The sequence below is a fragment of the Paenibacillus sp. J53TS2 genome (assembly GCF_018403305.1).
GTDB lineage: Bacteria > Bacillota > Bacilli > Paenibacillales > Paenibacillaceae > Fontibacillus > Fontibacillus rhizolycopersici.
Window position 1 is genome coordinate 1 of sequence record NZ_BOSK01000008.1, and the last position, 115,343, is coordinate 115,343.

The 115,343-nt window shown below is 54.3% G+C and carries 101 protein-coding genes, 1 rRNA gene, 2 pseudogenes and 1 riboswitch (1 of these 105 running past the window's edge); of the genes and pseudogenes, 26 read left to right on the forward strand and 78 right to left on the reverse strand.

The window, feature by feature from the left end; translation table 11 throughout:
• A 16S ribosomal RNA gene (locus KJS42_RS16890) occupies positions 1-220 on the reverse strand; the annotation flags it as partial.
• 349 nt (positions 221-569) lie between these two features.
• The gene (locus KJS42_RS16895; RefSeq protein WP_155607198.1) at positions 570-1,970 is read right to left on the reverse strand and encodes an NCS2 family permease; all 1,401 of its coding nucleotides are present in this window, start codon (positions 1,968-1,970) and stop codon (positions 570-572) included.
• A gap of 233 nt (positions 1,971-2,203) precedes the next feature.
• Positions 2,204-2,304: riboswitch (purine riboswitch) on the reverse strand.
• 199 nt (positions 2,305-2,503) lie between these two features.
• On the opposite strand from KJS42_RS16895, the gene KJS42_RS16900 reads away from it, so the two are divergent.
• The gene (locus KJS42_RS16900; RefSeq protein WP_213623546.1) at positions 2,504-3,754 is read left to right on the forward strand and encodes a stalk domain-containing protein; all 1,251 of its coding nucleotides are present in this window, start codon (positions 2,504-2,506) and stop codon (positions 3,752-3,754) included.
• A gap of 71 nt (positions 3,755-3,825) precedes the next feature.
• Here the strand turns inward: KJS42_RS16900 and guaA are convergent, their stop codons facing one another.
• The 6 genes from guaA to bcp all read right to left on the reverse strand — a co-directional run bounded on the left by guaA (position 3,826) and on the right by bcp (position 12,180).
• On the reverse strand, positions 3,826-5,364 hold the full coding sequence (guaA, locus tag KJS42_RS16905; RefSeq protein WP_213623547.1) for a glutamine-hydrolyzing GMP synthase: 1,539 nt from the start codon (positions 5,362-5,364) through the stop codon (positions 3,826-3,828).
• A 77-nt stretch (positions 5,365-5,441) separates the two neighbouring features.
• A complete protein-coding gene (locus KJS42_RS16910) occupies positions 5,442-7,844 on the reverse strand; it encodes a DUF4129 domain-containing transglutaminase family protein (protein ID WP_213623548.1) in 2,403 nt (800 codons plus the stop codon).
• Positions 7,831-9,063, reverse strand: coding sequence for a DUF58 domain-containing protein (locus KJS42_RS16915; RefSeq protein ID WP_213623549.1), 1,233 nt, complete (start codon positions 9,061-9,063; stop codon positions 7,831-7,833). The genes KJS42_RS16910 and KJS42_RS16915 overlap by 14 nt, the downstream gene beginning before the upstream one ends.
• Positions 9,060-10,028 (reverse strand): AAA family ATPase, encoded by a 969-nt coding sequence (locus tag KJS42_RS16920; RefSeq protein WP_213623550.1) that lies wholly within the window; start codon positions 10,026-10,028, stop codon positions 9,060-9,062. Before KJS42_RS16920 ends, KJS42_RS16915 begins: the two co-directional genes overlap by 4 nt.
• Positions 10,029-10,147: 119 nt before the next feature.
• Complete coding sequence (locus KJS42_RS16925) at positions 10,148-11,512, reverse strand: polysaccharide deacetylase family protein (protein WP_213623551.1); 1,365 nt, start codon at positions 11,510-11,512, stop codon at positions 10,148-10,150.
• A 179-nt stretch (positions 11,513-11,691) separates the two neighbouring features.
• Positions 11,692-12,180: a thioredoxin-dependent thiol peroxidase gene (gene bcp / locus KJS42_RS16930; RefSeq protein ID WP_213623552.1), complete on the reverse strand. Its 489-nt coding sequence runs from the start codon at positions 12,178-12,180 to the stop codon at positions 11,692-11,694.
• Between the two features lie 130 nt (positions 12,181-12,310).
• On the opposite strand from bcp, the gene KJS42_RS16935 reads away from it, so the two are divergent.
• From KJS42_RS16935 to KJS42_RS16945, 3 genes are all read left to right on the forward strand, one after another.
• Complete coding sequence (locus KJS42_RS16935) at positions 12,311-13,423, forward strand: LCP family protein (protein WP_213623553.1); 1,113 nt, start codon at positions 12,311-12,313, stop codon at positions 13,421-13,423.
• Between the two features lie 295 nt (positions 13,424-13,718).
• Positions 13,719-15,029 (forward strand): glutamate-1-semialdehyde 2,1-aminomutase, encoded by a 1,311-nt coding sequence (locus KJS42_RS16940; protein WP_213623554.1) that lies wholly within the window; start codon positions 13,719-13,721, stop codon positions 15,027-15,029.
• Positions 15,030-15,176: 147 nt separating this feature from the next.
• Entirely contained in the window at positions 15,177-16,148 is a 972-nt protein-coding gene (locus KJS42_RS16945) for a bile acid:sodium symporter family protein (RefSeq protein WP_213623660.1), read from the forward strand.
• 191 nt (positions 16,149-16,339) lie between these two features.
• Here KJS42_RS16945 and KJS42_RS16950 read toward each other — a convergent pair whose 3' ends face one another.
• The 9 genes from KJS42_RS16950 to KJS42_RS16990 form a co-directional block, all read right to left on the reverse strand.
• The gene (locus tag KJS42_RS16950) at positions 16,340-16,522 is read right to left on the reverse strand and encodes a hypothetical protein (RefSeq protein ID WP_213623555.1); all 183 of its coding nucleotides are present in this window, start codon (positions 16,520-16,522) and stop codon (positions 16,340-16,342) included.
• 60 nt (positions 16,523-16,582) lie between these two features.
• On the reverse strand, positions 16,583-18,049 hold the full coding sequence (locus KJS42_RS16955; RefSeq protein ID WP_155607208.1) for an ABC transporter substrate-binding protein: 1,467 nt from the start codon (positions 18,047-18,049) through the stop codon (positions 16,583-16,585).
• A 291-nt stretch (positions 18,050-18,340) separates the two neighbouring features.
• A complete protein-coding gene (locus KJS42_RS16960; protein WP_155607209.1) occupies positions 18,341-19,207 on the reverse strand; it encodes a carbohydrate ABC transporter permease in 867 nt (288 codons plus the stop codon).
• 2 nt (positions 19,208-19,209) lie between these two features.
• Entirely contained in the window at positions 19,210-20,148 is a 939-nt protein-coding gene (locus KJS42_RS16965; RefSeq protein WP_483311283.1) for a carbohydrate ABC transporter permease, read from the reverse strand.
• A gap of 104 nt (positions 20,149-20,252) precedes the next feature.
• Positions 20,253-21,578: a response regulator transcription factor gene (locus KJS42_RS16970; RefSeq protein ID WP_213623556.1), complete on the reverse strand. Its 1,326-nt coding sequence runs from the start codon at positions 21,576-21,578 to the stop codon at positions 20,253-20,255.
• 20 nt (positions 21,579-21,598) lie between these two features.
• Positions 21,599-23,389 carry a sensor histidine kinase gene (locus KJS42_RS16975; RefSeq protein ID WP_213623662.1) on the reverse strand — a complete coding sequence of 597 codons (1,791 nt, stop codon included), beginning with the start codon at positions 23,387-23,389 and terminating at the stop codon, positions 21,599-21,601.
• 258 nt (positions 23,390-23,647) lie between these two features.
• Positions 23,648-24,292: a beta-phosphoglucomutase gene (gene pgmB / locus KJS42_RS16980; RefSeq protein ID WP_213623557.1), complete on the reverse strand. Its 645-nt coding sequence runs from the start codon at positions 24,290-24,292 to the stop codon at positions 23,648-23,650.
• A 211-nt stretch (positions 24,293-24,503) separates the two neighbouring features.
• A complete protein-coding gene (locus KJS42_RS16985; RefSeq protein ID WP_213623558.1) occupies positions 24,504-26,834 on the reverse strand; it encodes a glycoside hydrolase family 65 protein in 2,331 nt (776 codons plus the stop codon).
• Positions 26,831-29,149, reverse strand: a complete 2,319-nt coding sequence (locus KJS42_RS16990) for a glycoside hydrolase family 65 protein (RefSeq protein WP_213623559.1) — start codon at positions 29,147-29,149, stop codon at positions 26,831-26,833. Before KJS42_RS16990 ends, KJS42_RS16985 begins: the two co-directional genes overlap by 4 nt.
• Before the next feature lie 301 nt (positions 29,150-29,450).
• Here KJS42_RS16990 and KJS42_RS16995 point away from each other — a divergent pair, with 301 nt between their 5' ends.
• Complete coding sequence (locus KJS42_RS16995; RefSeq protein WP_244868531.1) at positions 29,451-30,365, forward strand: transposase; 915 nt, start codon at positions 29,451-29,453, stop codon at positions 30,363-30,365.
• 277 nt (positions 30,366-30,642) lie between these two features.
• Here KJS42_RS16995 and KJS42_RS17000 read toward each other — a convergent pair whose 3' ends face one another.
• The 8 genes from KJS42_RS17000 to KJS42_RS17035 form a co-directional block, all read right to left on the reverse strand.
• A complete protein-coding gene (locus tag KJS42_RS17000; RefSeq protein WP_244868532.1) occupies positions 30,643-31,911 on the reverse strand; it encodes a stalk domain-containing protein in 1,269 nt (422 codons plus the stop codon).
• Between the two features lie 35 nt (positions 31,912-31,946).
• Positions 31,947-32,195 carry a hypothetical protein gene (locus KJS42_RS17005; RefSeq protein WP_155607215.1) on the reverse strand — a complete coding sequence of 83 codons (249 nt, stop codon included), beginning with the start codon at positions 32,193-32,195 and terminating at the stop codon, positions 31,947-31,949.
• A 57-nt stretch (positions 32,196-32,252) separates the two neighbouring features.
• Positions 32,253-33,065 (reverse strand): inositol monophosphatase family protein, encoded by an 813-nt coding sequence (locus tag KJS42_RS17010; RefSeq protein WP_244868533.1) that lies wholly within the window; start codon positions 33,063-33,065, stop codon positions 32,253-32,255.
• Between the two features lie 256 nt (positions 33,066-33,321).
• Positions 33,322-34,092: an enoyl-ACP reductase FabI gene (gene fabI / locus KJS42_RS17015; protein WP_155607217.1), complete on the reverse strand. Its 771-nt coding sequence runs from the start codon at positions 34,090-34,092 to the stop codon at positions 33,322-33,324.
• Between the two features lie 99 nt (positions 34,093-34,191).
• Positions 34,192-35,193 carry a UV DNA damage repair endonuclease UvsE gene (gene uvsE / locus KJS42_RS17020; protein WP_213623562.1) on the reverse strand — a complete coding sequence of 334 codons (1,002 nt, stop codon included), beginning with the start codon at positions 35,191-35,193 and terminating at the stop codon, positions 34,192-34,194.
• On the reverse strand, positions 35,190-35,513 hold the full coding sequence (locus tag KJS42_RS17025; RefSeq protein ID WP_155607219.1) for a hypothetical protein: 324 nt from the start codon (positions 35,511-35,513) through the stop codon (positions 35,190-35,192). The genes uvsE and KJS42_RS17025 overlap by 4 nt, the downstream gene beginning before the upstream one ends.
• Before the next feature lie 54 nt (positions 35,514-35,567).
• Positions 35,568-36,662, reverse strand: a complete 1,095-nt coding sequence (locus KJS42_RS17030; protein ID WP_213623563.1) for a D-alanine--D-alanine ligase — start codon at positions 36,660-36,662, stop codon at positions 35,568-35,570.
• Between the two features lie 40 nt (positions 36,663-36,702).
• Complete coding sequence (locus tag KJS42_RS17035; RefSeq protein ID WP_213623564.1) at positions 36,703-37,707, reverse strand: amidase domain-containing protein; 1,005 nt, start codon at positions 37,705-37,707, stop codon at positions 36,703-36,705.
• A 236-nt stretch (positions 37,708-37,943) separates the two neighbouring features.
• Here KJS42_RS17035 and acnA point away from each other — a divergent pair, with 236 nt between their 5' ends.
• The gene (gene acnA / locus KJS42_RS17040) at positions 37,944-40,658 is read left to right on the forward strand and encodes an aconitate hydratase AcnA (RefSeq protein WP_155607222.1); all 2,715 of its coding nucleotides are present in this window, start codon (positions 37,944-37,946) and stop codon (positions 40,656-40,658) included.
• Positions 40,659-40,697: 39 nt separating this feature from the next.
• On the opposite strand, the gene KJS42_RS17045 is transcribed toward acnA, so the two are convergent.
• Entirely contained in the window at positions 40,698-41,573 is an 876-nt protein-coding gene (locus tag KJS42_RS17045; RefSeq protein WP_213623565.1) for a GNAT family N-acetyltransferase, read from the reverse strand.
• A gap of 125 nt (positions 41,574-41,698) precedes the next feature.
• Between KJS42_RS17045 and KJS42_RS17050 the strand changes: the two genes are divergently transcribed.
• Genes KJS42_RS17050 through KJS42_RS17060 form a run of 3 tightly spaced genes read left to right on the forward strand, consistent with a single transcriptional unit; the run spans position 41,699 to position 44,847 of the window.
• The gene (locus KJS42_RS17050; RefSeq protein WP_193418810.1) at positions 41,699-42,085 is read left to right on the forward strand and encodes a GntR family transcriptional regulator; all 387 of its coding nucleotides are present in this window, start codon (positions 41,699-41,701) and stop codon (positions 42,083-42,085) included.
• Positions 42,086-42,091: 6 nt separating this feature from the next.
• Positions 42,092-43,198, forward strand: a complete 1,107-nt coding sequence (locus tag KJS42_RS17055; protein WP_213623566.1) for a DUF1648 domain-containing protein — start codon at positions 42,092-42,094, stop codon at positions 43,196-43,198.
• 23 nt (positions 43,199-43,221) lie between these two features.
• Positions 43,222-44,847, forward strand: coding sequence for an alpha/beta hydrolase family protein (locus KJS42_RS17060; protein WP_213623567.1), 1,626 nt, complete (start codon positions 43,222-43,224; stop codon positions 44,845-44,847).
• Positions 44,848-44,971: 124 nt separating this feature from the next.
• Here KJS42_RS17060 and KJS42_RS17065 read toward each other — a convergent pair whose 3' ends face one another.
• Positions 44,972-45,724, reverse strand: coding sequence for an IclR family transcriptional regulator (locus KJS42_RS17065; protein ID WP_193418828.1), 753 nt, complete (start codon positions 45,722-45,724; stop codon positions 44,972-44,974).
• A gap of 242 nt (positions 45,725-45,966) precedes the next feature.
• On the opposite strand from KJS42_RS17065, the gene KJS42_RS17070 reads away from it, so the two are divergent.
• Both KJS42_RS17070 and KJS42_RS17075 read left to right on the forward strand, forming a co-directional pair.
• Positions 45,967-46,998, forward strand: a complete 1,032-nt coding sequence (locus tag KJS42_RS17070; protein WP_155607226.1) for an alpha/beta hydrolase — start codon at positions 45,967-45,969, stop codon at positions 46,996-46,998.
• Positions 46,999-47,066: 68 nt separating this feature from the next.
• Positions 47,067-48,314 carry a Fe-Mn family superoxide dismutase gene (locus tag KJS42_RS17075; protein ID WP_213623568.1) on the forward strand — a complete coding sequence of 416 codons (1,248 nt, stop codon included), beginning with the start codon at positions 47,067-47,069 and terminating at the stop codon, positions 48,312-48,314.
• A gap of 243 nt (positions 48,315-48,557) precedes the next feature.
• Here KJS42_RS17075 and KJS42_RS17080 read toward each other — a convergent pair whose 3' ends face one another.
• From KJS42_RS17080 to KJS42_RS17115, 8 genes and pseudogenes are all read right to left on the reverse strand, one after another.
• Positions 48,558-49,640 carry a hypothetical protein gene (locus tag KJS42_RS17080; protein ID WP_213623569.1) on the reverse strand — a complete coding sequence of 361 codons (1,083 nt, stop codon included), beginning with the start codon at positions 49,638-49,640 and terminating at the stop codon, positions 48,558-48,560.
• A 215-nt stretch (positions 49,641-49,855) separates the two neighbouring features.
• Entirely contained in the window at positions 49,856-50,449 is a 594-nt protein-coding gene (gene folE / locus KJS42_RS17085) for a GTP cyclohydrolase I FolE (protein ID WP_213623570.1), read from the reverse strand.
• Between the two features lie 44 nt (positions 50,450-50,493).
• Positions 50,494-50,736 carry a YneF family protein gene (locus tag KJS42_RS17090; RefSeq protein WP_155607230.1) on the reverse strand — a complete coding sequence of 81 codons (243 nt, stop codon included), beginning with the start codon at positions 50,734-50,736 and terminating at the stop codon, positions 50,494-50,496.
• A gap of 96 nt (positions 50,737-50,832) precedes the next feature.
• On the reverse strand, positions 50,833-51,867 hold the full coding sequence (locus tag KJS42_RS17095; RefSeq protein ID WP_155607231.1) for an HD-GYP domain-containing protein: 1,035 nt from the start codon (positions 51,865-51,867) through the stop codon (positions 50,833-50,835).
• A 45-nt stretch (positions 51,868-51,912) separates the two neighbouring features.
• Positions 51,913-53,076: pseudogene (gene queG, locus KJS42_RS17100) on the reverse strand (tRNA epoxyqueuosine(34) reductase QueG); the annotation flags it as partial.
• Positions 53,077-53,136: 60 nt separating this feature from the next.
• The gene (rnhA, locus tag KJS42_RS17105) at positions 53,137-53,577 is read right to left on the reverse strand and encodes a ribonuclease HI (RefSeq protein ID WP_193416594.1); all 441 of its coding nucleotides are present in this window, start codon (positions 53,575-53,577) and stop codon (positions 53,137-53,139) included.
• Positions 53,578-53,601: 24 nt separating this feature from the next.
• Positions 53,602-54,198, reverse strand: coding sequence for a signal peptidase I (gene lepB / locus KJS42_RS17110; protein WP_155607233.1), 597 nt, complete (start codon positions 54,196-54,198; stop codon positions 53,602-53,604).
• 117 nt (positions 54,199-54,315) lie between these two features.
• Positions 54,316-54,759 (reverse strand): GNAT family N-acetyltransferase, encoded by a 444-nt coding sequence (locus KJS42_RS17115; RefSeq protein ID WP_155607234.1) that lies wholly within the window; start codon positions 54,757-54,759, stop codon positions 54,316-54,318.
• A gap of 360 nt (positions 54,760-55,119) precedes the next feature.
• On the opposite strand from KJS42_RS17115, the gene KJS42_RS17120 reads away from it, so the two are divergent.
• On the forward strand, positions 55,120-55,734 hold the full coding sequence (locus KJS42_RS17120; RefSeq protein ID WP_213623572.1) for a superoxide dismutase: 615 nt from the start codon (positions 55,120-55,122) through the stop codon (positions 55,732-55,734).
• A gap of 35 nt (positions 55,735-55,769) precedes the next feature.
• Positions 55,770-55,982: a hypothetical protein gene (locus KJS42_RS17125; RefSeq protein ID WP_155607236.1), complete on the forward strand. Its 213-nt coding sequence runs from the start codon at positions 55,770-55,772 to the stop codon at positions 55,980-55,982.
• A 956-nt stretch (positions 55,983-56,938) separates the two neighbouring features.
• Here KJS42_RS17125 and mutY read toward each other — a convergent pair.
• Positions 56,939-58,123, reverse strand: a complete 1,185-nt coding sequence (gene mutY, locus KJS42_RS17130; protein WP_213623573.1) for an A/G-specific adenine glycosylase — start codon at positions 58,121-58,123, stop codon at positions 56,939-56,941.
• 12 nt (positions 58,124-58,135) lie between these two features.
• A complete protein-coding gene (gene acpS, locus KJS42_RS17135; RefSeq protein ID WP_155607238.1) occupies positions 58,136-58,543 on the reverse strand; it encodes a holo-ACP synthase in 408 nt (135 codons plus the stop codon).
• Between the two features lie 219 nt (positions 58,544-58,762).
• Here acpS and KJS42_RS17140 point away from each other — a divergent pair, with 219 nt between their 5' ends.
• Positions 58,763-59,668, forward strand: a complete 906-nt coding sequence (locus tag KJS42_RS17140) for an AraC family transcriptional regulator (RefSeq protein WP_213623574.1) — start codon at positions 58,763-58,765, stop codon at positions 59,666-59,668.
• 93 nt (positions 59,669-59,761) lie between these two features.
• Here the strand turns inward: KJS42_RS17140 and KJS42_RS17145 are convergent, their stop codons facing one another.
• From KJS42_RS17145 to KJS42_RS17175, 7 genes are all read right to left on the reverse strand, one after another.
• Positions 59,762-60,961 carry an ABC transporter permease gene (locus KJS42_RS17145; protein WP_213623575.1) on the reverse strand — a complete coding sequence of 400 codons (1,200 nt, stop codon included), beginning with the start codon at positions 60,959-60,961 and terminating at the stop codon, positions 59,762-59,764.
• Entirely contained in the window at positions 60,958-61,647 is a 690-nt protein-coding gene (locus tag KJS42_RS17150; protein WP_155607242.1) for an ABC transporter ATP-binding protein, read from the reverse strand. Before KJS42_RS17150 ends, KJS42_RS17145 begins: the two co-directional genes overlap by 4 nt.
• Positions 61,644-62,711, reverse strand: coding sequence for an efflux RND transporter periplasmic adaptor subunit (locus KJS42_RS17155; protein ID WP_244868534.1), 1,068 nt, complete (start codon positions 62,709-62,711; stop codon positions 61,644-61,646). The genes KJS42_RS17150 and KJS42_RS17155 overlap by 4 nt, the downstream gene beginning before the upstream one ends.
• 30 nt (positions 62,712-62,741) lie before the next feature.
• Positions 62,742-63,377: a Yip1 family protein gene (locus KJS42_RS17160; protein WP_213623577.1), complete on the reverse strand. Its 636-nt coding sequence runs from the start codon at positions 63,375-63,377 to the stop codon at positions 62,742-62,744.
• 334 nt (positions 63,378-63,711) lie between these two features.
• Positions 63,712-64,521: an ammonia-dependent NAD(+) synthetase gene (gene nadE / locus KJS42_RS17165; RefSeq protein WP_193416600.1), complete on the reverse strand. Its 810-nt coding sequence runs from the start codon at positions 64,519-64,521 to the stop codon at positions 63,712-63,714.
• 138 nt (positions 64,522-64,659) lie between these two features.
• The gene (locus tag KJS42_RS17170) at positions 64,660-65,094 is read right to left on the reverse strand and encodes a BrxA/BrxB family bacilliredoxin (protein ID WP_213623578.1); all 435 of its coding nucleotides are present in this window, start codon (positions 65,092-65,094) and stop codon (positions 64,660-64,662) included.
• Positions 65,095-65,238: 144 nt separating this feature from the next.
• The gene (locus KJS42_RS17175) at positions 65,239-66,936 is read right to left on the reverse strand and encodes a two-component system sensor histidine kinase NtrB (protein WP_213623579.1); all 1,698 of its coding nucleotides are present in this window, start codon (positions 66,934-66,936) and stop codon (positions 65,239-65,241) included.
• Positions 66,937-67,065: 129 nt separating this feature from the next.
• Between KJS42_RS17175 and KJS42_RS17180 the strand changes: the two genes are divergently transcribed.
• Positions 67,066-68,331 carry a BaiN/RdsA family NAD(P)/FAD-dependent oxidoreductase gene (locus tag KJS42_RS17180; protein ID WP_193416602.1) on the forward strand — a complete coding sequence of 422 codons (1,266 nt, stop codon included), beginning with the start codon at positions 67,066-67,068 and terminating at the stop codon, positions 68,329-68,331.
• Between the two features lie 110 nt (positions 68,332-68,441).
• On the opposite strand, the gene KJS42_RS17185 is transcribed toward KJS42_RS17180, so the two are convergent.
• The 14 genes from KJS42_RS17185 to iolD form a co-directional block, all read right to left on the reverse strand.
• A complete protein-coding gene (locus KJS42_RS17185; protein WP_339819900.1) occupies positions 68,442-68,963 on the reverse strand; it encodes an MgtC/SapB family protein in 522 nt (173 codons plus the stop codon).
• 81 nt (positions 68,964-69,044) lie between these two features.
• Positions 69,045-69,629 carry an HAD family hydrolase gene (locus KJS42_RS17190; protein ID WP_213623580.1) on the reverse strand — a complete coding sequence of 195 codons (585 nt, stop codon included), beginning with the start codon at positions 69,627-69,629 and terminating at the stop codon, positions 69,045-69,047.
• Positions 69,622-70,641 (reverse strand): ABC transporter ATP-binding protein, encoded by a 1,020-nt coding sequence (locus tag KJS42_RS17195; RefSeq protein WP_193416604.1) that lies wholly within the window; start codon positions 70,639-70,641, stop codon positions 69,622-69,624. Before KJS42_RS17195 ends, KJS42_RS17190 begins: the two co-directional genes overlap by 8 nt.
• Positions 70,638-71,687, reverse strand: a complete 1,050-nt coding sequence (locus KJS42_RS17200) for an ABC transporter ATP-binding protein (protein ID WP_213623581.1) — start codon at positions 71,685-71,687, stop codon at positions 70,638-70,640. Before KJS42_RS17200 ends, KJS42_RS17195 begins: the two co-directional genes overlap by 4 nt.
• Positions 71,688-71,721: 34 nt before the next feature.
• Positions 71,722-72,885 (reverse strand): ABC transporter permease, encoded by a 1,164-nt coding sequence (locus tag KJS42_RS17205; RefSeq protein ID WP_193416606.1) that lies wholly within the window; start codon positions 72,883-72,885, stop codon positions 71,722-71,724.
• 2 nt (positions 72,886-72,887) lie between these two features.
• Positions 72,888-73,886, reverse strand: a complete 999-nt coding sequence (locus KJS42_RS17210; RefSeq protein ID WP_193416607.1) for an ABC transporter permease — start codon at positions 73,884-73,886, stop codon at positions 72,888-72,890.
• Positions 73,887-73,987: 101 nt separating this feature from the next.
• Complete coding sequence (locus KJS42_RS17215) at positions 73,988-75,958, reverse strand: ABC transporter substrate-binding protein (RefSeq protein ID WP_213623582.1); 1,971 nt, start codon at positions 75,956-75,958, stop codon at positions 73,988-73,990.
• A gap of 389 nt (positions 75,959-76,347) precedes the next feature.
• A complete protein-coding gene (locus KJS42_RS17220; protein ID WP_193416609.1) occupies positions 76,348-77,376 on the reverse strand; it encodes a LacI family DNA-binding transcriptional regulator in 1,029 nt (342 codons plus the stop codon).
• A 90-nt stretch (positions 77,377-77,466) separates the two neighbouring features.
• Positions 77,467-78,303 carry a 5-deoxy-glucuronate isomerase gene (iolB, locus tag KJS42_RS17225; RefSeq protein ID WP_213623583.1) on the reverse strand — a complete coding sequence of 279 codons (837 nt, stop codon included), beginning with the start codon at positions 78,301-78,303 and terminating at the stop codon, positions 77,467-77,469.
• Positions 78,304-78,307: 4 nt separating this feature from the next.
• Positions 78,308-79,357 carry an inositol 2-dehydrogenase gene (iolG, locus tag KJS42_RS17230; protein WP_213623584.1) on the reverse strand — a complete coding sequence of 350 codons (1,050 nt, stop codon included), beginning with the start codon at positions 79,355-79,357 and terminating at the stop codon, positions 78,308-78,310.
• Between the two features lie 27 nt (positions 79,358-79,384).
• Positions 79,385-80,833: a CoA-acylating methylmalonate-semialdehyde dehydrogenase gene (locus KJS42_RS17235; RefSeq protein WP_213623585.1), complete on the reverse strand. Its 1,449-nt coding sequence runs from the start codon at positions 80,831-80,833 to the stop codon at positions 79,385-79,387.
• A 42-nt stretch (positions 80,834-80,875) separates the two neighbouring features.
• Complete coding sequence (gene iolC, locus KJS42_RS17240) at positions 80,876-81,892, reverse strand: 5-dehydro-2-deoxygluconokinase (RefSeq protein WP_213623586.1); 1,017 nt, start codon at positions 81,890-81,892, stop codon at positions 80,876-80,878.
• Positions 81,889-82,806 (reverse strand): myo-inosose-2 dehydratase, encoded by a 918-nt coding sequence (gene iolE, locus KJS42_RS17245; RefSeq protein ID WP_213623587.1) that lies wholly within the window; start codon positions 82,804-82,806, stop codon positions 81,889-81,891. Before iolE ends, iolC begins: the two co-directional genes overlap by 4 nt.
• 25 nt (positions 82,807-82,831) lie before the next feature.
• The gene (iolD, locus tag KJS42_RS17250; RefSeq protein ID WP_213623588.1) at positions 82,832-84,694 is read right to left on the reverse strand and encodes a 3D-(3,5/4)-trihydroxycyclohexane-1,2-dione acylhydrolase (decyclizing); all 1,863 of its coding nucleotides are present in this window, start codon (positions 84,692-84,694) and stop codon (positions 82,832-82,834) included.
• Positions 84,695-84,847: 153 nt separating this feature from the next.
• On the opposite strand from iolD, the gene KJS42_RS17255 reads away from it, so the two are divergent.
• Positions 84,848-85,525: a hypothetical protein gene (locus KJS42_RS17255; protein WP_244868535.1), complete on the forward strand. Its 678-nt coding sequence runs from the start codon at positions 84,848-84,850 to the stop codon at positions 85,523-85,525.
• Positions 85,526-85,685: 160 nt separating this feature from the next.
• Here KJS42_RS17255 and KJS42_RS17260 read toward each other — a convergent pair whose 3' ends face one another.
• The 3 genes from KJS42_RS17260 to KJS42_RS17270 all read right to left on the reverse strand — a co-directional run bounded on the left by KJS42_RS17260 (position 85,686) and on the right by KJS42_RS17270 (position 89,156).
• Complete coding sequence (locus KJS42_RS17260) at positions 85,686-86,975, reverse strand: ABC transporter permease (protein WP_213623590.1); 1,290 nt, start codon at positions 86,973-86,975, stop codon at positions 85,686-85,688.
• Positions 86,976-87,030: 55 nt separating this feature from the next.
• Positions 87,031-87,741, reverse strand: coding sequence for an ABC transporter ATP-binding protein (locus KJS42_RS17265; protein WP_280516415.1), 711 nt, complete (start codon positions 87,739-87,741; stop codon positions 87,031-87,033).
• 95 nt (positions 87,742-87,836) lie between these two features.
• Positions 87,837-89,156: an MFS transporter gene (locus KJS42_RS17270; protein ID WP_193416618.1), complete on the reverse strand. Its 1,320-nt coding sequence runs from the start codon at positions 89,154-89,156 to the stop codon at positions 87,837-87,839.
• Between the two features lie 266 nt (positions 89,157-89,422).
• On the opposite strand from KJS42_RS17270, the gene KJS42_RS17275 reads away from it, so the two are divergent.
• Positions 89,423-89,890 (forward strand): MarR family winged helix-turn-helix transcriptional regulator, encoded by a 468-nt coding sequence (locus tag KJS42_RS17275; RefSeq protein ID WP_155607251.1) that lies wholly within the window; start codon positions 89,423-89,425, stop codon positions 89,888-89,890.
• 296 nt (positions 89,891-90,186) lie between these two features.
• Here KJS42_RS17275 and KJS42_RS17280 read toward each other — a convergent pair whose 3' ends face one another.
• From KJS42_RS17280 to KJS42_RS17310, 8 genes and pseudogenes are all read right to left on the reverse strand, one after another.
• Positions 90,187-90,360, reverse strand: coding sequence for a hypothetical protein (locus KJS42_RS17280; protein WP_167521246.1), 174 nt, complete (start codon positions 90,358-90,360; stop codon positions 90,187-90,189).
• A 24-nt stretch (positions 90,361-90,384) separates the two neighbouring features.
• Positions 90,385-90,726: a hypothetical protein gene (locus KJS42_RS17285; protein WP_213623591.1), complete on the reverse strand. Its 342-nt coding sequence runs from the start codon at positions 90,724-90,726 to the stop codon at positions 90,385-90,387.
• Between the two features lie 156 nt (positions 90,727-90,882).
• On the reverse strand, positions 90,883-92,409 hold the full coding sequence (locus KJS42_RS17290) for an MDR family MFS transporter (protein WP_213623592.1): 1,527 nt from the start codon (positions 92,407-92,409) through the stop codon (positions 90,883-90,885).
• 145 nt (positions 92,410-92,554) lie between these two features.
• Positions 92,555-93,502, reverse strand: coding sequence for an ABC transporter ATP-binding protein (locus tag KJS42_RS23220; RefSeq protein WP_244868541.1), 948 nt, complete (start codon positions 93,500-93,502; stop codon positions 92,555-92,557).
• A gap of 93 nt (positions 93,503-93,595) precedes the next feature.
• Positions 93,596-94,102 (reverse strand): annotated as a pseudogene (locus tag KJS42_RS23375) (energy-coupling factor ABC transporter ATP-binding protein); the annotation flags it as partial.
• Between the two features lies 1 nt (position 94,103).
• The gene (locus KJS42_RS17300; RefSeq protein WP_155607254.1) at positions 94,104-94,709 is read right to left on the reverse strand and encodes an ECF transporter S component; all 606 of its coding nucleotides are present in this window, start codon (positions 94,707-94,709) and stop codon (positions 94,104-94,106) included.
• A 162-nt stretch (positions 94,710-94,871) separates the two neighbouring features.
• On the reverse strand, positions 94,872-95,624 hold the full coding sequence (locus KJS42_RS17305) for an energy-coupling factor transporter transmembrane component T family protein (protein ID WP_193416621.1): 753 nt from the start codon (positions 95,622-95,624) through the stop codon (positions 94,872-94,874).
• Positions 95,625-95,626: 2 nt separating this feature from the next.
• On the reverse strand, positions 95,627-96,199 hold the full coding sequence (locus KJS42_RS17310; RefSeq protein WP_193416622.1) for a GNAT family N-acetyltransferase: 573 nt from the start codon (positions 96,197-96,199) through the stop codon (positions 95,627-95,629).
• Between the two features lie 228 nt (positions 96,200-96,427).
• On the opposite strand from KJS42_RS17310, the gene KJS42_RS17315 reads away from it, so the two are divergent.
• Positions 96,428-97,381 carry an alpha/beta hydrolase gene (locus KJS42_RS17315; RefSeq protein ID WP_213623594.1) on the forward strand — a complete coding sequence of 318 codons (954 nt, stop codon included), beginning with the start codon at positions 96,428-96,430 and terminating at the stop codon, positions 97,379-97,381.
• On the opposite strand, the gene KJS42_RS17320 is transcribed toward KJS42_RS17315, so the two are convergent.
• Positions 97,363-97,563 (reverse strand): aspartyl-phosphate phosphatase Spo0E family protein, encoded by a 201-nt coding sequence (locus KJS42_RS17320; RefSeq protein WP_155607258.1) that lies wholly within the window; start codon positions 97,561-97,563, stop codon positions 97,363-97,365. The two genes, KJS42_RS17315 and KJS42_RS17320, sit on opposite strands and share 19 nt — an antisense overlap.
• Before the next feature lie 220 nt (positions 97,564-97,783).
• Here KJS42_RS17320 and KJS42_RS17325 point away from each other — a divergent pair, with 220 nt between their 5' ends.
• A complete protein-coding gene (locus KJS42_RS17325; RefSeq protein ID WP_155607259.1) occupies positions 97,784-98,263 on the forward strand; it encodes a GAF domain-containing protein in 480 nt (159 codons plus the stop codon).
• Positions 98,264-98,721: 458 nt separating this feature from the next.
• Here KJS42_RS17325 and KJS42_RS17330 read toward each other — a convergent pair whose 3' ends face one another.
• On the reverse strand, positions 98,722-100,707 hold the full coding sequence (locus tag KJS42_RS17330; RefSeq protein WP_213623595.1) for an endonuclease MutS2: 1,986 nt from the start codon (positions 100,705-100,707) through the stop codon (positions 98,722-98,724).
• A 981-nt stretch (positions 100,708-101,688) separates the two neighbouring features.
• Between KJS42_RS17330 and KJS42_RS17335 the strand changes: the two genes are divergently transcribed.
• Positions 101,689-103,569: an LTA synthase family protein gene (locus KJS42_RS17335; RefSeq protein WP_213623596.1), complete on the forward strand. Its 1,881-nt coding sequence runs from the start codon at positions 101,689-101,691 to the stop codon at positions 103,567-103,569.
• A gap of 75 nt (positions 103,570-103,644) precedes the next feature.
• On the opposite strand, the gene KJS42_RS17340 is transcribed toward KJS42_RS17335, so the two are convergent.
• A complete protein-coding gene (locus KJS42_RS17340; protein ID WP_213623597.1) occupies positions 103,645-105,081 on the reverse strand; it encodes an MATE family efflux transporter in 1,437 nt (478 codons plus the stop codon).
• A gap of 148 nt (positions 105,082-105,229) precedes the next feature.
• Between KJS42_RS17340 and KJS42_RS17345 the strand changes: the two genes are divergently transcribed.
• Together KJS42_RS17345 and KJS42_RS17350 are read left to right on the forward strand one after the other, a co-directional pair.
• Positions 105,230-106,135: a helix-turn-helix domain-containing protein gene (locus tag KJS42_RS17345; RefSeq protein WP_213623598.1), complete on the forward strand. Its 906-nt coding sequence runs from the start codon at positions 105,230-105,232 to the stop codon at positions 106,133-106,135.
• A 107-nt stretch (positions 106,136-106,242) separates the two neighbouring features.
• Positions 106,243-107,106, forward strand: a complete 864-nt coding sequence (locus KJS42_RS17350) for a DegV family protein (RefSeq protein WP_193416628.1) — start codon at positions 106,243-106,245, stop codon at positions 107,104-107,106.
• 166 nt (positions 107,107-107,272) lie between these two features.
• Here the strand turns inward: KJS42_RS17350 and KJS42_RS17355 are convergent, their stop codons facing one another.
• Complete coding sequence (locus tag KJS42_RS17355; protein ID WP_193416629.1) at positions 107,273-108,415, reverse strand: phosphodiester glycosidase family protein; 1,143 nt, start codon at positions 108,413-108,415, stop codon at positions 107,273-107,275.
• Positions 108,416-108,539: 124 nt separating this feature from the next.
• On the reverse strand, positions 108,540-109,328 hold the full coding sequence (locus KJS42_RS17360) for a sulfite exporter TauE/SafE family protein (protein ID WP_155607265.1): 789 nt from the start codon (positions 109,326-109,328) through the stop codon (positions 108,540-108,542).
• 121 nt (positions 109,329-109,449) lie between these two features.
• Between KJS42_RS17360 and KJS42_RS17365 the strand changes: the two genes are divergently transcribed.
• Positions 109,450-109,632 (forward strand): hypothetical protein, encoded by a 183-nt coding sequence (locus tag KJS42_RS17365; protein WP_167521247.1) that lies wholly within the window; start codon positions 109,450-109,452, stop codon positions 109,630-109,632.
• 41 nt (positions 109,633-109,673) lie between these two features.
• Here the strand turns inward: KJS42_RS17365 and KJS42_RS17370 are convergent, their stop codons facing one another.
• The 4 genes from KJS42_RS17370 to KJS42_RS17385 all read right to left on the reverse strand — a co-directional run bounded on the left by KJS42_RS17370 (position 109,674) and on the right by KJS42_RS17385 (position 112,131).
• The gene (locus KJS42_RS17370) at positions 109,674-110,081 is read right to left on the reverse strand and encodes a rhodanese-like domain-containing protein (protein WP_213623665.1); all 408 of its coding nucleotides are present in this window, start codon (positions 110,079-110,081) and stop codon (positions 109,674-109,676) included.
• A 5-nt stretch (positions 110,082-110,086) separates the two neighbouring features.
• Positions 110,087-110,398, reverse strand: a complete 312-nt coding sequence (locus tag KJS42_RS17375; RefSeq protein WP_213623599.1) for a rhodanese-like domain-containing protein — start codon at positions 110,396-110,398, stop codon at positions 110,087-110,089.
• 20 nt (positions 110,399-110,418) lie between these two features.
• The gene (locus KJS42_RS17380; protein ID WP_155607269.1) at positions 110,419-110,691 is read right to left on the reverse strand and encodes a metal-sensitive transcriptional regulator; all 273 of its coding nucleotides are present in this window, start codon (positions 110,689-110,691) and stop codon (positions 110,419-110,421) included.
• 165 nt (positions 110,692-110,856) lie between these two features.
• Positions 110,857-112,131 carry an ABC transporter substrate-binding protein gene (locus tag KJS42_RS17385; RefSeq protein WP_213623600.1) on the reverse strand — a complete coding sequence of 425 codons (1,275 nt, stop codon included), beginning with the start codon at positions 112,129-112,131 and terminating at the stop codon, positions 110,857-110,859.
• Between the two features lie 385 nt (positions 112,132-112,516).
• Between KJS42_RS17385 and KJS42_RS17390 the strand changes: the two genes are divergently transcribed.
• The 3 genes from KJS42_RS17390 to KJS42_RS17400 form a co-directional block, all read left to right on the forward strand.
• Positions 112,517-113,524 carry a LacI family DNA-binding transcriptional regulator gene (locus KJS42_RS17390; protein ID WP_213623601.1) on the forward strand — a complete coding sequence of 336 codons (1,008 nt, stop codon included), beginning with the start codon at positions 112,517-112,519 and terminating at the stop codon, positions 113,522-113,524.
• 151 nt (positions 113,525-113,675) lie between these two features.
• Positions 113,676-114,545, forward strand: coding sequence for a carbohydrate ABC transporter permease (locus tag KJS42_RS17395; RefSeq protein ID WP_213623602.1), 870 nt, complete (start codon positions 113,676-113,678; stop codon positions 114,543-114,545).
• Positions 114,542-115,343: the 5' portion of a carbohydrate ABC transporter permease gene (locus KJS42_RS17400; protein WP_155607273.1), read on the forward strand. It continues 20 nt past the right edge of the window; the window shows 802 of its 822 coding nt (coding positions 1-802); the start codon lies at positions 114,542-114,544; its stop codon lies beyond the right edge, outside the window. The genes KJS42_RS17395 and KJS42_RS17400 overlap by 4 nt, the downstream gene beginning before the upstream one ends.

A 115,343-nucleotide genomic window follows, 5' to 3' on the forward strand; every position in this document is an offset into this window, starting at 1 on the left:
CTCCGCCTTTCCCAAGCTCCCCATGCGAGGAACTTGCGTATCCGGTATTAGCTACCGTTTCCGGTAGTTATCCCAGTCTTACGGGCAGGTTGCCTACGTGTTACTCACCCGTCCGCCGCTAAGTTAATCAGGAGCAAGCTCCTGATTAACTCCGCTCGACTTGCATGTATTAGGCACGCCGCCAGCGTTCGTCCTGAGCCAGGATCAAACTCTCCAATAAAGTGTTTGACTTGCTCATTGAAACAAACTGACGAGATTTAAAATCTCATTGTATTACTCACTCGTTGTTCAGTTTTCAAAGATCAACTTTCGTTATCGTCTTATCAGCGACAACTCTTATATTATATCAAGACATCCACTCAAAAGCAAGAACTTTTTTTTTGAATCAAGTTCGTTTAATTTTCGTAAATGCCTATCGCTGCGAGCGACTTTTATAATATACCAAACCTCGAGAACAAACACAAATACAATACTTGGAAATCGTCATCCGGATTCGAGTATCTACTATATAAAAAAGAAGCCTGCATTCCCTAAAGGGACTGCAGGCTTGAGAGGCCTTTGTTTCGTACTTATCCTTGGCTGCCAAGGAAAATGTAACGAAGAATAATGAGGACGAACAATACCCACATCAACCAGTGAATGCTGTATTTTTTCTTGCCGAGCAGATTGGCTGCGCAAGCCAGCACCACATAAAACACGATCCCGAACGAAATCCCGTTCGCAATATTATAGGTGAAAGGCATCATCGTTACAGTCAAGAATGCCGGAATTGCCACGACCATATCGGTAAAATCAATCTCCTTGATCGATTGAACCATCAGTACGCCGACGATGATCAAGGCCGCCGCCGTAGCGGAACCTGGAATCAAAGCCGCGATTGGAGCCAAGAACAGTGCCGCCAAGAAGCAAACACCCGTCGTAACGGCGGTAAGGCCGGTACGTCCGCCTTCAGCTACGCCCGCCGCGCTTTCGACGTATGCGGTCGTTGTCGAAGTCCCCAGCAAAGCACCGCCGGTAACAGCCGCTGCGTCAACTAGCATGGCTTTGCCGACACGTTTTTTGCCTTCTTCCGGATTTTTCATGATACCTGCACGGGAAGCCGTGCCTACCAAAGTGCCGAAAGTATCAAACAATTCCACGAAAGTAAATGTCGCAATGGCGGAAATAATCCCCGTGTGCAGAATACCCTCCCAGTCAAACCGCGCGAAATTAATTTGCGTGAAGTCCGGAACCCAAGGCGTTTGCGGATCTGACAGAGTACCGAAATCCACAACGCCCATCAGCAAAGCGACGATCGTGGTTCCCAGAATCCCGAGCAGAATCGCACCTCGAACCTGGAGGACCATCAGAATACCGATGAGCAATAAACCGATCAAAGCGAGCTGTACGTCGGTATTTTCCAGGCTACCCAAGTGGATGACTGTTTCAAAGGAAAGAACATCCGTAAACGTGTGCGCCGCAATATCACTGCCGGCTTCGACGCCGATTGTCATCAGTCCGCTGTTTTTCAAACCAATGATCGTAATGAACAACCCGATCCCGACCGTAATCGCATGCTTCAGCGAATCCGGAACGGCGTCAAGCAACATTTGACGAACTTTAGTTAAGGTTAACAGGATAAAGATCAAACCCGAAATGAATACGGCGGTCAAGCCCATTTCCCAAGTAAACGGGTGATCCGTCGTTGCCGACGAAAGAATAACGGAAGCAAAATATGCATTAAGACCCATGCCCGGCGCAAGCGCTACAGGAAAGTTAATGAACAGGCCCATGGCGATCGTGAAAATCCCGGCGGAAAGCGCCGTCGCCAAGAAAACAGAATACCACCCCATGTCGATCTGACCAAAAGCCGTCAGCGTGTTAGGGTTGACCGTAAGGATGTAGGCCATCGCCATAAACGTAGTCAGGCCCGCCATAATCTCCGTACGCACTGTCGAACCGTTCTGTTTCAGTTTAAAAAACCGATCCATGATAAAATTACTCCCCCTTAGTATATGACAATCAAGGTTCAAAAAGCCGGCGTTTCCGCACTACTTTATTGAATTCCCTTCGGAAAACGACAAAAAGCCCGAGGTGACATCCCTCGGGTTACCGTACGTCCAGAAGAAACGCAATCATTCTGAAAGCCAACGGGCTTCAGAGAAGGAAGCAAGCTGGCAATCTAGTTCGGGTGATCCCGAAAGCCTCGCCTAACCTGCACCAAGAATACGCTTCTTCTTTTCGTAGCCAGATCATTTACGGTGACCTCGTAGAGACTTCCGGGCCCATCCCCGGAATTATACGAAAAGGACTATGTTGTTTTGTCGATCTCCTGACAAGCCTCATGACGAAGGCTTATCACATCACTTATTCTAGGCCGAGGCCTCCAAATTGTCAACAGAAAAAACGAATATTCGATAAAGATCGAGCTTGTATTGTTCGCCATTTGAAGAAATCGTGAAAATTTACATCGTTATCAAAAATAACCGATATACCTGTTATATTCTGGTATGGGGGTTGTTTTATGAATCTATTAAGAAAGACGACGCGAACTCTGCTGGCTTACGTCCTGCTTTTGTCGCTTGTCGGCATAACCGGCATAGCTTCTGCAGCCGGCTCGAATCAGGTGTCCATTGAGGTTGCAACGAGAGAGACCTCCCTGATTCCCGGCAGCAGCGTGATGGTCAACGTCAAGCTTTCCAATCTCACGCATGAAAACCAAAAGCTCCGGTCAGCGGTGCTTGCCTTAAGCTATGACGAAAAAGCGTTTAATACCGAGGGTAAAATACGCTTTGATGAGACTCTCGGAAAATACATATGGAGAGCCGATACTTATGTTATCCCATCCAAAACGTACGAGACTAAAGATTATCTCATTGAAGCTCCCTATCCAGTCGATCTAGATCCTGCGGATGGCAGACAAGAAGTGATTTTGTCGATCTCCGCCCTAAATAACAAGTACATCGACTCCGAGAAGGATGAAGCCTTTATTTCATTTTACCTTACGGTGAACAAGGAAGCTCCGACTCAGAATACTTCGATCCATGTTCTTGCTCAAGAAACGGTGTTAAAGGATGCCGCAGGAAATTCCATTAAAGCGTTTGGGTCAACGTCCGCGAACGTTTATGTCGGCATTCCTAAACAAATTGAGATTGTTCGTGGCACTCTCCCGCCCACTTCTGATCCTTTCAACGTAAGCTTGAACAGCGGCACGGAGCTAAACGCGCTGGCTATTTTCAATAATGGAGACACGTCCTATATCACGGAATTTACTTCATGGGACACGACCGATCAGCAGGTTATTACGTCACCCATATACGGAAATATCCAAGCGGTCGCGTTAGGAAAAGCGGAGGTTACCGCTACTTTCGGAAATGTGACAGGCAAGCACGAGGTCCAGGTATACCCGAAGGGGGCACCTGAGTTAATTGTAAAGGAAGTCGTCTACGTCACCCGTATCCCAGATGAGCGATTGTTTGCGAAGGCGGCAGTCGTCCAAATCAAAGTAAACGGAAAAACCGCCGAACCGGGACGGATTTTTGACGGTGCCACTTACGTTCCGCTGCGATCGGTCAGCAACTTGCTGGGGATTGAAGTCAAGTACGACAATGATAAAAAAGCACCAACCCTAAAAGGGAAGGCTGTGCAGCATTTCTATACCTTTTCGGGGACGACCTACATCTGGGCACGTGATCTTCCCGTGCTGCTGGGGGCCAAAATGAGCTGGGACAGCAAAAAAACGACCCTGAATATCGAGACCTCTGTTCAAAAATAACCCGACAAAAAAATGCTCTCTTTTAGATGCCGGTTCAGGCAAATAAAAGAGAGCATTCGTTATTTTTCAACCTATTCCCATTCGATCGTCGCCGGCGGTTTCGACGTAATGTCGTAAACAACGCGGTTCACGTTCTCAACCTCGTTAACGATACGCACGGAGATCTTCTCCAGCACGTCCCAAGGGATACGAGCCCAGTCGGCGGTCATGCCGTCGATGGACGTTACGGCGCGAATGCCTACCGTGTAAGAGTAGGTACGGGCATCGCCCATAACTCCTACGCTGCGCATGTTCGGCAGCGCCGTAAAGTACTGCCAGATCTCACGATCCAGTCCGGCTTTGGCGATCTCATCGCGCAGGATGTAATCAGAATCCCGAACGATCTTCAATTTCTCTTCGGTCACTTCGCCCAAAACGCGAATGGCGAGTCCCGGTCCCGGGAACGGTTGTCTCCATACGATTTCCCGAGGCAATCCCAACTCTTCGCCGACCTTGCGCACTTCGTCTTTGAACAGCGTATTCAACGGCTCGATCAGCTTGAATTTCATGTCCTCCGGCAGCCCGCCCACATTGTGGTGCGATTTGATCGTTTGGGCCGTCGCGGTTCCGCTCTCGACAATGTCCGTATACAACGTCCCTTGAGCCAGAAATTTGAAGTCATCGAATTTAGCCGACTCTTCGTCAAAGACGTAAATGAATTCGTTGCCGATGATTTTCCGCTTCCGTTCCGGATCGTCAACGCCGGCCAGCTTCGTAAGGAAACGTTCGCGCGCATCGATCTTGACGACCTTCATGTCGAACTTGCCAACGAAGGTCTCCATCACGCTCTCCGCTTCCCCCTTACGCAGCAGACCATGGTCGATGAACATGCAGGTCAGTTGGTCGCCGATGGCTTTATGAATCAGCATCGCTACAACCGAGGAGTCAACGCCGCCGCTCAACGCGCACAGTACCTTGCCGTCTCCAACCTTGTCGCGGATATCGCGCATGGCATCCTCGATAAACGTCTCCATGCTCCAGTTGCCTTCACAGCCGCAGATCTCGTAAAGGAAGTTACGGATCATCTCGTTACCGTGCACGGAATGACGAACCTCCGGATGGAATTGCACGCCGTACATGTTGCGGTTCGGGTTGGCGAACCCGGCGATCGGTGCATGCTCCGTTGAAGCATCAACCACGAAGCCGTCCGGAAGCTGGGTCACGTGATCCCCATGGCTCATCCAAACCGTCTGTTTCGCATCGAGCCCGCGGGTTAATGCCGAATGTTCCGCAAAATCGACATCTGCCTTGCCGTACTCGCGTTTCGCTGCGCGTTCCACCTTGCCTCCAAGCTGGTGCGCCATTAACTGCATGCCATAACAGATGCCAAAAATCGGCACGCCGATATCGTACACGGCCGGGTCGATGTGCGGGGCATCCTCCGCGTAAACACTGGATGGTCCGCCCGAAAACACGATTCCTTTCGGCGCGATTTCCCGCAGGCGTTCCACCGGCGTATTAAACGGCATTAGTTCGCTATACACGCCTAAGTCGCGGATCCTTCTTGCAATTAACTGATTGTATTGTCCTCCGAAATCAAGGACCACAATCATTTCATTTGGCTTATTCATGACCGAGCCTCCCTCAAATTATGACACCTATTATACGAAACGACAAAAGAGGTCGTCAAGGAAGCCCGGTGCCAACTTCAGCGGCGACGAAAGGCCAAATTCCGGCATTGTTCCAGGAACTTCATGCTTTCCTTTCGCTCTGGCCGCAATCCCCCGTAGTAGATCATCTCCCAGGTCCGCACGAACTGCTCAGTCGACTCGGCTTGAGATTTATCCGCGAGAAGCGCGGATTGGAGGTATTCCCGGGCTGTCATAGACGCAGGTTTAGGTCCGTAGACGATTGCCAGCTCGCGCCACACCCGATCCGCCGAAGCCAACAGTTCACGGCGTCCAGGAAAGGCATTTCGCAGACGCAGGCGTCCAAAGGCAAGCGGAAGCAAGTGTCTGCGTTGCTTCACTTCCCTCGCCACCAGCAATACGAAACCGGCACCCAGCGCCAGGACGGTCCAATCGAACAAGCGCAGCTTCAGATTCATTGCGGCGAACTGTTTTGCGGCTAGATCGGTAAGTTTCGGCTGCAGGAGCTTGGCCACCTCGGTTGCTTTGGCTAACAGCGGAAAAGTCGCTTCGGTATCTGCGCCACTTAGCCCATGATCCGATAAAGTGTTGACGCTTAAAGCCATGGACGCGCCGAACCCTGGCGTCGGATCGAAGGCAACCCAACCGGTCTCGGGAAAATACACCTCCACCCATGAATGCGCATCAGCATACGTCACGGTATACCGATGCAGTTCAACGGAATCGGTGCCGCCAACGGTGGATGCAGGTGCCACTCTGTTATCCGCTTCGGCAGCTGTCGTAGCGGCAGATGACCCAGGCTCGCCCGGAGCGAAACCCTTGACCCAACGGGCCGGGACCCCGCCGCTGCGAAGCAAGATGACCATCGCCGTCGAGAAGTGATCGCAATAGCCGATGCGGTCGACGAACAAAAAGCGGTCAACGAAATCGGCCCCTTCCGGCGGCTGATGGGAATCCAAGCTATAAGCGTAACGATGCTTTAAGTAACTCTCGACGGCGGCTGCCGCATCATAGCGGCTGCTTTCTCCGGCGACAAGCTGTTCGCCAAGCTTCCGCACCCGCTCCGGCAGAGCCTCCGGCAATTGCAGAAAGCGGTCCCGGACCTCCAGCGGGTCCGGCCCCTCCTCTTGGCGAAGCTCGTCTGTGGACGCTGTCGGCACCGAAGAGGTCAGCTCATAGCCGTAAATCTGCTCCGACGAGGCGGCATAATCGACGATGAAGGCATCCGCCCAGGCGTCAAACCGAGGCTCCAACTGCACCGACTGACTCTGGTCTCCGGCGATGATCCGTTCCGCCTGGACCGGAAGCCCGCCCGACAGCAGGGCCACCCGCCCTGTCAACGGCGCTTCAAACGTCACCGTTTGGCGGATCAGCTCCCGGCCGGTGTCGACGCTGGCGACGGCAGCAGCGGCAGCGCCCAAGGCCATATCGCCCGCGAGGTCACCGGAGCGCTCCGTCCCGGCGATCGTGGGCGAGCCTTCTCCGGCCGGTTGAATCCATCCCCGGCCGGTGTACACGCTTTTGCTTTCGCCGCGCCAGTACGTATTGTACGGCGACAACGCCGTAAAATACGGGTCATGGCGCAGGCGCAGCGGCGCGCCCAGCTTGGAGTCGTCTCGGCCGTAGCCGGATACGCTGACCGCCGCGGCACCGCCCGGCTGTCCGGTCAGCTCGGCACCGCTCCAGTCCGACAAGCTGCGGGCGACCTGCTCCCAAGAGATCGCCCGCACCGGCTGCAGCGGCAGCAACGAGCTGAGCAGCGCCGCGCCGGCAACGCAAACGAGCACGACGCCCCCGCCGGCAACGCTCCCGGTTCCCCGGCTCGCCCCGGACTCGCCGCGATGGAACGCCGCCGCTTGCAGCGCCAGACCCAGCGCCGCCGTGCGGATGACACCTAAATACAATTCCAGGCCCACGGTTGCCTCGAGTACCAACAAATAAATCACAGTAGCTGACAAGAATAACAAAATGCTTTGGCGCGAGAGCGCCAGCATTTGTACGGATACGACCAGCAGTGTCCAGCCGATCAATAACAGCAGCGCCCGCGTCTCCATACTGATGGCGTAAAGTCTTCCCGTGCTCAAAAACTCGTCCAGATCGGCAGCGATCGTTTGCGCGTAACCGCTAAACCAGGATACCCCTTCTTCCCGTCCGAAGAGATACAGCATGGCTCCGGCGATCAGCATCGGCGGTAACGGTGCAAATAGTCCGGACGGAAGACGCAGGCAACCGAACAGCAGCAATGCCCCGGTGAGAATAAAGAACAGCGGAATGAGCTCCGTTTGCCTATCCGGCATCATCGCGTGCAAGGGATACAACCATTCCCCGAACAATCCGAAGAGCAGCAGCGTGATCAGGATCCGCAGGAAGGCCGAAGGCGCAGGATGGCTGCCTCGCCGAGAAGGAATCGACGCCGCTAAGGTCCCTCCGGCCGTGAGCACTACATGTTTAGGCGCTGACATGCTCACTCGCCTCCTTCTGCCGGGACTTCGTTCGATACAGCGTGAGATCTACTACCATGACGCCCCGCTCCCGTAGCCGACCCGCCAGTTGGATCGGTTGACCCGATCCGCCGAGACCGCCGGCACACCAAACCTCCGCGGTCACCCCAAGCTCAGCCAAATGCAGCAAGTCTCCGGCCAATTCAGTCGTAAGCCTACCCGTGATGACCGTGAGGCTTTGCCCTTGGGATAGCACCTCGGACCAATCCCGGCGGAGCAGTCCTCCTGCAGATAGGCCGTCCCCCCGTCGAAGACCGGCGAGCTGTTCCAGGCCGCTCATCATGCCCTCGCGACCGGTGACCCGGCAGGGGCCGGCCATCGCTCCGTGGCTGAACCTGAGCTCACCAGCGCCCGAATCGCCGGCCTCACGACGCAGCCAAGTTGCGGCAGCTGAGATCGCCAGCTCAAAGCCCGCGGGGTTCGCGTATTCCCCTTGCTGCGCGCTCAACAGCAAATACCTCGGCATCACGCCTTGTTCCTCAGGGATGCGGGAGAGCAACTCTCCCTTTTTTGCGGAGTATTTCCAATGAATTCGGCGCAGCGGATCTCCCGGTGCATAAGGCCTCAAACGGCCAGGCGCCGGGGAAGACATGACCAGTTGGGGCTGCCAAGCCCCGCCGCCCTCTTGCTCGCCCCGCTCCTCTGCTTCCGGCGGATCCGCCGCCAGGGGCGCGGGATGAATAACCATCACCTCGGCTGCAGCGGTGCCACGGCTGCGTTTAAACCAACCGAAGGAATCGCCCCAACTCAACCGTATGGGCATATCCTTGTAGACCCCCCGAGGCAAGCCTTGAATCGTATACATAGCCCGATAATCCCGACGGAATCCGGCGAAAAACAAACTACCGCCCCGGACCCCCGGGCGGTTCGTTCCTTGTCCAGCAGCGGCCCCAGCCAGCTCATCCTCAACCTGCAACCAGATGGGCGGTAGCCCTCCTTCGCAGCGAACCTTCAACGTGATAGTGACCGGTTCACCGGCAACCGGGAACTCCGGCTGCCAGGCACGCTCGACCTTAAAGCGCTTTGGGCCTAGCGCTTGCACCAGCGCGCCTTGCAACATGACAAAGCCAGCCAACACCAATAAGAACAAGGCTGATGCCCCGCCTCGCCATGCATACCAGCCCCCCAAAGTTCCCAAGAACACGATCGCTACCGGCCATCCCCATCCCGCATTCTTCATGACGAACTCCCCGATGCCCGTGCGAAAATCGGCACATGGACCTTAGACAGCACACTCGCCAGCGCCTGCACTCCATCGATGCCGGCGAGCTTGGCTTCGGTCCGGAGCACGATCCGGTGCGTTAGCACGGCGGGTGCAACGGCCTTCACATCGTCCGGCGTGACGAACGTCCGCCCCTTGAAGTACGCCATCGCCTGTGCAGCGCCCATCCAGGCGAGCGTCGCGCGCGGACTTAAGCCCAGCGCAATTTGCGGATGACGCCGTGAAACGTCCGCGGCTCCAACCATATAGCGCTTGATGACATCGTCTACCAGGACGCCCCGCACCAGACGCTGCATCACGGCCATTTCCTCTGGAAGCAATACCGGCTTCAACTCAGCGGGATTTGGCGGATCCTGCATCCGGCTGAGCATCTCTACCTCCTGTTCCGGCTGGGGATACCCCAGCGTAAGCCGCATGAGGAAACGGTCCAACTGTGCCTCCGGCAGGCGATAGGTCCCCTCGTATTCGAGCGGATTTTGCGTAGCCAGCAACAGAAACGGCTTCGGCAATGCCCGCGTAACTCCGTCAATCGTCACTTTCCGTTCTTCCATCGCTTCCAATAACGCGGATTGCGTTCGCGGAGCCGCCCGGTTGATCTCATCGGCCAGCACGACGTTCGCAAACACCGGTCCGGGTCGAAACTCGAACTGACCGCTTTGCGCATGGTATACCGTTACGCCGGTCACATCGGAAGGCAACAGGTCCGACGTAAATTGGATGCGGCCAAACGAACCGCCGATGCAGGCCGCCAACGTGCGAACCAACATCGTTTTGCCCACTCCGGGTACATCCTCTAGCAGAATATGACCACCGCTCAGCATCGCCACCACCGCGAGCTCGATCTCCTTCTTTTTCCCTACAATCACCCGATCCACTTTGTGAACAAGCTGCTCCAACAGCGCCTGCGCTTGATCGTGATTCATCGTGACTTCCCCCTCCATTTCTAAACCATGGCCGTAATCTATCAACCAGTTTCCCCAGAAACTAGCGAAAATAGACATGGAAGAGAGAAAGGATACGTCCAGCTCGCGACCAGCTCTTGCTAGAGTGCCGAAACCCGCCGTTCGGTTGCGGTCGAAACCGCCTCGACGATCGGATGGTTCAATGCTTCCAGCAGCGGACGCAACGGAATCCATAACGCCTGCGCTTTGCGGTCAAACCTCACTTCCCATTCGACGACCGATCCATCCTTGCGTTCGGCGGTCAGCACCCCGCGTCGCGTATCGGCGATGACGGAGGCCTCCCCCCATTCGATAAAGGCACTTTGCGTCGCCTCGCTCCAATAGACTTCGGCGCCAAGGCGCTCCATCACCGTGCGAACAGGTGCCAGATACTGGCCGTCTAGCATTTCATATTCCCCGGCATTCAGGCGCATTTGCACACTGCCCGCTTCCACCGTCAACGGCAGCTCCGGTTCAAACAAAGCCGCATTGGGAGCCACATTGGACGCTACCCATTCGGCTGAAGGTGCAGGGCGGTTTTTCTTGCCAATCCCCCGATCCAGCGTGAATTGAACGGGCTTCTGCTCCGCGGACAATGTTGAAAACTCATAACCTAGTTTTTTATAGTAATGGATAATTTCCGGCAACGCCTTGACGGTTTCTTCATGTCCCCCTCCATCATGCATCAATACGATCACCTGGTCCTGGGGCTTCTCATTCTTAACGTTGCTTACGATTTCGTCCGCCGGAACGCCTTTGCGTTTAGAATCACCGCTGTCCACATTCCAGTCGAAAACCTTATACCCGCCTTGTTCCAACAAGCTAAAGTACGTTTTGTCAAAATGCCCGTACGTCCCGCCCGGCGCACGTACCAGCGGCGTACGGGTTCCCGTGATCTCCCGCAGCACCTCCTCCGTTGCCTTGACCTGCTTCCAGAAATGGCCAAAGCTGTCGTACAGCGCATCATAGTCGTGATTATACGTGTGATTTCCCAACGCGTGACCGGCGTCGACGATACGCCGGATCACCTCAGGGTAGCGTTTGGCCTGCTGACCAAGCACGAAGAAGGTGCCGGTGACCTTCTTCTGCCGCAAAATCTCAAGCACCTGATCCGTATGCGGGCTTGGCCCATCATCAAAGGTTAGGTACACCGTCTTGCCTTGCGTTTTCTTCTTTGCTTCCTGAGACGTCTCGACTTTCTTCTTCGGTTTAGCCGACGCCAAAGCCGCCGGTATCGCGGCCGTGCCAACGGCTGAATGATTTACAGTTTGCACCTTCTGGGGTGTAGCGAGATTCACTTTATGGGTCGCGGATCCCACCGCGGCTTGTTCCTTCATGGCATGGGCTTTCACCTCGGGCAAGCCTTGCGGCTGAAAGCCCAGCGGGGCGCCAATCGCAGCGATCAGCACCAGTGTAAGCAGCATCATACGAACCAGCATAAGTCCGGAAATTCTTCTTTGTTTCATCGACCTTCTACCTCCGCAGCTAGGATCAAATTCTTTTCTATGAATCCATGGCCTATCTGGTAGATTGTATGAAGGTAGAAACGCAAATAGACTTCCGGATTCGCTGCCAAAGGCATAAAAAAATCACCCCTTGTCGCTTGACAAAAGGGGTGACCTGGCGCATAACCCTAGCCCCCGACTTACATCTTATTCGTCTCCCGAAGCGCCTCTAATACTTGCTCGGCGTGCCCTTTCACTCTGACACCGCGCCATTCGCGGAGAAGCTTGCCCTCCTCGTCGATGAGGAACGTGGAACGAACGATGCCCTCGAATTCGCGACCGTACATTTTTTTTAGCTGCCACACGCCAAATAACCCACACACTTCATGGGACTCGTCCGATAGAAGCGGAAAATTTAGCCCCTGCTTCTGGACGAACCTTCCGTGGGATTTTACCGTATCCCCGCTGATTCCAAGCACCACGGCTCCATACTCCCCGTACGCCTGGGCGAGGTCGCGAAAATCGCAAGCCTCCTGGGTGCAAGCCGGGGTTGAATCTTTGGGATAAAAATAAAGAACGACCTTGCGGCCGCGAAATTGCGATAGCGAAATTTCCTCCCCGCTGTCTGCGGGTAACCGAAAGTCCGGAACGGGCTTGCCGATTTGCACTTCCTGCGGTTGTTCCGACATGTGAACTCCTCCTCGGGCCTCTCCAACCCTGAAATTGATTGTATTTACAAAAAAAATTATAATGTAAAGATATGTAGTATATCTATAATAGAAACCGAATTTATCGTACGATCTGAAAGGAACGAACCCAATGACGAAACGCACAAAACGGGCGATTCTCTGGTCGGTGATCGGAGTGGTCGTCGTCCTGGCCGCCTTTGCGGCTTACTATTTTACCGCCATCTACAACCAAGTGGACAATTTTCAAAAAGAAGGAGAGCAGTCTCCTTTCTATAACGTGCAGCCAACCGAGACGAAAGTGCCGGAACCGCCGAAATGGGAAGGCACAGAACGCGTGAACATCCTGTTGATGGGCGTGGATGCGCGCGGTTTGAAGAAGGGGGAAATCCCCCGCTCCGATACGATGCTGGTCGCATCCCTAGACCCGGTGAGCAAGAAGGGTTACCTCTTCTCGATTCTGCGCGACACGTATACGGAAATTCCGGAGCACGGCTCGGATCGGATCAATACGGCGATCACCCATGGTCCGAATACGGCCATGCAGGCGGTCTCCGACCTGCTGGGCATCCCGATTCAATATTATGTGTATACCGACTTCCAAGGATTCATCGAGCTGGTGGATGCGGTCGGCGGGGTGGATTTTTACGTGGAAAAAGATATGCACTACACCAGCAAAGCGGATAACCATGAATACGACATCGATTTGAAAAAAGGACAGCAGCACCTCGACGGCAAAACCGCGCTGCAATACGTCCGCTTCCGACACGACGCCCTCTCCGATTACACCCGGACCGAGCGGCAGCGCAATTTCCTGAAGGCCGTAGCGGATAAGCTGAAATCGACGACCTCGATCATGAAATTACCTTCGATTTTAGAGAAAATCAATCCTTACATCGACACGAATCTGTCGGTTCAAGATATGTGGAAGCTGGCCACCGTCGGGTATGACGCGCAGATGTCCGCCAGCGAGCAAATTCCGCCGATGGACCTGCTGGTCGAGAAAAGCGTTGGCGGTTCGTCCGTGCTGGGCGTCCGAAGCGAAGATGAATTGAAGCAATACGTGCAGGACGTATTTAATAAGAGCGAAGAAACGGGCACCGGCGACGGGGCCGAAAGCGGCAGCGAGCCCGGCGGAACGGGGAGCAACGACAGCAGCGGCGATGCCGGTGATGGTGGAAGCGGCTCTAGCCGGACGGGAGCGAACGCCGGGAGCGACGCGAATCTGGAGGCGGCCAGCCCTTGAGGCTGGCGCCTCTAAAGGCGCGCTAATCGCACCACCAATTGCAACGAGATGTAAAAGTGCAGTTCATTTTGGTGAAAACCGCTCTTATGGGCTCGCCGGATGTAAAAGTGCAGTTCATTTCCTCTTAAAAGTCACTTTTGGGGACCTATCCCGCTAATTGAGATGCACTATTGCAGCTGATCGCACGAAAACGCCGGTTTTCAGGTAAATCAAATGTACTTTTGCAGTTGGATCACCGATGCATCTGTCAAACTAGTTCTCTCCAGTTCTTCAACCAGAAAGGAAGTATAGAAATATGAACCGATCGCAATCCGAACGATTGTACGAAGAAGCATTGCAGCATATTGTAGGTGGCGTCAACAGCCCCTCCCGCTCTTTCAAGGCGGTTGGCGGCGGGGCGCCTGTTTTTATGAAAAAAGCCGAGGGCGCGTATTTCTGGGACGTGGACGGGAACAAATACGTCGATTATTTGGCCGCCTACGGCCCGATCATCACCGGACATGCCCATCCGCACATCACGAAGGCCATCCAAGAGGCGGCGGCGAACGGTACGTTATACGGCACGCCAACGGAGCTGGAGATCCGCTTGGCCGTCATGCTGAAGGAAGCGATCCCTTCGATGGACAAGGTGCGCTTCGTCAACTCCGGCACGGAAGCGGTCATGACCACGATCCGCGTTGCGCGCGCGTATACGAAACGCAACAAGATCATCAAATTTGCCGGGTGTTACCACGGCCATTCCGATCTCGTGCTCGTGGCCGCCGGCTCCGGCCCGTCCACGTTGGGCATCCCCGACAGCGCCGGCATTCCGACCAGCATCGCACACGAGGTGATCACCGTGCCGTTTAACGATGCTACGGCGCTGAAAGAGGCGCTCGACAGGTGGGGCGACGACGTCGCCGCGGTCATGGTCGAGCCCATCGTTGGGAACTTCGGCATGGTGATGCCGAAGCCCGGGTTCTTGGAAGAGCTCTGCCGGCTCGCACGGCAGTATGGCGCCCTCGTCATCTACGACGAGGTCATTACGGCCTTCCGCTTCCACTACGGCTCGGCGCAAACGTACGCCGGCCTCTCAAATCACGAAGCGATCCGGCCGGACCTGACCGCCCTCGGCAAAATCATCGGCGGCGGGTTGCCGATCGGCGCGTACGGCGGCAGCAAAGAGATCATGGAACAGGTGGCGCCGCTGGGCCCGGCCTATCAGGCTGGGACGATGGCGGGCAACCCGGCTTCCATCTCCGCCGGTATCGCCTGCCTCGAAGTGCTGCAGGGTGCCGGGGTTTACGACGAGATGGACCGTCTCGCCGTAAAATTGACCGACGGCCTGTCCGAGTCGGCCCGCCGTCTTGGAGTGCCGCTGACGATCAACCGGATTCGCGGCTCGTTCTCCACGCACTTCTGCGACCACCCGGTCACGAATTACGACGAGGCGCAAGACACGGACGGCGAAGCGTTCGCCGCCTTCTTCCGCGCCATGCTCCGTCGCGGCGTCAACCTCGCTCCGTCGAAATACGAAGCCTGGTTCCTGACGACGGCGCACACGGATGCCGACATCAACTTCACCTTGGAGGCTGCCGAGGCTTCGTTTAAGGAAATTGCCCGCTAAACCTACTAAGTCTGCCTGGTTCGGTTACGATCAGGCAGACTTTTTTTTTCGTTCAAGTGCTATCCCGGCTCCGTCCCATTTACGATTCTCCGCGAACGTTCTATACTACAAGAAGCTTATAATCCAAAGGATGACCTGACGATGAATTTGCTGCAAACGCTCAACCGACAACTAAACAAACTGATGCCACTAATCACGCCTGCCAGCATATTGATCGGCGTTCTTAGTGGGAGCCAACTTGCCGCATACACCTCCTGGTCTCCGTGGCTGTTTGCTTTCATGACCTTTGCCGGGAGCATCAGCCTGAGCTTCAAGGATTTCTTGAACGTGCTCAAAAAACCGCTTCCCCTGGTGCTCTGCCTGTTCATTCTCCATCTCGCCATGCCGCTGATCGCCATGGGGATGGGGCATGTGGCGTTCCCCGGGGATTTCTATACGATTACCGGTTTCATTCTCGCTGCAGCAATTCCAACTGGCGTCAGCAGCTTTGTGTGGGTCGGCATCTACAAAGGCAACATCGCCTTGACCTTGTCGATCATCCTGATCGATACACTGCTGGCGCCGTTTGTCGTGCCCGGAATCCTGTCGCTGCTAGTCGGCGCAAGTGTGCAGCTCGACGCCGCTGCGATGATGACCAGCCTGTTCTGGATGATCGTCGTCCCGTCGCTGGTTGGCATGCTGTTAAACCAATGGAGCAAAAGCAAGGTCATCGCTTCCTGGGGGCCTTGGTTGAACCCGTTCTCGAAGCTCGCCATGGCTGCCGTCGTGGCGATCAACGGTGCGGTTGTCGCTCCTTATCTAACCGACTTTAGCCCGCGGCTGCTGGGCCTCGCCGCCATCATCGTTACGCTCGCGGCGATCGGTTACGTGCTTGGCTTCGGCTTGTCCCGGTTGATTGGCCTAAACGAGTCCGACAAGGTGGCACTCGTCTTCAACGGCGGCATGCGCAACATCAGCGCCGGCGCAGTGCTGGCTGTCACCTACTTCCCTGCTCCGGTGGCCGTCCCGGTCGTGCTGGGCATGGTGTTCCAGCAGATGATGGCCTCGCTCGTTGGCCTGGTGCTGGGCCGACAAGCCCGCGCGCGCCAGCAAAAGGACAAAACGGCCGCGGCGGCGTGATCGTGTAATCCATCGAAACTCGGCAGCATGCGTTCATTCGCCTCAGCGGCCACACTCATTCCGCCTCTGCTGACTCCGCCCCTCTCCCCCTCTAACGGAACCAAATGACCTTATTCGTCCATTTCCCGACCATTTCCCAGCCTAACGGAACCAGATGACGCTATTTGGCCCAAACAGGCATTGAACCACGCCTAAAATGAGAAATAACGTCTCTCCGTTCCGTTAGCGTTGATTTCGCCGTCCACAGCTCTAGCTCCCACTCCCCACCCGCCGCCGCATCTTTTGATGTTATTCCAGCGCCAAATGAGCAACTCAACTCTCCATTCTCCCGCACCCCAACCTTTACCGCTCTCCTTCAGACACATTCGACGCAAAAAAGAGCCTCCCCACAGTCCAAACGGACCGCCCGGGGAGGCTCCTTAGCAACCTGCCGCTTATTGCGGTTGAATTTTATCGAAGAAATTCTCCTGCACGTATTTCGCTGCGACATCCAGCTGTTTCTTGGAATCGGTGCCCTTCTTCGAGAACGATTCCTGCACGACGTTCGACATCGTCGCGTAGTAGTCCTGCGTGCCGAACTGCGCTTCCGGCTTACCTTCCAGCAGGCTGAACAACTGTGGATCGTATTTGTACACGTTGTCGTACTTGTCGTAAATGGCTTTCACTTTGCCGGCGTAGTCGGAATCTTCGCTGAAATATTCCAGCGGCGTCGGCACGTAGTATTTGCCTTCAGCCTTACGGGCATTGATCGTGTCTTCGACCGATTTCAAAGCGTCATCGGTGAAGTAGTCAAACGTGATATAGCGGAACGCCATTTCCTGTTCGTCCTTCGTGGCATTTGGATTGATGACGAGGTAATTGCCGCCCAGAACGCCATAATGTTTGCCGCCCTTCTCTGCAGCAGGCATGGGGTAAGCAATGACGTCCTCCGGCTTCATGCCGCCTTCGTTCAGCGCCGCTTGAATGACGTCAAACGCCCCGGCGATCACCATCGCGGTCCGGCCTTGTTGGAAGGAGCTGACGGCATCGCCCCAGCCCAGCGCCCAGTCTTGCGGGATCGCGTTGGCTTCCCATCTCAGCTTCTTGTAGAAATCCAGCGCCTTCACCCCGGCCTCGGAGTTAAAGACGGCGGTCACTTTGCCGTTCTCATTCGTTTCGATGTCGCCGCCGGCTTCAAACAGGAAGTTGGTCCAGTTCCAGCCCGCTTCATTGCCTTTGCCCATCGGAGCGATCCCCGAAATGCCCTTCTTCGGATCGGCGACGCCTTTGGCTACGTTGTACATGTCATCCCAAGTCCAGTCGAACGCTGGAGCAGCGATCCCTTTATCGTCCAGCAGCTTCTTGTTGACTACGGTCGAAGTGACGTAACCGTTTTGGGTGATCCCGTACACCTTGCCGTCAACGATAAATTGGTTTTGCAGCACCGGGTTAATTTCGTCCTTGTACTCCCAGTTGTTCCACAGCTCCGTGATGTCGGCAACCCAGCCGCGTTCGACCAGGAACTGGGCTTCCGTTGCCCAAGTATTGTAGAAGGTTGGCGCTTCGTTGGACGCCATCTTCACGCCGATTTCGTTGACGCTATACTGCCAGTCGTCCTTCACGATCGTCACGTTCGGGTACTTGGCCTGAAAGCGAGCGATTTTATCGTCCTCCTGCTGGCGGAGCGTCGTTTCGTCCGGCAGCGGATAGTGGATTTTGATCGTAACTTTGCGCTGCGTGATGTCATCGGCTTCTCCCGCAGCCGGTTCGGCATTGCCTCCCCCGTTGTTGCCCGTGGCCGCCACATTCCCGCCGCCATTCCCGCCGTTATTTTGGGCTTCCTTGTTGTTTCCTCCACCGCAGGCCGCTAGCAACGAGCCGAACAGCATCAGGCACATCAACACCGCTGAAAACTTGCGCATTGAAACTCCCCTTTTCTAAAAGTTAGGTTATCTTGCATGTTCATCATAAAAGAGAACGATTTCGCAATCGATGTGTGATCTTATGACTTTCATGTGCAGGCCTACGATCGTTACAATGAAGGTTCAAAAAGTCAGGTTTTCAGGACCGAGAAGGTTGGATGAAGCTAGGGCCTGAGTAGCGGAGCGTAGGCAGACCTACGTGAGCAACAGAAGGCCCGGCTGAATTCAAGATTCGACGTCGAATCTGCCTCATGATCTGCCTCGTCATGGAAAGATTACTTTTTGAACTACCTATCCTTTGACCGCGGACAAGTTGACGCTGCGCATGATAAACTTCTGGAACCCGAGGAACACGAAGATCGGCGGAATCATGACCATGAACAAAATGCTGAACTTGAGGCTGCTGTCCATATTCCGCGCGTTAATCACATACTTGTAAATCGCCGTCGCCAGCGTGTACTTGTCTTCCGTATGCATGACCAGGGATGGCCAGAACCAGTCATTCCAGGCCGTGGAGAAAATAAAGATCGCCAGCGTCGCAAAGATCGGCACCGACAGCGGCACCGCGATCCGCAAGTAACTGGTCCACTCCGAAGCCCCGTCAATCCGGGCTGCCTCGAAGATTTCTGGATGGATGCCGTCGAAGAAGTTTTTCATCAGCAGGAAATAATACGCATTTGCCCCGGCAGGCAACCAGAAGGCCCAGTAAGAGTTCAACAGCCCCAACTCCTTCAGGTTCACGAAGTTCGGGATCATGTAGCTCGAGGCCGGAATAAACAACGTGAGCAGAATGAAGAAGTATATCGCCCGGCTGTACGGCACGCGGATCCGCGAAATGCTGAACGAGGCGAGGCCAAGTACCAGGATGGTCATCAGCAGGTTACCGCCGAAGATCAGCAGGGTATTTTTCAAAAACATCGGCAGATCGATATAACCCCAAGCTTTCGGAAAATTGTCCCAATGCCACTCCTGCGGCAAAAACCGCGGCGGGAACGAGTTGACCTCCTGATTGCTTTTGAGCCCGTTGAACATCGTCATCGCGATTGGATATAACATCGTAAAAGCCATGACCGCGATGCACAACACCATAAATCCGTAAACGATTTTATTAAGCGGCTTCTGCAAATCGGAGGGCGACAGGATGCCTCTTTCTTTCATAATCAGTACTCCTCCTTGTTCAGCTTGTATTGCAGCACGCCAAGCACGCTTAGCACGAGGAACATCAGGACGCCCAGCGCAGTCCCTGCCCCATAGTCGAGCTGGGTAAAGGCATATTTGACCGTCAAGAGCGCGTAGGTCAACGTTGCTTTGTTTGGACCGCCGTCCAGCAAAGCCAGCTGCGATTGGTAAGCCTGAGAAGTGCCGATCAGCTGTAGAATCAACATCAGCACGATCAAGTTCCGCATCGAGGGCAGCGTAATATATTTAATCCGGGCCCAGACGCCGGCTCCATCGATTTCCGCCGCTTCATACCAGTCCCGCGGAATGCTCAGCACCCCGGCCAAATAAATCAGCATCGCCGAACCGAACTGCTGCCACGTCTCCATAAAGACGATCGAGACCATCGACCACCTGCCGTCGGAGACGAAGGATACCGGATCGGCCCCAAACCATCCAAGCAATGCGTTGATCGGCCCAACCGGGTCGTACATCCAGCGCCACATCCCGTATAGGACGACGCCCGGCACGACAAACGGGAGGTACGCCGCAATGCGCGCGAAGCCCTGGAACCAGCGAAGTTCGGAAATCGCGATCGATGCGGCGATCGGTACCCAAAAGCCGATCACCAAGCAAAGAAGCATATAATACAAGGTGTTGCGAACCGACAGAAGTACGTCGGGGTTGTTGAACACCTTCACGTAATTGTCCATTCCGACAAACGTGTTGCCTTTGACGAAATCGATATTATAAAAGCTGTAAACCATCCCTTTGATGATCGGGACCCATAAGAACACGATAAATGTGGCAATCGCCGGAACCAGAAATAGATAACCCCACATGTACTTCTTCCAGTTTGATCCCCGCCGCGGCGACCGCATAACGTCCGCCCTAACCGTGTCCTGCTGCATGTTCCCCGGTGAAATCACGGGTTCCCCCATCTTTCTCCCTCTTTTCTACGTAGTGTCTCTATCCATTGTAAAAAGGGAGTCCCCCGGCGAACATGTCTAAAACTATGTGAACTATGGTCGTTCTTACTTCATCGTTATTTCTTCAGCTCCGTGGGGCTGACGCCGAAATACTTCTTGAATATCTTGCTGAAATGCTCGGGTGACTCGTAGCCCACGCGTTCGGCAATCTCGTATCGACGGAGGTCCGTGTTCAGAATCAGCGCTTTGCTCTCCTCCATCCGCAGCTTGATGACATATTCCCAAAGGTTATAGCCGGTATTTTTCTTGAACAGGTAACTCAAATAATTGGGGCTGACGTGGTTGCTACGGGCCACCTCATGGATCGTTAACCCTTTCTGCCGGTAATTCTCCTCGATATACTTCTTGGCACTCTCCACGATCCGGTTGCTCTGTGTCGTCAACTCCTCAGTGGAAGGGTCCTGGGTATAGTTATGCCAGTTGAAGTCGCCGTAATAAAACACATGGTAATCCCCGTGTCCCCCACCCCACAACATCGCTTTGTCCGCCTGCCGGCTCAGTGCATCCAAGAACCCCGCGCCCTTGAGAATTTGACTGATCCCAACCGTGCATAGCAAGCCAAGATACTTGTGAATATGATGGTGCAGGCTGCGGCCTAGCATTTCGAGCTGGTTGATTTTGTTGAGGTTCGGCTCGGCATACTCCGCTTCGTTCCACTGCAGGATGAGGGCCATCTCCAGGCTCCGAGTGTAAAAAGACGCCGCCCGCCACTCCTGATGCAGCAGCTCGTTGACAATATTCAGCGCCGCGTAGCGGAATAGGCGGGTATCCTCGTCCTGGTCAGCCGACGGCTCCTTCTCGGCGGGGATGACCAGTTTGATTTTGATCACGGAAAAATACGGACCGGTAAGCCCCAACCGCTCGGCTTCGGCGGTCTGCTGCTCTTGATCTCCTTCGGAGGGTTCGCGCAAAAGGCGGCTCAGCCGATCGCCAGATTCCGGGAGCGGCTCCACCATGCGGAAGTGCTCTGCTCCCCCGGACAACCACTCCTCGGCCTGCGGCATCGGCTTATCCATCTTCAGCAGCGCGTTGCGCACGGAATCGAGGAACTGCTCGCTGTTCAGCGGCTTGATCAAATAATCCTTGGCCCCTAGCCGGATTGCCATTTGCGCGTATTGAAACGTTTCGTGCGCCGAGATAATGATCGTCTGCACCCATGGCTTGATCAGCTTCGCCTGCTGCATCAGCTCGATCCCGTTCATTTCCCCCATCTGGATGTCGGTGACCAGCAAATCGATATCCTCCATCCTTACGTAATCCAGCGCTTCATGCCCGTTATATGCAGTGTAGATCTGGCCGATATCAAGACCCGAGGCGGTCAATAGCCCGGATAATCCTTTACAAATCAACGGTTCGTCGTCGACGACCAAAATGTTATACATGTGCTTGTTCCCCCTGTTCGTCATTCGTTTCGGTCGGCCGCGAGGGGCAAGGTAATCGTAACTGCGGTGCCGCCTTCAACTCTCCCCGCGTACTTCAAGCCGTACTCCGCCCCAAAGTGCAGCCGGAGCCGTTGATGGATGTTGCGGATCCCATAACCGAAGGACGGGCTTGGCGTCTCGTCATTAAGCAGCCTGTCGATCGCCTCGAAATCAACCGGTTTATATCCATTGTCGGTTATTGTTATGCGAACTAGGCCCTGCGCATCGTCCGCTTCGGCGCGGATGGCGATTTCGCCGTCTTCCCCCATATGCTTAACACCATGAATGATGGCATTCTCAATGAGCGGCTGGAGCGTGATTTTGGGAATGACAGTGGCATTCAACTCGGCCGGCACGTCCCAGGTCACGCGGAATCCGTACTCGTACCGATGCTCCTGCAGCTTGATATAAGCGGAGGCGTGCTCCAGCTCCTCCTCCAGCGTGATCAACTCCCGGCCGCGGCTGAGGCTGATCTTCATCAGCTTAGACAGCTCCTTGATCATTTCTGCGGAGGCGTTGTTTCCCTCCATGGCGCTTTTCCAATAGATGCTTTCCAACGTGTTGTACAGCAGATGCGGGTTGATTTGTTGGTACAGGATTTGCAGTTGGGCTTCCTTCTGCTTAATGTCCATTTGGTATTTATAATGAATCAGCCCGTTGAGCCGGCGTGCCATCTCGTAAATCGTAGAGATCAACACGCTGACCTCGTCATTGCGATCGCGGTGCGGCGTCTCCGGCACTACGTTGCCCGGCTCGTAGCGGCGGACGAAATAAACCAGCTTCTGGATCGGGGTCATGAGCGACCGCCAGAAATACAAAATCAGCACTAGACCCACCGCAAAATAAGCGATAGAGATGAGTTGGATGATTCGTTTGATTTCGTTTTGTTGCTGTAACAGCGCCTTGACAGGCACTTTATAAACAAGCTTCTGCTGTAGGACGTAATTATAATTAATGACATAAATAAAATCATCGGTGATGACGTCCTTCACTCCAATCAGGGAATCCCCCAGATCGGCCTCCGGCGGCAGATTCAGGATTGCCCCGGCCGGCGTCTCCGCTGGCGTTGAAGTCAGGATGCGGTTGCCCCAATCGGTAAAATACAGCTCCCCTTCTGGGATCGAGACCGTTTGCAACGATTCGCCGATGCGGCCGTCGACGTTGGAGACGACGAGCACACCGATCGTGCCGTTTTTGTAAATGCTGTTGATCGCCCGGACATACGCAAGCGTTTTTTGGTTTTGCTGCCCTTGCGTAGGTGGGGACAAATGATCGATCAGGCGTAGGTAACCGTTTCCTTTTTTTGCGACGGCTTCCTCAAACCACTCCGGCTTCTCCTGTTCGAGAAAGAAATAGACGCCCGCCTTCCGCGCCTCCGGATAATAGGGGGCAAAAAAATACGCGTTGGACGGATCATACACGTAAAGGGAATAATACAGCGGCTCGCGTTGGTCGGTTTCCTGGGAATAATTGAACAGCAACGTCTCCAGCTTCTCGTAATTTTTGACCCGCTCCAGGACGGTTTCCGTCCCTTCGCCACTGGGATTCAGCTGCTGAAGCAACGGATGCTGGAACACGGTAGACGTTACTTTGTTGATCGCTTCAATGTCCCGGGTGATCAGCCGAAAGTTCTGTTTGTTGAGCTCGATATAAGCATTGGTGACGTTCCGCTTCAAGATCTGATCGGCTTTGTAGTTGCCGTAGGCATTCAGGATAAATAAGGGAATCACCATCACGACGAACAGAAGAATCATTTGCTGTTTGACGTTCATGTTGGCGAACGGGTTTCTAGTTCGGTTGCCTGGTTTCAACGAAATGCACCTCCGGCAATTCAAATATAGCAATAATCAAAATCGGCAAGGATGCGCGATCCTACGAAGATCGTGGCGATTTCTCCGATTCTCGCTCGCGTAGGTCTGGGCCCATGCGCCTTACCTCTTAGTGTAGGGGATTTTGGGAATCTTGCCAGCAAAAAATAAAAGGTCCCCCGGTCAACGTCCGGGGGACCTTATTCCATTTGGCGCGAGTCGTCATCTTGCCGATTGCACCAGCTCATGCAGCCCGCTGACAACAAGGTCAGCCGCTGCCAAAATGTGCGGACTGCCGATGCCCACGACGCGGCAGCCGGCGGCTTTGCCCGCCTGGACGCCCGCCTCCGCGTCCTCGAACACAACGCAGTCGGACGGCGGCAACGCCAACGCCGCACTGGCGGCGAGGAACACCTCGGGGTCCGGCTTCGCCTTGGACACCTTGGTGCCGTCGATCACCGCGTCGAACAGCTCCGCGATGCCAAGCCGGGCCAAGATGAACGCGGCGTTCTTGCTCGCCGATCCGAGGGCAATCTTCACGCCGCGCTCACGCAGCTGCAGCAAGTATTCCTTCGCCCCCGGCAAAATTTCCGAAGGCTCCAGCTTGGAAATCGAATCGACGTATTCATCATTTTTGTCCGCGGCCATTTGCTCGCGCTCTGCCTCCGTCGCTTCCACACCGCCCACCTCAAGTAAGATGCGAAGCGACTCCATGCGGCTAACGCCTTTCAGCCGCTCATTGTCGGCTTCGGTAAATTCGAAACCGAGACGGCGTGCGAGCGCCCGCCAGGCGAGATAGTGGTATTTGGCCGTATCGACGATCACGCCGTCAAGATCGAAGATCGCGCCTTTCATCGTTTCCAGCATGTTTGAATTCTCCTTCGATGAATGTATTCGATTTTTCGAATACTATTCGCTACTAACGACAATATTGGCGAATTCTATTCGATATTTCATACAGATTCTCGGCTTCCATCACCCTATGAACCAATTAAGCATGAAATTTCATATACATTAAGCCAAAGTCGCCGGAATCAGCAAATTCTATTCGATTTTTCGTATATATCTATCCAAACTTTCAGTCGGCTTCATATGGGACGCAAACGTCCTGCCCCGGCGCCACCGCCAGATCCCTATCCCCCACGATAAACTGCATAGCGGTCGGATTATCGCTATGAGCCGCAATAATCACCTCTTCCCGGCTGATGCGAATCCGGTAGGAACCGCCGCGAAGGCGGACCGGGAATTCCATCGCTTGCCAAGCGGAAGGCAAAGCGGGCCGAAGCGCTGCTTTAAGGCCATCGTATCGCAAGCCGGCAAATCCCAGTATCGCCGCCATCCAAGCCCCGCCATTCGCCGCAGGATGCGTACCGCCGATATAGAGGTCACCGACATATTGTTTCGATTCCCCGGTGAGGTCGATCGTTGCCGTTCGCATAAAGTAAGGGTAACCCCAATCCGGAGATCCCGTATCTGCCGCCACCATGGCATAGATACAAGCGCTGAGGCTAGACCCATGCTCGGTGCGCGGCTCGTAGTAAGCCCAGTTCATCTGTTTGACAGACCGGTCGTAATCGCCTTTAAACAGGTGCAGCATCAGCACCATGTCCGCTTGCTTCAAAATTCGCGTCGTTGTCGCAGGGCCGTTTCCTCCACCGAGATATTCGTGCGGATGAAGCATCCGAGCCTTCAAATCAGGCAGCGAGACGTCCTCAAGCGCGTAATAGCGATCGAACTGCTCAATCAAGCCGGTCTCGACGTCCGGCTGCGGAACGTACAGCCGGTCATGCATATCGCGGATCTCTTCCGGGCTGATTGAGCTCCCTACCGTAAGCGCCTCGTACCGACGAGGGTTGTGAGATCGCAGAATCTCCATGACATCCAAAGCGATGCGCAGGCATTCCTTGACCATCCGGTTGGTAAACGCGTTGTTGTTCACTCGCTCGTGATATTCGTCAGGTCCGGTAACGTCTAGGATTTCGTACCGCTGCTTCCGCGGATTGAAGTACCCGTACGAGTAAAAGAACTTGGCGCACTCCCAAGCCACCTCGGCCCCGCCGTCCAGAAGCAGACTTACATCACCGGTAAACGCGTAATACTGCCAGATCCCGTAGGCCACATCCGCGCTGATATGCACTTGCTTGTCGCGAAAATAAGTACGCATCGGGCGCCCCGTGAACACGTCGTTGACGTTAAACAGCGTACAGGCATCGTCCCCTGTCTCCTGGCTTTCCCAAGCATAGAATGCCCCATCATAGCCATATTCCGCGGCTTTGCGTTTCGCGCCGTCCAATGTATGCACCCGGTACATCATCAAATTGCGGGCTACCTCCGGCTCCGTATGCAGAAAAAAAGGCAGCATAAACATCTCCGTATCCCAGAACACCGCACCTTTGTACACCTGCCCGGACAATCCGCGGGCCGGGATGGACACGCGCTCCGAACGATCCGGTGCGATGATGTGCAGTTGGTACATGCTGTAGCGCAACGCCAGCTGAGCCTCGTCATCGCCTTCGACCTTCATGTCGGAGGCTTCCCACTTACGCTCCCAGCGCTCGGCGTGCTCGAGCAGCAGCCGGTCGTAACCGAGTTGCCGTGCTTCCGAGACGGACTGCACCGCTGACGCCCGAACATCTTCTTCAGGAGCCCCGTCTTGCCCCGTGAATATGGCGACGTATTTAACAAGCTCGACCGGTTCGCCGGCCCGGGAATTGATGTGGATTCTGCGACGGATTGAGGTTTCCTCGCGCAGAAGCTCCCCTCTCCCCTCACCAACGATGTCCGCCGTTTCCGCCACCGTTACCGGCACGCCAAGCTCCTGCGTCCACGCGGTCAGCAACACGACTTCTCCGGTCGCATCCGACTCGCTCTCCATCCGTTCCAGATGCGGGCCGTTGATATCCCAGACGTCACCGTCAATCCCGGTGACGATCGTCAGCGCGCCGTCCCGGCTGCTCTCCACCGCGATACGGCATACGATCAGCTCCGAACGCACCGCGCTGCAAAACCGCTCCGACGTGATCGTTACTTCCGTGCCGTCCGCCATGAGGAACACCGATCGCCGTTGGTGTAAGGCGCGGCGCAGGTCCAGCGACTGCTCGTGAGCCACCAATTCCGGACCACCGCCGTTTCCATCCGCCTCTACGCGGGGTCCGGCTTTCAGCACGCTCAGCGGCTTCCCTTCCCAATCGACTGTCGTCGCTAGCCCGTTCGGGGCATTCACTGGCTCACGCCATTTATCCCCAACCTTGTCGTACAGACCGGCGACGATGGTGGCGGTCAGCTCGCTTTTGCCGAACTCCTCCAACGTTCCCCGATAACCCAAGACCCCATTACCGATCATGAACTTGTTGCCGTGATGTGCGATTCGTTCCGGGTCGAACCCGCTTTCTCTAACGATCCAGCTCATTGAACTACCGCCTTTCGCAGCGGCACCCGAATGCCTGCTTCACCAACGTTAACCAGGTTCCCATACACCGAGATTTCCACCTCGCGGCCGGACATCCCGCGGATGGAGGCCTGGTTCTGATCCACTTCCACCAGCAGCTTCACACCTTGGTAGGTGATCATGAACCGATAGCTCTTCCAACGTTCCGGGATACTCGGGTTTAATGCGAGCCGATCTCCATCCGAACGCATCCCGCCGAACCCGTACACGATGTTCATCCAGGCTGCAGCGATCGACGTTGTATGCAAGCCTTCCCGCGTATTCCGGTTATAGTTGTCGAGATCCAGACGGGTCGCAAACTCGAAGAACTTATATGCCTCCTCCGAACGCCCGATTTCCGCCGCCAGAATGGAGTGGATCGACGGCGACAACGAGGATTCGTGAATGCAGCGCGATTCATAGTAATCGTAGTTCGCGCGTTTCTCCTCCAGCGAATATTCACTGTTGTACAGGAACATGAACATCAACACATCCGGCTGCTTAATCATGTCATACCGGTATAGCCGGTCATACGACCAATGCGAATAGAGCGGGAATTCCGTCACGGGAATCGCATGAATGTCCAAATGAGGCAAGTCGAAAAAACCGTCATGCTCTTCGAAAATCCCCGTCCGCTCATCCTTAGGAATTTTCATGTGCTGCGCCTTGTTCCGCCAATCCTCCTGCTCTTCCCCCGTCAAGCCGAGTCGCGCTGCCAGCTCGTCATATGCGGCAGACGCTTCGTCCCGCATCGTTCCCAGCACCTCAAGTGTGTACTCGAACAGCTTTTTGGCCATCAGGTTGAGGTAACAGTTGTTGTTAACCATCAGTTGAAATTCGTCGGGCCCCATGACACCGAAATAACCGTATTTCCCTGACTGCTGCCCCCATTGCCCCCGAGTCGCGTAGAAACGGCTGATCTGGACTAGCATTTCCGCGCCTTTTTCAAACAGGAACGCTCTGTCGCCCGTAATGTTCACATAATGACGCAACCCGTAGGCTACTGCCGTACCGACATGCAGTTGGAGATTGGAGTGTTGCCACAGGTCGCAGCTTTCCGTCCCGTCGATCGTTGCAATGGGATAAAATGCCCCTTTGCAATCCAATTCCTTGGCTCGCTTTAATGCTTCAGGTAGCGATTGGTAACGGAACTCGAGCAGACTGCGCGCCGCTTTCGGATTGTTGAAAATATAAAACGGCAAGCAATACGATTCCGTGTCCCAGAAAGCCAGCCCCCGGTAAGCCTCACCAGTCAGCCCCTTCGCCCCGATATTGAAACCGGGATTATCCCCGTGGTAAGTCTGGTACAGCTGAAAAATACAAAAGCGGATTCCCTGTTGATTCTCTGGATCGCCTTCGATAGCGATGTCCGATTCGGCCCACACTTGGGACCAGTAAGCACGCTGTTCGGCCGCTACCGCATCGTATCCCGACTGCGCATGCCGAGTCGCGAGTTCGATCCCTCTTTGCCAGAGGTCGTCGCTACGGGTCGCAGGGTCTTTCTCCGCCACGTTGATGACCAGTTTGTCCAGCACGCTGCGCTTCCCCTGTTGCAGGCTCAGGATCAGTTCACGACCGATGTAGTTTTCCTCCTGTACCAGTTGGTTGCTCACGGCGTCCGATGTATCTACGCGAAAACCGGAAAACAATCGGTTCCCCGTGTTCACCGTCTCCCCCAGGATCCCTGAGATCCCGGCTCCACTGGATACGGATGCTTCTCCCTGCTTCAGCTGTTTCCAATAATAGCGTTGCTGATCCTCATGGATCACCGCGAGGTTCAATCCGGTACGCACCTGGACCATACCGGAGAAGTTCAGCGGCGTTAAGGTGATCCGCTGTGCCCCGAGATGCGACACTTTCATGCTGACTAAGCGTTCGAACGTAAGCAACACGTCCTTCCCGCCGGCCGTATGCCACACCAACTCCCGGGTGTAAATTCCAGTTCGGAAGTCCAGTTCCCGACGAAATCCGCTGAACTTGCTCTCGGCCAAATCCAGCGTCTCGCCGTCAAGCGTGATCCGCGTATGCAGCCAATCGACCGCGTTTACCATGAACCGCAGCGATTTAATGATGCCTTTATAATGAGCCGTGACCGGACTCTCTTCGTAGAGCCCATTGAAATAACTGCCCAGCAGCGTATCCCCGCTATACCCCTCTTCAGCGTAACCCCTGACCCCCATATATTCATTCCCCAGCGAAAAAATCGACTCGCTGACCCGGTTGCGTCCCGGATCAAAGCCTTCCTCCACGACCTTCCAGGGGTCGACCTGCAAATATTTATCCGCGATTTTCGGCATGCTCCGCCCTCTCCTTTTATGTTTACTCATGCGATAAGTCCGCTCATCATTCAGCTTAGCGAAACGTCCGCCGCCTCCAAATGTCCAGGACTAAGGAGCTTATGTGCGATATTACGGAGTTGGATCAACCGTGTTGAAGTCCGGGATCCCTTCTTGGCCCCTCTTTGCATGATTATCCCTTTAGTTCAGGAGGCGAAGTTAAGGGGAGTTGGAATATTTTTCTTGATAGGGGATCATATGTTTGGTATAATAAAAAAAGAGAACATACGTACGCATTGCGATGACTTGGAGGTTGGCGGACATGGGGATACATACGGGAATTGATTCTCAAGACTTTAGCATCCTTTACAAGAATGAGGAAGAGTGTGCGGCGGCGATTATTGCGATGAAATGGCCGGGCGGCTTTATCTGCCCGCGTTGTGCTCATACCCACTGCAGCCGTCTCACCACCCGACGCATCCCTTTGTTCGAGTGCGGAAATTGCAGGCACCAAACGTCACCTTTAGTCGGTACGATTTTTGAGGGAACCCATTTGCCCTTGTTGAAGTGGTTTCAAGCCTTGGAGTTGTTCCTGCTCCCCGACGGCATTTCGGCGATGCGTCTGAGCCAGGTGATCCGGGTTACCTACAAGACCGCTTGGTTAATGTTGCACAAAATACGTCATGCCATGGGGGAATTCGATGCCCGGGAATTGCTAAGCGGAGTAGTGAAGGTCAACAACGATCTGTACGGATATGATCCGTCGCGTTGTCAGCTTTCGCACCCTCATGCCTCGGTGGTCGTGGCAGGATGCGCAGTAACGGAGTCTGGCGAACCCGAACGAGTCAAAATTCATCTAGTCCCCCCACAGAACAGAACATACGGAGAAAGGGCGAGTCGTCACGATCTCGCCGAGTTCATCACCGGAAATGTAGATATTCATGCATCTGAAGTGCAATTGTTTCCTTTGGCCTTTCGACTATACGCACCCTTGCGGAAAGTGGTCCGCGAGGCTTGGCAATCGCTGAAGTGTACGTATGTAGCTTTGGGTACCAAGCATCTCCAAGCATACCTGAACGAGTACACGGGACGACGCCGATTGCGGCAGTCCGGGGGAGAAAGAACGATGCGCCAAGGTTTGCTGCATATGTGTGCAGCCATTCCAACGATTTCTTATCGGCAGCTAACTATGCGCCATCGCCATCAAATCTTCCCTTTACCCGTGGCAGCTGCCTGATCGGGACACTCCTACTTCCTTGTCCTGCTTTCTTGATCCCTTTATGCTGCTCTTTGGGCCGATTTTCTGTCTACTTCACCAATGCCTCAACCCAACCTATCCTACTACTTCTATCCGCTTATCTTATCTTTCCTAAGCTTGCCTGCCTTCATCTCTTTGAGCATTTCATTCCCTGTGCTTCTGTACATCTCGATTATCTATAACCTGATCAAACGGGATAATCATGCAAAAGAGCGGTAAAGCATATGCTGCTCTACCGCCCACCCTAACGACAATATTAGATTTCGTTGATAAATACCGTCTTCATTTTTCCGCTATATTGTACATCGAGACCTAGTCCCTGCACGAGCAAGGCCAGTGGCACATAGGTTTTGTTCTCCTTACCAACCTTTTGAAGGAAGGCCGGAGTCGCTGTGGCGGCTGGCGTGCCGTCCACCTGGATTTGCTTGGAGCCCACCGGAATGATAACCGTCCGGCTGCCGTAAGTGATCGTGGCAGTGGAACTACGGGTATCCCATTTGCTTAACGCTCCAACCGCGTCGGTGATGTCCTTGATCGCCACAAACGTTTGACCGTTTTTCAGGATCGGCGGATATGGCGTGTTTAGTTCAATTCCTTTGACCACAACGGATATCGGCGCACCGCCTGACTTCGCCGTTGTTGTACGGAAGCTGCCCCAAACCGTCTCGGCGAAAGTCTTGGCGATCACTTCATATCCGGCTTGATTCGGATGGATATCCGTATCGGAAAAAATATGCGTCAGCGATATTTCGCGTCCCGTAAAAGCTGCTGCCACATGAGCTGCCTTCACCGGCTTTGCTTCGTTCGCATGATCGGCAACAATGCCATCCACGATCGCAGTAAACTTGCCAGCCAACTGCTGCAGCTCCTCGTAAATGGAGGCGTCGGCAAGCTTTGGCACCGGCTGATATTGATCGGCAACCACGACTTGCGCCGACGGATTGAGTTCCGTCAGGACGCGGATAACCTCGCGGAGGTTGTCGCCATAAGCCTTCAACACCACTTCACTTTGGGCACGGAGCTGCTCGAGCGAGATGTTTTTCACATCCGGGAGCAGCTTAAGCAAGTCGTTCCCACCGATCGTGATCGTGATCAAATCGGCTTTCTGCAGGTCGGCCTTCGCTTGCGCGATACCGGAAGCAAATGAAGCAATCCGTGGATCCGGCACATTCGCCTGAATGTCGGCAGCGGTAACCGGTGAGCCTGCCTGAATCGCCGTTATGTAGTTCTTCAAGCCTTCGCTGGTCAAACCGAGGATGCCGTAATTAACCGCCGAAGTTCGGCCATGGAACAGTCCTTGTTCTTTCAAACGATCGACGAAGCCGTACGGAACGCTCGTTTCAGTCATCCCCGGCTCGTACCCGACGGTAATGGAATCGCCAAGCGCTACGATAAGGTAGTCGTCGGCTTGGACCGCCTCAGCGGCTTTAACCGGCGCGGCGGCGGTGACGTTGAATAGGATAAGGATCAGAGCAAGCGCTCCCGCCAGGACGGAAGCCAAGTTTAAGCGAATGTTCTTCAACAAGCTTTTCAACTCCTTTAAATAGTAGATAGAAGCCGTTAATCCGGCTTCTTCTCTACGCGTTCGGTTCTTTTCAAATAATCATCATAACGGCCATCGATTTCCTTGGCCATTTTTCGGTAATTCAACGTCTCTTCCACGATCGGATCCAACGTCGTCTGAATGCGGATCTCGTACTTCGGTGACAATTTTCTGCGCTCTTCCTCGCGGCGTTCTTCCTCGCTGCCGTATTCCCCTTCGGTCAGCATCTCGCTGAGCTCGCGTTCCAAATCCTTGCTATCGCTCATCCTGGACACTCCTTCCGGTATTCTGAGATCAAGCGTACCTGCTGTGAAAGCTGGCTTTTACAGCCCTGTCGCATCCGCGGCCCGGACCACACCAAGCAGTTCTTCATGGATTTTGCCATTGCTGGCAATCAAATGACGTACGCCGATGTGATAAGGGTTGCCTGTGGTATCGGTCACTATTCCTCCCGATTCCTTCACGATCAGCGCACCCGCGGCAACGTCCCAGGCGTTTAGCCCCACCTCGTAATAACCGCTCAGCCGACCGGCGGCCACATAAGCCAGATGCAGGGCTGCCGATCCAGCGGCGCGCAGACTGCGCACTTCACCGGACAACGCATTCAGGCCACGCATGTTCACCGGCAGCGCAAACTCCCGGTCCGGATTAAAGCCAACGGCAACGATGCTGCCGGACAAAGAAGCATCGGAGGATACCTTCGACGGTTGCCCATGGATATACGCGCCTTTGCCTTTCTCCGCCACAAACATCTCGTCGCGCATCGGGTCATAAATGACGCCGATAATGATATCACCTTTATATGCCAGCGCAATCGATACGCAAAAGAACGGAAATCCGTGCACAAAATTGGTCGTTCCGTCCACCGGATCAACGATCCATAAATACTCCGATTTGCTAGCCTGCTTCAGTGCCGCAGCAGATGCCGCCGCTCCCGGCGCTACCCCTTCTTCGCCGAGGATCGCATGATCGGGAAAATGCGTCAGAATCAGCTTGCGGATCATCGCCTCCGCGCCTTTATCCACGTCCGTCACCAAGTCTTGGGGCGACTGTTTCGTATTCAAATCTTGGTAGCCCCCAAGCCGGCTCTTGATCCATTCTCCCGCTTTTGCGGCGCAATTGATCGCTACGGCCATCGGACTTTTACTACCTACCACATATGGAACTTTCGGATTCGATTCCAATCGATTCACTCTACTTTCATCGTAAACTGATAATCTACTCCTTAAAAACTATACGTCTTTGAAATTGCAAAGTTGCGTCCTTTCGCCTGTCCTGGCGCAGAATAAAGCGAACGCCTTGCACTATATGCAAAAAGTCCGTGTCCAAAAGCGGGGGTTTCGCCCCGCTGGAAACGAACTTTCAGCTGACTGACCGCATGCGGTCTTTACATTATGCGCCTACGATATTGTACCCGCCGTCCACGAAAATAACCTCGCCGGTAATGCCGCGGGACAGATGACTGATCAGGAACATCGCCGTGTCGCCGACTTCTGCCGTTTCGGTCGTTCTGCGAAGCGGTGCTTTCTCCTCGACTTGCTTGAGGATCGAGTTGAAATCGCTGATGCCCTTGGCTGCCAATGTACGGATCGGCCCGGCAGATACCGCGTTGACGCGGATATTCTTCGGTCCCAGATCGTTCGCCAAATAACGAACCGAAGCTTCCAGCCCGGCTTTGGCTACACCCATCACGTTGTAGTTGCGCATTACGCGCTCCGATCCCATGTACGTCATTGTCATAATGCTGCCGCCTTCCGTCATAAGCGGAGCCAGGCGCTTCGACACAGCCACCAACGAATAAACGCTAATGTCGTTGGCCAATGCAAAACCCTCGCGAGACGTATCGGCAAATTCACCCGCCAAGTCTTCGCCTTTAGCGAACGCGATGCTGTGCACGAGACCATGCAGCACGCCAAATTCGCCGCGCAGCGTGTCGGCCAGCTTGTCGATCTCCTCATCCACCGTCACGTTGCACGGCAAGATCAGCGAACCCGGAATCGTTTCGGCCAGCTTACGTACCCGGCCTTCCACACGTTCGCTCTCATATGTAAAAGCCAAACGGGCGCCTTGCTCTGCCAAACTTTGCGCGATCGCCCAAGCGATACTGCGTTCATTGGCAACACCCATCACGATCACATTTTTCCCCGCTAATAAATCACCCATGAATATCCTCCTCTAAATTGCGCTTTCATTTTGTACAACTTACCTTATTTCCCTGCATTTTTCAAGAGAGACGGGAGACAAACGCGGCTTGTCCAACAATTACGGATTGATGCGCACGCTGGCTCCATCAAAAATCTCAACGCCATCCCCCTGGTAACGTGCCAAGTCCTCCATCAACGCAAATAATGCCCCGTCTTTCAGCTTCGCCTCCAGCATGACGTCGACCCGATCGGTGATCGGAGCGATGCTGCGCAGAAATTCCAGCAGCGGAAGGACGATGACATGATCGGCATGTCCACGCGGATCGCTGGCGCTTTTGGGGCTGGACGCGTGGATTTTCGGCGGAAGCGGATCGTCTACCGGCGAATCAGCTTGTGCGTACGGCGTTTGCCATGTCGCCAGGATCCGCGGCCACAGCTCGGCCGGACTCTCGCCTTCATTGTTCACCCACTGATGATGAATGTCGAGCACCATCGGAATGCCCAGCGCTTCACATAGCTCCAAGGTCTCGGCCGCGTTGAATGTCTTGTCGTCATTCTCAAACGTGAGTCGCTGCTTGATGCGCTCCGGAAGAGCCGCCACATTCTCTCGGAAACGGGCTCCTGCAGAAGGCTTGTCCCCGTAAGCGCCGCCGACATGGATATTGTTCTTCGCCCGAGCGTTCAGGCCCATGGCGTCAAACATAGCGACATGATGAATTAGGTCGCGGATTGAAGACTTCAATACCTCAGGTCGCGGCGTGCTTAGTACCGTAAAATGGTCTGGGTGAAACGACACCCGAAGGCCGTGCTCCTTGACATATTCCCCCACGGCAGCAAAAGGCTCCCGCAACGCTTCGAAGGGATTCCAGTCTGAAAGCGACTCGTGGGTCGCAAGCGGAATCAGCTTCGAGGAGAAGCGATAGACCTGAATATCATTGCCGACGTTATGTCGAAGCAGGCGAAGTGTGTTATGTAGATTATCCCCGGCAATCGTCTCTAGTTTCCGGATCGCCGCCTCACGGTCGGCAATTCCGTTAAACGTCTTCAGCGTCATCGTCTTAGACGGCGAAGCGTTATCGATCACAGTGGACATCGCTACATAACCAAAGCGCACGATCATTTTCGGTCCGGATCTCCGAAGAACATTTCATACGCCAGAGCGGTCTGCACCGCGGTCTCCTCTTCCGTCAGCGGACGGACCAACTCCAGCTCAACCGAGGTAACTTCCTCTCCATTGAAGTTAATTTCGGCAACACAGGCGGTGATTTTCACAATGGCTACCGCCTTATTTTCGGGCGAATAAGCAATCACCTTTTGACCTGTCGGAAAGACGCGCAGCCCTTCTTTGAGCATTTTGCCGCGGCCATATTCCAGCAGTTCGTAAAGCTCCTGCTCTTTCTTGAATTTACAGACCGAATTGAATTCGGTTTGAAACCCCATCGTCATCCCTTCCTTTCCTTAACCGTTCGTCCGGGCAGCGATGACCGCCGCCGTCTATACGCCGCTTTCGAATTCCAGTTCTTGCCGGGCCGCGTAACGCTCCAGTGCCAGTTCGATCAGCCGATCCAACAACGACTCATAGGCTACTCCAGTTTCGCGCCACAGAAGCGGATACATGCTGAAGGGAGTGAAGCCCGGCATCGTATTCACTTCGTTAATCCAAATCTTGTGATCCGATTTCCGCACAAAGAAATCGGCCCGGCACAACCCGCTGCCGGCAATGGCTTTAAACGCTCTGACCGCCAAGTCGCGAATTCGATCAGCCAGTTCGGTATCGAGGGACGCAGGAATCAGCATCTGTGATTTACCGTCCAGGTATTTGGCCTGGTAATCATAGTATTCTCCGGAAGAGACAATTTCTCCCGGCACGGAGGCAAGCGGTTCGTCGTTGCCGAGCACCCCAACTTCCACTTCGCGGGCGTCAACGAATTCCTCAACGATTACCTTCACATCGTAGCGGAAAGCTAGCGCCACGGATGCCAGCAATTCTTCACGTGTTCTCGCTTTGGAGATCCCGACGCTAGAGCCTAAGTTCGCCGGTTTGACGAAGCAGGGGTAACCGAGCTTCTCTTCAATTCCTTGTACCAGCGTATGACTGGATCGCTCCCACTCCGTAGCGGTGAAGTAGCAGTAAGCGCATTGTTCGAGACCTGCTTCGGCGAACAGTTTTTTCATGATGACCTTATCCATTCCGGCTGCGGAAGCGAGCACCCCCGCTCCGACGTAAGGCAAATCGGCCATTTCGAAGAGCCCCTGGATGGTTCCATCTTCGCCGTTCGTTCCATGCAGAAGTGGAAATACCACGTCAATGTTGGATTGACCAGACGAAAGCTTGCTGAACAAGAGCCCCATTGCGGCTGACGTATCCCCTGCGCTCTCCCCAAGCTTCAAATCCTCCAGGGCGGTAAACGGCGCGTTTAATTTACCGCCGACCTTCCATTTCCCCTGCTTGTCGATATAAAAAGGAAGCAGTTCGTATTTGTCGTAATTAAATGCCTTAGATACGGCAAAAGCTGTCTGTAGCGAAACTTCATGTTCTCCCGATTTGCCTCCGTAGATAAGTCCTACGGTGATTCTATCCTGTCCCATAATAAACCTCTTTCCTTAAATAGGTAGTTCTCAGCCGACTTTAGAACCGGTCCGCGATATGAAAAAAACGATACACCGTATTGTCGGTCCAGGCATAGGAATCCCGGTAGTCCCAATAGCGGTGTTTGCTTGGCGTCGTATGGGCGTTGACCAGCGGCATTCCGCCGGCGTCAAACGCAGTTACGATGGTACTATGCTGAAACGTGCCGTTTCCGTCCCAGTCGTAGGCGATAACGTCTCCGAGCTGGAGTTGTTCCGGACGTTCGAGCAACTCGGCGCGAAGCCCGTTTCGGCTTTGGCCGAGATGGCGTTCCAGCGCATTGGCGACAGACCAGCTGTAGCTCCACAGCTCCCGCCCGCCGACATGGCCTTTGTACCACCAGCCCGATTCTCTTTTTCCAGTATAGTTTATTGGGGCTCCGCCTGCAAAGAGACATTGGGAGATATAGTTCGTGCAGTCGACCTCGAAGGCGGCGAACTCCGGATTAAAACTGTCCCACCACCGATCGGCATATATAACAGCTTCCGCGCGCCGGTAGGCGATGCTGCGGGCACTGCCGCCCCCAAGGACATCGCGGTTTAAAAACGGCCTCGGCACAGCCCCTCTATGGCCTGTCGCTTCGCCCTCATCATTAGCAGGGAGCACCAACACCGGATGTCGTTCAGGAACCGGCTGCTCTACCTTGATGACGGTCCAGCCCGCACCGTCCCGCGCCAAAGTCAGGCGCTGCTTATCGATTCGCTCCTCCTGGTGGCGGGCGCCTCCTTTTTCATAGTATATTTTACGCGATAGTTGCAGATCGACCTCGATCTCGCCCTCGCGGTTTTCGATTTCGCGTACCAGCTTGGCCCGGGTCTCGCAGCGCAGCGGCGCAGCCCCTCGAACACGATACCAACTCTCCAGCCTGCGCTTCCGTTCGCCCCGTTGCAGCAAATAATCCACATCGGTTACGACCGTGCCCCCGCTAGGCGTGCGATAGTCCACTTCATCCTGGTTTTGTTCGTTTACGTAAACCGATAACGTCTTTTTCCATTCATCCGCCATACGTCCACGCCTCCTTTTTCCACTGTTAGTCATTATATGAACGCCTCGGAGGGAGTATGTTTTGCACCTGTCCCGGAGGGGTCTGAAAACCCATTCATCCGCACCGGAGCAGCCTAAACAAGGTGAGATTTGGGTACAAAAAGTACTTTACTCACCACGTGAGGGAAGGTATACTTAAATCAAAGAAAATTTGAAATTATGTTTCATTAGGTGAAACTTACTAAGGAGGTTCATTCATGTCAGCGAACGATTTTTTCTCCTCTGCCCGTACGCTGGAAGTCGGCGGCAAGAGCTACCGTTACTTCGACCTGCAGGCTCTTGAGCAACAAGGGCTTGGCAGCATTTCCAAGTTGCCGTTCTCGATTAAAGTGCTGCTTGAGGCCGCTGTACGTCAATACGACGGCAGAGCCATTACTCAGGAGCATGTGAAGCAAATCGCAGGTTGGAGCGAAGGCCGCGATGAGAATAAGGAGATTCCGTTTATCCCCGCTCGTATTGTTTTGCAGGATTTCACCGGCGTGCCGGTTGTCGTTGACCTCGCCGCCATGCGCGATACCGTAAAGAAAGCCGGCGGCGATCCGAAGCAGATCAACCCGCTCGTGCCTGTTGATCTCGTTATCGACCACTCCGTTATGGTCGACGCGTTTGGTTCCCCGGATGCGCTCGAGTACAACATGAAGGTCGAGTTTGAGCGCAACGAGGAACGCTACCGTTTCCTGCGCTGGGCGCAAACCGCCTTCAACAACTTCCGTGCCGTACCTCCGGCTACCGGGATCGTTCACCAGGTGAACCTGGAGTATCTGGCTTCCGTGGCCGCTACCAAGACGGTGAACGGGGAAACGGTTGTCTACCCGGATTCCCTCGTCGGTACCGACTCCCATACGACGATGATCAACGGCCTTGGCGTCGTTGGTTGGGGTGTTGGCGGAATCGAAGCCGAAGCCGGCATGCTGGGACAACCGCTTTATTTTGTTGCCCCGGAAGTCATCGGGTTTAAGCTGACCGGCAGTCTAGCCGAAGGCGCAACCGCGACCGACCTGGCGCTGACCGTAACCCAAATGCTGCGCAAGAAAGGCGTCGTTGGCAAATTCGTAGAATTCTACGGCCCGGGCCTGGCGAACATCGGCCTCGCCGATCGCGCGACCGTGGCAAATATGGCCCCGGAATACGGCGCAACGATCGGTTATTTCCCGGTAGATACGGAAACGCTCGCTTACTTGCGCGGCACCGGCCGCTCCGAAGAGCAAATCGCTCTTGTTGAAGCGTATTACAAAGCGCAAGGCATGTTCCGCACGAACGATACGCCAGATCCGGAATTCTCCGATCTGATCGAGCTGGATCTTGGCTCCGTTGTACCAAGCTTAGCTGGCCCTAAACGTCCGCAGGACCGCATCGAGCTCACTGCGATGAAGGAAAGCTTCAACACCATCATCCGCACGCCGGTTGAGAAAGGCGGCTACGGCCTCAGCGAAGAAAAAATCGAACAGTCCGTGCCGGTGAAGCATCCGAACGGCTCGACCAGCGAACTGAAAGCCGGGGCGGTTGTCATCGCGGCGATCACGAGCTGCACGAACACCTCCAACCCAAGCGTCATGGTCGGCGCCGGCCTGCTGGCGAAGAAAGCCGTAGAGCGCGGTCTAACCAAACCGGGTTACGTGAAGAGCAGCTTGACGCCAGGTTCGCTCGTGGTCACCGAGTACCTGCAAAAAGCCGGCCTGATCGAGCCGCTGGAAGCTCTCGGCTTCCACGTTGCCGGTTACGGCTGCGCAACCTGTATCGGGAACTCCGGGCCATTGCCGGACGAAGTCAGCACGGCAATCGCCGATAACGATCTGACCGTTGCGGCGGTCCTCTCGGGCAACCGGAACTTCGAAGGTCGCGTCCATGCCCAGGTGAAAGCCAACTATCTGGCTTCCCCGCCGCTTGTCGTCGCTTACGCGTTGGCCGGCACAGTCAACATCGACCTGCAAAACGATCCGATCGGCTACGATCGCGACAATCAGCCGGTCTACCTGAAGGACATCTGGCCTTCTTCCGCGGAAATCAAGGAAGCGATCGGCCAATCGGTGAGTCCGGAGATGTTCCGCAGCAAATACGAGCACGTCTTCACGCAAAACGAACGGTGGAACTCGATTCCGGTTCCGCAAGGCGAGCTGTACGAGTGGGATGAGAAATCGACTTACATCCAGAACCCGCCATTCTTCGAGAAGATTGGCGAGGGGCTGTCCGACATCGCCGACATCCGCGGCGCTCGCGTACTGGCCCTGCTTGGCGATTCGGTCACGACCGACCATATCTCCCCGGCGGGTAACATTTCACCAAACAGCCCTGGGGGCCAATATTTGACCGATCATGGCGTCGAACGGAAGGACTTCAACTCCTACGGTTCCCGCCGCGGTAACCACGAGGTCATGATGCGCGGCACATTCGCGAACATCCGTATCCGCAACCAAGTGGCGCCGGGCACAGAAGGCGGCGTAACCAAATATCTGCCAACGGACGAAGTGATGTCCATCTACGACGCTTCGATGAAATATCAAGCAGGCGGTCAGAACCTCGTCGTCATCGCCGGCAAAGAATACGGCACCGGCAGCTCCCGCGACTGGGCAGCTAAAGGCACGTATCTGCTGGGTGTCAAAGCGGTCATTGCCGAGAGCTTCGAACGGATCCACCGCAGCAACCTGGTTGGCATGGGCGTTCTGCCGCTGCAGTTCCAGGAAGGCGTGAGCTGGAAAACGCTGGCCATCGACGGTACCGAAACGTTTGATATCGACGGACTCAGCAATGACGTGAAGCCGGGTCAAGAATTGACCGTAACGGCAACTCGCGCGGACGGGACTACGTTCCAATTCCCGGCTATCGCCCGTCTCGACAGCATGGTTGACGTCGATTACTACCACAACGGCGGCATCCTGCAAACGGTATTGCGTCAAATGATTGCTTCAAACTGATCGTCCAACCTTTTCTATATAAAAGAGTTCCCTTCAACCTTATGAAGGGAACTCTTTTCTTTTGCAGACGTAGTATCGCGATTCCGATACAATTGCAAAACCAGTCTTGCGGTACAACTCCAATGCGCTGCGGTTATCTGCGGCCACGCTCAAGCGGATCCTCGTACGGCCCTGCGCCAGAAGCAACCGCACGGTTTGGGCTAGCATCTCTCCTCCATACCCACGCCCCTGTTGGGACGGAAGCACGCAAAAATCGTGGATCACCGCCGTTTCGTTCCCCAGAAGATTGACGCGAATCAAGCCGATCCGCTCTTCCCCGCAGCAGCCGATATAGTTGTGGCGGCTGGGCTCCCGAGTATGGCCCAAATACTGAATAGTCCACTCCTCGGTATCGCCAAACGCCTGCGACAAGCAACGTACCATAAAGCCAAAATCCTCAAGCTCCTCCGGACGAAGCGTCAGGTCCGCGTGACCGGCTGAATCTTCTTGCCAGGAGGTGAGTTCCATGGCGAACTGCGAGCCGTCAAACCGCATGCCCAGATGCTCCACACAGCGTAAGCCGGGTTCGGAATCGGCGGGAACCTTAAACCGATAGGTTTGGATCCCCTGCTCGTCCATCTCCGTGATCGCAGCCTCCAACAGCTGCCGGAAAACCCCTTGGCGGCGCCATTCCGGGTGAACCATGGCGATTAAGTTCGCCTCCACCCCATCCGCGGTATACCAACCTAAATGTCCGCGCAAACTCCCTTCCACCTGGTAGAGATAGGCGTGATCGCCGCTTTCTTTGCTCAAGTTATCCAGGCCGATGTTCAATTTTGACCCGTCCGCTTGACGGCAAACTTGCTCCAGCCAGTGAATCGGTTCCAGCAATTCCGGCGTAACTTCCGATAGCTTTACGATGATATAGGATGGCACCGATTCAGCCCCCTTCTATTTGTAAAAGAACATGTTAATAAAACCAAACGACTACTTTACACTACAACAACCATCTGTTATATTATAAGTATAACAGTTAGAACAAGAGAAGGAGATGCCACATTGTGATTATACAGCTGGATTTACAATCGGATGTCCCGATTTATACGCAGCTGGTCCATCAAATTATTGAGGGAATTGCCAGCGGGCAGCTTCAATTGGGGGAGCCCCTGCCATCGGTACGAAGTCTGGCTTCCGACATCGGCGTTAACCTGCATACCGTGAACAAAGCCTACACGCTGCTGAAGCAGGAAGGATATATTCAGGTCCATCGCCAAAAAGGCGTCGTCATTGATCCGGAGGGTATGCCCCCGGTGACTCCCGAATTCCGCGAGAAACAACGGAGAGAACTGCGTCCGATCGTAGCGGAGGCCATCTGCCGCGGGATCGAGAAGGACGAGTTGCTCTCCCTAGTGGAACAAATCCACCAAGAAATTACTCGAGAGGAGTAGTGCCCTATGATGTTTCTATCTACCTTGTTATTGCTGCTTATGTTTGTACCCCTGGTAGCATCTCTGGCCTTCATGCCTTATTTGACCCGGGAAACGGTAAGCTTCGGCGTATCGGTCAGCCCGGAGCAGTATTGGAGCGAACCGATCCGTCGGTTACGTCGGCAATATGCCGCTGTGAGCGGGGGGATTTATTCCCTGTTGCTGATTGCGTGCCTGCTTAGTGTATGGAACAAGGACGGGAACGCCCAAGGAGTCTGGTTTAGCGTTTATATCGGATTGACGATTATCTTCTCTACGGCCCTCTACCTTGTATTTTATTTCCGTATGAAAAAGATCCGTCCGGCCTTGCCAGTCGCCTCCTCCGCTCCCACTCTACTGGCGGTGGACACCGGCTTTCGCCGGCAAAAGCTGGCGCTTTCCGGCAAGTGGTTCTTGATCCACGCAGGGATTATTGCCGCCAGTGTAGCCTTGGTGTTAAGCCAATACGCCGCCATACCAGATCCCGTCGCGATGAAGTTTGACTTCTCCGGGGAAGTAGTCCGCAGCGCCACCAAATCTTACCGCGTCGTGTTGTTTCCCAACGTGATGCAGGTGATTATGACTATATTGTTCGGGTTTGTCAACTGGTCGATTCAACACAGCAAGCAGCAGCTTCAAGCCGCCGACCCGGAACGTTCACTCCGCCAAAACGTCGCGTTCCGTCGCAGATGGTCCGTTTTTACACTCGCGTCCTCGCTGGCGTTGATCTTGATGTTCTCTTTCATGCAAGTGAACCTGATTCGCCCGATGGACAAGAACATTATCACGCTAGTTAGCATGGCCGTCCCTGTCTTCATCGTGCTGTTCGCGTTGGTGTTATCCTTCACCACGGGACAAGGCGGAAGCCGAATCGGCCGCGGTACCGCAGCAGCTACCGGTACAAGCACAGCACCGGTTCCGGATGACCGCTACTGGAAGCTAGGTTCCATTTACTTCAATCCGCAAGACCCATCGTTATTTGTCGAGAAGCGAAGCGGCATCGGCTGGACGATGAATTTTGCTAATCCGCTATCCTGGATTACCCTGCTTGGCATTCTGGCCGTCATCGGTTGGTCTGCCTGGCTCGCAAAATAGAAGTTATTAAGGAGGAGATTACGATGACCAAACGATCCCGATTGTTCAAAAACGCTGCCGCCGCTACGCTGGCGCTCAGTCTGACCCTTCCGTCCGCTTCCGCCTTCGCGGCGAAGCAAAGCGCCACAGCGCTAGCCCCGGTACGGGAAGCTGCCGAAGGTTTTGGCGCACAAGTCCACTGGGAGTCCGGTAGCGCTACGATCCTTGTAACGAAGGATGGGCATAAGCTGGTGCTAACGATCGGTTCGGCGGAGGCTCTGCTTGACGGAAATCGCGTTGTTTTAGACGAGCCGGTACGTATTGCTGACGGCCGCGCTCTAGTTGACGCTGATTTTCTTGCTAAGGCGTTTGAAGTAAAGAGCACGAATCAGCCTGAAGTCGGGGCGAAAGATCACGCCGACTTGTTCTTGAACGCGCTGCTTGACGGAAACGGTGCCGAAGCAGCGAAATATGTCAGCCCTTCTTCGTCCTATGCCCTCCCGGCCGCCATGCTGAACCAGCTGTGGGCCAACTATGAAACGATTTTTGGCAAAGCGGCGGGCGCTCCGTCCAAAAGCGAAACGACCAACTCGATACATCGCAACGTAACGTATGCGTTCCAAACGGCGGCGTTTCCGGTGAACCTGACGCTTCGGCTTAACACCGCCGGGGAGATTGATGATATGTATATCGCCGCTGCGACCAGCTCGGCATACCAAAAACCCGCCTACGACGACGCTGCCGCTTACACCGAGCGAGAAGTAACCGTTGGCGAAGGCGCCATGGCCCTCCCGGGCACATTGACGCTGCCAGCCGCGGGCAAAGGTCCTTACCCGGCAGTAGTGCTCGTGCACGGCTCCGGCACGAACGACCGGAACGAGGCGATTGGCAGCTCCAAGCCCTTCCGTGACCTCGCGGTTGGTTTGGCTGCGCAAGGCATCGCCGTGCTGCGCTACGACAAGGTGTCGTACGAGCATACGTTCAAGGTTGCAGCGGATCCGAAGTTCACACTAAAGAAAGAGACCGTCGACGATGCTCTGAAGGCGGTCGCATTATTGAAACAAACGCCGGAGATCGATGCTTCTCGCATCTTCGTCGCCGGTCACAGCCAAGGCGGCTACGCTATGCCGCTCATTACCGCAGGCGATGCTAACGGCGACATCGCCGGAACGATTTTGTTGTCTGGGCCTAGCGGTAAATTCGCTGACGTGCTAGCCGAGCAGCAAGCCGAGCTCGTCAGCCGCGTGAAGCAGCTTGGCCAGGACCCGGCGCCTTACGAGCAGCAAGCGGCTGTGTACACGTCGATCGCCGCGATGGTCAACGACCCGCAGTATACGGTTGACCATATGCCGGAGCAATTCCCGTCCCAGCCTGCTTACTGGTGGTTCGAGCAGAAAAACTATGTGCCGGCCGAGCTCGCCAAACGGCAATCCAGTCCGATGCTGATCCTGCAAGGCGAGAACGATTGGCAGGTGACGATGAAACAGTTCGAAGGTTGGAAAACGGCGATGCAGAACCGCAAAGACGTCACGTTCAAGTCGTATCCACAGGTCAATCATCTTCTGGCCAAAGTGGACGGCCTCTCCATCGGCGCCGAATACAACCAGCCGTCCAACGTGTCCAAAGAGATTGTCGACGATATCGCGGCTTGGGTTCGCGGGACCAAGTAAGCCGCGCTGTGCTTACTGCCCCCTCGATGCCAACAAAGCCCGCCCCATAAGGGGCGGGCTTTTGCGTGCTCAAGACACAGGATGCCGCGACACACGGAGTCACAAATAAGGTGATCCAATCACCTTACCTTATTGGCTCCATCATCAGGCCCATCTCCCGGGCCGCTTCCACCAGGATCGGCCCGTACTCCTCCAGCCGCTGCAACGTCAAGCGGCTGACCGGCCCAGACACGGACAGGGCGGCGGCGAGCTTCCCCGTCCGGTCGAAGATCGGCGCGGAGACGGCGGATGCCCCCGGCTCCCGCTCCTCGTAGCTGGTGGCATATCCGTGTTTACGGATCTCCTCCAGCTGCGCCACATAGGCCGCCCGGTCAACCGTCGGCGGCCAATCCGGGCTGTCCAGCACCGCCTGGAGCACTTCGTCGCCCGAGTAGGCGACGAGCACCTTGCTGGACGCGCCCACGTACAGCGGCAGTCGCGCACCGACCGGCGCGACCCGGCGGATCGCCTGGTTGCTCTGCACCGCCTGGATCCGCAGCCGCTCGATGCCGTCGCGCAAATACAGGCTGACCGTCTCCCCGAGCCGATCGCGCAGTCGCTCCATCTGCGGCAGCAGCAGTACGGCCGGGTCGTCGCTGTGGGACATGTGCGTCGACAGCTCCCACACCTTAAGGCCCAGGCGGTACTTCTCCGTAGCCGGATCACGAACGACAAAACCTCGTTCCTCCAGCGTGGTCAACAAGCGGTGGACCGTGCTTTTATGCAGGCCGATTTCGGCGGCAATCTCCGTCAACCCCAAATCGCTTGCTTTCGTGAAGCAACCCAATATATCCAAAGCCCGCTCGACCGCGCGCACTGTCAGCTTCCGGTCTTCCATCCGGCATCTACTCTCCTTAGGTTTCACTATATGAAACTCGGTTACATAAATTATATGAAAGAAGCGAATTTCCGTCAATGAAACACCTTCCATTGACATTAATAAGGGATCGACTTACGATTAAATTCAGGAGAATCGCGTTATTTCGACATTTTCTCCGGTTCACCTGCTATAAAAGCGTTTTCTTAACGGTAAACTGTCCGCTTTTGCAATCATATAATCCAGTATTGGGAGGGAAGCGCATGAGCCACACTGGCCGAAATGACCTTCCCTTGCCTTCTTCGGCTTACGTTACCGACGATGTTCCCGCGGCGACTACCCGGCGCGTCAGCATTAAAAATATCCTCGTAGCTCTCCTGTTGTCCGTGCTGTTCTTCCTGATTTTTTGTTTTGTCTCGCTGCACGGGTATATCGCCTGGGTATTGTCCAATCCAAAGGTGGCACCGCTTTATTCTAATCCAAAGCTGTCCATCAACCTCGAATACGAGAACATCGCTTTTCCCGCGGCCGACGGGAGCCGAATAATGCAAGGGTGGTATATTCCTGCGGAGGACTCCGTCAAAACCATCGTCTTTAGCCATGGGTATGGAGCCAACCGTGAAGAAACCTGGATTCCGATGTATGATCTGGCCAATTTCGCCCATCGGTTGAACTTCAATGTCCTGATGTTTGATTACGGCTTTGCCGCGCAAAACAGCAAGGAAGTCGCCACCGGCGGCAAAAAGGAAGCCCAACAGCTGCTCGGAGCGATTCAGGTTGCCAAGCAGCGAGGCGGCCAGGAAATCATCGTCTGGGGCTTCTCTATGGGAGCCGGGACCGCATTGCAAACTGCTTTAAAAAGCCCGGACATTGACGGTATGATCCTTGACAGTACGTTCCTGCTTGAGCCGGATACGATGTACCACAACATCCGTCAGCATATCGGGCTGCCCCGCCATCCTTCGCTGGAGATCATCGGCATGCTGTTGCCGGTGCTAAACGGGACCAGCCTGCGGCAAATTCCGTACGCTCAGGTTAAATCGGAGGACTATCCTTTTCCGACTCTGTTCATTCACGGCACTGAAGATGAAAAGGCTCCTTACCCCATCGCGGAGAAACTCGCAGCCAACCAGACCAACCCCGATTCCGGCGTGTGGATCGTGGACGGAGCTCATCATGAATTGATTTTCCGTGAGCATCCCAAGGAGTATTTACGCAAAGTGTCGTTGTTCCTCGGAAAAATCAAGCTAGCATCCCAAAATACCAATGTGCAAATCGGGTCTGTATCTGAATAGCATAAGCCAACCCTCCTCGCTCATAAGTTAGTAGTAATGTACTTCTTAATCTTGAGGAGGTAGGCCGAATGTTGTTCGTTTACGGGCCTTTTTTGCCTGTGCGTATTTTGGAGGAAATTCGCTTTTGGAAGCAGCAGGAAGCGGAGCATACGGAGGTGATCCAAGCCATCGTTCCCGGCCTGGAAGCCAATTACGTCCAGCTTCTGGAGGAATGGAAGCCCGTATTTGAAGGGACACAGACCGCGGCCGACAGGCTGTTGCAATACGCTTTGGCGACCCCTTCCGCCGCCTCCAGCCCTGAGGTCGTCCGGCAGACGGAACGGCTTCTGCAAGCCTCGTTCCAGCAATCGCGGGAATTCATCCGCCAGCTAGAAATCATGCTGAATCATAGCCATGCCGTCAAGATGGTACCGCTCGCTCCGGTCGTACTTCAGCATATCATTCGCGAATCGGCGTATTTCCTCGAGGTCCTCGAGCGGTTGAACCGGCCGGGGGGAATTGCCGGCAATATGGCCGGGGCGACGCCTTATCCTTATCCGCCTGCTGCCCCCCTCCCCGCATCGTTAAACAGAGAGGACACCTCCGTCGAAAACTTCGAGGCGGAAGCCGTGCAGGAAGATGCACCTCTTCGCCAAGAACCGGCTGCGAACGACAACGCTGAAGAAGCCGCAGCACGTGTGCCGGAGCGTCCCGTCCCAATCGGCGGGCATACGCTTCCTCCTTTGCCTTACCCTTATAACGCACTGGAGCCGCACATCGATGAGCAGACGATGCGCATCCACCACGATAAGCACCATAAGACGTACGTCGACGATTTGAACAAAGCGGAGCTGAAGCTCCAGGAAGCCCGCAAATCCGGCAACTTCGATTTAGTGAAGCATTGGGAGCGAGAACTGGCCTTTAACGGCGCGGGGCATTATCTTCATACGATTTTCTGGGATGTCATGAGTCCAAAAGGCGGAGGCAAACCGGAAGGTGAACTGCTAGAGCAGATCAAACGCGACTTCGGCAGCTACGACGCTTTCCAAAAACAGTTCTCCGAAGCGGCCGCGAAGGTGGAAGGCGGCGGTTGGGCCATTCTCGTGTGGAGCCCGCGTGCCCACCGGCTGGAGATCCTCACGGCGGAGAAACACCAGAACCTGTCGCAATGGGACGTCGTTCCGTTGCTTCCGCTCGACGTATGGGAACACGCCTATTATCTGAAGCATCAGAACGTGCGTGCCGACTACATCAAAGCCTGGTGGAACGTCGTCTATTGGCCGGCCGTCGCCAAGCGGTTCGAGGCGGCAAGAAAATTAAAATGGCAGCCGTTTTAACGGCTGCCATTTTGTTCACACTATTCACTTTCATTTACTCAATTTGAAGAGGATAAGAGTTAATAACAAAATAATAATAGTGTTATTTAATTGTTGGATAAGGAGTCCGTACCCATTTTCAGCGTAGCTCATCGTTACTACAAAATATAAGACTGCTATGATTAGAATCGTCAAAATAAGTATTAATTTATTCGGGGTAATATTCTTATTCATGATCTTATCCTCAACATATACATGTATTTATTAATAATCATATTCTATTTGTTTATAGATACTCAAGTAGTAATCCGTAGTCCCATACTTAACTCTAGCAGAGTTATCCATGTTGATGGAAGCTAAAGATCCAGTAGACGCCCATGCAATGCCAGGTTGAATTCTTGTCGGATTACCTAAGGAATACCTCAATCCTGTAAATGCCTCATTGTAAACACTCCAATGCAATGAATCTGAAGTTTGCCCCCCAGACACAGAAATATCCGTCGATACATTTGATGGAGTGAATGACCAGGAGACTGCCCAAGGCAATCCTACAGTAATTGAATTTCCATTCGCATTATTGGTTGAGTCAGGCCCCCAATCCAAAATATTATCCGTGTTTCTTTTCAAAATGTAGTCAGCATTTAATGTAGCCCGTAGTATCGAGTTTCCATTTGCATCATCTCTATATAACGAACTATTGAGATTATAACCACTAGTAATAATTGTATCTGTGCCATAGCTAAGTATAGATGCGATATCTTCAGCATTATCCTTTCCATATTGTGAAATCTCTTGAAGTACGACATCCTCATAAAGCGCCTTTTTCTTCCCCTCATATGTGTACGACTGAATATTACTAAAAAATTTAGGTTCACCATCTACATATCCGATTAAATTCCAAGACTCTTCCTTATCATTAATTACTTCATTCATCTCTTCTTTTGATTCTTTCTCTCTTGCTTGATCTGTTATTCTACTTGGAGTAAATTTTGAGATTTTATTAGAATCCAGATTCTCACCAAAAACAAAGACTTCCCGACCATTACTTATGATATTTTGTAGAATATTCATATTGCTTTCTGCTTTTTCCCATGAAATAACTATAGCGTCAAAATTATCTTGCGGAATCTCTTCATTGTAGCTTATTTCATAGTTATTTCTAAAGTTATTCATTGCATTATCTTCCGAAACTTTATATTGTACTCTTTTTTCTACTTCATGTATCTGGTCTGTGATAACGATTATCTTTTCCTTGATATTCGTAATATTTGAACCAGCGTAGGCACTTGAACTTGAGGTAACAAAAAATAGTGCTAAGGAAAATGATACTATAGCTTTTAGTTTCATTGACGAAGCCTCCTATAATATAATAGGTTCCGGCCAGATCCCTTATTGTTATTACCATTTATGTATTCTATATCAATATATTGTTTTTTCAGTACCTTCCTTCCATACTTAACCAGATTTCTAAATAGGATAATGATACGCAAACCCATCTCAAAACTAAAAAACCTTCAGTTAACGAGGCATAATCCTCGAAACCAAAGGTCTTTTATAAAAAACTAATTTTTGATGAGCGACAAAAACTCCGCCCGAGCAGCTGCATCCTTGCGGAAACTTCCGCGTACGGCTGAGGTTACGGTCTTGCTGCCCGGCTTCTTGACGCCGCGGGAGCACATGCATAGATGCTCGCCTTCGACGACAACCATCACGCCTTTCGGCTGCAGTACCTCGTCCATGATGTCAGCAATCTGCGAAGTAATCCGCTCCTGCACCTGCAAGCGGCGAGTCACCGCTTCAACCAGACGGGCCAGTTTGCTGAGCCCGGCGATCCGGCCGCTCGGAATATAGCCGATATGGGCTTTACCGAAGAAAGGCGCCATATGATGCTCGCATTGACTGTAGTAGACGATATCTTTGACAATGACGAGTTCCTCGTGATTTTCCTCGAAGGTCACGCCCAGTACGTCACGGGGATCCACTTCATATCCGGCAAAAATCTCCTCATACATCCGGGTCACCCGGGCCGGGGTTTCGAGTAGTCCTTCACGTTCCACGTCTTCCCCGATCAATTTCAGGATTTCCCGAACATGATGTTCAATTTGCTCCCGATTGTCGCCTACCTGCTTGTTTACATAATCTTTCAATCCAGCCATCTTCAGCGCCTCCTCCCTTCACATGAAATATGTGAAACGTTTCATTATTTTTTCTTCTTTGTCGGACGGCCCGGTACCGGCGCTTGTCCGCCTTGATTTTTCATCATCTGCTGCGCGCGTTGCATCTGTTTGCTGTTCAGGTTATACCCCATTTGCTTCGCCATCTTTTGCAGCATCTCCGGATCGCTCTGCATCTTCGTAAGCTGTCTGCGGAGGTAAAATACCCCGATCGCGAAGCCGCCGACCAGCCCGACGATTAAAGTAATGATTGGAATAACGATATCCATGCTTCAGCCACCCCTGGATTATAATCGTGCAGCCCCTGCTATAAAGGCCGGCGCACTCCAAATATCATAGCATCCAGCCTGCCGCGATTCAAGGATTCAGGCCAAAACCGCCTCGATAAACAACGTGGTTTCCGTCGCCAGGTCGACTTCGTTCACGTCCAACTCGTCGCCGGTTCCCCGCACGATCCGAATGACCGGTCGGCCCGGCAATCCCCGGTGCTGCCTTACAACCACGCCGGTCTCCTTCGTTCCGAGCCGGACCGAGGTTCCGTTCGGATAAACGGAGATGATGCGCGTAAATTCTACAAGCACCTCGTGATCCAGCTCCTGTTCGGAGCAGGCCATCATATGCTCGCAGGCCTCATGCGGTAACAAAACCCGCCCATCCTTACTTCCACCGCTGATCAGGTTGTCGTACATATTGGCGACCGCGACGATCCTCGGGAACAGATGGATTTCCTCTCCCGCGAGCTTCCGCGGTATGCCGTTACCGTCCGGACGCTCATGATGTTGCAGCGCCGTATGGGCGATTAGCAGATTAAATTCGCGTTTATGACGCAGCAACTCGTATCCCCGCCACGTATGGTGGTTTTTGGGGTCCTCCGGATCGGCTCCCTCTGGCAGTTCCAACGATTTGCCGATATCGTGCAGCATCGCGCCGATGGCCAAATCCTTGAGTTGGGAATATCCCAACCCCAGGTTAAGTCCAATCATGGACGAAATCAGGCTGACGTTAACCGCGTGAAGATAGGCGGCATTATCCGCCGTCCGAATATCGGTAAGCTGCAACAATACTTCCTTGCTATTCAACACGTCGGTCAGCAGAGAGTCGACGCTGTTGCTGATTTTGCGCGTGCTCCAGTCCTTCCCGGAGCGGATCGCCTGCAGCGTTTCGGACATCTCCCGGAACACCGCCTGTTTGGTCGATTCGCTGAGCACGTCTTCGATTTCGATATCCTCGTAATCCGGATCCTTAATATATAACATCGTTACGCCGATCCGCTTCAGCGTGTTGATCATGAACACCGTAAGCTGAACCCCTGACGACAATAACACGGTCCCGTTAGCCGAATACACGGTTTTCCCCAGATGTTGCCCCGGTTCGATATCCTCGATATTGATGAAACGCATCTATGTTATCCCCCTTGCCGGATATCAATCCCCGATGGAAGCCTGCAGCTTCTGCTCGGCGGTCCGAAGCCGAACCCGCACTTCTTCCTCCTGCTCGGCGTCAAGCGCCCGGCCGATCGCTTCTCCGGCCTCCATGCCCCCGATTTGGCTTAATGCCCAAGCTGCGGTTCCCCTTAGCTCTGGACGTGGATCATAAAGCAGTATATCTATTAATTTCGGCACGGAAGTCGGATCTTTGAAGTTACCTAGCGCAATAACTGCATTGCGTTGGATCGGTTTCTTGCCTCTCCAGGCTGCGGCGCTGTCACCGAAACGTTCCTTAAATTCGCGATTGCTTAAGTCTAGCAGCGGCAGCAGCAGCGGTTTGACCTTCTCCGGGTCCGGCGCCAGCTCCGGCCGATGGTTCCATGACTTGCCTTTGTTCTTCGGGCAGACGACTTGGCACGTATCGCAGCCGTACAGACGATTGCCGATTTTAACCATAAATTCTTCATCTACAAACCCTTTGGTCTGCGTCAAAAAAGAAATGCAACGCTGTGCGTTCAGTTCGCCGGGGCCAACTAACGCTCCCGTCGGGCACGCGTCGATGCACTTGGTGCAGTCGCCACAGTCCTCCGTTACCGGCGAGTCCGGAGGAAACGGCACGTTCGTGATCAACTCGCCGAGGTAAATCCACGAGCCCCACTTCGGGGAAATGATCGCGCAGTTTTTGCCCTTGAAGCCAATCCCTGCCCGCTCCGCCACCGCTCGATCTACCAATGCCCCGGTGTCAACCATGCTTTCGATTCGCGCTTCGGGTACGCGTTCGCGGATAAAGCCCTCAAGCTTCTCCATCGCTTCGCGGAGCACCTGATGATAGTCCTGTCCCCAGGCGGAACGAGCCAGGATGCCCCGCCGCTCGCCAGGCGCCGACTTCGGAGGATTCTCCATCTTCGACGGATACGCTACCGCGATCGAAATCAGCGAAGCCGGCTGCGTAAGCGACAATTCCGGATACACCCGTTTATTTAGATCCGGCTCTTCAAAGCCGGATTCGTAACCTTTGTCGCGCCGGTCCTCCAGAATCGCTTTCAGCGACACAAACGGATCAGCGCTGGCAAATCCGATATCGTCGATGCCGAGCTCCGCCGCCGCTTCCTGGATCTCCCGCTTCAGCTCGGCCCAGCGGCTATCCCCAGCCGGTAAACGGGCAAAGCCAGTTTCCGTCATCGGCATCTCTTCCCCCTCCTTGCTGTTCATGTTGCTGTTATGGTAACAAAGCATTATTTTTCAAGAGGACAACCGCTTAATCGCTTCCCGAGCCAACAGGTCGCAATGATTGTTCAGCTCGTTGTCGCTATGCCCCTTCACTTTCACGTATTCCACCTTGTGGATGCCCATGAGCCGCCAAAGTTCTTCCCAAAGGTCGCGATTCTCGACAGGCTGGTTTTTGCTGTTCTTCCATCCGTTCTTAAGCCACCCGCGGATCCAATTCTGTTGAAAACAGTTGACCACGTAGGCGGAGTCGCTGTAGACCTTCACCTGGCAAGGCTCCTTCAAATGGCTGAGCGCCGAAATGACCGCTTGAATCTCCATACGGTTGTTCGTCGTCATTTTCTCGCCGCCGGACAGGTCTTTGCGATGCCCGTTAAACAGCAGCACTGCGCCCCATCCCCCTGGACCCGGATTCCCGGAGCAGGCCCCGTCCGTATATATCATAACTTCCTTCACGATTCATCCTCCCAAACAAACGGCTTATAAATCACGGATCTTGGCAATCGGCCAAAAAACGAATTCAGCACGGCCAACGATCCATTTCTCTTTCACGGTGCCAAAGTAACGGCTGTCTTTGCTCCGTCCGGCATGGCGGTTATCGCCCATCACAAAATAATCCCCCGCGCCGAGTTGAACCTCCGACATGTCACCGTCTTCGATCGCCGAGTCGGTGTACGGTTCGTTCTGGGACTCCCCATTTATAATCAATTGGCCGTCCCGTACCTCGACCGAATCACCCGGTACCGCCACGACTCGCTTAACCAGAAACGGTTTCCGATCGGCATCGACGCTGGGATCCTTCAGCACAACGACTTCGCCGCGTTTCGGATGGCCAAACCGGTACACCATCTTGTCCACGAACAGCCGCTCCTGCTCCTCCAAGGTAGGTTGCATCGACTGCCCCTTCACCATCGACAAATTAAACACGAATACGTTTAACAGCATCATGATCACGAAGGCGATGACGATCGTCTTCAACATTTCCCATATTTCCGCAGCCCAGCGACTCTGCGGCTTGCCGGCGGATCCCTCGAGGTCCGCTTGTGCCTTGCTTTCCGAATCCATGACCGGTTCCATCCTACACCTCATCAAATTTAAACAATCTATATAATAGAAAAGCATATCCTTCACCCATTTGCAATGGATGGAAGATATGCTTCAACATTTCCCGAATTTGCTTCGGGACGTTTTTCATCAATTGGATCCCGTCAATGTCCGAGCTGCCGCGATGCCAAGCTTCTGGAATGCTTCCAAAAACTTGCTGGCTCCATAGCCCATCGCTTCATACAACGGCATGATCGCTTTATTGTGTTCGTCTCCGGCGACCATAATCCGACGGACATTCCGCTGCTGGAATCGTTGTTCCATCGCGGAAACGAGGCTGCGGCCGACGCCGCGCCGACGGTACTCAGGGTGCACGGCCATGCGATAAATGCATCCCGTATTCTGATCGATCGTCCCGATCAATACCCCTTTGATCTCTTCCTCGACTTCCGCAACCATAATCAGTTCGGAATCCCAGGAAAGTTGTCTGGCAAACGCGCACTTGGTATCTTCGTAGCAATCTTCCGATAAGGCCACCTGCAATAGCTCCATCACTTGATTTACATCACTCAACTGAAAGGAACGAATACGCATGCTATGATCTCCCTTTTCTTCACGCAAGATAGGCCGATGTAAAAAAAGAACCCCCCTGTTTTACATCAACCGAATATTTGATTCCAGACAAAAAACGAGGAAAAAACTCTTTCCTTGTCCATTAAACCATAGATATCCCCCAAATACATCATTTTTCTTCTGAAAGCGCTTTATATTAAGCGTTTACAATTATGAACTTTCGCAAAATGTCCTTAACCGACTCACAGTTATGCATATATTTTTATGCATTACCAATAATAGGATTGTTACGCAGGTGTAATACGGAAGGGGCTTTCCTGCTAACTTTTTACACAAGGATGACGAGACTTGATCCAATTCAAACGGGAGGTAAGATCGAACATGGCACATGAATTGCCTGCGTTGCCCTATCCGGCAAACGCATTGGAACCTCATATTGATGAACAAACGATGAATATCCACCATGACCGGCACCATAATACCTATGTAACCAACCTGAACGCAGCTCTGGAAAGTGCGCCGGACCTGCAGAGCAAAAGCGTGGAGGAGCTTATCTCCAACCTGGATGCCGTTCCGGAAAATATCCGTACGGCCGTGCGCAATAACGGAGGCGGACATGCCAATCACAGCTTGTTCTGGAAGGTCATCGGCCCCGGCGGCGGAGGTGCGCCAACCGGTGCTGTTGCCTCCGCGATCGACAGCGATCTCGGCGGTTACGATAAGTTCAAAGAAGATTTCACCAAAGCCGCGACGACCCGTTTCGGCAGCGGCTGGGCCTGGCTTGTCGTTGGCAAAGACGGCAAGCTCTCCGTCACCAGCACGCCAAACCAAGACAACCCGCTCTCTGAAGGCTTGACGCCGATTCTCGGCCTCGACGTTTGGGAACACGCATATTACTTGAAGTACCAAAACAAACGGCCGGATTACATCGCGGCGTTCTGGAACATTATTAACTGGGACGAAGTGAACCGGCTTTACGAAGCTGCGAAGAAATAAAGCCGCGTTGATTACTTACGAAGGAGGGAACATCTATGGCAAAGCAAAAGCGTAAATTGACAAATGACCCGGAGGAGCTCCTCGCCACCAAACACGCCGAGGACGCGCATAAGCAGCAATTCACGAACTTCGCCCACAACGTGACCGGCAGCGGGGCAACCCCCGACCTCGGTAAAGTCGAGGGCGAGGAGCACCGCGAACCGGATACGCAAAACCATATGAAATCCGTGGAGAACCGCATGATGTAATGAGCAACTGCGCAAGGGCTCCGAGAACAGCAAAAAGGGAAGGCGTGTAGACGCCTTCCCTTTTTGCTGTTGCGGCCGGATAGCGGTAAATTATGGCCTTATTCGGCCGGATTACGGCTCCAAATGGCGCTGGTGCCCGAAATAAGGGTACGATTTACCGCTATTGGGCTCTATACAAATGGTTCCGGTGAAATAGCGGTAAACTTTAGCGCTATTCAGCCAAAATATGTCCCAAATGAGCTCTGATGCTGAATATAAGAACACTTTTTAACGCTATTTGCACCCAAAATTGGTGGGGTGGGCCAAATAAGGTGATATTATAACGTTATATTGCTACCACACGAGCTACACAACCTCTAATTAGTCACTCGCCCCTGTTACTAGCTGCTGTCCTAGATCCTTTTATCGCTCCCCACCATCATTCCACCACTCTAACGAGACAAGAAGCCGACTCTATGCTGTCACGGCTGAATAGCGGTAAAAAGTACCGCTATCGTTACCCGGGGATGCGCTTCGCACGCAAATAGCGGTAAATTATGGCCTTATTGGGCCGGATTACAGCTCCAGATGGCGCTGATGCCCGAAATAAGGGTACAATTCACCGCTATTTTGCACTAAACAGGTGCTTTCAGTGAAATAGCGGTAAATTTTACCGCTATCTGGCTGATTTATGTCCCAAATGCTCCGATGCTGAACATAAGAACACTTTATAACGCTATATTGCTGCTGCACCTGCTACACAACCTCTAATGAGTCACTCGCCCTTGTTACAAGTTGCTGTCCCAGATCCTTTATCGATCCATCCAACGTTCAACGTTCTACGACTGTACCTCGCACCGATCCACCATCGTGCCTAGCACCAGCCAGTCGCCGTTGAATTGCCTTACACTACACTCCTCAGCTGCCTGTCCGACCACATCTCATATACAGTCACGCTTCCTGCCGACTTCACTCCACTACGAGCCAAAATATCCGTTCAGAATGCGCAGGAAAACGTTCGGAAACGCCAGGTTGTCCATGTCCTCCCGAGTGATCCACCGGTACTCGGAGGTTGTGTCTTCGCCGCCCGCCGCGTCATACGCCGCGGCGGTCTCGGCCACGGCCGCGGGGCTGACGCCCCCGCCGGCCAGCGCCCGCATTGGAATCTCCGCGTCAAAGCGAAAGACGCGGAGATTCCAATGGATGTGGCTGAACGTGTGCTCCGCGTTCAGCAGCGCCCCGCCCGGGCGGGCGGGCACCCCGGCGGCGGCCAGAACCGCCACCAGCCGGTCCATCGCCGGGCCGTCGGGCAAGCCGGCGCCTTCGCCCGGCACGGCGTCGGCGGGGATATGGGGCAGCTCCCACATCCGTGCGAGCAGCCCCGTGTCCGGCCGCCGGCGCACGAGCACGCGGCCGGACAATGCCCCGCCGCCTTCGACGAGGGCGGCGAGCCGGTACTCCGGTCGCGGCGGCTTCGCCTTGCTCTTGACCGGCAGGCGCTCCTCTGCGCCCTCAAGCCGGCCGGCGCAGCGGGCCATCACCGGGCAAACCAGGCATTGCGGCGACTTGGGCGTGCAGACGAGCGCGCCCAGCTCCATCAAGGCCTGATTGAAGTCGGAGGCCCGCCCTTCCGGGATCAGCTCCGCGGCCAGTTCCTCCATGAGGGTGCGTGTCCCGACCTTCGCCACGTCTTCCTCAATCAGGAAGTAGCGTGACAGCACCCGCATGACGTTCCCGTCCACCGCCGGCTCCGGGCGGTTAAACGCGATGCTCAGGATGGCCCCGGTTGTATACGGGCCAACTCCCTTCAAGGCGGACACCTCCGCCTTGGTATTCGGCACGATCCCGCGGTGCCGCTCCATGACCTGTTTGGCCGCCGCTTGCAGATTGCGGGCCCGCGAATAATAACCAAGCCCTTCCCAGCACTTCAGCACGTCTTCCTCCGGCGCCTCCGCCAAATCAGCAATCGTCGGGAAGCGCTCAATAAACCGCTGAAAATACGGAATAACCGTATCCACGCGCGTCTGCTGCAGCATAATCTCTGACACCCAAATATAATAAGGATCGCGGTGCCTGCGCCAAGGCAGGTCCCGCTTGGATTGCTCGTACCAGCCGAGCAGCTCCTTACTGAAAAATATCCGTGTTTCCCTGTTTCCCCGCATGTTGCTCTCCTTCTATTTCACGCGTTCCACCACAGCAAAAGCCGAAGCCAGCTGCCGCTCATGCGTAATGCTAAGATGTATGGCGTATCCGTCGTCCTCCGGACGATTCGCTCCAGTTAACCCCAGCCGTTCCCATGCCTCCGGAGTCAATGAAACCGACGGCTTCCCGTTCGCATCGGGCAAGATCTCCATGTCGGTAAAGCTGAGCACCTGGCCGATCCCGCAGCCAAACGCCTTGCTGACCGCTTCCTTGGCCGCGAACCGCCCCGCCAAAAACTCCGCTGGACGAGCCGATTGACCCGGCAACTCCAGCTCCGCTGCGGTCAAGATCCGCCGCCGAAACCGTTCGCCGATCGCCTTGTTCAACAAGCGCTCCATGCGATGAATTTCGACGATGTCATGTCCGATTCCGAAAATCAAAAGGCAGCCCTTCTTCCTTCTATCTTCTTCCTTCTATCCTGGCGTCTCGTCCGGGACTAGCCCGTAGACGGCCGCTTCCCCCATTGTATCAGGGAACCCGCAGCGGTGCGAGTCTTGGTGAGAACGGAAATGATCCCTTTCTCACCAACCGCAAGATTGATCAAGAAGAGCATCCATCTATCAGCTATACTATAGGTATAGACCGGTCTGGAGGAAGTTATGAACCAAATCCGCATCATACAACAAAGCATCGAATATATCGAAGCGCGGCTAGGCGAGGAGCTTACGTTAGCCGAGGTGGCCAAGGCGATGTTTTACTCCGAATACCATTTCCATCGCACGTTCCTCTACTTCGTTGGGGATACAATGACCTCTTACGTCCGAAAGCGAAGACTATCCCAAGCGGCCGAGCTCCTGGCCCATTCCGACATGAAGGTACTCGATATTGCGCTGCATTGCGGCTTCAGCTCCCACGAAGCTTTCACCCGAGCCTTCCGGAAAATGTACGGGATCTTGCCGACGGAATGCCGCCGCCGCGGCTGCCCGCCTTACCTGGTGCCTAGGGCCAACCCGCTTCGAGACTTCGTTGCCCAAATTTCTTACGATTGGGGAGATTATGACATGCAATACCGTATCGAGCAAGTTCCGTCCATGCGTATCCTGGGATTTTCGCTGCAAACGTCTACCGTAGAAGGGGAAAATCACAAAGACATCCCGGCTTTCTGGCAAAAATACATGCGCGAACAATGGGCCTCTCGCGTGCCCGATAAGCTTCACCCCAACGTCGAGTTGGGCGTCTGCACCACCGTGGACGAAGACGGCACGTTCCGTTATATCATCGGCTTTGAGGTCGACGAAACGGCTGAGGTTCAAGAAGGCCTAACCGAGTTTCGAATCCCGCCGGCCACCTATGCCATCTTCACCACTCCGCCAGCCGGCGAAGCTGACTTCACCTCATCCATCCAGCAAACCTGGGACGAGATCTTCACCAACTGGTTCCCGTCGTCCGGCTATGAGCAAGTGGCTGCACCCGATTTCGAATGGTACGACGAACGCTGCTGGCCGAAGGAAGACAAACAGATCGACATTTACATTCCAGTTCAACCGGCTGGCGCGAAAGCCTAATCCTGGCTTATCTGTCAGGCCCAGCAGCCCCACAAACAAAACAACCCGATTCCTCCGTACGGAGGAACGGGTTGTTTCACTTTATAAATAGGGCTACTCGTACCGCAGCGATTCGATCGGATGCAGCTTCGACGCTTTGTTCGCCGGATACAACCCGAAGAAAATACCCACTGCGGCCGAAAATCCGAAAGCCAGCAAAATCGCCCAAACCGAGACGACAAACGGCCAACCCGAAATCAATGCAAACACCCAGGCCGCTAATAAACCGAGCAACGCACCGAGCGTCCCGCCAAAGAACGAGAGAATCACCGCTTCAATCATGAACTGAAGCATGATGGTCCCTGGCGTTGCGCCGATCGCTTTACGGATCCCGATTTCCCGAGTCCGCTCCGTCACGGAGACCAGCATGATGTTCATGACCCCGATCCCCCCGACCAACAGGGAAATGCCGGCGATGGAGCCGATAATCGTCTGCAGGATGGAGAATGTGCTTTTGATCATTTGCTCGGCATCTTTTGCCGATTCCGAGACATATGCGTCCTTGCTCACGTTCTTCCGATCCGCCAACCAGGATTTGATCGACTCCACCGTTTCGTCCATTCTCTCCGGCGAAGTGGGCAGGACTTCGATCATGCCTAGCCGGTCACTTGGCCCTTCCCCGTCCGTAGGCATGGCGGTAATGGGTGCGTAAGCGGAATAACGCTCTCCGCCCATCCCGCTCATGAGGCTCTCCTGCACCTTATACACCCCAACGATCCGGAACAGTCCCCCGGACAACTGGATTTTCCGGCCGATTGCCCCTTGCGCAGACCCAAATACTTTATCTGCATATTTGGCCTCGACCACAATGGTTTTTTGACGCGCCCGTTCCTCCTGAGAATTGAAAAAGCGCCCTGCCACCATATCGATTTTTTGCAGCTTCGGCGATTCCGAAGTCGTCCCGGTCACGCTGAATTGCAAATCGTCCTTCTTATATTTGCTCGTCATGCCGTAGGACGACGACGCAGAAACGTAACGCACCCCCGGAAGCTTACGGATTTCAGCTAATTCCCGCTGCCGGAAATAGGTATTGTCATCGGGTTCTCCGTTGTTATAGTTCGGATAAATCAGGAAATATCCATCTTCGTAATTCGACATTTCGGACATAATCGAGCTTTGGCCGGCTTGCCCGATGGACACGACCGTAACCACCGCGGCGACGCCAAAGACGATGCCGATCATCGTCAGGAAGGAACGCAGCTTGTTCATTCGGAGATTGTCCAGGGCAACGAGGATACTCTCCCAAATGCTCATAGGCTAACACTTCCTTTACGCTTGTCGCTTAAGATCCGGCCGTCCCCAAACGTAATGATTCGGTCGGCATGCTCGGCGATATCCGGCTCGTGGGTAACGAGCACGATCGTCGTGCCATCGGCATGAATTTCTTTGAACAACTCCATGATTTCAGAGGACGATTTCGTATCCAAGTTTCCTGTTGGCTCGTCGGCTAACAGGATTGGCGCGTTCATCGTTAGTGCCCGGGCGATCGCGACCCGCTGCTTCTGCCCCCCGGAGAGCTCATTCGGACGATGCTTGACCCGTTCGGCTAGTCCAACCCTGCCCAGCAGCTCAAGCGCCCGTTCGTTGCGCTTCTCCCGGGAAATGCCGGCATACATCATCGGTAGCGTGACGTTCTGCAAGACGGTTTGTCGGCCCAGCAGATTAAAGCTTTGGAAGACAAAACCGATTTTACGGTTTCGCACCCGGGACAGTTCTTCCTCGCTCAGGGACTGCACCGGATCTCCATCCAGCTCATAGCTACCGGCGGTCGGGATATCGAGGCAGCCGATAATGTTCATCAGCGTCGACTTGCCGGAGCCCGACGAGCCCATGATCGCTACGAACTCGCCTTTTTCGATATTCAAGTCGAGCGGCATCAAGGCCTGCACCTCGAGAGGACCGTTTTTATATACCTTGGTGATTCCTTCCAGCGTAATCATCGAACCTTCACCTTAGCGCCGTCCTGCAGTTTGTCGCCGCCTTCGACAACCACGAGGTCACCCGCGGTCACCCCTGTGAGCAGCTCGATTTGATCTTCGCCTTCCTTGCCCGTTGTGACAAGTGCCTTAACGGCAACCCCGTCCTGGACCTTAAAGACGTACGCCTGCTCACCGTCGTACTGAACCGCGTCGATCGGCGCGAGTAACCGTTCCTTGTCGGGAATCTCCATTTCGACCGTCACGTTATAACCTGGACGAAGCTCCGGCGATACCTGATCCAGGCTGACCTTCATTTCCACGGATGTATCCTTGGATGTCGGATCGGACAGCCCTGCCGTTGGAGCCAGGTAAGAGATCGTGCCGTCATAACTGTCCGTGAAGGCCTCGCCGGTAACGACGGTCTTCATCCCTTGCGCCGCTTTCCCTGCATCCAACTCGTTCAGGTATGCCGTTACCTTCAGACTGCTCACATCAGCAATCTTCGCGATTTCTCCGCCTTCGGCAAGCATTTGTCCTGCGTTCGCTGTTAGAGAGGTAACCACGCCGTCCGCAGGAGCCAGCACCTGCTGGTTTGCGAGCTGCTTCTCCAGGGATTCGATCGTTAACTGACTGGATCGGATACGTAAATCATAGGCAGTGAGGTCCAGCTCCTTCGGCTCCTGGTCGGGGTTTTCGGTAAACGCCTGCTTGAAGCTTTCAAAATGCTGCTTCTTAGCCGCCAGCCGCTCTGCTTCGGTCAATTGCAGATTAATTTGCTCCTTCTCTAGCTGGTCCTTGACCTGCTCCATACTAAGCGTTAATAGAATCTGTCCCTTCTTGACCGCATCGCCCTGCTTGACCTTCAAAGCTCCCACTACGCCGCTAGCCGGCGCATATACTGCCGTCGTCTGTCCCGGCTCCAGCTTGCCATTCGTAAAGATCTGCTCGACGATCTTCCCCATCGTTACTTCTGCGGTCTTCACCTCGGCCGCCCGATTGAGCCCCACCATATTGGTGATCACCAACGCGACGACGGCCAATCCTACGACGGCACCCCAAAACCATTTCTTCTTGAACAAGTCCATCACCTATCCTATTTATGTATAATTGCGGACTTAACTCAGCAGCAGAGAGCCCAGCGAAATGACAACCCAAGCTGCAATAATCCAGGTGGCCACCGTTTTGCGCGGCCGGTTCATAATTACCGAGGAGCCGATAATGTACAACACAAGGCTCCAAATGGAGAACGGATTGATCAAGGACAGTAAGCGATACATCTGGCTGGACTTATCGGCGACAAAGGCCCCTAAGCTAAGCGAAACGTCCGTAGCCGATTGAACGTCCATCGTCATGACCATTATCCCCGTAATCAAGCTGCCTACGATGCCCGGCAGGGCTGCAAATGCAGCGATGGATACAAACTGCATGTATTTGCCTTCCCCGCGAACCACCAGATTCAGCAGCATCAGCAGCAGACCTGTCACGAACAACATGATCACCGGCATGATCGCGCCCATGATGTAAGCGGTCGTTTTCGCCGTGGCCATAAACGTTTGTTGCATGCCTGCGTCGATTTGTTGGTTCTGGAACTGCCGTTGAAACTCCTTCTCCAGCGTCGGCATCTGCATGTAGATCACCACAACGGAGACAACCAGCAGCACCGCAAGCGCGAACAACCAAGTCGTCTTACTCTCCCGCACCCGTTTAAACGTTTCTTCCGGTGCCGTAAAAATCGTGAATACGTTTTTCAATGAAACCCCTCCTCAAATCTCCCAACTTAACTCCATCCTATACCACTTCCAAATAAAGACTATAACATGGATCATGTTATATATACGGACAAAGTCGTAAAGAGATTCATAGGCCGTTCCATCCGCGAGTCCACGCATGCCGCTTCGTAATGTCTCCCTGCATTATAGCGTTTTCTCCTAACAACGCCACAGGCCGCGGTCCGGGATTTGTCCTGGACTTAAGTCCAAGTCCACAAGACAAAAAAACGCGAGCCTCCGGGCATAGCGCCCAGGCTCGCGTAGTGGTGATACCGATGTTTGGCCTCCGGCCTTCTTCTGCCGGCGCCTCTTGTATTCAGATACCCGGGATCGGGCTGCGCTTGTGCTCCGTCTTCCGATAGAACGACTCCAGCCGCTCTTGGACCGCCGGATCCACCGGCTTGCCTTCGAGATAATCGCTGTTGTCATCGTAGCTGATTCCGAGCTCTTTCTCGTCCGTTTGCCCTTCCCAAAGGCCGGCGGTTGGCGCCTTATCAATGACGCTTTGCGGCACGCCGAGGCGGGCGGCAAGCTGGCGAACCTGACGTTTGTTCAGTGAGCTAAGCGGCGTGATGTCAACGGCCCCGTCGCCCCATTTGGTGTAAAAGCCGGTAATCGCCTCGGAAGCATGGTCGGTGCCAACGACAAGCAGGTTAAGCTCGAATGCCAGCGCATACTGCATAACCATCCGCGTCCGCGCCTTGATGTTGCCTTTGCCTTGCGGGCTCAGGTGACGGGATTTGCCGATTTTTCTAAAACTGTGCTCGACTTCGAGGGCCATTTCGTCTACGGCTTCCTCAATGTTCGTCTCCGCCGTATGTTCAAGTCCAAACGCCTTGGCCACCTCGTAGCTGTGATCGATATCCTCCTGCTCCCCGTAGGGCTGGAATACGCCCAACGTCATATACGGTTGGCCGGTTTCCTGCGTCAGCTCGTCTGTCGCCCTTTTGCATAAGCCGGTCGCCACGGCGCTGTCGATCCCGCCGCTAATGGCAATTAAGAGGCCGGTCGTGCGCGCAGCTTTGACATGCTCCTTCAAGAAGTCAACGCGACGGCGAATTTCCTCCTCCACGTCGATGACAGGCTTTACGCCCAACCGTTTAATGATTTCCTGTTGCAAGCTCATTCTTAAATCCCTCCACATCCTTAATATTACACCCTATGTAAGTCGCATTCCCCAAATCTAAAAACGCCCCGGGCCCATCCGGACAAACCGGATGGCGGGGCGAAAGCGGCTGGCGGTTCGGCCGCCGCCAGGATCTGCTTACCGGCAGAACCGGTCGAACGCGCTGGTCAGATCGGCGGCGATTTCCTCAGCCGAACGATCTTCAATTTGGTGGCGCTCGATGAAATGGACAAGCTCTCCGTCCTTCATCAAAGCGATCGAAGGCGAAGAAGGCGGATACGGCGCGAAATATTCGCGTGCTTTTGCCGTTGCTTCCTTGTCTTGTCCGGCGAATACGGTGAACAAGTGATCCGGCGTCAGATCGTGCTGCAGCGCCTTCGCAACGCCAGGACGGCATTGCCCCGCCGCGCAACCGCAAACGGAATTAACAACGACCAGTGTCGTTCCCTTCGCGTTTGGCAACTTCTCCTCGACTTCGTCCGGCAAGCACAGCTCTTGAACGCCCAGCACGGTCAATTCGTCTCTCATCGGTTGCACCATGTCTCGCATATATTGGTCAAATGACATCGACATTACCTATCACTCCTTATGCAATAATGAAATGGCTTGTTACCCAAGCGCCGCGCCATGCGTCGCTCCTAGCCAGATTAATTTTATTATACATTCATAAGGAAGGAAAGCAACTCTCCCCTATCGCTCCCCACAACCCATTCGGGCTTACAAGAGCGGGAAGAATACCGTAAACGTCGTGCCTTGCCCTTCCGCCGAATCAACGCTGATTTTGCCACCGTGGCGTTCAATGATACTGAGACATAAAGCCAGCCCGAGTCCTGTGCCCTTCGCTTTCGTGGTGAAAAAGGGCTCGAACAGCTTCTCCCGCTGCCCGGGAGGAATCCCCGGTCCCGTATCGCTGACAAGCAACAGCGCGCCTTGATCGGCCACCTTGGTCTCGAGCGTCAGTTGTCCCTTCTCTTCCATCGCTTCCATCGCGTTGCGCGATAAGTTCAAGATCAGCTGCTTGATCTCCTTGGCGTTCAGCAGCAAGGGCGGCAGGGAATCATCCAATTTGACTTCGATCGTTTGCCCGCGAAGGTTTGCGTCCGCCCAGAGCAGCGGCGTCAATTCCCTGATGATGTCGTGGAGGTGGCATTTCTCGCTTTCAACCGGACGATTCTGCGCCAGGGAAAGAAAGTCATTGATGATGCCGTTGGCCCGGTCCAGTTCCTCCATCACAATCCGGTAGTAATGGTCCAACGTCGGAGGGCTCTTCTCCCGCATTAGCTGCAGGAAACCCCGGACCACCGCCATTGGATTGCGGATTTCGTGGGTTATGCCGGCGGCCATTTGACCGACCAGGCTAAGCCGTTCCACATGGTTCAGCTCCATTCGAAGCGTTTCCAATTCGGTGATATCCTGAACGATGGCCACCGCGCCGATGACTTCTTTGGAATGGCTTTTTTGAATCGGCGAAGTACTGGTAAAATAAATATGATCGTTCGCTTTGATCAAATCGGTCATCTTGATTTGGCCTTCAAGCGACTGCTCGACCCTGGAGGCGATCGACTCGATCGGTACGCCGCTGAGCACGTCATTCAGCTTGCGCAGCAGCAAATCCTCACGCCGCAGCTCCTCCGACTCCTCGCGGTACGTCCGGTATAACTGGAGAAACGTGTCGTTTATCGATATAATATTGCCTTGTTGATCCAGCAACACGATGCCCAGCGGTGCGGCGTCCATCATCTGCTGCAGCTTCTCCGCTTCCCGGAAGTATTCGCGCGACAGACGCATCACTTGGCCGCGGAGCTTCTCCTTCTCCATCGTGCTTTCAATCATGTAAACGAACAAGCTGCCGACCAGCATCGTCACCAGCACATTGACGAGCCAATTCGATAACGCGTTAAGATCGGAATTAATCGACATGTTGCCGGCCAAAAAAGGGGACAAGGCGATCATCGTCTCCCCGCCCATAAAGAAGAGGGAAAGAATGGCCACTTTACCCTGTCGGCCGGTCCTTTTGAAATAGCGGGAAGTGAGTAGAACAAAGGGATACAAGAGCAATCCCGTCTCCATGATAAACCCAACAAGGGTGTAATTTACTGCAAACAGTGGATAGAGTATGATCTGCATGAGAGCCAATGCGACCCCGTCCCGAAACCTGCCATACAGCATCAGGGCAAACAGGGGTAAAATTCCAAAATTCAGCGGAATAACGTCCCCTAACCGCGAGGCGAAGATATCGCAGAGCAGCGTGCTGCACAAGCAGGTATACGTTAAGCCTATGGCGAAGGGTTGCCCCTTGGCAGTACGGTTGTTGTGCTGCCAGTAGCAATTCCGTTTCTCAAACGTCAATGGAAACAGAAAGGCCGGCAAGCTGGCAATCAACACTTGAAGCAGGATCTCTTTTACAGCATCCACGTTCTCCCTCCTCAGGCGGAAGAATACAAGAATACAACTCTAGTTTCGATTAAATCATAGCCGACAAAGTTTTACAATAATGCATAGTTTAGAAAATAGTAAGAAAGTACAAATAGAGAGGATACGGACATGAAAAATGTAGACGTAATCGTCATCGGCGGCGGCCCCTCCGGGCTGATGGCTGCCATTGCCGCAAGCAAGCAAGGTGCCAAAGTGCTTCTTGTGGACAAAGGAGACAAGCTGGGGCGAAAATTGGGCATATCTGGCGGCGGAAGATGTAATGTCACCAACGCGAAAGAGCTCGATGAACTGATCAAGTTTATTCCCGGCAATGGGCGTTTCCTTTACAGCGCTCTAACCACCTTCAGCAATCAAGACATTGTGGCGTTCTTTGAAGATTTAGGGATCAAGCTGAAAGAAGAGGACAACGGGCGCATGTTCCCTGTTTCTGATAAAGCCAAGACCGTGGTAGATGCACTGATCAGCAAAGTGCGCTCCCAAGGTGTCGAAATCAGAGTAAACAGCCCCGTAGAGGAAGTGCTCTATGATAATGGTCGAACCGTCGGCGTCAGGCTGAAAACAGGGGAAGTGTTAGAGAGCTCGGCGGTGATTGTCGCTGTTGGGGGAAGATCCGTACCTCATACAGGTTCAACGGGTGACGGATATGCTTGGGCCGAACGCGCCGGACACTCGATAACGGAACTCTTCCCAACAGAAGTTCCATTGACCTCTAACGAGCCCTTCATTCAAAGCAAGGAATTGCAGGGGCTCTCCTTGAGAAACGTTTCCCTTTCCGTATGGAGTCCCAAGGGGAAAAGGTTGATCGAGCATCAAGGTGACATGCTGTTCACACACTTCGGGATTTCAGGACCGATTGCTTTACGGTGCAGTCAGTTCGTCGTCAAAGCTTTGAAGCAGTTTGGGACGGGCAATGTGGAAGTATCCGTCGATTTCGCCCCGGATAAGAGCCTGGATGAAATCTATCATGAAACCCTGAAGCTTACCGAACAAGAATCTAAAAAGTCGATCAAGAACGCATTAAAAGCTTATTTGCCTGAAAAAGTAATTCCACTCCTCCTTCAGAAAGCTGAATTAGATCCCCACCTGACGTACGATCACATTCCGAAGCAAAGGTGGCTGCAACTCGCCCAGTTCATGAAACGTTTCCCGATTCGGGTGTATGGCACGTTATCCATTGAAGAAGCATTCGTAACGGGCGGCGGGGTGAATTTAAAGGAAATCGATCCCAAAACGATGCAATCAAAGCTGATGCAGGGACTGTATTTCTGCGGCGAAATTCTGGATATCCACGGTTATACCGGCGGGTATAACATTACTGCTGCCTTCTCAACGGGTTACACCGCGGGCAGCAGCGCAGCGCTAACTGCTGGATGACCACCGAGCGGAACGACAAAAGGGACGCCGCGGAGCTCGAGCTCGCTTCGTCCCGTTGCAGGGCGGCGAATGCCGCCAAGGTTATTCCTCCCGTTCTCTAGCGATGTCTATCAAGCCGAATGATCCGTATGATCATCCATGTCGCACTTGTCCGCCTCTAGTCGATCGTGCTCCCGTCGCTCGATCCAGCTGCCGAAGCGTACAAATACAAAGGCGATCACCAATGTGAATAACACGATACCGTAGAAGCCGGCTCCAACGCCGATGCCCACGCCCCCTGCAAATAGGATCATCGCCGCGGACGTCAGTCCCTTTACCTCGAATCCGGCTTTCATAATGAGGCCCGCCCCGAGAAAGCCAAGTCCGCTGACGATTTGCGCCGTAAGTCGCATCGGGTCCATCATCGTTCGGTCGTGCAAATGACCGTATCGCACGGCGCTTTCGATCGAAACAATCGTGATAAGCGCCGATGCGAGCGTGACGAACGTATACGTCTTTACTCCCGCCGGCTTGTTCTTATGCGTGCGGTCGAAGCCGATCACGAGTCCGAGCAGAGCGCTGATCAACACTCGGAAATAGATTTCATACGCGGAAAAGAACGCCAGCATCTGCATCTCCGTCCCGCGCATCATCGCCCTCCTCCAATCGGCAAGCCCTTCGGTTCGCCAGCCAGCCGCACCGCAGTGTTGTCAACTTGGGTCATAAGCGCTACGTCACTCTCTCCCTTCGCCGTCATTCCCTTTCTCGGACAAGTTCGCATCCAACCTTTCCGCTAACTCGATCAGCTCCAGCGGGGTTCCAATCGTATACCGCGGGATCTCCGAATCGTCTGCCGGCGTCTTCGGATACCGCGGCGTCCAGCTCAGGAACACACTGGTGATGCCAAGCGCATTCGCTCCCTTGGCGTCGCGGCTCAGGTTGTTGCCAACCATAATCATTCTGGTAATGTCGGTTTCATCCAGTTCCATGGCGCCCATGGCCGCCTTGAACATCCGCGGGCTCGGCTTCGTTGCACGGATGTTCTCGGAGTAGATGAGCGTCTCGAAGCATTCATAAAGACCGTTTCGGATCAACAGGTTTTTGAACGATTGCGCTGCGCCGTCGGCCACTATCGCCAGCCGGAATCCCCGCTCCGCCAACGTCTTTACCATCACGTCCGCGCCGGGAATGACACGGCCGTCAAGCACGATGCCCTCCTCGTCCCTTGTCTCGGTGCTTTCATCAATAATCGTATCTCCGCAATCCAGGAAGATAATCAACTTTCTCGGATTCGGATTGGCTGGGGCACGTTCAATCATGGCGTACACCTCTTAAGTTTAATTGTTCCGCATAATGGCAGGCCACGGAATGGCCGTCTGCGATTTCCCGCAACTCCGGCGATTGCTGCGCACATTTCTCGGTGCGGTAGGCACAACGCGGATGGAAGTGGCAGCCGCTCGGCGGATGGGCCGGGTTCGGCACCTCGCCTTCCAGAATGATACGGCTATGGTCCGCTTCCGGATCGGGCTGCGGCACGGCTGACATGAGCGCCTCCGTGTACGGATGCTTTGGACCTGCGAACAACGCCTTCGTTGGCGCCAGCTCGACAATACGTCCTAAATGCATGACGGCGACGCGGTCTGAAATGTTCTGCACAATAGACAAGTCGTGAGAAATAAATAGATATGTGATCTTAAACTGCTCCTGCAAATCTTTGAGCAGATTAATAATCTGCGCTTGAATGGACACGTCCAACGCGGACACCGCCTCATCGCAGACGATCAACCGCGGCTTCATGATCAGGGCGCGGGCGATCGCGATCCGCTGCCGCTGGCCGCCGGAGAACGCATGTGGATAACGGCGCAGATAACTGACGTTGAGGCCGGCTTTTTCCGCGATATCCTTCACTTTCTCTTCGACCTCCGCCCGGCTCAGCTTGAAGTTGGCGACGAGCGGCTCCGAAATAATATCGAATACGCTCATGCGCGGGCTAAGAGACGAGTAAGGGTCCTGGAAAATCATCTGAATATCTCTGCGCAGCCGCTTAGCCTCTTTTCCCTTCAACTTCAGAAAGTCAACTTGTTCATCCTCCTCGGTGCGATAGATGACTTGCCCTGTGGTGGCGGGGATGCCTTTGACCAGACAACGGCCAAGCGTCGTCTTGCCGCAGCCGGATTCCCCAACGATACTTAGCGTCTCTCCTTCGTACAACTCGAACGAAATATCGCTTAACACCTGGACCTTCGTTGGCTTAGCGAATAACTTCGCCGACTTCGGCTTCACCTGAAATTCCTTGTTCAACTCGACGACGTCGAGCATGGCGTTCGTCATGGCGATTCGCCTCCTTCCGACTCCGAATACAGGAAGCATCTGACGGTATGATCCTCGGAAATCGAGGTCATCGGAACGGCAGACGCATTACACACCCCTTCGATGCGGTCCTTACAGCGTTCATAGAAGCCGCACATCGGCGGCATGTCGATCGCCATCGGCACCGAGCCTTCGATGGACTCCAGCCGCTTATCCTTGCCGCCTCCAAGCCGCGGCATCGATCTCATCAGGCCTTTGGTGTAAGGATGTTTCGGATTGCGGAACAATTCCTTCACCGGCGCCTGCTCAACGATTTTGCCAAGGTACATGACCGCAACCTCGTCACACATCTGCGCGATAATGCCAAGATCGTGCGTAACCAACAGAATCGACATGCCGAACTCCTGCTGAAGCGCGCGCATCAGTTCAAGCACCTGCGCCTGAATCGTCACATCTAACGCTGTTGTCGGCTCGTCGGCGATTAAAAGCTCGGGATTACATGACAACGCCATCGATATCATCGCGCGCTGCCGCATCCCCCCGGAGAACTCATGCGGATATTGATCATACCGCTTCTCCTCGTCCGAAATGCCGACCTTGGATAACATCTCGAGCGCAATGTTTTTGGCTTCCTTCTTGTCCTTCGTTCGGTGGATGCGAATGGCCTCCACGATCTGGTTGCCGATCGTATACATCGGAGAGAACGCCGTCATCGGCTCCTGAAAGATCATGGAGATTCTCCGGCCGCGAATGGAGCGGATCGCCTTCCCGTTGGGTTCTAAGGAGAGAATGTCCATGTCCATCTCCTTCGCCCCCTTGCCGTCGGAAGGGCGATAAACAATCGAGCCCGACGTCTCGCACTCCTTCGGATTGAGGTGGAGGAGTGACCGGCTGGTTAAGCTTTTGCCGCAGCCGGACTCACCAACGAGCCCCAGCGTCTTCCCTTTACGTATGTCAAAATCGACCCCATCCACAGCATTCATGACGCCGTTGTCCAGCTGGATACGGATCTTCAGATTTCGGACCGAGAGCAGAGGCTGCTCGGTTGCTAATGGTTGCGTCGTCATACGGTCCCCTCGCTCGCTTCAAAATATCGTTGGATCATTTCTTATACGGATCGGCGGCATCGCGCATCCCGTCGCCCAGGAAGTTGTAGGTCAGCACGGTCAGAATGACGATGCCAAGCGGGAACAGCTTCCACGGATACAGGGCGACGTTCTCAATCTGCTGGGCTTCCTGCAGCAACACGCCCCAACTTGTGGCAGGGGAACGGATGCCAAGGCCCAGGAAGCTCATCGCCGTTTCGGAGAGAATCATGCCGGGAATCGCCAGCGTCGTCGCGACGACAAGGTAGCTGATGAAGCCCGGCAGCAGATGCTTAATAATAATTTTCGTATCGCTGACCCCGGCGATTTTGGCTGCAACGACGTAGTCTTCATTTTTCAACGAGATGAACTTGCCTCGGACGACACGCGCCAGATCGGTCCAACCGATCAGCGCGAAGATGATCACGATGTAGAGATACATCGTGACGACCGGAATGCGCGGCGGTATCGCTGCCGATAACGCCATCCACAACGGAAGCGTCGGGAACGAGCGGATAATCTCGATGATCCGTTGGATAAGCGAATCAATCCAGCCACCGAAGTAGCCGGAGATTCCGCCGAGAATGAGGCCGATTACGAAGCTGATGCCTACCCCGACCAGCGGGATCGACAGCGAGATTTGACTGCCAAGCACAATGCGGGAGAATAAATCCCGGCCCATACCGTCCGTTCCGAGCATGAAAATCCGGCCCGGCTGCTCGACCCCCAGCAGGTGGACGTCGGTGCGGAACAAGCCGAGAAATTTATATTCCTCTCCTTTGACAAACAATTGCAGCGGATATCTCTTCTCCTCGTTATTGACGAATATTTTGCGCATCGTCTCGGGATCACGCTCGGATTTTAATTCATAGACAAAGGGACGAAGATGGAATTTCCCCTCGGCGTCAACGAAGCGCGGCAGTGTCGGCGGCGCGTTAACGTATTTACTGTCATAGCTTTGCAGGCTATACGGCGCGATGAATTGGGCCAGCAGCGCGACAATATACAGGATCCCGAGAATAACCAGGCTGACCCGTGCCAGCTTGTGCCTCTTGAACCGCAAGTACATCAGCTTCCATTGCGAGCTGTAGTTCAGGTCCGATTTGTCGTCCTGCTTGCCCGGCCTTGGGACTTTGGCGGTTGTCGGAACTTTCTTCTTAAATATCGTCGATGTGTTCATCGTTAGTTACCTCTGAACTCTGTACGGATTTTTGGATCAAGCCAAGCCAACAAAATATCCGAGATCAACGTTCCCAGCACGGTGAGCAACGCCATAAACAGCAGCCATGATCCGGCTAAGTACATGTCTTGGCCCAGCAGGGCATTGTACATAACCGGCCCTTGGATCGGAAGATTCAGAACGATCGCGGTAATGGTCGAACCCGTAAAAATGGAAGACAGCGACCAGCCGAGCGTACTTACGATTGGGTTTAAGGCAGCGCGTGTCGGATATTTGAACAGAATTTTCAGATTCGATACGCCCTTCGCGCGGGCGGTTACGATATTCGGCTTATTCAGTTCGTCGAGCATCTGGCCTCTCATGACGCGGATCAGATCCGCGGTATGGGCAATCCCGATAACGATGACCGGGATGATTAAGTGCTTCATCAAATCGACGACTTTATCCATAGACCACGGCGCATTGACATATTCGGGCGAGAACAGTCCCAGCAACGGGTCCCCAAACCATTTGTAGGAGAAGAACATCAGAATTATAGCCAGCAGGAAGTTCGGTGTCGCCATGCCGATAAAGCTGATTCCCGAGAAGAAATAGTCCCCTGCGGAATACTGCTTCACGGCGGTATAGATACCGATAGGGATCGCAACGATATAATGAAAAAACAACGTAACGAACGAGACGACGAGCGTAAGGCCCATATACTGCTTGACAACATCTAGAACCGGTTTGTTGTAGCTAAACGAAAAGCCGAAATCGCCGTGCAGTACGATTTTTTTGATCCAGACCGCATATTGCTCGTATACCGGACCGCTTAGCCCCAGGTTATCTCTCATCTCATCCATTTCCTCCGCCGTCATGTTGTCGCCCGCGGCCGCCATTTGCGCCGCATAGGTGGACACGTAGTCCCCGGGAGGTAGTTGGATAATATAGAAGACGATAAACGAGATCAGGATGACGACGGGAATGGCCAATAAAATGCGCTTGAGAATATATTGAAGCATCTGTGATCTGTCCCCTCCAATGCGATTTCGCGCGTTCCCGGCATGGAGACGCGGCAACGTGAAACTTGGATTCCCCGCCGCCGCCTCCCTGTGTTACCGAGTTACTGCTTCAGATAAAACTGCGCCGGATGCCCGTGACCTAAGGAACGGAATTCGTCCGCCCACACGGCCTTCTCGGGAACATTCCGCATCTTATTGCTGGCCACAACCAGCGTCGGCGTCGGACCGGCGTAGCCGATCACCCATTGATTATCCATATGAACTTTATAGATCTCGCCGGCTATGCGGTTGATCTCATCCTTGGAGTTGCTGGCTTTCAGTTGTGACCAGAGCTCAAGGATTTTGGCGACATCGCCTTCCGGCTTCACGCCCTCTTTGCCGCCCGACTCCGTATACAAACCGTAATGTCCGAACCATGGCGTGATAACGCGCAGCGGTACGAGCGTATCCGGACGGAATGCAACGTTCGCCACGGAAATCGCTTCGGTGTTAATGGGGACTTCATTCGCGTACTTCATATCCGTAAACGCGCCGGACTCGACGACCTTGACGTTAAACTTCAATCCCATATCTTCGAAATACTTCTTCAACAGCTCCAAGAAGGAGTCTGCGTTCGTACTCGATTCAATATCAGTCAAGGTAAGATCCGATCCGTCCGGGAACGTGCGGAAGCCATCCTTGCCGCGTTTCAAGCCGATTTCATCCAGCAACTGGTTCGCGCGGTCCGGGTCGAACTCGGCCCACTTCTGTGCCCATCCCTCCTGGTAGCCGAACACGCCTTCCGGAACAGAAGCCTGAACCGGGTCGGCGATGCCGTTGGTCACGATTTCGGTTATCTCGTTGCGATCAACCCCGATCGAGAGCGCCTCGCGGAAGCGGATATCCTGGAACAGCTGGCGCAGCTTCGGATCTTTCGTGGTCTGGTTCAGCTGGATACCCGCACTCGTCCAGCTTGGCTGCGTCCACGGCAGGACGCGGAAGTCCCCCTTCTTCTCGTTTTCCTTCAGAATCGTAAAGTCTTTCGCGCCGTAAGTCGCCAAATTATAGTTGCCAGCCAGCGTACCGAGCAGAATTTGGCTCGGATCTTGAACTTTCGTCACGACAATGCGATCCAAGTAAGGCAGTTGATGGCCTTCGGAGTCGGTTTTCCAGTAGTACGGATTGCGCTGCATCACGAACTGGTCGCTATTCGGATCTGTGCTTGCAACCCAGGCGCGCAGCGTTGGAATTTGTGGGTGCAGCCAGTAGTAGTAACCGGTATCAACGAGAAACGCTTTCGTATCCTCATACCCCCATTCCTTGGCAATTTCAGCTGTTTTCGCCTCGCCGACGAACTCTGGAAGAATTGTCTTGTGGAAGTGCGCCGGCGCGAAGAACCACTTATTATCAATCGCGACCCGCTCGAGGAATTGCACGCTCGGATACTTGTGCGTAACGGTGAACGTATAGTCGTCAACCTTCTTCACTTCGGCCAGCGCTTTCTCACCCGTTATCGGATCAACCGAATAGTAGGCGTCATAGATCTTCTTGCCGAACGTTTCCTTGGTCAGCATGTGCTCCCAATAAAACAACACGTCGTCGGCCGTAAACGGCACGCCGTCCGACCATTTCATGCCTTTACGCAGATGGATCGTGAACACCGTGGAGTCCTCATTCACCTCGTAGCTCTTGGCAACGTTTGGCTCAACCCCAGTACCGTCCGCGTTGAAGCGGAACAAGGCTTCCTCCGTCGGCTGTCCGACGGCCCATTTGTCGCCGGGTCCCGTCCAAGCCATCGTCCAGTCTCCGCCGTATTGGCCGATTTCCTGGGCGACCTGCTCGACCATAACGTCCCCTGCTGCCGGCATCCGCGCTTCCAGCTTTGGCAGCTTCCCCTCCTCCACGAGTTTAGCGAGCGCGGGAGCTTCCTTACTGTTCGCACTGACACCGCTAGCCACGGGCTTCGATTCTTCGGCCTTCTGGGAATCGTTAGACTTCGCAGTGTCGGGCGCCGCCGCGTTATTCCCATCGCATCCCGCGAATATGACAGCTATCGTTAAAAGAAGTGCCCACAACATTCCGGACTTTTTCATATAACCCCTCCATTAATGATTTAACGTCCTGTCCTGCTCCTTCTTGCTGTCACTTTAACACTTCGCGCGCTCCGGCCTCACCTCCCCAGCTGTTAGGAGTAGCTTCAAATAGGTCCTTATCCGGGCCGTTGGATTGGGATCTTTGCTCACCTCGTTTAATGTAAGCGCTTTACATTATGGTTTAAGCAAAATTCATTCGATTCTAAATGAAGTGATGCGCACTGCGTCGGTGTTTGGAAAAGGCAATGATGTCTGGCAAGATGCATTTCATGCGGAGATTATGATGGGTTCGACTAGATGGTGTGTGGGAATTACGATGGATAGAACGAAATGCGTTGGTGTGTGGAGATTGCGACGATGTAGGTTGGGCACGATGCCCTAGGCCGGCCTTAACGGCCGGCGGCTTCGTGCAGTGATGGACCTGTGGATTCCCGGACGACGAGCTTGGGTTGCATCACGATCCGTTGTCTGATGGCGTCTGTCACCCCGTCCGGCGAAGAGAGGAGCAAGCCGAAGGCAAGCTTAGCCATTTCATCCGTCGGCTGGGCGATCGTTGTCAGCGACGGGTTCGTGACGGTTGATAAAATCGTGTTGTCAAAGCCGATGATCGACAACTTCTCAGGAACGCGAACGCCGCATTCCCTGGCCGCCTGCAACGCCCCGATCGCCAGCATGTCATTGCAGCAGAAGATCGCCGTTGGCGGATTCGGCCCGCCAAGCAATAACTCTGCCGCTCGTTTGCCGTCCTTGATCGTGGAACGGCAGGCGACGATCCGTTCATCGTCCAGCGTTTTGCCCGCCTCGAACAAGGCAAACCGAAACCCTCTCACACGCTCTTTACTGCTGCTAAATTTGGCGTTCTCGGACAAGATCGCTATGTTTTCGTGCCCCAGCTGCAGCAGATGTCCGGCAGCCAACGAGCCGCCTTTGAAGTCATCCGTCAGCACGCTATGCACGGCGATGTCCGGCGTCTCCCGGGCGATCATGACGATCGGAACGGAATTCTCGGACAGTTGAGCGATGATGTTCGCGTTTTCCACACCGGTGCCAATCAGAACGCCGTCGACGCTTTTCTGCTCCAGTAGCTTGATATACTTCTCGATGCGTTCATCATTATTATCCGTGCTGCACACGATCACGCTGTATCCTTCCTCATGGGCCATGTCCTCCACGGCCCGGGCAATTTCGGAGAAGAACGGATTCGACACATCGGGAATCAGAAGCCCCAGCGTATACGTCTTCTTCCCCATCAAGGCGGAAGCGATGACGCTTGGCTTGTATTGGAGACGGTTCATCACCTTAAATATTTCTTCTCGCTTCTTCTTGCCTACGTTGCCTTTGCCGTTAATGACGTTGGAGACGGTCGCAATGGACACTCCCGCTTCTTTGGCTACGTCGTAAATCGTTGTCGCTTTCATACCCAACCTCGTTCATAATCGGATGAATTCGTACGAGCGTTGCCGCTCTATTGTGCTATTATCCGATGATTTCTTTCCCTTTGCAAATGTTCATTCTTGTCTGTCCTCACGCGTGCGCAGCGGATCAAGCGTCCATGCGTGGTCCGGATCGTTGTGAATCCTCCAAACGCGAACAGGGCCGGCCATGACGTTAAGATAGTAGACCTCATACCCCGGAGGCGCAGATACCGGATGATACCCCTTTGGCACGAGCACCGTCTCGCCGTTCTTCACCGCAAGCGTCGAGTCGAGCGAGCCGTCGTCCGTGTATACGCGTTGAACGGCAAACCCTTGCGGCGGATTCACCCGGTAATAATACGTCTCCTCCAGAAGCGATTCATCCGGCAGGGCGTCTTGGTCGTGCTTGTGCGGGGGATAGCTGGACCAATGTCCCGGAGGTGTAAACACCTCGACGACAAGCAGGCTGTCCGCGGATTGCTGTTCGGGCAAAATATGGTGAATATCACGTCTCGTCGCGCCTTCTCCCCTGACTTCGACGCGGATATCCTCCGGCCCAATCCAGCGCGCCGGATGGCCGCCGTTCCGATCCGGCGCATGGCAGATCGCCAGCTCCGTTTCGGTCAAAGCCTCGACTTGGTACCGATTGCCGCCCGGCACGTAAACTGCATGCGGAGGAATGCGTTCGAATACGCTCATTCGCTCGCCGATCGCCTCCCACGTGGACTCCGCGGTAGATACATTTACCTTCCCTTCCAATATGACGAGGCAGTACTCGCGTTCCTCCGTATCCCTTTCGATTCTCTCCCCAGGATTCAGCCGATGTACGTCAAACCCGACATAACTCCAACCGGCAGACACTGGCGTAACCGATAACAAGGGGTGTTCCCCCGACACTCCCGTGTCGGGACGAACGATCAAGTTCGACATTCCCTCATCTCCCTTCGCATCCGGCATGGATGGATCCGGCGATGTCCAGCTCCGACAGCTTGACAATTCGGCGCTCCCGGAGCGACAGCTTCGCCGCCCGAGCGATCCGCTCCGCTTGCCAGCCGTCCTCCCCGTTAACCGGAACCGAATTGCCACTTAGCACACTGTCTACAAATTGCTGCGTCTCCAGCACGTAGGCCTCGTTATAACGCTCCAGGAAGAAGTGCAACGGCTTGTCGCCATGCACGCCTTCCGACGTGCTGAGTGCCACCGTATTGGCGTGATCGTTGTCAGCGCTGGCCGCTCCAAGGTTGCCGAACGCTTCCACGCGCTGGTCGTAGCCGTACGCCGCTTGACGACTGCAATCGATGACGCCAAGCGCACCATTTGCGAAGCGCAGCGTCACGACGGCCGTATCGACATCCTCGTATTTCGCAAATACAGGGTCGACGAGCACGCCGCCGTATGCGAACACTTCCTCTACCTCGCTGCCGGACAAATAACGCGCCATATCAAAGTCATGGATCATCATATCCATGAAGATACCGCCGGATACCGCGATATAGGATTCCGGAGGCGGACTCGGGTCGCGGGACGTAATTTTAATGAGGTGTACATCGCCGATCGCTCCCGACTCGACATGCTCCCGAACTCGGCGGAAATTGTGGTCAAAGCGACGATTGAAGCCAACCTGCAGCTTCACGCCGGCGCGGCGCACTTCCTCCAGCGCTTCCTCCGTCTGCCGGATATCCATGCTGATCGGCTTCTCGCAAAAGATATGCTTGCCGCTTCTCGCGGCGCTCTCGATGAGCGGAACATGGCTGTCTGTGGACGAGCAGATAAAGATCGCATCGATATCGGGATGATGAATAATCGCGTTGCTGTCGGCCGTTACGATCGGAATATCCCTCTCCTGCGCCCATTCCACCAATTCGGCATTCGCGTACAAATCGCTGATTGCGACGACCTCCGCTCGCTGCAGCTTTCTCAGATTATCGACGTGGATTTTGCCGATTCTCCCGACACCGATGACGCCAATCCTTATTTTGTCCATGTAGTCTCTCCCCCTGCTTCAGCCTGGTCACGACCAGCGAGCGGTCACCATTTTTTTGCGCGTATAAAATTCGACCCCGTCTGTGCCGTTCGCATGCAGGTCGCCGTAGAATGAATTCTTGTAACCGGAGAACGGGAAAAATGCCATCGGAGCAGGAACGCCCAAATTGATTCCAAGCATTCCGGCGTCGATCGTCTCCCGGAACTTACGAACGCTGGCGCCGCTACTCGTGAACAAGCAAGCGCCGTTTGCGAACTCCGAGCGATTGGCGATCTCGACCGCTTCCTGGAGCGTCTCGGCCCGCATAACCGACAAGACCGGCGCGAATATCTCCTCCCGGCCGATCGCCATCTCGCCGTTCACCCGATCGAAGATCGTTGGGCCGAGGAAGTAGCCATCTTCGCTGGCCGCATCAACGCCGCGACCGTCTCTGACGAGCACTGCTCCTTCGGCGACGCCGCTTTCGATATAGCGGATCGTCCGTTCCTTGTGCGTCTGCCGGATGACCGGGCCAAGGAACACGCCTTCGTCGAGACCGTTGCCGATCGTTATCTTATCTGCGGCGGCGGACAGCCTGGCGACGAGGTCATCCGCGATCTTGCCAACGGCGATGACAACGGCACAAGCCATGCAGCGCTCACCCGCCGAGCCGAACGCCGCGCTCACGATTTCCTTGACCGCAAGGTCCAGATCCGCGTCCGGCATGACGATCGAATGGTTCTTGGCCCCGGCCAATGCCTGAACGCGTTTGCCATTTGCCGCGCCGGTCGTGTACACGTATTCGGCGACCGGCTGCGATCCGACGAACGAGATCGCCTTGACGCCGGGATGCCGCAGCAAACCGTTCACGACATCATGCGCGCCGTGTACGACGTTCAGCACGCCTGACGGTAAGCCGGCCTCATGAAACAGCTCAGCCAGTCGGTTCGCCAGCAGCGGCGTCCGCTCGGACGGCTTGAGCACGAAGGTATTGCCGCACGCGACGGCTAGCGGGAACATCCAGCAAGGCACCATCATCGGGAAATTAAATGGCGTAATGCCGCCAACGACCCCCAGCGGATAGCGGTACATGCCGGATTCAAGGTTGGAAGCGATGTCCGGCAGCTGTTTCCCCATCATGAGCGTAGGCGCGCCTGCGGCGAATTCCACGCACTCGATGCCGCGCAGCACCTCACCATGGGCTTCACCGAAGCTTTTGCCGTTCTCCAGCGTAATGAGTCGGGCCAATTCATCCCAATGCTCTACGAGCAGCTGCTGATACCTGAACAGCACCCGCGCGCGTCGCGGGACGGGCGTCTGGCTCCAGGCCGCGTAAGCCTCCGCCGCGGCGGTAACCGCCACATCAACATCCGCCGGCGTGGATAACGGTACCTTCGCCAGCGTTTCTCCCGTTGCCGGGTTGTAGACATCCTCCGTCTGGCTGGATGCGGACGCGACCCAATGTCCGCCGATCCAGTTCTTAAGCGTTGAGTTCATAGCCCATGTTCTCCCCGTTTCTATAGGCCGGCGCACTTCGCGTCAACCGGCTGTAATTTCCCCGCGCTCGCAGCGCCGGATGTAATCCTCAACCGCCGCGGCGGTTGGCATCGCGTCCGAACAGCTGTGACTCGAGATGACCATACTCGCCGCCGCCCCGCCAAAAGACATGCTCCGAGCAACGTCCCAGCCGGACATCAGGCCATGGATGAAGCTGGAAGCATAAGCATCGCCCGCCCCAAACGTCTTAATGACGTTCGCTGGATACGACGGAGCGCGATGCTCCAGACCATCCTTCGTATAGGCGATGGAGCCCTCCTTGCCATGCTTGATGACGACGAGCTTCGCACCGCGCTCGAACCACTTGGCTGCGGTGTACCGGTCACTGCGGTCTGAATCACGTTCAAATCGCTCCAGGCTGTCGAATTCCTCACGGGTGCCGATAAGGATGTCGCTTTTCTCGGCGACAAGATGGCCGTACACCGCCGTCTCCTCCGGCGAACGCCAAGTATAAGGCCGATAGTCGATATCGAAGGCTACCGGAGTCCCGTGAGCGTGGGCATACTCCAGCGCAACGAACACCGCCTCCCGCGACGGAGTTGCGGCAAGCGCCGTACCCGAGATCAGCAGCACTCTGCTGTCCGAGATCAGCAACTCGTCAACCTCTGTCGGACTAAGCTTCAAATCGGCTACGTTATCCCGGTACATCAGGATGCTGCAATCGGTAGGACTCTTGATTTCGGTGAACGCAAGCCCGGTTACCGCGCCGGTGCGGTCTGTCGAGACAGCGCTGTCATCGATCCCGTTATCCCGCAGGTACGAACGAATGAACCGGCCCATCTGATCATCGGCCAACTTGCCAATGAATGCGACGCGCCGACCAAGCCGGCTCATGCCGATCGCAATATTCGCAGGCGAGCCCCCGACATACTTGGTGAACGTCATCGTCTGCTCCATCGGGCGATTGATTTCTTTTGCGTTCATGTCAATACACAGCCGCCCGAGCGCAGTGAGGTCGAACCTCCGATTCTCCGGGAACAGCGAAACCAACGTTGTCATGCCAGATCCCCTCCTTGAACCGGATTCAGCGAATGCAGATAGGCAAGCGCCCGGGCAGCGTATTCACGCGGCGGATGTTCCGCCGGATCCTGCTCACCCTCGAGCATGGCCCAGCCGTTGTAGCCGCGGCCGACCAGTTCGGCGAGGATCGGCCGAAAGTCAATGCAGCCATCGCCCGGGACGGTGAATACCCCCTCACGAATACAGGTGACGAAGTCGGAGCCCGCTTCCTTCGCCTGGCGCAGCCTGTCGGCGCGCACGTCCTTCAGATGAACGTAGGCAACACGGTCGTAATGCTTGCGGAGCAGTGTCAGAGGGTCAGCCCCACCGTACAACGCGTGACCGGTATCGAACAGCAGCCACACGGATTCCGGATCGGTCAGCTCCATCAGCTTGTCGATCTCTTCGGGCCGTTCGACGACAGTGCCGCCGTGGTGGTGGTACGTCAGCTTCAGCCCGTAGTCGCGTGCAATTTGGCCGGCCGTGTTAAGCCCTTCGGCCAAGCTCTCCCATCCCGCATCGTCCAGCGGAATGATGATCCGCTCATTCGGAGTGCGACGCGGATCGAAGTGCAGGGAGCCGCCCACTTCGCAAGTGCTGATGACTTTGGCACCCATTTCCTTTAGAAACTTTGCGTGCTCCCGGTACGCCTCCAATTCCTGCTCGCGGTAGGCCGGATCGGAGAACAGCACCGACTTCCATTGCGAGACAAGCCGGATTCCGCGTCCGGATAATTCTTGCTTCAGCACGCCGGTCTCGGTCGGATACTTTCTCCCCATCTCCGTCCCCGTCAAGCCAAGCGCCTGTATATCATCCAAGATTTGCTCGTACGTGGTGTCGTTTCCATGCTCCTTGACGTCTTCTCCAACCCAATTAATTGGATGTACGCCCAAGCGAAAAGAAAAGCCTGCCATCGCGATCCCTCCCGTTGCGTCTCCGTTAATAAGCTCTCGCCTGTTGAATGCGTTCGCTCATTGCTTCGCTAGCCTTAACGACCCGCTCGCCCGTCGAGACGGCGGGAACACCGACGTTCCACCAGGACTCGTAGCCCCCCGTATTCGTGCCGGGCAACACCGCGACCTCAATCAGTGTCGTTCGCGTCTCCGCCTGTGCCAGGTGGAGCGCCTCACGAAGCTCTTCCGCGTTCGACGCTTTATAAGAAGCAGCTCCGAGACTGCGGGCATGCGCCGCATAATCGATCGGAAGCGGTGCGCCCGTGTAGCGGCCCGTGCCGTCCTCCCGATAACGGAATTCGTTACCGAATCCGTCGCTTCCATGTTCGCTTTGTAAGTTGTGAATGCACTGGAAGCCGTGGTTATCAAACAGCAGCACTGTGATTTTCCGCCCCTCCTGCAAGCTGGTAAGCAGCTCGGAATGAAGCATCAAATAGCTACCGTCCCCGACCAGGGCATAGACGTCCCGCAGCGGCTCCGCAAGCGAGACCCCGAAGGCGCCGCTCACTTCATAACCCATACAGGAGAAGCCATATTCCAGATGGTAGGCGTCCGATTGGGACACCCGCCACAGCCGCTGCAAGTCACCGGGCAGACTGCCCGACGCGCATACAATGACCGCGCCGTCGCCAATCGTCTCGTTGATCACCCCGAGTGCGCGCGTCTGTGCGAACCCGGCCTCATGCTCCAGTTCAAACAGACGGTCGACCTCACGATCCCATTCAGACTTGAGCACTTCAAGCTCCGTTTCGCCGTAAGCCGGAGTGTACCCCGTCTCCACCAATAATTCCGCGAGCGCCGGCAACGTCGCCTTCGCGTCTCCTGCTAGCGGGATACCGTCCAGCTTGGCGCCGTCCAACCGACTGACGTTCACATTCACATATAACGCGTCTTCTCGGTACGCCGACTTGGACGCGGTCGTGAAGTCGGAATACCTCGTACCGACCCCAATAACAAGATCGGCCTGATGCGCGAGCCGATTCGCGGCCAGTCCGCCGGTTACCCCCACACCGCCGACGTTAAGCGGGTGATTCCAGGGCAAGACGCCTTTGCCCGCCTGGGTCACCGCCACCGGAATGCCAAAGCGCTCCGCGAAGGCCGACAGCTCCGCCTCTGCCCCGGAATAACGCACGCCGCCGCCCGCGACGATGATCGGCCGGCACTTGGATGCGATGACTTCCGCCGCCCGGCGGAGAGCATTAGTAGACGGACATTGGCGTTCGATCACATGCACCCTCTTGTCAAAAAACGCCGCCGGGTAATCATAAGCTTCCGCCTGCACGTCCTGCGGAAGCGCAAGGGTTACCGTCCCCGTGTCCGCCGGGTCCGTTAGCACACGCATCGCGTTCAGCGCCGCAGTCATCAACTGCTCGGGACGAACGATGCGATCCCAATACTTGCTGACCGGCTTGAAGCAATCCGTCGCCGCGATCGTGTAATCATGTCCCGCCTCCAATTGCTGCAGCACGGGGTCGGGCTGCCGGGAAGCGAAGTTGTCGCCGGGCAGCAGCAGCAGCGGAATGCGGTTGACCGTCGCCGTCCCGGCTGCGGTCACCATGTTCAGCGCGCCAGGACCAATCGACGTCGTGCACGCGTAGATGCGCCGGCGGCGCGATTGTTTCGCAAACGCGATCGCCGCGTGAGCCATACCTTGTTCGTTCTTGCCTTGTACGAACGCGAGTCTTCCGGGGCTGCGCTCCAGCGCCTCGCCGATGCCGGTTACATTGCCATGGCCGAATATACCCATAACACCGGCAACGAACTTCATCTCAACACCATCGACGGAAACGTATTGACTGTCCAGAAACCTCAGCAACGCTTGTGCCATTGTAAGCCGGATCGTCTGCATTTCGTCCTCCCACCCATTCATTAATCGCTTAAAAATATAACGCTTTCAATTGTTTAAAATTTGCCCTATAGTAATTATGTAAAGCGCTTAATTCACTTTTTACTACAATTTTTAAGTAAACGCAATCATTTTTTATTTGGGAGGATGATAAATTTGAGTCATTCCCTGGAAGCCGCACATTGGGAAGCGGCCCTGCGTTATGCACCCGACCTTTATTTCGATGTATTGGAACCGTTCAAGCCGGATCGCGTTGGGGTCACCGTCTTCGAGGCGACCGCCCCGTCCCCTTCCTTCGACCGGGTCGTGGAAGTCGACGGCTCACAAACGGTGATGGCGATCGAGTACGCGATCTATTGGGACTATGACATTCAACATCTGTATGAGCTGGAGCATGTCTGGATCTTCGTTGGACCGGACGGGGACATCGTCCACTGTGAATGCAGCTCCCACGGGCATCGACTGATTGGGCTGTTGCGGGACCGCAGCAATTTGTCCTCCGACGGACGTGTCCAGCTGTTCTCCCAGCCGGGCAAGCATGCCATGTCGCCGATTGCCGAGTTCTTTCGACTCATGCCGACAGCGTCTTCGTGCTGCATGGAGGACGCGGGCAAGGACGGCTTGCTGGAGCCGGCCATGTTCCGCGGTGAGCTCCGAACGCGTCCGGACTCGGATCTGCTTGCCAGGCGATGCCTGCAGCAGTACCGCTTCCAACCCTCGTTCGAATATGCGCTGCACGAGTGGGACCCGTCGTTGTTCGTGTCTTGGGAGCAGCTTCGCCGGGAGATTCCGATCCGGCTGAACGCATTGCTGGTGTCGCTCGCGGGAGAGTGAGCCGACAAACCGAATCAACCCCGGCGTCGATTCACGATACCGGGGTTGGTTGACTTGGGCAAGAAATTCGATTTATTTAGTGAAGCGCTTAACAAACTATTCTATGTTTCGATTCACCCAAATAGAACAAAAAAATTTATCGTCGCCTGTCTCTTCCCGTTTAACCGGACCGCGGACGGCGTCCGAAAGTCTGCCCAAATCCGCGAGACAAGCCGCCTAACCACCGAGCCATCAGCACGCCACAGACCGCGCCTGTCGGTAGGCCCCAAAGCGGCGGAAACAGCTTGGCGCCAAGCGCCGCTGTCAGTACGACGACTGCCGGAAGCAGCAGCAGCGTCATTGCCGGGGCCGCGCTGCGATAGGCAAGCGATTCCTCCAACGGGAGGATCGACATGAGCTCACGATCAAAGAAGGCCCTCCGGTGGCCGCCCAGCCAATACATCAGCAGTAGAAGCATTGCGGCATAAACGATTAGATTCACGGCGGGATACGGCGGCAGCACGACGGCAGCCAGCCCGGCCAGCGTCATCTGGGCGTACAGCTTCCATTCGCTCCCGCGAAAGAAAGCTTTGACAAGCGCCTCGGCGATGCGGGCCTCCGGCTTCCGCGAGCGCGTCAAGCGGCGCAGGCGGCGGAACAGCCAAGGTTTGGAGCCGCCGGGCCGGGGCGCTTTCGGCCGCTCGACGGCCGAAGCAAGGAGCAGCGCGGTCAGCCTTGTGCGCTGCCGCTCCTCCTCGCGCACTTCGGCGTCAAAGCGGCCCCGCAGGCGGAAGCGGAGCCATCCGAGCGCGCCGGCAAGCAGCGCAAGCACCGGCAGGGCAACTCCGGCCGCCAATCCGGCCGGCCGCCCGGCGCCCGCCACAGCAGCCCAAGCGGCCCAGGCCCCGAACCCCGCCGCCAGCGCCGAATACGCCAGCGAACGCAGCAGGAGATGGCGCCAGCCTGTAGTTAATACGCCAAGCAGTTGCTGAATCAGCATCTGCACGATTTTTGCGGCATACGCTACCGCATATAACCCGGCAATGTCCGCCCAACCCATTCCGTAAACGCGAACCAACAGCGGGCTAAGCACGGCGATGACGGTTGCCAGCATGATGGCCTGAACGGCGGCGGAGGCAGCCAACCCGCGCAGCATTAATCCCGTGATCCACCGCGGGCGCTGCCGTAGGAACAGCACGTCGGCCGCTTCGATATAGAAGGAAATCCCTCCGCTGCTATACAGAAACAGCAGCAGCAAGATCGGGATAAACGGATAGGGCAAGTGAGCCAGCCAAGCCGGCAGGCCTTCCCGCCACAACCCATAATACGCCCGGCCGCCCAGCAGCAAGCCGGGAATGCCGAGATATAAAAGAATGATCCAATCAAACGTAAACTTTAGAACGCCCAACTTCTCCCGGAACCGTTCGCGCCAGCGCCGGGCGAATAAACGCCGAGCCGTCATCCGTGTCATGCTCTTCAATACTCCAGCCCCTCTCTCCGCTCTCTGCCATATACCGACATCGACCTCAAGTTAAGGCGTCGAAACAATCGAATAAGGAAGCGCTCGGCATGTTCGCCGCCGTCCGAATGTCGTCCAGTGAACCACTCGCCCTGACCCGGCCCTCCGAAATGAGGATCAACTCGTCGCAAATTCGTTCTGCCGTGTCCAACACGTGCGTGGACATCAGCACACCGGCGCCGCGGCGCCGCTCCTCCTCTAATAAGCCGAGAAAATCCTTGGTCGCCCGCGGGTCTAGTCCGATGAACGGCTCATCGACGATATATACATCGGGACGGCCGAGGAACCCGATCATCAGCATCATTTTCTGCCGCATCCCCTTCGAGAAACCACCCGGCAGCAGGTCCCGCGATTCGGTCATGCGGAACTTCTCCAGAAGCGCCCCAGCCTCCCGCACGAATTCGGGCTCGTCCATTCCGTATACGGCGGCGGCCAGCCCCAAATGCTCCCATAACGTCAGCGTATCATAAAAAACCGGTTGCTCCGGAATATAGGCATAATGATTCGCCTTGCCGTGAAATTCCACCGTGGCGTCTGCAAACGGAAGCAAGCCAAGGATTGCCTTCAGCGTCGTACTCTTCCCCGCCCCGTTTGGCCCAATGAGCCCGGTGAGCACACCGGGCTTGACAGCGAGCGAGATATTTTTGATGGCGGCATTCCCAGCCTCATACCCCGCTTGATCAATGTTCACTTCCAACCATGCTTGAGCTTGTTCCAAAAGAATCTCCTCGAATCTATGAGTCATTTCTTCCATTATAGTTCATCATGCGCTCTTGTACATGTCCGCGGCGCGACCGGGCAAACCTGCCGACGTTACGCCCCGATGGCCGGTTCGACTGCCACGCGGTCCCGCTTCATGATCGCCGGGGCAATCGTCAGCAACAGGAAACCAATGGCGGCCATCAGGCATCCCGACAAAATGAAGGCCGGCTCCGGCCCAAAGGCGGTGACCAGCGAACCTCCAAACAGCGGTCCGATCAACGTTGCGGTGGAAGTTAAGCTGGATACCGTTCCAAACACCCGGCCAGTCACAGCCTCGGGGGTCCGCTGTTGCAACATGACCTGAAACGGAATAAAGGTCATGCCGGCACCCAGTCCGGCAAATGCAAACAACGTCAGCATCAGTGCGGTCACCCCGTCGGTATGGGACAAGCGGCTTACGATGAAACCTGCTGCCGCAAACACCAACCCTAGCATAGCCCCGCCGAAACCCATTTTGAACAAAGGGGCGATGCGAAGCCGCTGCGTAAACCAGGCTGCCGTCAGGGTTCCTACCCCGCTAAACGTAATGCACCAGCCAAGCAGGTCATCGGACACCCCCGGAATCTCCCGAAACAGGACAACCGCTTGCGAGTCGGCGATTTGCAGGACGAGCAAGGTGGCACACAGGATCAGGGTTCCGAAGGCGAGCAATGGAATCCCTCCGATAATTTTGGCGCCGGCCGCCATTTCCGTCCAAAAACTTTGCTTGTTTTTGGCGGAAACCGGTTCCCCCGCTTCTCCCTCCATCGACTTCAACTGCTCCGCAGCCTCCCGCAGTTTACCCGGAACCTTGCTTAACAACAGCGCCGAAACGAGAAAGGTTCCCGCATCGACAACAAAGCACACCGTGACGCTAAAGGCCGCGGTCAGCATGCCGCCTAGGGCTGGCCCGATAATCTTGGTGCCCTGCTCGATGATTGCGCTGTAGGAAACGGCCTGATCCAGCTGCTCATGCGGCACGATTTCCTTGATTTTGCCGTTCTTCGCCGGGGAGAAGATCACGTCCAGAATCCCTTTGGCAATCAACAGGACGTACACCTGCCAGATTGCCGTCACGAATACGAAGCCCAGCAGGACCACAAACCGCACGAGATCCGAGAAGACCATCAGCTTCTTGCGTTCGATTCGGTCCGCAAGCATCCCGGCCAACGGCCCTCCCACGAGAACAGGCAGCACCATAAAAAGAGAAACCATCGTAATTTCCCAAGGCGTGGCTTGCCACTTCAGGCCAACCATCGTCAGTAACGCGAGTAAATACAGCCAATCGCCGATATTGGATACCAGTTGCGCCGACATCAGCGCTAAATAGGCGCGATTTTGCAACAGTCCGGACTTTTCACGGCTTTTCGTCTTATTCCCGAATCCCATCATTCTTCCCTCATCCCCTACTCCAAACGATTATGAAGTTATCTTAATGAATCCGAAGGGGCAATCCATCCGTCTGGGGACGGATTCGTCCCCTGTGCCGCAGGCTGAAATTTACAGAGGTCGCAAGGCGCAACGATAAACATTTATTTCCATTAAAAAAAGCGCAAATTGTGATAAATTATATTTTTTTTAATTCTGAAGTGTTTTAAGATTACAATAATTCGACCATGTAAAAAGATTCACAAATATAAAGTAAGGGCGGGATGCACATGATGACAACCGAAGAACGCGGAACGGACTTGTCGCTGCATTTGTACCGGGTTTTTGCCAAATCATTTAAGAGCGTCAACGAACACGCGGTCACGGGGAGCAAAATCCAGGGGTTTAACCCGACGGCTTTCGCCGTCCTGGAGGTTCTTTATTACAAAGGCTCACAGCCGATTCAGCAAATTGGGGCCAAGCTGCTACTCCAAAGCGGCAACGTGACTTACGTGATCGACAAGCTTGAGGCAGCAGGCTTGCTTCACCGGACGCCCTGTCCGCGTGACCGGCGCGTGATTTATGCCGAGTTGACGCCGAAAGGCAAAGAGTTGATGGATCAGCTGTATCCGGAATTTTCCGATCGCATCGACCATGCGCTTAGCGGGTTGAACGACGAAGAGAAGCAAATTATGATCGAACTGCTGAAGAAAATGGGCCGCGAAGCCGAGAAGCTCGCTCCCCTGTTGCGCAAATAAGACAAAAAGGCTGTAGCCGAGGTCATCGTAACGATGAACTTGGCAACAGCCTTTTTGTGAAGATCCGGGAGCAATTTCAATAGAATAGAGTGATGTAATCACCTTATTTCGCCGATCTCCCTAGATCCAGGCAAAATAAGGTGATTTTTTCACGTTATCCAGGTAAAAAAGAGTGTGAATTCGCCGACCTATGCCCAAATAAGGTGAAACCATCACTTTATTTGAAGCTTGAATCGCCACCCCCGCCTCAATAAGGTTAAAAAATCACGTTAAGGACGGAAGCCTAACTCCCTAAACTAATGGCTTGGATCCATATCCTTGTTGTGATCGCGATTGTTGATGTCCCGGTGCCGACGGTCATTCACCTTTTGCTGCATCTGCTGGGCCTGATGCGCATTCACCGGGGTCCGGTCCAAATCCTCAACCACGTTAGTCAAATTTTTGTCGATACCCGATTTGCTTCGTGCCATCGCGTTTGTCCTCGCTTTCTCTCCTTAAGGGTTCGTCATTGGCGACAATGCTTGCGCGCATTCATGGATATGACGGACGTAATCCCCGGTCAATTCCTGGATCTGCACGCTGTCCTCCGCTATGGTCTGCCCGTCCCGCTCCACATCGACCAGCTCAACGCGAATCTCGCGCGGGTCCATATAAGAGCATTGAAAATCAAAGGAAAAAAACTGATGTCCCGCCGCATTGATATGAATTCGCAGCCCCTGGGGGTTGGCCCCATCAGCCTGCACCTGCGCAGAGTCTCCCGGATTCAGATATTCCGGCAACTGCTTCTGCCAGGCATCCACCAGCGTGTGCTGGTCAATATTCATTTCTTTGTTCATAGTTACACCTCCCCTTTCCCGTTAAGGTGCGAAGAGGCGGGCTTTTTTATACCGGGATACGAAAAACAAGCTGCCGCCCTGTTTCAACAGGAATCGGCAGCTTGGGGAAGGCGAAGGCTGCGCCGGGAAGTTCAGGCGAATGGGACAAGCGCTAAGCTAAGCTCTGTCCACGGCGGGCTTGCTTGCCGTGGACTCGTCGTCCTCTTGCCCCGGGGCCCGGTTACGCAGCCCGAAAGCGCACAGGATGCCGGCAATCGCGATGACTGCCATCACGATAAACAACGTATGCAAGCTTTGCGCTAGAACCTGCTTCAGCTCTCCCCAAAGTTCGGGGGCTAGTAAATGGACTTTTTCGGGAGACAGCAGTTGGTCGATATCGTCCTGTGAAATCGGGACGCCCGCTGCTGTACCATTTTTCGTCTGGGCCGCGATCCGCAGATTAATTAAGGTGCCGAAGGCGGCGACACCAATTGTCTGCCCGATCGATTTGACGAACGAATTCAGCGCCGTGGAGGCGCCGCGGAGGCTGTATCCAACAGAGGACTGGGCGATGATGGTAAATACGGTGAACGAGAAACCAAACCCGATTCCGTACAATGCGTTAAAGATTAATAACGGCCAAATCGGCATTCCTTCGGTGATCATGGCCAATCCCGCCGCACCCAAGGCAATGATAATCATGCCGATCAGCGAAGTGTAGCGAGAGCCCCGGGAAATCAGCCAACGGCTGCCCAAGACGGAGCCCAGCATCCAGCCGATGGACATCGGGGCCAGCGCCAGCCCGGAAATCGTCGCGTTTTGGCCATGCACCCCTTGAATCCAAAGGGGGAGGTATGACGTTAAGCCGATCAGCAGTGCGCTGGCTAAAAGGCTGGTTAAATTCGAGAAAGCGATGTCGCCAATCCGGAACAACTTCAACGGCACGAGCGGTTCCACCGCCCGTTGTTCCGCAACGAAGAACAACACCAGAAAACAAGCCGCCACAGCAAAGATCCCGATCAGCCACGGCGAAGTCCAGGCCAACTGCTGCCCGCCCGTCGCCAGTCCGATTAGTACGGCGGATACACCTATCGTAAAGGTTGCCGCCCCCAGATAGTCCACCTTAACCTTGCGTTTCTCGATCCGCTCATGCAGATAAACGATGATGAAGTAAAGCGACAGCAAGCCAAACGGCACATTAAAGTAGAAGGCCCAGCGCCAATTCAGCGAATCCACGACATATCCCCCCAGAAGCGGACCAATCAGGGAGGAAATGCCCCAAACGGAGCTGATCCAGCCCTGGATTTTGGAGCGTTCCTCGATGGAGTAAATGTCGCCGATGATCGTAAACGTGACCGGAACGAGACCGCCGGCCCCGATCCCTTGTAGGGCGCGGAACCCGATCAGTTGCCCCATGCTTTGGGCCGTACCGGATAATATGGAGCCGGCCAAGAACAGCAGCGAGCTGATGACAAACACCGGCTTACGGCCGTACAGGTCACTGATTTTGCCGAAAATCGGCGTTGTGACGGACATCGTCAGCAGATAGGCGGTAAATACCCAACCGAGCAGCCGGGCTCCGCCGAGGTCGCCGACGATACGGGGGCCCGCCGGGCCAATGACGGTGCCTTCAATCGCAGCTAAAAACGTGGATAATAGCAAACCGGTCAAGATATAGTTACGTTTCAGTTTGGGTGCTTTCATGTTGAACGATACTTCCTTTCTCTACCATCCGTACAATGATTTCATAACCATTCATTATAGTAGAATGCCCGAAAAAAAGAAAGACGGACGGCAAACCCGGGTCCTGTTCCTGGATTGTCGTCCGAATCGTTATCGTGTGGCTAGCTCAGCTTCGTTTGCTCCAGCTCAGCTCCTCGTCTCTAAGCTGCCCTTCCGCCATTCGCCAGCGTTTGACGGGTTCGCCTTCAAACAACTCCGGTTCATGGGTGATCATGATCAGCGCGGCCCCCTCCCCCAGCGCCTCGCGGCATAAATTCGTGAGCAAGCGGACGCCGCCATAATCGATGCCCGCCGTTGGCTCATCAAGAATGTACAGCCGCTTCGGACAGATCATAACCGAGGCCGCACTCAGCAGGCGCTTCTCCCCGCCGCTTAACCAATACGGGGATTCGCCGGTTTTACCGGCTAAACCAATCGCTTCCAACATGCGTTCGGCCCGCTGTCGCAGCTCCTTTGGCACAGGATCCTGCGGTCTCAGCCGCAGTTCGGCGCGCGGGCTATAGAGCAGCTCGTCCCACACGGTTGAGGCGACGAATTGCTGCTCCGGCTGCTGAAACACGTAGCCGATCTCGGACGCCCTATCGTAAAGCGTCCGGCGGGCAGTGTCCCGGCCCTGCCAAAACACCGTACCTTTAGGTGGGGGCAGAAGGCCCATCAGCAAGCGGGACAACGTGGTTTTGCCGGAACCGTTGTCCCCGCACAGCAGCCGCCAGTCGCCAGGGTACAGCGTCAGGCGGACATCCCGCAGCACCGGCTCGGCCCCGCGGGCGAAAGCGTAGCTGAGCCCTCGCGCCTCGAGCAGGGGCGCGTGAGTCGCCGCCGATGCCGGCCCGGCGGCGGCGGCGAGGGTGGCGGGCCCCTCAGGGCCGCCGCCGCTGGAGCCAGGGCCTGCTGCCGCCGCCGATGGTTCGGCCGGCAGCAGGCCCAGCTCTTCCAGCCGCGCGCTCGCGCCGCGGCGGAGGGGCTCCGCCGGACCGTCCAACGTGACGGTTCCGGCGTCCAGCACGACGAGCCGCGGCGCAGCCAGCGCGAGCTCGTCCATCCGGCCGGACATCGTCACGATGGTCCGGCCTTCGCCGTGCAGGCGGCGCAGCAGCGCCAGCAGCCGCCGGCGCGAGGCGGCGTCGAGGCTGGCCGCCGCCTCGTCGAGCACGAGCAACGGCGGCTCCAGCGCCAGCACCGCCGCAATTGCCGTGCGCTGCCGCCCGCCGCCGGACAGCGCATGCACGGGCGTAAGGCGACGGGGCGTCATCGCCACCGCCGCCAGCGCATCCGTTACCCGCCGTTCCAACTCGGCGGCGGGGACGCGCAGGTTCTCCGGGCCGAAGGCGACTTCGTCTTCGACCCGGCCCTGCACGAGCTGCGCGTCGGGGTCCTGGAACACGACCCCAATACGCCGGGCCACCTCGCCGATCTCCGCTTCCGCGGGATCGACGCCGTCCACGAGCACTCGGCCCGTGCGGTTCCCTCCCCCGGTTCGGGGGAGATAACCGCTGATCAGCTGCGCCAGGGCCGATTTGCCGCTGCCGCTCGCGCCGACGAGCGCCACCCACTCCCCGCGTTCCACGGTGAGCGTCACGCCTTGCACCGCCGGAACCCCGTCCGGCTCGAACGCGTAGCTGACATTGTGCAGTTCCAGTGCGGGGCGCGACATCTTACGCTTCCATCCGGCGGCCTGCCGCGAAGCGGCGAAGAAGTCCGCTGCCCGCCAAGGCGTCACCAAGCAGCTTGACCAGCAAGCCGCATAAGACCATCCCGCTCAGTACCCGGACGACCAATGCGATCAGCAGGATATCCATTCCCCATTTCGTATAACCGAACATTTGGGCGGCGAAGAAGAACCACACCGGCACCATCGCGCCTCCCGTCACCATCAGCATCGGCCAACTCCATTTTTTATATCGCACAAGGGCAAAGGCTCCCTCCACGATCACCAAATAACAGGCAGCGGCCACGAAGCAGGACAAAATGCCGTACGCCGTTCCCATAAAAGCTTGGACAACCGCCCCGATACCGTAGGTAATCAAGGCCGTCCCCGGTTTGCGGATAATATAATACGCCAGCAATCCGTAGATCATATACAAACCGGTGATCGTCGAGGTGAGGATCGGTCCCCCCAACCCGTTCAACGCTTGATTCAGCGGCGACAGAAAAACTGTCATCACGGCATTCGCCGCGGCCAGCATGGCCATCAACACGATATCTAGTGTGGTAAAGCGCTGAAACGCCTTGCCCGAACTTGCTCCCTTCACATGAACCATCCTCTCATCGCTTTCGATTGTTAACCATAAAACATAATTTAGGTTAACAATCAATCGGCGTCAAGTCCTTTTTTTTGAACCGTTGCCCCTCTGCGTTAATCTCCCTGTGTCGCTAAAGCGCGAGAAAGCGAGATCCTTCGGGCCTGCAAGGGTTAAATTATCTCACAGCATCCACAGACCCGCCGTCAAAATCAAACTTATCATGATCGTCCCTATGCCAATGGCTTTAAACGGCACCTCCCGTAAAAACGTCCGCTCCCGATACGCGCCAAACCCCTTGGCATCCATCGCCCCGGCGGTTTGTTCCACGCGCCTTATCGCCCCGGTGAATACGGTCACTAACTGACCCCGACGCTGTTCCAGTCGCTCCTGGATCCCTCGCGGTTGCCGGCCCATCCGGAGTTTGCGGGCGGCCGCAGCCTGCCTGCCTTCCTCCGCCAACAATGGCAGAAACGTCAGCGCCATCGAAATTCCAAACACAAACCGGTACGGCAACTTCAAACGGGTTGTCATGATCACGACGAAATCCTTGGGATCGGTGGACTCGATATAAGCCAGCGAGGACAAAAACAAGCTAACCATCCGCAGGGTCACCGCTGCGGCGTCGCTTAGTGCAACCCCCGAAATCAGCAGAGGTCCCTCGGTACTGCCCTCTCGAAGCTGTACGGCTAGTGCAGTTACAACAAATAACGGCAGGCCAAAGCCGAGGATCCATGCGAACCGCCGCAATAACCGGTGCCAACTCATCCCGGCCCCCAGCTTAGCCGCTACGATCAACGTTAGCAACAAGACGATCTGCCGACGCGGGTCGTCCCAATGCATGGTGAGCGCAGCAAGGCAAGCTAACGCGACCAGTTTGCTGAGCGGATCAAGACGGTGAAGGAATCGGCCACCGTACTCTTTGCTATACTCCATCGTTAACTCCCCCCTCCTGCGTAATACTCTTTCTTTAACAAGGAATACATCAGCAGATCAACAAAGCCGCTCTCCGTCCATTGATACTGCCGAAGCAGTCCTTCCTCCAGGAATCCGAACGCCTTCAGCAGCCTGCGAGAAGCGTTGTTCCTCGGGTCGACCAGCGCCTCGATACGGTTTAATCCCATCGTTTCATACCCATAGGCGAGCAGCATCCGCAGTGCTTCCGACATATATCCATGCCCCCAGTACTCCCGGCCCAAGTCGTAGCCGATCTCGCCGCGATAGGCTCCGGCCAGCTCCCAGACATTAAATCCGCAGCTGCCGATCAGCTTCTTCTCCTCCTTGAGCTCTATGCCGAAGCGAAGCGTGTCCTCGCTCTCGGATAAACCGTTAAGTAGGTTAATCATCTCCCAAGTGTCCTCTACCGAGGTGAACGGCGGAAGATTCATGTACTTTATTACCTCAGAATCACTCCAATAATGAAACAAAACCCCTGCATCGTTCCGCTCCATCCGCCGCAGCCGCAGCCTTTCGCTTTCCAGCACGGGAATGTCCCCGCCGCATCTAAACACGATTTCCAGTTCCCCCTCGCCGTTTCCGCTTCTGCATGTTTGAGTGATGTTCAGGGATTTGTTCTTTCTCCATTACAACACCCTTTTATAGATAATCATATCGGAATAAACTCGTCAAAGGGGAAGGGCAAATTTTACAGAGGGGCGATTTTCCTTCCAACTTTTCGGTGATACTATTATAGACATAGAGAGCTTTACGGATAGGCTCGCAAGGAGGAACCCACGCAGATGGTATTTACGATCGTTATCTTGGTTTTGCTGCTTGCCGTATTGGCATTTGTGAGCGGTGTGCCGCGCTTTGCGGTTCGCCAGATCACCCAGATGCGGCTGCAAACGAATGAGAGTATTTACGAATATTTAGAACGAACGGGTGTATATACCCGCGAACAATTCGAGCGGTTACCCAAACAAGCGGTACAGGTAATGTCCCGCGACGGATTGAAGTTAAACGGGTACGTGCTGGAGTTGTTCCCCGAGAGCCACCGCTGGATGATCATCGTTCACGGTTATACGGTCTCGTTGCTCGCCTCAACGCAATATATCGAAATGTTTCAAAAGGCGGGCTTTAACATTCTGCTCGTGGATCAACGCCGGCATGGCGGCAGTGAAGGAAGCTACACAACCTATGGTTATCAAGAGAAGTACGATGTCCAAACGTGGGTACATTGGATCCTTGAGAATTACGGGGAAAGTAGTGTGATCGGCCTTCATGGCCAATCCTTAGGGGGCGGAACGGTTCTGGAGTATCTCTCCATTGCCCATCCCAATGTGAAATTCGTCATCGCCGACTGCCCATACTCGGACCTGACGGAGCTCATGCGCCATCAAATCTCCAAGCTGAACAGGCTGCCGGCCAAGCCGCTCTTGCCGCTGGTTGACAAGCTGCTGCAGCGCAAAGCCGGCTTCCGACTGCATCAGGTTAGTCCAATTAAGGCCGTCGAAAACAGCAAGTTACCGGTGTTGTTCATCCATGGCATGGAAGACAACTACGTACCGACCTATATGAGCCGAGAGATGTACAGTCAAAAACCCGAACCCAAAGAACTGCTGCTCGTGGAGGGCGCGGTCCACGCCAATGCCTACGGCATCAATCCGAAGCGGTATACCGATCAGGTTCAGACCTTCATCGAGAAGGCACTAGGCGCGGATGAACAATCCACCGCTTATTTACCAAGCATCTGACTTTGAGCCATGACGATATACTGATCCAAGCGTTGGCTTAATTCCAGAATCGTGCCGCTGCTAAAGTTGTCTTGGGTAGCGGCATTCATTAATTCCAGACGCAGGTGCTCAATGGTCGCCTTCAGATCATTGCTGATTTTGTTATTGGTACGGCTTACGCCTCGGAGAGTTTGAGGTACCATAAAATCACCTTTTCATTAATCTTGTCCCTATTTTACCTCATGATGCCAAAAAACATATTTTGCAAATTTGATAAAAATTAGCACTCGGTGTCGGACTTTGTAAGAAAAAATAGTCCCCCCTCCGCAGGAATGCTATCCCTCGACAAAAAACTTATTTATAATAGATTTTATTACTGCCGACGGCCTAGGTCAGCCTGCAGTTTCAAGGAGGGAATAACGTATGTTTCATGCCAGCGAATACAGCGGCTCCCGCGAAGAGCGGCAGAATGCCGTCTTGTCGCAGCTTCAAGCGCTCATTTACGAGGAAAGCAGCCAAGTAGCCAATTTAGCCAACGCCGCGGCGCTGCTGAACTTTTTCTTAGATGATATCAACTGGGTCGGCTTCTATTTGTTCGACGGCCAGGAGTTAGTACTTGGGCCGTTCCAAGGCCTACCGGCCTGTATTCGGATCCCGCTCGGCAAAGGCGTGTGCGGGACCAGTGCGGAACGCCGAGAAACGCTGCGGATCGAAGATGTCTACGCCTTTCCGGGACACATCGCCTGCGACGCGGCGTCCAATAGCGAGATTGTCGTACCGATCGTCGTGGGAGACCAACTCATTGGGGTACTGGATATCGACAGTCCGCTGAAGGGGCGGTTTGATGCCGAAGATCAGGCATTCCTGGAGCAATTTGTGGCGACGCTCGCCAAGCAGTTGTAGTTGACAGACCCACATAACGTGGGGAGTATGTTGCGGGATTTGCTCGTTCCACGAGCTCTATAGGCCTTTGCGCGTTTTCCGCGCAGGGGTCTTTTTTTGACTGTTACCTTAGTGCCCGCCTCGCTCTCCCGCTTTGGGTTCCCATTCTATCAATTTTATGCGATATTTCATTCATATCCCGCTGCCTTCGCCTCGTTTGCTCCTATTCTGTTCGATTTTTCATACAAACTTCCGGTTTCAGGGCCTTACTCTCTCCGTTTTATACGATTTTTCATACAAATCCTCCGTTCGATAGCAAGCTCTCCCCATTTATACGCGATTTTTCATATACATTCCTTATCCCAGGTTTACCCACGTTCGATAAAAAAGAAGCGCGAGCATAAGGGGCTAGACTGCCCTTTATGCTCGCGCTATTTTATCCTGCCATCCCAAGCGCCGCGGCTTAATACCGCCAGAGATTAATCTTCTCCCGGCTTCGTGACGATAACCATGCCCTCCACATGCCGTTTGCTCATCAGTTTGCGCTTTTTCCGGTTCTCCTTCGAATCAAAGACGATATCAAGATCGTAGTCCTCCGGATATAGCGACTCGCTCTTGAGATATGGCTTCAACCGTTTATGGTTGATTTTGATTTTCTGTTTCTGAACCTGAACCCATGCCATTCCTCGAGAATCCGGGGGTTCAACGACGATGCCGATTTTTCCAATGGACGTCACCAGGACAGCGTCGCCAACCTCAAACTTGCGGGAGGGTTGGATCGCCGCTTCGGCAGCTTCTTCGGGGGCTCCTTCCGCCTCCTTCCCATCACCGCCTGTCTCTCGGCGACCCCGGGGCATTGACACGGCTGGCGCTGAGGATCGCTTCGGCGGCACGATTTCGTCCCACCGCATGCCCCCGCTTCCAGAGCCATCAGTGAATTGCTGTCGGCTGACGATATGCTGCGAGCGTTCGATGATTCCGCCGGACATCCCTAGCTTACGGGCAATTTCGATCGCATAGCTGCGGCCGGATTGCCCGATGGTCAAGCGATACAACGGGCGCAGCGTCTCAGCGTCAAATTCCATACGGGCGTTCTCGAAGCCCTCCGCTCGAGAGGCAAACGTCTTAAGTTCGTTAAAATGCGTCGTAACCATCACTGTAGAACCTTTGCGTGCGAACTCCTCCAGTACCGCGATCGATAACGCGATCCCTTCCCCCGGGTCGGTACCTGCGGCCAACTCGTCGATCAGCACCAAGGTAGACGGCCTTGCCTCCTGTAAGATTTCCACCAGGGCACCGATCTGAGCAGAGAAAGTGCTGAGCGACTGCTCCAGGTTCTGTCCGTCCCCGATGACCGCGCGGATGCCTTGGTATACCGCAAACCGGCTGTCCGACGAGACCGGCACCAGCAGGCCCGATTGCACCATCAAGGACAGCAGACCCACCGTCTTTAGGACAACCGTCTTCCCGCCGGTGTTAGGGCCGGTGATGATCAGCGTCCGGTAATCGGCGCCAATCGCTACATCCAGAGGAACCATCGTTTGCAGCAACTTCGGATGCTTTGCCCCTCGAATCACCGTGTCACCGCTCTCGCTCAGCTGTACCGGGGCACCGCTAATCGCTGCCGCATATTTCGCTTTTGCAAATATGAAGTCGTACGTCCCCGTGATCTCGATGTTCCGAACAAGGACAGCGGCTTCTCGTTCGACCAATCCGGCGAGGTAACCTAAGATTTTGGCCTCCTCCCGGGCTTCCTCTCCTTGAAGCAGCTCCAGCTCTCCCTGCAGCGCCGCAACCTCCTGCGGTTCGATGAACACCGTCTGCCCGCTGGTCGACTGGTCCAGCATACGCCCGTTGACTTGCTTGTAATAATCCTTTTTGACCGGAATCACATATCTGCCACCGCGGACGCTCACAATGTTCTCTTGCAAAATGGAAGCATGGCGAGCCATGACGGACTGAATGCGCTTCTGAATCCGCTCCTTGACGACCGCGATTTTCTTGCGCGTCTTCTCCAGCTCCCGGCTCGCTTCATCTGTGATCACCCCGAACCGGATACAACGAAGGATCTCCTGCTGCAGCGAGGGTAAATCTTGTAGGTCGGTCGCATAAATGCCAATTCGCCAGGCCATTTCGCCTTTAGAGGCCATATATTTCTTCAATTGCCCGCAGCTGTGCAGGAACGTCTGCACCGCCATCAGATCTTGTTCGGTGAACAAATAACCCGTGCCTAGCAAAGAGACGACCCACTCAATCCCTTCCAGAGAGGGCAGCGGTACACTGGCCCCTTTCCCGTATAAAGCGAGCGCTTCCGCGGTTTCCGCGATCGCTCGTTCGATCACCCGTTTTTCCACCATCGGCGTAAGTTGCTCGATTCGATGCCGACCAGCATAAGATACCGCGTATCCCAGCAACTCCTGCTTAATGCTCTCATATTCCAACGTACTACTCGAAAATGTATTCAAGGTAGAACCTCCTTCAATGGGTTGTCATTCCTTCTTTTTGATATCAAAAAAGGCAAAGGACGGCACGTATGCCATCCTTTGCCTAGACCTCTCCCGCTGATGCCGATCAGAAAATCAAAAAAGCCGTGCTGAAAACAGCACGGCTTCATCATGATCATGATGACGGCAGCTAGGGAGAAGCTGCAAGATGTCCCGCGTGTGTTCTTAACTCATTCATAGACCGAAACAAGCGTACGGAAAAATACGGGCGCGCTCCGACTTCAAGCGGCACGTTCCTGTACCCTGTGTAACCGTCTCTATGAAGTTAACTAGTTAAGAACTTTCACCGACATCAATATCTCTCCTCTTTAGAGGTAATTCAAAAAGTCATCTTTCGATCACGAAGTGGGCCAAGAAGTAATTTCGACATCGAATCTTGAATTCACCCGGGCCTTCCGTTGCTCTCGTAGCCTCCGGCTACGCTCCGCTACTCAGTCCCTAGCTTCATTCAACCTTCTCGGTGCTCCAAACCTGACTTTTTGATTTTCATTAAATAGGTAATTCAAAAAGTCATCTTTCGATCACGAAGTGGGCCAAGAAGTAATTTCGACTTCGAATCTTGAATTCACCCGGGCCTCCCGTTGCTCTCGTAGCCTCCGGCTACGCTCCTCTACTCAGTCCCTAGCTTCATCCAACCTTCTTGGTGCTCCAAATCTGACTTTTTGAACTTCATTGAAATGAGGTAATTCAAAAAGTCATCTTTCGATCACGAAGTAATTCAAAAAGAAGGAATACCTTTAATTTACCAAAAAGAGGCGCTATTCGTCAAGAATCCGAGTTTATGCGCACTTCATCCCTTTTTGAGTGGAATATCTTGCTAATTGAGTGAATTGATTAATTTTATTCTTACGATCATTTCATGTATTATATATGGGGCGTTAAAATTGTTAACTCGGCATTAAATTCAACTAAAGGAGCTTTTGCGGAAAGGAAGGAAACGAAGTGTCACAATTCAATCGCATCCGGCTCGCCAACATCAAGCCGTTTGTCTTTTTCTCCGTCATTATGATCTTGAAGATTTATCTCGTCTGGACGGCCATTTTTGATGGAGTTCCTGCTTGGGGGCCATTGCTGAAGGAAATCCCGTTTATCTGGGTTTTGTTCTGCCTGATTGAATGGTTCTCCTCCAAACGTAAGATTGGCCTTTATCTAACTGTAAACTTGATCGTTACCGCGATATTCTTCGCAGCCGTTATGTATCATAAATATTATGGGGTAATCGTAAATTATACTGCCCTGCAGCAGGTCAATCAGGTCACCGCCGTGAAGAACAGCGTGTTCTCCCTGCTGGCGCCTTATTATTTGCTGATCTTTCTGGACATCGTAGTAATCGGCTTCTGGCTGTTCCGGAAGAAGCGTGCCGAGAAGCTTAAAGCTTTCTTTAATCTAAAAAAAGCCAGCACTGGCGTAATCGCCGGCATCTTCGGCTTCTCCCTGCTGCTGTGCATCTTCAACATTTGGCCGAACCGGGCCAGCATGAACGAAATTAAGCAAGCCGAGCAAATGGGCATCCTGAACTATGAGACGTACACGATTTTCTCCAGCACCAAGAAGGAAGAGCTGGTCGATAAAAACCAGATCTCGCAAGCGAAAATCGATAAGTTGAAGGGCATTACCGCCCCGTCCGATCCGAAGTATTTCGGTGCTGCCAAAGGCAAGAACCTGATCATCATTCAGATGGAATCGTTCCAGAACTTCCTAATCGACCTGAAGATCGACGGCCAGGAAGTGACGCCGAACATGAACAAGCTGGTCAAGGAAAACACGTACTTCAACCATTTCTATCAAATGGTTGGTCAAGGTAACACCTCCGATGCTGAATTTGTCGTCAATACCTCATTCTATATTCCATATAATGAGGCGGCGACGCAAAACTACCCGGACAAGGAATTGCCGAGCTTGCCGAAACTCATGCGGGATCAAGGTTATGATACCGCGACGTTCCATACCAACGTCGTTGATTTCTGGAATCGCGGCGAACTGTACAAAGCGATTGGCTTTAACCGTTATTATGACCAGAAATGGTTTGGTACAGAGGACACCGTATTCTTTGGACCTTCAGATGAAGTGCTGTACAAGAAAACAGCCGAAGAGCTGGACCGCATGCAGCAAACCGGACAGCCTTTCTATACCCAAGTCATCTCGATGACGGCGCATCATCCGTTCACGACGCCGCATGAGAAGGATAAAATCCAGCTGCCGGAGCGTTATCAGGACAATATGGTTGGCGATTATCTGCGGGCGCAAAGCTATGCAGACTACGCGTTGGGCCAATTTATTCAGGACTTGAAGCAAAGAGGCATTTGGGACAACAGCGTCGTTATGATCTATGGAGATCATCTTGGCTTGCCGATGTATTCGCTGGACAAACATGGACTTGAGCTGATGAAAGAGATCTACGGCCGAGATTACAGCTATATTGATATGATTAACATTCCGATGCTCATTCATGCCCCTGGCGTCGACACGCCTGCGGTTATGAACAATGTCGGCGGCCAGGTTGATATCCTGCCAACGGTGGCTAACCTGCTCGGCGTGAATCTCGATAACCACATCCACTTCGGTGAGGATATTTTGAACCAGACGTCTTACAACTTATTACCGCAGCGTTATTATCTTCCGTCCGGCTCGTTCCTGAACGATCAGGCGTTATTTATCCCAGGGGTTTGGTACAACGATGGTACGAAGTACCCGCTGGCGAAAGATGGCGTGAAGCAAGCATTGACGACGGAAAGCGAATATAATCGTGCGCTTGAACTGCTCCGCCTCAGCGACAGTTACGTGCAACAGCTGCCCGACCGGGTGAAAGAAAACAAAGAATGACACGAGGATTTGCAAAAAAATCAGAGCCGCAGGCATCCCGAATCGGGATGTCCTGCGGCTCTCTTTTCTTCACCCTTACAACGCCGGAGTGGCAACTCCCTCCATTGCTGTTTTCTCTAGCGCTTGCCTTTGGCATTCCTGGCTTAATCCGCGTTCATGAAGCAACTCCTGCTCTTTCATGCGTAGATGCTTACGCCCTCTCCAGCGGAAGAATGAAAACACGCCGCGGATATATTCGTCGCTGATCATGCTGGCATAAATCGCAATGATTCCCCAACCCAGCGATACCCCAAATAAATACGAACAACCGGTTGCCACCACCGACATGAAAATCAAGGAGATCACCATTGTGTAACGGGTGTCCCCTACTGCATTCAAGGAGTTGCCAAGTGCCATGTTAATCATTTTACCAGGCTGCAGCAGCAGATTCAGCCATAGCAACGCAGCGCATAAGGCCAAGATATCGGTATCTTGCGTAAACAGCCCCAGTAGCTTGGGACCTAACAACACGAGAATAAACGCGTTGACGATAACCAGCGGCAGTCCGAAGGCCAACACCCGGTATACCGCACGATACGCTTCCTTCGTTTTGCCTGCTCCGTAAAGATGGGCGATCTGAATTTGCGCCGCCATTGCCAACGAGAAACCTAACATGAAGCAAAACGACTCCAGCGTATTCATATACGTCCTGGCGGCCAGTTCGGTGGAGCCAAGCACCGCGAGGAACGAGAAGATCGCCAGCTGCGAGAACACCCAACTCGCCGAGTTGACCCCAAGCGGCCAGCCGATCACGAGCACTTCCTTGAATAGCTTGCGGTCAAACACCGGAATATCCTTTATCCCGATCCGCCGCTGGAACGTACCCAGGAAAATAAACAGCAACACAACCGTAGCGATCAACCGGCTAATCACCGTTGAGATGGCTACCCCGGTTAACCCCCATTGCGGAAATCCGAAGGCTCCGAATATAAAGCAATAGTTCATGAAGATATGGATGACGTTCATGCCGATCGCCGTAAACATCGGGCCCTTCGTATTCCCGGTGTTGCGGATCGCCGTCCCTAGCATGGAGATCATCGCGGTCAATATCATCCCGCCGCCAACGATGGAAATGTAGACTTTGGCCAGCGGCAGCAGTTCGTCCGGAAGCTGCAGCATCGTGGCGATCGGCCCCGGTACGGCGATCAGCAGGATACTGAGGAAGATCCCGATCGCAGCCGTTACTTTAAAGGCAATAATGGCAACGGTCCGGGCATCCTCTTCGCGGCCCGAGCCGATCTTCTGGGCGATGACGATCCCCGCGCCGCTCGCTACCGTAGCAAACAGCGTAGTCAGCGCATTAAACAGCTGGTTGGAAAACCCGACTACCGCCACCGCATTATCGGATATGCGGCTGACCATCAACGTGTCGACGGTGCCCAGCAGGATTTGCAGGAACAATTCGATAAATATAGGCCAAGCGAGCAGCCAGAGGGAAAATTTATCCTTCTCGCCGCCCTTGATTTTCTTCATTATTACAACCTCCTGGATATCGGAGAATCCAATGGACTCCCTGTCATCGTGTTAACATGAAACACATTATAGATGTTAACTTCATCTTGATGTATCATTGAATCAACTCAATCTTTCAATATTCCAACTTAAGAGGAGCTGGTACCTTTTGCCTCCTATTATTGAATTTACCGCGCCCCCACTCCCTCACTATATCGTCAGCGGTTCGGCGGTTATTCCAGTGGGCGGCAAGCATCCGAGCCGGCAAAATATCGGCGCCTTCGACCTATTAGTCGTCGAACACGGGCGTTTATTCATCGGGGAGGAAGGACGCGATTACGAGGTGACGGCCGGACACGCCTTGATTCTCCGTCCCGACTGCTATCACTATGCGCTGGAAGGCTGCCGGGAGGATACTCTGCACCATTGGCTGCATTTTCAATTAATGGGCGATTGGAGGGTTGTTGAGGACGAAGCCTATCGGCATTGCGGATGCAGCATGACGGATAAAGACGTCCCCGGTTCGATCTCCCTGCCTCCGTTTACCGCTACGTCGTATATCGTCCCCCTGCCCCAATATACGAAGCTGGCCCAGCCGCAAAAGATCATCACCCTGCTGAACGAACTGGTCGAATTGAACCGAAACCTTCATTTGGACAGCGTCCGGCTGCGCCAGCAGGCCCTTTTTCAAGACGTGATCGTGGAGTTATCCGCCTCGTCCGCCCCTGCCGGACTTCCTCCGCAGTCGGCCTGCGCCGAGAAGGCGGCCTCCTATCTACGCGAGCATTACTGTGAGTCCTTTTCCGCGCAAAAGCTTGGAGAGAGCATCAATTTCCACCCGGTGTACATCGCCCGTTGCATGCAGAAGGTGTTCGGCTGTTCGCCTGCCGTTTATCTGCAGCGCCTTCGCATCGAGCAAGCCAAGTTGTTGCTCCTTCAAACGGATCTGACGATCGAGCGAATTGCCGAACAAGTCGGCTTTAACCAAGCCGCATATTTCACCGCCTGCTTCAGTAAGACCGAAGGGATGTCCCCGCGGAAATATCGCCAGCGATTCACTTGGAACAATGAATAGGCTACCTGTTTCCGTGATCCCGGGGATTGGTTTTTTGATTATCGCTCAGGACTCCTCTATAATTCAAAGAAACCGCTTTTTTACTTAAGCCAAATGGGGGAAATGGATTGACACTTGTGAAAATATTTGCCGACAGCATCTCGGATCTGCCGGAGACCTGGGCCCGTGCATATGATATCGGCATTGTTCCGCTTTATGTCGTTTTCGGCGAGACCGCCTACAAAGATAAACTAGAGATTACCACCGCCGACATCTATCGGCGGGTCGATGAGGACGGAGTCTTGCCCAGAACGGCAGCGCCGGCCCCGGCCGATTTCATCGCCGCTTTCTCACCTTGGATTGAGCAAGGGCATACGATCGTGTATATCAGCATGTCATCCAAGCTCTCTTCCTCTTACCAAAACGCATTGATCGCCGCAGCTGAATTTCCCGAAGGACGCATACACGTCGTGGATTCCCTGAACGTTTCCGGCGGTATTGCATTGTTGGTTCTGAAGGCTGCCATCGCCGCCAAGCAGGGGACCGGACCTTCCGAATTGGTCAGCATGCTGGAGGAAATGCGGGAACGGGTCGAAATTGAGGTGTTAGTGGACAGTCTTGACTACTTGCATAAGGGGGGGCGCGCTTCCAGCGTTCAGTATATGATCGGAAGCTTGCTTAAAATCCGGCCCGTGTTGAAAGTGAAGGAAGGGCTGGTCATCTCCGCCGATAAATACCGCGGCAAAACCGAGAAAGCAATCGAACGAATGCTTCATAACTTCATCGACAACGTCCACAAGGTTGATCGGGAGCTCATCATCGTCGCACAGACGCTAGCCGAAAAAGCCGCCGGCTTCATCAGGAATACCCTCCTTGAAAAGACGGATGTCAAGGAAGTATCTATTATTGAAGGCGGATGTGCCATCTCCTGCCACTGCGGCCCACGAACGGTCGCCATCATGTACCTTCGGCAACCGAATTCCGCCATATAAGCTAAATTTGGACAGCCAGCAGATATACAACCCGTGGAGGAGCATCTCTCATATCAAAGAGGCCGGGCGAAGGGATAGGTATCCCTCTGCTCGGCCTTTCCTTCATCATGCGGTGCTCAATATTTTCCGAATTCCCGATCCCTTAGTCAAGAAAATATGACCTATATCACTTCTTCCCCGGATCGATATCCTGCGGGCGAAGCCCTTCCCAAATGTTCGGGATATTCACCTTGGATGGATCATCAAACACGAGAAAAGCCGTCGGCAAATAACGCTCACCGTATTCGGACGAAGGCTTGTTGGCGATTTTGCCGCCTTCTTTCACCAATACGGTAGACGAACCACCATCTAGGTTGGCGGCGATCACTGCGCCATGATCGAGCATGATCTGCTGGACGTCGTATAAGCTGGCACCGATACTGTACCCCGGCTGACGCCCATCGATGACGACGAACAGGATGGCCCCGTCTTCGCGTTGCCCCATGGCCGTCCGCGGGGCGATCCCCCAGCCTTCCTTTTGGCTGCGGATTTGCCCTTTTCCATTCACGATGATTCTCGGCTGAAACGTCACCGCCTCCTGGATCCCCAGCTTATCTAGCTCCTCCAGCGTATATTTACCGGCAATCATTTTCCCCTGCTTATCCAGTCCTACGATTTGCGTCGCCGCGCCTGAACTGATGCCGTTGTAATACAGCTTACCTTGCGAGATGACCACGCCAATCGGCTTGAAGCCGTTGCCCTTCCAGTTCGGATCGGCAAACCCGCCGCCGTTAACGCCGGCGATAGCTCCGGTCCGCTCTACCATGCTGGAGACCTTCTCCCCTTTGCCTCGTTTGACCGGCACGCCTAAACGAATTTTGGTCGGATCGTTGACGGTCATCACATAGCCGTGGTAGCTGTTTCCAGAGACTTCCTCAATTTCGACGAGCGGCTTCTCCGCCTGTGTATCCTCTTTACCTGTGTTCGATAAGTCAATCGTATGGGTGTCCTTCTCCGTCCCCATCTGTTCGAACCGAGCCTGGTAAGCGGCTACCCGCTTGTCCAACTCGGCTTGCCCGATGATATATTTTGCCCAATGGCGATGCTGCGTCGTAATCAACGTATCCGCCATCAAAAATCGCATATTATTGCCGGACGGGGTGAAGAACAGCCAGATCATCGCCGCCGTCCCGAGAAGCATCATGGTTATAATCAATCGGGACAACAGAAAGAAAAATCCACGCTTTCGCCGTTTCTTGACGGACGTGCGTTTCTTGGCACCCGTTCCCCGCTTCACCGACGCACGGCTAGGTAATGTAGGCGTTGGCATGATGGTTGTCTCTCCCCTTGCTCTCTAATATAGCTTGCTGTACATTAAACGTTCATTCTAGTCCGAAAGTTTCACCCTTATAAAGATGGCCCGCGATCGCAACCAACGATCACGGGCCCATTCCTCAAAGAAGCGACCACCAAATCTTCACTGCCGTGAAGGCGATGATGACCACCAATCCGTAGCGCAGATATTTCACGTTGATTTTCGCCCCGAACCAAGCCCCCAGCGGGGCCCCGGCGAGACTGCCGAGAACGGTGTACAGCACCGGTTCCAGCGGGATGGGCATCGTCGCGATTTTACCAACCACCCCGCCTATAGCAGAGAACAACACAATGGCCAGCGACGAGGCAATCGTGGTACGGGGTGGGATTTTCAGGATCGTCAACATGACGGGAATGAGCATAAACGCTCCCCCGGCACCAACAATGCCGGAAACAATCCCGATCAAAAACGCGGAAGCCATCGCGATCACGCGGTTGAAGGAGATTGCCTCTGCCCCCGTTTCCGGCACTGCGCGATTTGGAATAAGCATCAGCACGACTGCAACGGCTGCCAGGATGCCGTAAACGAGGTTGATGACGCCACTAGCCAGATAACCCGAGACCAGCCCTCCGAGCAGGCTGCCGACCAAAGTGCTGCCTCCCATATACAAGACGAGCCCCTTGTGGATGCCGCCTGCCGGCGTTGTCCGCCTGCGGAAGGCCAGTACTCCGGAAAGGGAGGCGAACAACACCTGAAACATGCTGATCGAAGATACCTCCTGCCCAGTGAAATGGGCCGCCCCAAGAGCCGCAGGAACAAACAGTAGCAGCGGATAATTAATAATCGCACCGCCAATGCCTAATAATCCGGAGAAAAAGGAGCCCACAAGCCCCAATACCACCATTACCGCAAACAGCAAAACATCCATACTCCCACTCGACTCCTGTCTAAGGTCCCTCGTGCAAATTCCTTTTCGTTCCTCTGTACTTCCGGGCTAGTAACCGTTATAATAAATACCAAGTAATCTTATAAGAAAAAGGTGATGATTCTTGCGCGCCACTTTGAAGAAACTGTTCGAAAGCCGCTGCCCCAATTGCAGCCAGCCGCTCATTTCCGAACGGGACGCCGATCGTTCTTTGAAGACCTGTCCGCAATGCCACTATAAGGAAGAAACCTATCTTTCCCTGGGCGTCACCGTCGTCTACAACGAGACCCGAAACGACTTTAAATAACGCTGCATTTCCTATCGTAACATACTTAAAACCCACCTGCATCAGCAGGCGGGTTTCTTCTCCATACACAGATTCATCGCTGCTCTTACCCGGCAAACTTCCCCGCGCAAGGCATATAATTGCTGAAATCCCCGTCTTCTTAAGATGCGGGCGGCTTTCATGGCAGCATAACGGTTGTCTGTCAAAATAAGAACTGGGTCACCAGGCGATAGCTCCTTACTCCAAACAAATGGCAATCGTCCCAATGAAATGTTGATCGTTCCGTCCAGGTGGCACTCCTCATAATCGAAGGCGTCCCGGACATCCAGCTTCTTCGTCTGAGGTGGAACTCCGAACCCGCATAGGGCCCCGGCCTCCACAAACGTCAGACCCGAGACAGGCCATATCAACCGCAACAAATACCCACAAACGGCGGCGGCAGACAAAATTCCTCCAGCTATGACCAGCATTCCCGTCACTCCACTTCGTCCTGCCAGGCCATCATCCCGCCGATCATGTTAACCACGTTATAACCTCTCTCACCCAGCAGCTCACAAGCCAGACTGCTGCGTCCACCGCTGCGGCAGATAACAATGACCTCTTCCTTCGAATCAAGCTCGACGTGCCGTTCCGGCAACTGTCCCAGCGGAATATGTTTAGCTCCCTGAATATGGCCTTCGGCCCATTCGAGCGGCTCCCGAACGTCCAGAATATATACCGGTTCGCCCCGTTTCATCCGCGCGGCCAGCTCGGCCGGGGTAATTTCCTTCTCTGGCTGAAATGCCATGTTCATCTTCTCCCTTCAGGTTATCTGCTCTTGACCAATAACTCGACGGCTTCCTTCACCAAATGGCTGGTGTTGCCCCCTTGGATCTGCTCCTCCAAAATGCACTGCTGCAGGTTGTCCGCAACGATTTGCGCCATCGCTCTGTCCGCGGCGCTGCGTACCGCAGAAAGTTGACTTACAACTTCCTTGCAGGGCTTCCCTTCCTCCATCATCCGAAGTACGCCGCGCACTTGGCCTTCTATACGTTTCAATCTGCGTTTGACTTCTTCCGCATATAGATGTTCCTCATTCATGTCCCGCACTCCTTTCCGTAAACAAACGTGCCTGACTCTCACTACTCAATACCCCTACGGGTATTTATTGTAGTGAATAATTCCCCCAAAGTCAACCCAGCTATCCTCAAATAAAAAGAGGGCGGAATCTCGCTCTCCGCCCTCACGCACTTTACGATATGTGATTTATTTACGATTAGACACTTTATCCCATTCCGTATCCAGTTGTTTCAAATAGGCATCGATATCCTTCTTCTGGAGGAAACCTTGGATTAACGCATCCAGCTTCATGGCCCCTGGAATGTAGTGGTCCGCAAAATCGGATATTTGTCCCGCTGCGAAGGCTTCCTTAAAGCCGTCCATGATTGGATCGCTTTGCGATACACCGGTAATGGCCGGGAATGCTTTCTGTTCATCGATATATTGCTGTACATTTTCCGCTTCTAATAAGAATTGGACGAACTTCGCGGCTTCTTCCGGATGTTTGGTGTTCTTAGCAATCGTAAGCAACGTATCTACGCCAGAAATGACCTTGTTGCTTGCGGAATCATTGGTTGCAGGCAATGGGAACACGCCCAGTTCAATCGAAGGATTGGCCTTTTGGATTTCCGGAATCGCCCATACCCCTTGCAGATACATCGCAGACTCACCCTTGGCAAATGCCGTATTCCCATCGTTGTAGCCTTTGCCGAAGATATCCTTTTGCCCGTAATCCAGGAGCTTTAACTGCTTCTCTGCGACTTCTTTAAAGGCATCGGCGAACTTCACCGTACCTTCCTGGCGTTGCTTGAAAATATCAGTTCCTACGATGCTTGGTTCCAATGCATTAAACGGGACTAGCACAGTCCAAGAGTCTTTATAGGTCAGGTAGAAGGCATTTTTCCCGTCCGCTTTGAACTTCTCAGCGACGGCAATAAACTCATCCCACGTTTTTGGTACTTCTACCCCCGCCTCTGCAAAGATCGCTTTATTATAAATGACACCGCTGGCATTTGCGGAGAATGGAATGCCATTAACTACCTTGGTTCCTGTCAGATCGTTCATCATCTGAATATATGCGGGTTGAATCGAGGAGAGCAGCTGATCCCCCGTGAAGTCCTTAAACATGCCACCGGCCGCCAGCGATTTGTAAGCATCCGTTGCGCCCATCCCTACAACATCGGGAATATCATTTTTGGCCGCTCTGGTTTTAAGTACGGTTTCCGCGTCAGGCGGGTTAACCTGAGTTACTTTGATATTCGGGTTGGCCTCGTTAAACTTCGCAACCAGCTTGTCGAACGTCTCTTTCGCTTCGGTTTTGTTTTGGAAAAATTCGATTTCTACCTTCTTGCCCGAAGAGGCTGCTCCATTTCCGGATGCCGTTCCGGAGTTGCTTGCTTCGCCATTATTCCCATTGCCGCAAGCGCTAAGCATGGATAGAGCCAACAGACCTGCTAATACGGGTGCTACGATTTTTTTCATCGTTTTGAATCCCCCTGATCATATAAGTTTTTGGGACTAAGGACTTCACAGAAATCCAACGTAAACGTTTACGTTTTAGGCGTAAAAAATGTGCTGTTGCCGTTGCATGAGCCCATCTCACGTACCCAATATTGAGGGCAATCGTCGAACTCAACCCGGCTTCTGATTTTACGTAAACGCTTACCTAGAATATATCTCCGGGAAATTTGTTTGTCAATCCTCTTTTCGAATTGCCAATCACTTCTTAGAGCCTATCCCCTCCCCCAATCAAAAAACAAAGTTGACAAATAAAAGGACACGATCTAAAATTCGAGTAAGCGTTTACGTATTCTCCTTAGGCTTCCTTAATCGGTTCCAAATTTAAAGCGGATGAGGCTGAGTAATGATGAATCCAACCATAAAGGATGTCGCAAAAAAAGCGAATGTCTCTATCGCAACCGTGTCCCGGGTGCTCAATAATTTGCCAGGGTATTCGGATCGTACGAAGGCCAAGGTATATCGGGCGATTGAAGAGATCGGTTATCAACCCAATGCCATAGCCCGCGGCTTAATCAACAAGAGAACCCAAACGATCGGCGTCATGTTTCCAACGGTATCGAGTCTCTTCTCTTCCGAGATTCTCCGTGGCGTCGAGGACTTTGCTCAAGACAATGGATACAGCGTCGTGGTTTGCAATACCGATTCGGATGGTAAGCGAACGCTGAAGTATTTGCAGGTGTTGCGCGAGAAGCAGGTCGACGGCTTGATATTCTCCAGCGAAGTGCTGAAGGATGAATACTATCAGACCCTACAGCAAATGCAAATCCCTTATGTGCTGGTATCGACCGAATGCCAATACGACAACGTTCCGTATGTCAAGGTCGATGATTTTCAGGCGGCCTATGATGCCGTGGAGTATCTAATACGTTACGGTCATCGAAAAATCGCGCTGCTCAGCGGGACAAAACACGATACGATCGCCGGGATCCCCCGAATCGAAGGGTACAAGAAAGCCCTCGAGCAACATGGCATCCCGGTTAACGAATCGTATATCGCCTATGGCGATTTCCTATTTGAAACAGGCTGCAAAGCGATGGAAGAGCTCTTGACCCATGCTCCGGATCTCACCGCGATATTTGCCGCCAGCGACGAAATGGCTATCGCTGCTATTTCCGTAGCTGCCAAGCATGGAATTAAGGTTCCCGATGAGTTATCCATTATCGGGTATGATGATTTGAAGCTGGCCCGGATGTCGGTTCCTCCTTTAACGACCGTCCGTCAGCCATTGTATGAGATGGGCAATCTTTCCTGCCAAAAGCTGATTCGCATGATCCAAACGGAGGAACCGGAAAGCAGCATGATCATGGACCACTCCATTATTGAAAGGCAAACGGTGAGGCCGTTTGGTTCTTAACCCTCTAACCGAATGTCCTTCATGCAAATAACGTAAGCGGATACGATAAAGCTTGATATCCATATGCCGCTCACGTTTTTCTTTGCACGTAACGTAAACGTTTACTATCTGTTTGTCGAAGAACCATTTTTCACTTTGAGGAGGAACTCCCATGACCAAACGCCGTGCGGCCTTTTATTGGATGACCTTACCCGCTCTCCTGCTATTCTTTGCTTTCCACACTTATCCGGCCCTTCAAGGCATATTTTATGCGTTCACGAACTGGGACGGCTTTAGCGGCGGGTACGAGTTCATCGGCCTAAAAAACTTCGTGAATGTGTTCAAAGATTCCAATGTGCTGGACGCCTACATCTTTACATTCAAGTATGCCATTACGGCGACCATTCTTATCAACGTCCTCAGCCTGCTGATCGCATTGGGGCTAAATGCAAAAATCAAGGCGAAGAACTTCTTCCGTGCATTTTATTTTCTTCCTAACGTCCTTGGCGTTCTGATCATCGGATACATTTTCAACTACCTGTTCTCCAACGTCTTCCCTGTATGGGGCGAGCAGCTTGGGAGCGACTTATTATCGACCAACCTTTTAGGAAATCCGGACTGGGCATGGATTGGCATCGTTTTTGTTGGAGTATGGCAAGCCATTGCTTACAATACGATTCTTTACCTGGCAGGGCTCCAAACGATTCCGACCGACTTGTATGAAGCTTCGAGCCTTGACGGTGCCTCCAAATGGCAGGAGTTCTGGAAGATCACCTTCCCGATGCTCGCTTCTTTCTTTACCATCAATATGGTGCTGGCCATGAAAGGCGGCCTGATGGTATTCGACCAGATCGTCGCGTTAACCGGAGGGGGTCCCGGGACGGCTACGCGCTCCATTGCGCTGCTGATATATCAAGGCGGATTCACCGGCGGCGAGTTTGCTTATCAATCGGCCAATGCGGTCATCTACTTCATCGTGATCGTCGCGATATCCTTGTTCCAAATTAAAGTTCTGCAAAGACGGGAGTTGGATCAACTATGAAAAAGAAAATCAATTGGCTCGCGACAATACTCATTGCGCTTGGCTCCCTTTTCATTTTGTTCCCGCTTTACATGACAGTCAGTATCGCCTTGAAAAACCCGGAGGAAATGGCGAACTCTATCTTCTCCTTGCCAACCGGCCTACATTTCAGCAATTTCACGCGGGCCATTGAAGCCACCGACTTCTTTCAGGCTCTTGGGAATAGCATCGTGGTAACGGTCGTATCGGTTGTCTTTATCCTATTGACCAATTCCCTGGTCTCTTATGCCATTGCTCGCAACATGAACCGCAAGTTCTTCAAAGGTCTGTATCTTTACTTTATCAGCGCGATGTTCATTCCGTTTCAAATCATTATGCTGCCGGTCGTGAAAGTCACCACCGAGCTTAGCATGAACAATATTCCCGGCTTGATCATTCTGTACATTGTATATGGCCTGCCGTTTAACGTCTTCGTCTATGTCGGGTACATCCGCTCCGTGCCGATCGAACTGGAAGAAGCGGCTAGAGTGGACGGCACCTCCACCTGGGGGACCTTCTGGCGGATCATTTTTCCGCTGCTTGCACCGATCAGCGCTACGGTTGCCATCTTGTCCAGCTTATCGGCGTGGAACGATTTCCTTCTCCCCCTCATCCTGTTAGCTGAACCGACCCAATATACCCTGCCTCTCGTGCAGTACGTGTTCCAGGGCCAATTCAGCACGGATTATAATCTGGCCTTCGCCTCCTACTTGCTGGCGTTGCTGCCGATGGTGATCGTCTATCTGTTCCTTCAGAAATGGATCATTAACGGGATTACCC

Bases quoted from the DNA above. Each gene is read 5' to 3' on its own strand.
- KJS42_RS17200 (WP_213623581.1), bottom strand. From the start codon at position 71,687: ATGACGACGCAACCATTAGCAACCGAGCAGCCTCTGCTCTCGGTCCGA.
- KJS42_RS17060 (WP_213623567.1), top strand. From the start codon at position 43,222: ATGACCAAACGATCCCGATTGTTCAAAAACGCTGCCGCCGCTACGCTG.
- KJS42_RS17190 (WP_213623580.1), bottom strand. From the start codon at position 69,629: ATGATTGAACGTGCCCCAGCCAATCCGAATCCGAGAAAGTTGATTATC.
- KJS42_RS17305 (WP_193416621.1), bottom strand. From the start codon at position 95,624: ATGGAGTATAGCAAAGAGTACGGTGGCCGATTCCTTCACCGTCTTGAT.
- iolG (WP_213623584.1), bottom strand. From the start codon at position 79,357: ATGGACAAAATAAGGATTGGCGTCATCGGTGTCGGGAGAATCGGCAAA.
- pgmB (WP_213623557.1), bottom strand. From the start codon at position 24,292: ATGCTGGAAACGATGAAAGGCGCGATCTTCGATCTTGACGGCGTGATC.
- iolD (WP_213623588.1), bottom strand. From the start codon at position 84,694: ATGCAGACGATCCGGCTTACAATGGCACAAGCGTTGCTGAGGTTTCTG.
- KJS42_RS17340 (WP_213623597.1), bottom strand. From the start codon at position 105,081: ATGAAGAAAATCAAGGGCGGCGAGAAGGATAAATTTTCCCTCTGGCTG.
- KJS42_RS16990 (WP_213623559.1), bottom strand. From the start codon at position 29,149: ATGCCGAAAATCGCGGATAAATATTTGCAGGTCGACCCCTGGAAGGTC.
- KJS42_RS17120 (WP_213623572.1), top strand. From the start codon at position 55,120: ATGGCACATGAATTGCCTGCGTTGCCCTATCCGGCAAACGCATTGGAA.
- KJS42_RS17210 (WP_193416607.1), bottom strand. From the start codon at position 73,886: ATGCTTCAATATATTCTCAAGCGCATTTTATTGGCCATTCCCGTCGTC.
- KJS42_RS23220 (WP_244868541.1), bottom strand. From the start codon at position 93,502: ATGTCCGGCCGGATGGACGAGCTCGCGCTGGCTGCGCCGCGGCTCGTC.
- KJS42_RS16975 (WP_213623662.1), bottom strand. From the start codon at position 23,389: ATGAACGTCAAACAGCAAATGATTCTTCTGTTCGTCGTGATGGTGATT.
- KJS42_RS17385 (WP_213623600.1), bottom strand. From the start codon at position 112,131: ATGAAAAAAATCGTAGCACCCGTATTAGCAGGTCTGTTGGCTCTATCC.
- iolC (WP_213623586.1), bottom strand. From the start codon at position 81,892: ATGACAACGTTGGTTTCGCTGTTCCCGGAGAATCGGAGGTTCGACCTC.
- KJS42_RS17005 (WP_155607215.1), bottom strand. From the start codon at position 32,195: ATGAGCGATAGCAAGGATTTGGAACGCGAGCTCAGCGAGATGCTGACC.
- KJS42_RS17320 (WP_155607258.1), bottom strand. From the start codon at position 97,563: ATGGTACCTCAAACTCTCCGAGGCGTAAGCCGTACCAATAACAAAATC.
- KJS42_RS17035 (WP_213623564.1), bottom strand. From the start codon at position 37,707: ATGGCGGATGAATGGAAAAAGACGTTATCGGTTTACGTAAACGAACAA.
- KJS42_RS17315 (WP_213623594.1), top strand. From the start codon at position 96,428: ATGGTATTTACGATCGTTATCTTGGTTTTGCTGCTTGCCGTATTGGCA.
- KJS42_RS17235 (WP_213623585.1), bottom strand. From the start codon at position 80,833: ATGAACTCAACGCTTAAGAACTGGATCGGCGGACATTGGGTCGCGTCC.
- KJS42_RS17170 (WP_213623578.1), bottom strand. From the start codon at position 65,094: ATGTCGATGTCATTTGACCAATATATGCGAGACATGGTGCAACCGATG.
- KJS42_RS16910 (WP_213623548.1), bottom strand. From the start codon at position 7,844: ATGTCAGCGCCTAAACATGTAGTGCTCACGGCCGGAGGGACCTTAGCG.
- KJS42_RS16995 (WP_244868531.1), top strand. From the start codon at position 29,451: ATGGGGATACATACGGGAATTGATTCTCAAGACTTTAGCATCCTTTAC.
- KJS42_RS17150 (WP_155607242.1), bottom strand. From the start codon at position 61,647: ATGATTACGCTGGAAGGAATCACCAAGGTATATAAAAACGGTCCTCTC.
- KJS42_RS17025 (WP_155607219.1), bottom strand. From the start codon at position 35,513: ATGGGGTTTCAAACCGAATTCAATTCGGTCTGTAAATTCAAGAAAGAG.
- KJS42_RS16965 (WP_483311283.1), bottom strand. From the start codon at position 20,148: ATGGGGGAACCCGTGATTTCACCGGGGAACATGCAGCAGGACACGGTT.
- KJS42_RS17300 (WP_155607254.1), bottom strand. From the start codon at position 94,709: ATGGTTCATGTGAAGGGAGCAAGTTCGGGCAAGGCGTTTCAGCGCTTT.
- KJS42_RS17285 (WP_213623591.1), bottom strand. From the start codon at position 90,726: ATGAACAAAGAAATGAATATTGACCAGCACACGCTGGTGGATGCCTGG.
- KJS42_RS17325 (WP_155607259.1), top strand. From the start codon at position 97,784: ATGTTTCATGCCAGCGAATACAGCGGCTCCCGCGAAGAGCGGCAGAAT.
- KJS42_RS17075 (WP_213623568.1), top strand. From the start codon at position 47,067: ATGTTGTTCGTTTACGGGCCTTTTTTGCCTGTGCGTATTTTGGAGGAA.
- KJS42_RS17180 (WP_193416602.1), top strand. From the start codon at position 67,066: ATGAAAAATGTAGACGTAATCGTCATCGGCGGCGGCCCCTCCGGGCTG.
- KJS42_RS17205 (WP_193416606.1), bottom strand. From the start codon at position 72,885: ATGAACACATCGACGATATTTAAGAAGAAAGTTCCGACAACCGCCAAA.
- bcp (WP_213623552.1), bottom strand. From the start codon at position 12,180: ATGTCGGAACAACCGCAGGAAGTGCAAATCGGCAAGCCCGTTCCGGAC.
- KJS42_RS17380 (WP_155607269.1), bottom strand. From the start codon at position 110,691: ATGAATGAGGAACATCTATATGCGGAAGAAGTCAAACGCAGATTGAAA.
- KJS42_RS17395 (WP_213623602.1), top strand. From the start codon at position 113,676: ATGACCAAACGCCGTGCGGCCTTTTATTGGATGACCTTACCCGCTCTC.
- mutY (WP_213623573.1), bottom strand. From the start codon at position 58,123: ATGCGGGGAAACAGGGAAACACGGATATTTTTCAGTAAGGAGCTGCTC.
- uvsE (WP_213623562.1), bottom strand. From the start codon at position 35,193: ATGATCGTGCGCTTTGGTTATGTAGCGATGTCCACTGTGATCGATAAC.
- KJS42_RS16985 (WP_213623558.1), bottom strand. From the start codon at position 26,834: ATGAGCTGGATCGTTAGAGAAAGCGGGTTCGACCCGGAACGAATCGCA.
- KJS42_RS17055 (WP_213623566.1), top strand. From the start codon at position 42,092: ATGATGTTTCTATCTACCTTGTTATTGCTGCTTATGTTTGTACCCCTG.
- KJS42_RS16900 (WP_213623546.1), top strand. From the start codon at position 2,504: ATGAATCTATTAAGAAAGACGACGCGAACTCTGCTGGCTTACGTCCTG.
- KJS42_RS17095 (WP_155607231.1), bottom strand. From the start codon at position 51,867: ATGCGTTTCATCAATATCGAGGATATCGAACCGGGGCAACATCTGGGG.
- KJS42_RS16920 (WP_213623550.1), bottom strand. From the start codon at position 10,028: ATGAATCACGATCAAGCGCAGGCGCTGTTGGAGCAGCTTGTTCACAAA.
- KJS42_RS17155 (WP_244868534.1), bottom strand. From the start codon at position 62,711: ATGGACTTGTTCAAGAAGAAATGGTTTTGGGGTGCCGTCGTAGGATTG.
- KJS42_RS16940 (WP_213623554.1), top strand. From the start codon at position 13,719: ATGAACCGATCGCAATCCGAACGATTGTACGAAGAAGCATTGCAGCAT.
- iolB (WP_213623583.1), bottom strand. From the start codon at position 78,303: ATGTCGAACTTGATCGTTCGTCCCGACACGGGAGTGTCGGGGGAACAC.
- KJS42_RS17145 (WP_213623575.1), bottom strand. From the start codon at position 60,961: ATGAGCATTTGGGAGAGTATCCTCGTTGCCCTGGACAATCTCCGAATG.
- KJS42_RS17215 (WP_213623582.1), bottom strand. From the start codon at position 75,958: ATGAAAAAGTCCGGAATGTTGTGGGCACTTCTTTTAACGATAGCTGTC.
- KJS42_RS17115 (WP_155607234.1), bottom strand. From the start codon at position 54,759: ATGCGTATTCGTTCCTTTCAGTTGAGTGATGTAAATCAAGTGATGGAG.
- KJS42_RS17360 (WP_155607265.1), bottom strand. From the start codon at position 109,328: ATGGATGTTTTGCTGTTTGCGGTAATGGTGGTATTGGGGCTTGTGGGC.
- acnA (WP_155607222.1), top strand. From the start codon at position 37,944: ATGTCAGCGAACGATTTTTTCTCCTCTGCCCGTACGCTGGAAGTCGGC.
- KJS42_RS17185 (WP_339819900.1), bottom strand. From the start codon at position 68,963: ATGATGCGCGGGACGGAGATGCAGATGCTGGCGTTCTTTTCCGCGTAT.
- KJS42_RS17065 (WP_193418828.1), bottom strand. From the start codon at position 45,724: ATGGAAGACCGGAAGCTGACAGTGCGCGCGGTCGAGCGGGCTTTGGAT.
- KJS42_RS16925 (WP_213623551.1), bottom strand. From the start codon at position 11,512: ATGAAACAAAGAAGAATTTCCGGACTTATGCTGGTTCGTATGATGCTG.
- KJS42_RS17260 (WP_213623590.1), bottom strand. From the start codon at position 86,975: ATGACACGGATGACGGCTCGGCGTTTATTCGCCCGGCGCTGGCGCGAA.
- KJS42_RS17070 (WP_155607226.1), top strand. From the start codon at position 45,967: ATGAGCCACACTGGCCGAAATGACCTTCCCTTGCCTTCTTCGGCTTAC.
- KJS42_RS17275 (WP_155607251.1), top strand. From the start codon at position 89,423: ATGATGACAACCGAAGAACGCGGAACGGACTTGTCGCTGCATTTGTAC.
- KJS42_RS17195 (WP_193416604.1), bottom strand. From the start codon at position 70,641: ATGACGAACGCCATGCTCGACGTCGTCGAGTTGAACAAGGAATTTCAG.
- KJS42_RS16955 (WP_155607208.1), bottom strand. From the start codon at position 18,049: ATGCGCAAGTTTTCAGCGGTGTTGATGTGCCTGATGCTGTTCGGCTCG.
- lepB (WP_155607233.1), bottom strand. From the start codon at position 54,198: ATGGAACCGGTCATGGATTCGGAAAGCAAGGCACAAGCGGACCTCGAG.
- KJS42_RS17090 (WP_155607230.1), bottom strand. From the start codon at position 50,736: ATGGATATCGTTATTCCAATCATTACTTTAATCGTCGGGCTGGTCGGC.
- KJS42_RS17010 (WP_244868533.1), bottom strand. From the start codon at position 33,065: ATGGCCGTAGCGATCAATTGCGCCGCAAAAGCGGGAGAATGGATCAAG.
- KJS42_RS17280 (WP_167521246.1), bottom strand. From the start codon at position 90,360: ATGGCACGAAGCAAATCGGGTATCGACAAAAATTTGACTAACGTGGTT.
- KJS42_RS17375 (WP_213623599.1), bottom strand. From the start codon at position 110,398: ATGGCATTTCAGCCAGAGAAGGAAATTACCCCGGCCGAGCTGGCCGCG.
- KJS42_RS16935 (WP_213623553.1), top strand. From the start codon at position 12,311: ATGACGAAACGCACAAAACGGGCGATTCTCTGGTCGGTGATCGGAGTG.
- KJS42_RS17270 (WP_193416618.1), bottom strand. From the start codon at position 89,156: ATGATGGGATTCGGGAATAAGACGAAAAGCCGTGAAAAGTCCGGACTG.
- folE (WP_213623570.1), bottom strand. From the start codon at position 50,449: ATGGCTGGATTGAAAGATTATGTAAACAAGCAGGTAGGCGACAATCGG.
- KJS42_RS16970 (WP_213623556.1), bottom strand. From the start codon at position 21,578: ATGTATAACATTTTGGTCGTCGACGACGAACCGTTGATTTGTAAAGGA.
- KJS42_RS17125 (WP_155607236.1), top strand. From the start codon at position 55,770: ATGGCAAAGCAAAAGCGTAAATTGACAAATGACCCGGAGGAGCTCCTC.
- guaA (WP_213623547.1), bottom strand. From the start codon at position 5,364: ATGAATAAGCCAAATGAAATGATTGTGGTCCTTGATTTCGGAGGACAA.
- KJS42_RS17140 (WP_213623574.1), top strand. From the start codon at position 58,763: ATGAACCAAATCCGCATCATACAACAAAGCATCGAATATATCGAAGCG.
- fabI (WP_155607217.1), bottom strand. From the start codon at position 34,092: ATGGGTGATTTATTAGCGGGGAAAAATGTGATCGTGATGGGTGTTGCC.
- KJS42_RS16960 (WP_155607209.1), bottom strand. From the start codon at position 19,207: ATGAAAGAAAGAGGCATCCTGTCGCCCTCCGATTTGCAGAAGCCGCTT.
- KJS42_RS16895 (WP_155607198.1), bottom strand. From the start codon at position 1,970: ATGGATCGGTTTTTTAAACTGAAACAGAACGGTTCGACAGTGCGTACG.
- KJS42_RS17030 (WP_213623563.1), bottom strand. From the start codon at position 36,662: ATGGGACAGGATAGAATCACCGTAGGACTTATCTACGGAGGCAAATCG.
- KJS42_RS16915 (WP_213623549.1), bottom strand. From the start codon at position 9,063: ATGAAGAATGCGGGATGGGGATGGCCGGTAGCGATCGTGTTCTTGGGA.
- nadE (WP_193416600.1), bottom strand. From the start codon at position 64,521: ATGAGCTTGCAACAGGAAATCATTAAACGGTTGGGCGTAAAGCCTGTC.
- KJS42_RS17080 (WP_213623569.1), bottom strand. From the start codon at position 49,640: ATGAAACTAAAAGCTATAGTATCATTTTCCTTAGCACTATTTTTTGTT.
- KJS42_RS17220 (WP_193416609.1), bottom strand. From the start codon at position 77,376: ATGAAAGCGACAACGATTTACGACGTAGCCAAAGAAGCGGGAGTGTCC.
- KJS42_RS17390 (WP_213623601.1), top strand. From the start codon at position 112,517: ATGAATCCAACCATAAAGGATGTCGCAAAAAAAGCGAATGTCTCTATC.
- KJS42_RS17290 (WP_213623592.1), bottom strand. From the start codon at position 92,409: ATGAAAGCACCCAAACTGAAACGTAACTATATCTTGACCGGTTTGCTA.
- KJS42_RS17370 (WP_213623665.1), bottom strand. From the start codon at position 110,081: ATGCTGGTCATAGCTGGAGGAATTTTGTCTGCCGCCGCCGTTTGTGGG.
- iolE (WP_213623587.1), bottom strand. From the start codon at position 82,806: ATGGCAGGCTTTTCTTTTCGCTTGGGCGTACATCCAATTAATTGGGTT.
- KJS42_RS17355 (WP_193416629.1), bottom strand. From the start codon at position 108,415: ATGCCAACGCCTACATTACCTAGCCGTGCGTCGGTGAAGCGGGGAACG.